Origin of the sequence: Pseudomonas sp. Z4-20, from assembly GCF_051131955.1 — a bacterium.
In the GTDB taxonomy this organism is placed as follows: Bacteria; Pseudomonadota; Gammaproteobacteria; order Pseudomonadales; family Pseudomonadaceae; genus Aquipseudomonas; species Aquipseudomonas marvdashtae.
Map to the genome: position 1 here is coordinate 5,346,612 of NZ_CP071641.1, position 115,343 is coordinate 5,461,954.

Genomic DNA, 115,343 nt, shown 5'->3' on the forward strand with positions numbered 1-115,343 from the left:
ACGGCAACCAAGCCAGACAACTGACGCGACAAAGCCAGCAATTGGCGACCGTCCGCCCAAGAAATCTGTGTAAGATTGATGCGCTTTTTTTCTGCAACGCTTCATTCGAAGAGCTCTATCCTGCATGTTTTCATCGGCCGCTCCCGCTTCCTCGCTCATCCAGGCCCTGCGGACCGAAACCGCGGAGCTGCACGTTGCCTTGGAGAAACGCCTGCCATTTTTTTCCGAGCGCCTGGACCTTGGGTGGTACCGACGGTTGATGGCGGCCTATCACGGCTTTTATAAGCCGCTGGAACAACTGCTTCACGCTCTGGCGCACACGCCGACCGGGCTGGATCAATCCCTACGCATCAAGCTGCCGGTGTTGCGGGCAGATCTCATGGCATTAGGCCTGGACGAAGCGACGGTCGATACATTGCCCACCTGCGAGCTCCTGCCGCAGATCAACTCACCGGCAGCGGCACTCGGCGTTTCCTACGTTCTGGAAGGCGCAACGCTGGGTGGGCAGATTCTGCGGCGCAGAGTGGCCGAGCAGCTTGGCCTGGACGCATCCAGCGGCGCAGCGTTCCTAAACGTTTATGGCGACCTCACCGGCCGGCGTTGGAAAGATTTCCTTCAATACCTGGCCGACCGGAACCTCGGCGACAGCCAGATGCTCGAAGCCACACACGCCGCCAAGGCGACTTTTATCTGCTTTGAATGCTGGCTGGACAGTCAGGAGGTCCTGTTATGAACCCGGAACACAAAGAAGCCTTCGAAGAGTTGCTGGCCAATTGTGCAGACGAGCCGATTCGCTTCCCCGGCGCCATCCAGCCTCATGGTGTGCTGCTGATGCTGTCCGAACCTGACTTCGTGATTCGACAGGTCAGCGCCAACGCAGAGCTATTGATGGGGCACGCGCCCCACGGGTTACTGGGACAAACATTGGGCACACTGTTTGGGCAAGAACAGGCGGCAGTCCTGCTGGACGCTTGTCGCACCGATGCCGAAACGGACAACGCCCCCCTTGAAGTCGTCGTAAACCAACAGCGCTTTGACGCGCTGATCCACCGTCATCAAGGCGCCTTGATCGTTGAATTGGAACAACACCTGAGCGATTACCGTCCCGAAGGCGTCAGCGGCGAGGCCAACCTGGGCCGTATGCTGCAGCGCCTGCAAAGCGCGGAAACACTTCAAGCCCTGTACGAAATCAGCGTGCGGGAAATCCAGGCCATGACCGGCTACGACCGCGTGTTGATCTATCGCTTCGAGGAAGAAGGCCACGGACAGGTCATTGCCGAAGCCTGCGCGCCTTCGATGGAGCTCTACAAAGGGCTGTTTTTCCCAGCGTCGGACATCCCCGAACAGGCGCGGGAGCTGTATCGCACCAACTGGTTGCGCATCATCCCCAACGCCGATTACACGCCGGTACCGCTGGTGCCCGAGCTGCGCCCCGACACACAGGCGCCGTTGGACCTGAGTTTTTCCACGCTGCGCAGCGTCTCGCCGATCCACCGCCAATACATGAAGAACATGGGCGTATTGTCGTCCATGAGCATTTCGCTGATGGAAGGTGAACGACTGTGGGGGCTGATCAGTTGCGGCAATCGCCAGCCGCTGCATGTGCCGCACGAAATGCGCATGGCCTGCCAGAACATCGGCCAGATCTTGTCACTGCAGATCAGCGCGATGGAAGCCCTTGCGCTGTCCCGCCAACGGGACGCCAAGTTGGAAGATCTCCAGGCCCTCGCTACCGTCATGGCCGAATCCTACGACAACGTCTTCGACGGTTTGTCTCGCGAACCGCAACGACTGATAGGTCTCACCGGCGCCCACGGCGTCGCGATCTTCGAAAACAATAAACTGCATCGCCACGGCCAATGCCCGGAACCTGAGCAGATCCGTGAATTGCACAAGTGGATAATGGAGACAGGCCAACCGGTGTTTTCCCACCACAACCTGGGCAGCGTTTTCGCCCCGGCCAAGGCTTATCAAGACGTCGCGAGCGGTGTGCTGGCCATCCACCTGCCCAAACCTGTGGACAACGGCGTGCTGTGGTTTCGTCCCGAAGTGAAGCAGACCATTCATTGGAGCGGCGACCCACAAAAACCCCTCGACCTGGAAAACGGTGAGACCGGGCTGCGCCTGCAACCACGCACATCGTTCGAAATCTGGAAAGTCGAGATGGCCGGGATTAGCGCCAAATGGAGTCATGGCGACCTGTTCGCCGCCAATGACCTGCGTCGCTCAGGCTTGGAAAATGATCTCGCCCGGCAAGTCAGCAAGGAGCGCCAGGCGGTGCAGGCGCGCGATGAACTGGTGGCGGTCGTATCCCATGACTTGCGCAATCCGATGACGGTCATTTCCATGCTTTGCGGCATGATGCAAAAGGCCTTCAGCTCCGACGGCTCCCACAGTTCAAAGCGAATTGCCTCAGCCATCGACACCATGCAGCAGGCCGCCAGCCGGATGAATGCGCTATTGGAAGACCTGCTGGATACTTCGCGCATCGACGCTGGGCGCTACACCATCCATCCCCAGCCGATGGACGTCAGCCAGATATTCGAGGACGCGTGCTCGCTGCTGACGCCGCTGGCCTCTGCCAAGACTATCGATATCTCTTTCCACGCCGAACCCAACCTGAGAATCAACGCCGATCCCGAGCGGATATTCCAGGTGCTGTCCAATTTGATCGGCAATGCCATCAAGTTCACGCCGCATCAAGGGTCCGTGGGCATCAGCGCAATGTCCGTGGGCGATGAAATCGTATTCTGCGTCCGGGACACCGGCGAAGGTATCGCGCCAGAGCAATTGCCTCATGTGTTCGATCGATACTGGACCAGCAAGGAAGGCAACCCGAACGGTACCGGCCTTGGGTTGTACATTTCCAAGGGGATTGTGCAGGCCCATGGCGGTAAACTGCTCGCCGAAAGCCAACCAGGCAAGGGCAGCGAATTCCGCTTCACCGTGCCAAAAATCAATTGAGCCGGGCACCGTCCCCTAACGAACTGGAAACCGAAGCCCAATGGCCTCACTGAACAAACAGCAAAAACGCGCCAAGCGCGCCAAAGACAAAGCCAAGCAGCTGCGCATGACCGGACGTAAATCCATCCCCATGTACGGCGATCCGGCGCATGCCACCGCCCAGCCGCCAGTCTACGTGCAGGAGTTGTTCGTCAAACTGCGCGAGGCCGAGGCCGTCAGCCGTAGCGAAATGCTCGACACGCTGCTGGCGAACGTCAGCGAAATGATCATCGAGCGTCCAGGCCTGCTGGACCTTAAGAACGCCGAAAACGAAAGCATGGCTGCCACCAACCTGGCCGCCGACATGCTGGTGGACTACCGCATGTGGGTCGATGACATGGACCGCGAGGCGGCCCAGCGCTGGCTCAGCACGCCGGAGTTCATCAAGGACTTCAGCGAGGCGCTGGACCGTTATCGCCAATCGATGGAAGAGCCCGCCAGCGAATGAGTCGACTCGCTACTCGCTACTGTTCCAATGGAAAACCAGCTTGCGCGCGGCTCCGCTGCCTACATCGGCGGTGTCGCGGCGCTCCTCGCCGTTGCGAATTGCCACCACTGTGTATTTGCCCGGTGGCAGTTGCACATAAACCAGCGGCCCGGCGTCACTGAGCGTCAGCAATGTTTGCCCTGAAGTCTTCTGAACGGTCACGTCTACATCCGGGACGTATTTGTTCTCCGGACCGATCGCGAAGGTCATATGCAGGTTATAACCCTGAGCCTGACCGATGGCCCGGGCTTCGTCCTCGCCGATACCGCCGGACAGATAAGTGACGCCGTTCTGCTGCGTTGGCTGGACCTGGACGCCTGTATTGTCTACGGGCGCGAGGTTGGTGGCGTTGAGCATGGAGGGGATTAATAGCGCGCCTAAAACGATGAGGCGGTATAACGAGTTCATGGCAACCACTCCTGATTCCGGGATGCCCTCATTTGATGAGTCAACGGACGCGGGGTTTAGATCGATTGGAAGTTGAGTTGACTGCGGATCGGAATACGCTCATCCGATTAACCCTTCCAACCCCCGCCCAAAGCTGGCACCATCGCGCCTTTTTTTACGCGACTCCCCGGACTTTTCACCGGCAAACCAGGTTCAAACGGCCGTTAGGTTGTTGATGGCGCGACAGTCTGCTGCGCCGATGCGACAACCTGCCGCACATCGCCGGTTTACCGCCCGTAGCGCTGTTGGCTGCCATTGGGGCGCATGCTAGCTTGGCCGCCTCGCCAGGAAGGCTGCCAACAGCAAGGGAGCACATATCATGAGGACCGCACATGGCCCAGGCCACGCCCGCGCTTGAAATCCGCAACTTGCACAAACGCTACGGACAGCTGGAGGTGCTCAAAGGCGTCTCGCTGACCGCTCGCGACGGCGACGTGATCTCGATCCTGGGCTCCTCCGGCTCCGGCAAGTCCACTTTCCTGCGCTGCATAAACCTGCTGGAAAACCCCAATCAGGGCCAGATCCTGGTGGCAGGTGAAGAGCTCAAACTCAAGGCCGCAAAAAACGGTGAGCTGATAGCCGCCGACGGCAAGCAGATCAACCGCATTCGCAGCGAGATTGGTTTTGTATTTCAAAACTTTAATCTCTGGCCGCACATGAGCGTGTTGGACAACATCATCGAAGCCCCGCGCCGGGTGCTCGGCCAGAGCAAGGCCGAAGCCATCGAAGTCGCCGAAGCCCTGCTGGCCAAGGTCGGTATCGCCGACAAGCGCCACGCCTACCCTGCCGAATTGTCCGGCGGCCAGCAGCAACGCGCTGCCATTGCCCGTACCTTGGCGATGCAGCCCAAGGTGATTCTGTTTGACGAGCCCACTTCCGCCCTTGACCCGGAAATGGTCCAGGAAGTACTTAGTGTGATCCGCGCCCTGGCTGAAGAAGGCCGCACCATGCTGCTGGTCACCCACGAAATGGGTTTCGCTCGTCAGGTATCCAGCGAAGTCGTGTTTCTTCACCAGGGCTTGGTCGAGGAGCAAGGATCGCCACAGCAGGTTTTCGAGAGCCCGCTTTCGGCGCGCTGCAAACAATTCATGTCCAGCAACCGCTAACGGAGCAGTACCTATGCAGACCTACAGGAAATTTCTCTTGGCCGCTGCGGCCAGCCTGGTCTTTTCGGCCAACGCCATGGCGGACGGCAAACTGAAAATGGGCATCGAAGCAGCCTACCCTCCGTTCAACAACAAGGACGCCAGCGGCCAGGTCGTGGGTTTTGACAAAGACATCGGCGATGCCTTGTGCGCCAAGATGAAAGTCGAGTGCGAAGTGGTCACGTCCGACTGGGACGGCATCATTCCGGCCCTGATGGCCAAGAAGTTCGATTTCCTGATTTCTTCGCTTTCGATCAATGAAGAGCGCAAGCAAGCGGTGGATTTCACCGACCCGTACTACTCGAACAAACTGCAATTCATTGCGCCGAAAAACGTCGATTTCAAAGTCGATAAAGAGTCTCTTCAGGGTAAGGTCATCGGGACACAGCGCTCCACGCTCGCCGGCACCTGGATGGAAGACAACATGGAAGGTGTCGAGCTGAAACTGTATGACACCCAGGAAAACGCCTACCTGGACCTGACCTCCGGTCGCGTCGATGCAATTCTGGCGGACAAATACGCGAACTACGACTGGCTGAAAACCGAAGCTGGCCGCGCTTACGAATTCAAGGGTGACCCGGTGGTTGAGGGCGACAAGATCGCCATAGCAGTGCGCAAGGGTAACGATGAACTGCGCAACAAGCTGAACGCCGCATTGAAAGAGATCGTTGCCGACGGCACCTATAAAAAAATCAACGACAAGTACTTCCCGTTCAGCATCTATTGATCCTGACGTGCCTGGCCGGCGCCGCTGTTGTACGGCGCCGCTCCTTAGCAAAGCCTGCCGCGATATGAATTCTTACCCATGATGATCGATCTCTACGGATTCGGCCCGGCGCTTGCCGCCGGCGCGCTGATGACCGTCAAACTGGCGCTCACGGCCCTCTGCCTGGGGCTGGTGCTCGGCCTGCTCGGCGCGTTGGCCAAGACCTCACCGTACAAGCCGCTGCAATGGCTGGGCGGCACCTATTCGACGCTGGTTCGCGGTATCCCGGAATTGCTCTGGGTACTATTGATCTATTTCGGCACCGTCAACCTGATGCATGCCCTGGGTGAATATTTCGGCAATCCCGACCTCGCCCTCGACGCCTTTGCGGCCGGGGTCATTGCCCTGGGCCTGTGCTTTGGCGCCTACGCCACGGAAGTGTTTCGCGGCGCGATCCTGGCGATCCCCAAGGGCCACCGTGAAGCCGGCGTCGCTTTGGGCCTGTCGAAATGGCGGATCTTCACCAAGTTGATCCTGCCGCAGATGTGGCGCATCGCCCTGCCCGGCCTGGGCAACCTGTTCATGATCCTGATGAAGGACACCGCGCTGGTCTCGGTGATTGGCCTGGAAGAAATCATGCGTCATGCGCAAATCGGCGTGACCATCTCCAAGCAGCCATTCACCTTCTACATGGTCGCCGCGCTCATGTACCTGGGCCTGACCGTGCTCGCCATGATCGGCATGCACCTGCTGGAACGACGCGCCGCCCGCGGCTTCGCCAGGAGCACCCAATGAACTGGGACGTCATCATCAAGTGGCTGCCGAAACTGGCCCAGGGCGCTACATTGACCCTTGAACTGGTAGCGATCGCCGTGATCGCCGGCCTGTTGCTGGCGATTCCGCTGGGCATCGCCCGCTCATCGCGCCTGTGGTACGTGCGGGCATTGCCCTACGCCTACATCTTCTTTTTCCGCGGTACTCCGTTGCTGGTTCAGTTGTTCCTGGTCTACTACGGCCTGGCGCAGTTCGATGCCGTGCGCAGCAGCGCGTTGTGGCCATATCTGCGGGACCCGTTCTGGTGCGCCACGGCCACCATGACCCTGCACACCGCCGCCTACATCGCCGAGATCCTGCGCGGTGCGATCCAGGCCATCCCCCGTGGCGAGATCGAAGCCGCGCGGGCCCTGGGCATGTCGCGGCCCAAAGCATTGCTCTACATCATCCTGCCGCGCGCCGCACGCATCGGCCTGCCGGCCTACAGCAACGAAGTGATCCTGATGCTCAAGGCCAGCGCCTTGGCCAGCACCGTGACCCTGCTGGAACTCACCGGCATGGCTCGTACGATCATTGCCCGGACCTACATGCCGGTAGAGATTTTCTTCGCGGCCGGCATGTTCTATCTGCTGATGGCCTTCATCCTGGTGCAAGGCTTCAAGCAGCTGGAACGCTGGTTACGCGTCGATGCTTGCCAGGGACGTTGACGCGGGTGTGCTGACGGGCGAGGCGTTGCTCGCCCGTTTCATGGCACTGGATGCCTTTCTTACGGCGAACCAAGCCCTTTGGAAACCGCGCCCGTTCACCCATCTGCAATTGCCTTGGGAAACGTCCCACCCCGAATTGGCCCGATGGCTACGCCAGCGTTCGCTGGAGAATGCAGAAGCAGACCATCACCAACCTTGGCTGATCGAAGATGCACCAGCCCCCTTCCCTGAGCTGGCGGCTATTTCCTGCACTTTGAGCGCTGTCCCGCAATTGCCGGCCAAGAAGCTCGAAGCGCCAACCCAGCGCCTCAACGTCGACGTGCCCGGCCGCAAATGGCAACAGATTGAAGCCTTCGCCAGTCGCCTGCACTTCGCCGCGCAACCGACTCACTGGCTGGACTGGTGCGCCGGTAAAGGTCACCTGGGTCGACGCCTGCTGCAGGGCAACCAGCAACTGACCTGCCTGGAATACGATCCGGCCCTGGTCGCCAGCGGCCAGCAACTGAGCCAACGCCACCACTTGCCCGCCACGCATCGGCAGCAAGACGTGCTGGCGGCGGATGCAGCCCAAGCGATTCAGCCCGAACACACACCCGTAGCGCTGCACGCCTGCGGTGACTTGCACGTGCGACTTATGCAATTGGCGAGCACCAGCGGTTGCGTAAACATGGCGATCGCCCCGTGCTGCTACAACCGTATCAGCGCTTCGGCGTATCAGCCGCTGTCCGACGCCGCCAAAGGCTCAGCCCTACAACTGTCGCTCGATGATCTCAGCCTGCCGCAGACCGAAACCGTCACCGCGGGCGAGCGCGTCCGACGCCAACGGGACACATCCATGGCCCGGCGCCTGGGTTTCGACCTGCTGCAACGGCAGATCACGGGGCGCGACGAGTACTTACCCACGCCCTCGCTCCCCAGCGCCTGGCTGGAAAAAACCTTCGCCCAATACTGCATCGATCTCGCGGCCCTCAAGCATTTATCCACAGCCGGCTCGCCTGATTGGCAAGCACTGGAGGCTGCGGGTTACCAGCGTTTGGCGCAGGTGCGCAACCTTGAACTGGTGCGAGGCCTATTCCGACGGGCACTGGAGCTTTGGCTGGTGCTGGATCGAGCGCTCTTTCTCGTGCAAAAGGGCTACGAGGTTCGCCTGGGCACCTTCTGCGACACACCCCTCACCCCGAGAAATATGATGCTGCTGGCAGAGCGGCACCACACCAAACAGCCTGTGGATAACTCTGTTGATGAAATAGCCCTGGATCCAACGAAACCGTAATTTCCTGACCGTTTCCAAGCTGTTCATTTTTTGTTCATATGGATAAAAAACCATGAAAACAGGTATTTGCGGCTGGACGACAAGGCTGTCACAAAATTGGAAATTTCGGCCGGTGGGGTTGTTTCGATTGTGTATAAGCACCTGGACAAACCGATATAAAGGCGCGTTTTATTGGAACGGAACGTGGATTTTCCGCTTTATCCGGCGCCGAACAGCCGTACTCGCAAACACCGCCCATCCGCGATTGCATCCAGAATCAGCGGCTTGCTTAAAAATAGTCAGAATTCAGGGGTTTACAGAAACCACCCAATCGCTATAATCGTCGCCCACAACGCCGGTATAGCTCAGTTGGTAGAGCAACTGACTTGTAATCAGTAGGTCCCGGGTTCGACTCCTGGTGCCGGCACCATACAAAACAAAGCCCTCGCAGAAATGCGAGGGCTTTGTTGTTTCTGAGGCAGTGGGATTCCCATGCCTAGATGCCTGGCTTTGATTTTCCGGGATCTGAAAGGACGCGGCCAGCACCGCGCCACGATTGCACCCTACCCAATCGCCCGATACTCTCCAATCGTCGCTGCCAATTCAGCGACCGGGCGTAGGAAACCCGAAGTAATCAAGGCGCATCAGCTGCGCCCCGCTTATTATTGCAGGCGCTTTTTTTGTGTCTGCGATATGCGTTATGGCGGCTGTGCGCGGGACACCTTCGGGTGTGCCGGGTGCCTTGATTCCCGGTTTTCCTACCCCGTGCATGGCCGCCACCCAATCCCGTAGGAAAGGACGGTTGCGGCTCTTACAGTCAAGGAGCCAGACAATGCCAAATCCGCAAGACCTAAAAACCCCAGGCCTAACCCCCTTCTCCTACCATTCCGACCGCCCGCTATTCCGCGTCAACAGCGGCATTCCCCTTGGCGAAGCCCTGTCCCACGCTTCCGACCTGCTCCACATTGCCAAGCTGTTGGCCGAGGACGCGGCGATGATTCGCGGCGCCGATCGGTATGCATGGGCGTCGTGTTATTTGCAGGATATGAGCAAGGCCGTCATCGATGACGTGGTGAAGGTGTTGGAAGCGCCAGGGAGTAATCCGGCTTAAGCGGCTGGCGCAATGCTGCCTTGCTGAGCGGGGCAGCATTGGGTTAATCAGTATTAGCATTAAGCAGTTGAAAGAAGGACTGCTCCGCAGCCCAGCGGGAGCAAGTTCCCTCGCCACGAGCTGTGGATATTCATCTAATCCCGCCCCCCGCCGATAGCCTCAAATAAGAGCATGGCCTGTCCCAAGGCTCCGCTGGCGCTCAACTACACTTGCCCAGAATCCCCGCTCCAGGAGCAGCAAACGATGAAAATCCGCACCAAGATTGTAGGTTCGGGGTTGGTCAGTCTGTTTTTTGCCCTGTTGCTGGGCGGTATCGGGCTGTGGGGTTATAACGCCATGATCGACGCCTTGGCACAGAACGAGACCAGTATCTCAGCCATGCGCAAGCACATGGAGGCGGACATGATGCATGACGCCATTCGTGGCGATGTGTTGGCTGCTTTGCTGGTTGCGCCAGGCGATGCCGCCGGCGCGAAGGAAGTGACCGAGGCGTTCGATGAGCATTCTGAGCGGATGCGCAAGGTGATCGCCGAGAACGCCGAGGCTCGTTTGCCGGGAACGATTTCCCAGACGATTGCCGAGTTGAAGCCTCAGGCCGACGCTTATATCGCTTCAGCCAAGCAGGTGATTGGCAAGGCGCTGAGCGGCGCTCAGGATGGCCGGGCGTTGCGGGCCGAGTTCGACAAGGCCTTTGAGGCCCTGGAGGAGCGCAACGAGGCGGTCAGCGAGCTGATCGAAGACCAGGCGAAGTCGTCTCGCGAGCATCAGGACCACAGCATTCATACGTCTGAACGCTGGCTGATCGTCACGTTGCTGGCGACCTGCGTGGCGCTGGCGCTGTTGTCGTGGAGCCTGCTTAAAGCCGTGCTCACGCCGCTGAATAAAATCATCCTCAACACCCAGGCGATTTCCCAAGGCGATTTGCAGCGTTCGATGGGCGCTCATGGCGATGATGAGCTGGGGCAACTGCAAAGTGTGATCGAGCAGATGCAATCCAACTTGCGGCAGATGATCGCGACGATCCGCAGTCAAAGCGATGGCTTGCACGGCACGTCCCGGACGTTGGGCGATACCGCGCGGCAAATTGTGTCCAGCGCCGACCAGCAAGCCCACAGCGCCACCAGCATGGCAGCGAGCATGGAGCAGATGATCGCCAACATCAGCCAGATCAATCAGCATGCCGACAGCGCCCGGACGATTTCGGCGCAGTCCGAGCAACTGGCGAGCAGCGGCGGCCAAGTGATTCTCGGGGTGGTGGAAGGCATGAACCGGATCGCTGAGGTGGTCAACCAATCCTCCGGCAAGATCACCGCGCTGGATGCGTCTTCCGAGGACATTCACTCGATCATCCAAGTGATCAAAAGCATCGCCGAGCAAACCAACCTGCTGGCGCTGAACGCCGCCATTGAAGCGGCCCGCGCCGGTGAGGCCGGGCGCGGCTTTGCGGTGGTGGCCGATGAAGTACGCAACCTGGCGGCCCGCACCACGCAATCCACCCAGGAAATCACCACGATGATCGGGCGCATCCAGACCAGCGCCCGGGATGCGGTGGCGAACATGCAAGCGTGCGTCAGCCGCGTGGACGAAGGCGTGAACCTGGCCCAGCAGGCCGGGGTGTCCATCAGCGAAATCCGCACCGGTGCCCGGCATGCTGCGGAAGTTGTCGAGGAAATTTCCCACACCATCGCCGAGCAATCCAAGGCCAGTGACGAAATGGCTCAGCGGGTGGAAGCGATTGCCGCGCAAACGAGAGACAACACTTTGTCCATTCACAATCTGCAGCACACGGCAGACCAGTTGAATGACGCCGCGGGGTCGATGCAATCTTCGGTGCAGCAGTTCAAGATTTGAACGTTCGCCGCGGCCTAACTGCTAGCAGCGAGCCCCTGATCCCGTTTATTGCTAATTACGGCTGGGCAATAATTATTGCCCAGCCATAATCCTAATAAAGTCTCGAATCAAACCTGATTCACCTCGAACACAAACGATATCTCCCGCTTCTGGGCGCTCCAGACGTAGCGGATATGCTTGCCTTGCACTGGAATCGATACCGCTGGCGGTCGAAAAGCAGCGACGCATTCGTGACCGGGCAGACGAACGCTGTTGTACAAAAGCCCCCACGACAATGTCGCGCGCAGTTCCCGGGCGAAGACCTGGGACGGGCCGTAGGCCGTGGGGTCTGGATTGTGCAGGTGTGGATAATCGTGGCGGATGTCGTGCAAGGGTTTGACGACGCGGTTGACGTAGGTGCGCATGGTCAATTCCAGGTCAGGCTCGTTGGTCGCACTCAAGAACCGAGCCTGGTGGTAACACGTCTCGGCAATGGCCGCTTCCTGGCTGCTGGCGGCGTAATAGACGCCGAACGTGCCATCGCTGAAGCGACTGCTTTTACCGATGTGGGTAAACGCCGCCATCACTGGCGAGGAACCTGGACCGCAGACCCGATCTTCAGGGCGCACCCGGGACAGCACGCCGGCTTCTTCCATGAGCCGGTCATTGGTCAGGGCTTCCAGGGCGTAGGCCGTGGCCAGGTCATCCGGGTCAAGCACATCTTCGAACAGCGTGATCGGCGGAAAGCTGCTGTTGACGATCCGATAGGCCCGCTTCCATTTCGGGTCCGCCAGCGGTGGCGTCATCAACCGCGCACTCCGTCGAGGTATCGCCGCACATCGGCAATGTCGACCACCCGTCCCGCCAGCATGTACGACAGCGCCGACTGGCCATTGAAAGGTGCCGCCGTGTTCGGGCTGCTGACCCATTGATATACGCGATCCCGGCTGTTACTGAAGATGATGCTCAGCGCCTTGTGAATACCCATGAGATAGGAAATACGCTCGAGGGTGTCCCGCGGCAGCCTGACGTTTTCAGGTAATTGTTTGTATTTGTAGAAGGTCGTGTTTCCGACTTTGCCCAACAACGTGCGCTGCTGCTCGACACTGCAACCCCACAGCTCCATGAGATTGAAGAAGAACTTCAAGGCGACTCGACCCGCATCCGGGGAATCCAATTGTTGCTGAGCGCTGAGGTTGATGGAGGAAGTCGCCATGAGTTTTGGGCTCCTTGTTACTGGGTGATGCGTAGAGAATAGTACATATATGGATAAAATTTAAGTTTTAATTCGCAAGCGAACAGACGCAGCCATTATTTTCCGAGCGGTTTGCTACAACGGAACATCTTGTCGTTGTATTAACGGTATCAACAGACAAGCCGAACCAGCAGAAATCGAAAATCCCACTTAAGCTCCAATCATCGCCTGCCGGCGCTTTTCGCTACAAAACCGCGACAACCGTGGCAAGGTGCTTGATGATAGCGACCATCGCCCCGCCAGGCCGGGGCCGGGTGCATAAATAACAGCGAGCCCACTTAAGCAGAGGGCATTACCTCATGGATAGCAGAACCTTACGCAACCTCATGCGCATCATGCAGACCGGCTCGTTGTCGGCCGCAGCGGAACAGTCGTGCCTCACGGTGCAGGCACTGGCGGCGCAATTGAACAAGGTCGAGGAGCAGTTCGGGTTTCGGTTGTTCCGACGCTCGAACAAAGGCCTGACGTTGACGAGCCAAGGCTCTGAACTGACGCCGTTCATGGATCAGGTTTTGGCGGCCACGCGACAGCTGGAAGAAAAAGTCGCGGCGCTCAAGACACCCAGGCAGCGAAGCCTGAAGGTGGCGCTCAACACCACGCTGACGGCGGATTTCAACCGGCGGATAATCGATCGCCTGATCGCGGTTTTTCCCCAGTACCAGCTGGAATTCAGTTATGCCGAGTCGATGGAGAACCTGAGCAAACTCAAGAACGAGCATTTTGACCTGGCGATCCTGATCGGGCAGCAAAATGGCTTTACCAGCATCCCCATGCCGGGCGTGCAGGTGCAGGTCGTCGGTGCCCATTGCGGTGACAAGGACGATTCCCTTGGCCTGCTTGGCAACAAATTTCAGGTACGTCCGGCAGAAGAATGTCCGTATTCCCACAGCTTCCTGCGCTTTCTCGATGCGGGCCTCGGCGAGTACGGACCGAGCCAGCGAATGATCTATTCCTGCAGCGAAACGCTGACGTTGTCTTTGATCACCCAGCTCGACGGCTTGGGGCTCGTCTCCCGGGACGCGGCGATGCGCAACGGCCTGGCGATATTCCCGGACTTCGAGGACTTCCTGGAAGTACGCCTGGCGGTGAACAATCCCGAGCTGTCCGACCAGGCGCTGCACGATGTCGTCGACCTGGCCCTACAGGAGCGAACCGAGCGCGATGTACGCCGCCGTGCCCACCGCCACACTGAGAAACAGGTTGCGGCTGAAATACGCACATAACAGCGTCGGAATCGCGGCATAGAACTCCGGACGGTCGAGCTGTATCTGCTGGTCCTTGATGAGTAGCGGAGTCAGGCTGATGGCCGCGACGATCGCCACCGGCAGGTATTCCAGCGCACGGGCGACGAACGGCGGCCAGTTGTCCGTATTGACCTGCAGCGGCAAGGCGCGGGGCAGGAAGGTCACGGCCATCATCAACGCAACGACGAGGATCAGGAACGTTTGGTCAGGCATACGCCCACCCCGCAGCCAACGAACGTGGCGATGAATACGTTGAACGGCGAGCTGCCTATCAGGCTCAGCGCGCCCATGCAGATAACTGCCGCCAGCGCCGCGATCAGCTTGTTGCGCGTGTTGCACAACGAAACCAGCACGTAGAGCATCATGGCAGTCAAGGCGTAGTCGAGTTGATACTTGATCAGGTGCGCCGCGTATTGCGCACAAACGGCCCCCAACAAGCCACCCAGCACCCAAGAGGTGTGGCAAAAGAGGTTGAAGCCGATCAGGTAGCGCACACTGACCGGCGCCCCGGTGCCCAGCTTGACGCTGTGAAAGGCGAACGACTCATCCGTGAGCCCCGCCGCGTAGCACCAGCGCTCGAAACGACTGAGTCCCAACGCCCGCAGGGCCTTGGCCATGTAGACCGACATGAGCATGTGGCGCGCATTGATCAGGAACGTGGTGAGCACGATAGTCGTCAACGACGCCCCGCTGGAGATCAATGCCAACGCCGCGAATTGTGAGGCGCCAGCATAAACGAACAGGCACATCGCCACCGGGAGCCACAATGGCAACCCGGCGTTGACCGCCATCAGACCGAACACAAACGAAACCGTGAAATAACCCGCTACTACCGGACTGGCTTCAGCAAAGGTTCGCGAGGCTTGTGGTTCGACTGCCAGCGGCTGGCTGGAAGTCTTGTTCATAAATCCCTCTCGAAAGTGATTTCGCCCCGAGGTTCACAGAACCCTTGGGCAGCCCAGAAGCGCTTGCCGGCCAGATTGGTATCGTCGACAAACAGGAACATGCGCAGCACGCCGACCCGTTTCATGTCAGCGGATGCCGCTTCCACCAGGCGCTGACCCAGGCCTTGGGTGCGATGCCTCGAGCTGACTGCCAAGTGATTGATTGTCCCCCGAGTGCCCAGCATACCGCCGATGACCGCGCCTACGACGTCACCCGTCGCATCGAAAGCCATGTAGGCGGTGGTGGTTTCCTGCAACAACACGCCACGCAAGAACCGCGCATCCTGCCATTCACAGAACGATACCTCGGCAAAACCGCGAAAAAACTGCTCCAGTCGTTCGGCGTCCCTGACCATGGCTCGGCGCAACAGGATCTGCGGCACCGATTCTTCCATGGGTTCGAGCTGTTCAGCGAACAATGTCAAAAGCGGTCCCGGGCCGCGAAAACGAAATCGCCAGGATCTGCCTGAACGCCATTTCATGGCTGTGGGTGTTGCGGGCAGGGGTCACGTAGTGGCGCATGTCCCGATCCAGGAAAAAGGTCGTATCGAGGATGTCCTCGTAAGTGGTTGCCGCCAATTGCTCTTCCTGGGCACTGTAGAGACGGCTTTCCGCGCCGGCGACGTTATTACGACCCCAGAAATGGACACCACTGAAAGGGTACCCATCGCAATGGATGCCTTCGGGAGTGATCTCCAACTGCTTGCCCGGCTTGATCTCGATACGGATCTGATGGATCTGGCACTGCCAGATTTCATCATGCAGTTCCTGCGGCAGAACGTTTTTGTAAACGTCGAAGTCCGTGTCGATCAGGCTGCGCATCACGGGCGAATTGATCACTTCGTGGGAGAAATCCTCGAAGTGTCGCTCCAGTCCGCCGACGTAGCTGTTATTGGCTTTGGACTGGACATAAGCGCGGTGTTCAAGCTGCTTGAGTTCGCGGGTCGCGGGGTTGTATTCGAAGTCGCTGTAGCGGCGGAAACGCATGCCTGACTCGGCCTGGCCGTAATAGCTGTCGGGTTCCATGTTTTCCCAGCTTTTGGTCAGCCGGACGAAGTCGCCGAAATGACCGTAGAGGTTGAAGTCTCCACCGCGGACGTTGACGTATTTGTCACGCCTTAGCGCTTCGCCCACTTCCCTGTTCAGAACGATCATTTTTCATAAGTCTCCACTGCGTTGAGCGGACTAATCTAGTAGGTGCAGGAATTGCGTCCATGAAAAAGTATTTGAGGCATTTCAAGCCCAGCTTGAAACGGGGCAAAAAGTTTCACTAGTACGACTTTTCGCCAGCAGAACAGTCTCTGCAACGCCGATATTCAAGGCAAACCGCCGCAAGAAAACGCCTCACACCAAGATGCGCAAGATATGACGCACTACTGCGCAAGTTGTCAGGCATTTTTTTGCCCGAATCCCCTGCCGCCCCGCCTTCAAACTGTCTGAAACCGCACAGAAACGCCGGTTCACGGCCCCCCCCCAAACCTGGCTTGATCCTTGATTGAGTGACGTCCTTGCCGGGTGAAGCTCCGACCTCGCACCCCTTCGAAGGAGAGCCTCAATGGCAACACAGGCATTCGTGCCCCTTGGCCCTGTGGCATGGCTGGCCCAACAGCCGCTGCAGGAAAACGAGCACCTTTATCTGGTGATCAGCGCGGCGAGCGATTCAGATGCTGTGAAAGCCTTTCGCCGGTCCGCTCCCACTCATCCATTGCTTCCCATCTGGGGAGAAACACCTTATGCCACTTGGCAACCAGTGATGCCTTATGTCGCCCAGCTCGAACCCGATTCGGCGTTCTTGCCATGGATCGCGCAAACCGAGGCCCTTGATTGGGGCTGGCTGGCCGTATCCCGCTGTGAGCCGGAAACGGTGCGGGCGCACCTGCGCAGCCTTACGCAAGTGAAGATGCCGGACGGTAATGAAGTGTTCTTCCGGTTTTGGGATGGGCGATACCTCCAGCAAATCCTTGAAGGCCTGGGCGCCGAAGCCGGGAACCTGCTGCCGGTCTTTGAACGGTACCTGATCAATGGCAAACCCTTGGAGACATCGCCCAGGAAAGTGCCGGCGGCGAGGGATTGGCCATGGTGGGAGATGCCGGGGGACCTGGCCGATGCTTTGGCGAAGCAGAACCCATCAGTGTCGCTGGACGGCCTGATGCAGTGGCTGGAAGAGGAACACCTGTACCTGTTTACCGCTTGGCCCAAAGATAACCTGCGGCTGAAAGTCAGCCGTTACGTACGGCAGACGGGTGCTCGGGACAATCTTCGGGAAACGCTGCTGAATGATTTGCTCCTGGAGCAAGGTTGATGTCAGCAAAGGCTCACATTGCTTTCGTCGACGAGGAACTGGCGACATTCAAGGATAGTTTGAAGCGTTATCAAGAGCAGACCCAAGCCTGGTATGCACAACGTGCCGATGACTTCAGCCGACTCAGGGACCTGCCTTCCCTCACGGGCATGGAGCGCATCATCAAGATCGGGGACAGCCAGAAATCGGTGGCCATGACTGACGGCGATTTCAACTCGAATGTGGCCCGCTGCCCGCGCAAAGGGCCCTTGTTGATCGAAAGCAAGTTCGAATCGGTCTACGACATCCCGATTGGTGATATCGATGTAGATATCGTCGATGTCGACACTGGCGCAACCAGCACCGTCAAGTTGGACGCTCAAGGAAAGGCCCGCTGGGCTGACGGTGTTCCCGGCAAGTACTACCAGATACGCGTGCACAGCAAGGTTACCCCCGCTCAGATCGATGCGCTGTTCAGTAGTTATGACGGACTGACAGGCGAGCTGGAAATATTCCTGCGCAATAAATGGGAAGGCCCAGCGGGATACCGGCAGCAGTGGTCGAGCCTGTCTTTGTCCGGTACCGTCCTGGCGGTCGGCAGCGGCATTCTCGAGGGTGGCTGGGAAGCTATCAAAGGCGTGTGGGATGGCATCAGCCTGGTCTTTGAAATCCTGAAGAACCCGGCGAAATTCGTAGATGAACTGGGCGAAGGGGCCCTTCATCTCATTGAGGTGGCCAAACAAACCCCCGAGGTCATGAAGAAGGCCATGCTGTTGGCCAGCGACGAGGCCGCGCTTTTCCTGATGATGCGCTGCGCGCTGATCTGGCTGGCGAGCCTGCCGCCGATGCAAACGGCCCAAGATTACGCAAAGATGACCACCACCGCAGCCATGGGCGTCGTAATCGATATTGTGGTGGCGATTGTCCTGACACTGGTTGCCGAGGGATCCGGCGTCATTTATCTCGCGGCGCGGGTGAAGAAATACGGGGAAATCATCTTCAAGGCGGTAATAGGCTTCGTAGAGTCCGTATTCGCCATCATCAATGGCTTCATGGGGTATGTCGCCAAGTACATTCCGGTGGCAGTGCGGGGCATGGCCGCGCCGATGAAAAAAGGCGCGGTCGAGCTACGCATCGATGCCAAGAAAAACGCCAGGTTGGTCGCTGGCAAAACGGGCGATGATGCCTCCAAGCAGGCGACCACACCCGCCGGCAAAAGCGCTGAACCCGCCGCCCGTACCTGCACCAACAAATGTCCGGTATCGATGGTCACCGGCGAGGAATTGCTGACGCTCAACGATGGTCAGCTCGACGGCCTGCTGCCTTTCGAGTGGACACGCCTGTATCGAACCAGCGCAGTGGAGATCGACTGCGGCTTGGGTTACGGCTGGAGCCATGCGCTGGCCCATCGGCTGGAAATCCAGGGCGCGGAGGTCACCTGGACCGATCACGAAAATCGGTCGACACCTTTCCCGCGTCCGAGCAAGCAGCGTCCGGCGATTACCAACAGCCTCTCCCGTGCAGCCATTTACCTGGGCGATGATTCCAGCGAGCTGATTGTGGCGCAAGCGGGCCAGCGTCCCTCGTTCTATCACTTTCGCCTTCATAACGATGAGGCGACGTTGAGCGCCATCAGCGATAGCTATGGCAATCGGTTGCGCATTACCCGCGACACCCTCGGGCAGATCAAGCGCCTGGACAACGGCGCGGGGCGGGGCCTGCTCTTTCGTTACGGCAATAGTCGAATCACCGCGGTCGACTACCAACAATTTAAGCCGGCGAACACTTTGGAACGCTGCTGGTCGACTGTCCAGACGCTGGTCACTTACCGCTATGACGCCCAGCATCGTCTGGTCGAGGCGACAAATGCCGCCGGTGAAACCGAGCGTTATCGCTACAACGAGCAACACGTCATCGTTGAGCGACAACTGGCCGGCGGTGCGAGCTTTTTCTGGGAATGGGAGAACGAAGGCAAGCTGGCCCGCTGCACCCGTCATTGGGCCAGTTTTTCGCAAATGCATGCGCGTTATGCCTGGGACAACAACGGAACCGTCACCGTAACCGATGCGGACGGTAGCGAGGAGACCTATACCCACGACGATAAAGCGCGGCTGATCAGCAAGACCGATCCGGACGGTGCGCAGCATCGCAAGGCCTATAACGAAAAGGGTCAGTTGATTGCGGAGCAAGACCCGCTGGGCGTCGTGACCGAATACCGCTACGACGAAGACGGCTTGCTGATAGCCGTCATTCCGCCAGAAGAAGAGGCGGTGATTTACGAGCACATCAATGGGTTCGTAAGTGACGTCCACCGTGGCAAAGCCAGTTGGAAATATCGCCGCAATCGACAAGGTGACATCACCCAGCAGACCGATCCAGATGGAAACATCACTTACTACCATTACAGCGACCAAGGTCGCCTGATCCACATTGCCCACCCCGACGGTAGCGTCCATTCATTGGCTTGGAACAAGCTCGGCCAATTGGTTGAGGAATTCCTGCCCGACGACAGCCTGCTTCAATACACCTACGATGAGCTCGGCCGACAGGTCAGTCGTCAAGACGAACACGGCGCCATCACCCATTACCAATGGGACGCCGTGGGCCGTTTGCTGCAAACCACCTTGCCCACCGGCGCAACCCGCGCCTGGAGCTACAACGCCTACGGCAAGGTCAGCGCCGAACGCGACGAACTGGGGCGCATCACCCGCTACGAATACGCCGACGACCTGCACCTGATCAGCCGCCGCCTCAACCCCGACGGCAGCGAACTGAAATACCGTTATGACTCGGCGCGGTTGTTGCTGACCGAAATCGAGAACGAATCCGGCGAAAAATATCAGCTGGACTACACGCCCAACGGACTGATCCGACAGGAAACCGGCTTCGACGGCCAGCGCACCGGCTACGCCTACGACCTCAACGGCCACCTGCTGGAAAAGACCGAGTTTGGTTCCGACGGTAATCAACGGGTCACCGCTTACCAAAGGGATTCTGCAGGACGCCTGCTGCGCAAGACCTTGCCCGACGGCGAAACGGTCGAGTACCGCTACGACGGCCTTGGGCGTCTGGTCAGTGTCGACGACGGCCATTGGCCGCTGGCCTACGAATACGACGCGCAAGACCGCCTCGTCGCCGAACACCAGGGCTGGGCCACCCTGCGTTATCGATACGACAGCACCGGCCGCTTGATCCATTGCCGCTTGCCCGATCGCAGCACCCTCGACTACCGCCACGCCCAGGGCGGCGCGCTGATCGCCATTGACCTCAACGGCACGTGCCTGACCGAGCACCGCTTCAAAGGCGGACGCGAAACCCAACGCCAGCAGGGCCGGCTGCTCAGCGACTACAACTACGACGAACAGGGCCGCCTCAAGGCCCAGACCGTGTGGCAGACCCAAGAGCAACAGCTGTTCTGGCGCGACTATTCCTACGACGCGGGTGGCAACCTCGCCGCGCTGTCCGACACACGAAACCGCCGGAGCTACCAATACGACAAGCAAGATCGCCTGCTGCGTATCGACTACGCCCACAGCCAAGCCCCGGAACGCTTCGCCCACGACCCGGCCGGCAACCTGCTGATGCAGGACCGCCCCAGCCCGACCACCCTCAAGGGCAACCGCCTATTGATGGAGGGCGACCGCCACTACGACTACGACGCCTACGGCAACCTCGTCCGCGAACGCCGCGGCACAGCCCAATGCCTGGTCACCGAATACCGCTACGACAGCCAACACCGCCTCATCGGCGTCACCAGTCCCGACGGCAACGAAACGTCCTACCGCTACGATGCCTTCGGCCGACGCATCAGCAAGACCGTGGACGACCAGACCACTGAATTTATCTGGCAAGGCGACCAGGTCATCGCCGAAAGCAGCGACCAGCACTACCAAAGCTACATCTACGAACCCGGCACCTTCCGCCCCCTCGCCCTGCTCGAAGGCGAAGGCCCAGAAAAAGCCACGCCGTTCTACTACCACCTCGACCACCTCGGCACCCCACAGGAACTGACCAGTCATCAGGGCGAAGTGGTTTGGGCGGCGCGGTACAACGGCTACGGCAAACTCACCGAACTGCGCCACGGCAACGGCCCCCGACTGCACCAACCGCTACGTTTCCAAGGGCAATACCACGACCGGGAAAGCGGCCTGCACTACAACCGGCACCGGTACTACAATCCGGAGACGGGGCGGTATCTCACACCCGACCCGAGCAAGCTCAGGGGAGGGCTTAACGCCTATCGGTATACCCTGAACCCGACGGGGTGGGTGGATCCGTTGGGGTTGAATGGGTGTCCGGGTGATCCTCATGCATTAGCAGAGACAGCATCAACTCACTCTTCCAAGACGGCTGTAAATGAAGGTGAACCTCCTCCTCCGAAACCTCAGGAGAACACTGCATATAATGTGGCGCTTTTTGAGCGCCAACGTGCCACATATGCAGAAAACGAAATAAAAGCCGCCACACACGTAGGGAGTGCGACAAAAGATGATCCAATGCATAGGGCACCGAATTACGTGGTTGACCAAATATCTGCCAATGGAAGAGTATTTCCGCTTCGAGGCGGTGACGGGTCAAATAACACACTTACTCAAATGCCTGGAGCAGTGAATGACAGATCTGGGACTTTTGAGTGGATTGTGAATTCCAAGTTAGAACTAACCCACCAGAGATTTATTCCGGACGGAAGGATAACCGGAACCCCTAACCAAGTCCCATCACGGCTACCAAAATGACCAGATTAATGCTTGACGGCCACTACATCTTTAAAAAAACGCCATGGCTGAAATGGAGCGAGCTTCTATATGGTCTTGAGCGTGGTTATGTAGATGAGGGAGGAGTCATAGACTACGTCTGTGATGCATTGACTATCGATGCGCCTAACGAAGCTTTGGAGATTGCATCCCTTGAACCTCAAGAACAATATTCAGTTCGCAACATACTCAAAACCCTTAAAGATCAAGACAGTCGGGAAGACCTAGACCTTGCTGAGCCCTGGTTGTTTTTGCTGCTTTCCTTTGTATTTGAAAACAAAAGCAAATACACCGACCCATTGGGCGTAGCGGAGGAGCTATACGCAGAGTTTGATTATCCAGAAGAAGTTGCACCAATTATTAGGTATATGCCATTGGCTGATGGAGCGGAAGGATGCGAGGAGCTGCTATTTAATAACTGGAAGAACATTCTATCGAGCTATGAAACCCGTCTTGAAGCCTGTAACAGAGCCCCTTAAAAACAGCACAACAATAAAAAACCCCGGCCTAACAACTAGGCCGGGATTTTTCATATAGCTTTCCTAACCCCAATCAACCTCAAAAAACATTAATCGGATAATCCACAAACACCCGCAGCTCATTCCCGCTGACGTTGTACTCACTGGATTTTTGCGACACGCGCAATACCGAGCTGCGCAACCGTACGCTCAAATCCTTGGCCGGGCCGCCCTGGACCACGTATTTGAACTGGTTGAAAATTTCGCGCTCGGTTCCGCCCTCGCTGGTGGAGGTGGTGATGTTGTCGCCGCGCACGTACGCCACGTTATAGGTCAGGCCCGGTACACCGAAGGTCGTGAAGTCCAGGCCATAGCCCAGTTGCCAGCTGCGTTCGTCTTCGGCGTTGAAGTCCGACCAGTAGGAGTTGGCCAGGTAGATGGTGTTGCCGCCATCGCCGACACGATTCTGTCCTCGCTGATAGCCGCCGTAGGCGTAGCCCAGGTTGCTGTCGCCCGTGCTGCGCTGGTGAGCGAGGGTGAAGCTGTGCGGACCGGTGGCGAAGGTGGCTGCCAGGCTCCAGATCTTGTTGTCGTCGCCAGTGACGTTGTTTTCGCGAACGTAGCTGTTGTCCAGCTTGGTGCGGTAGCCGTTGAAGTCCAGGGTCAGCGACTGATCCTTGGCCAGCGGGAACACATAGTTGGCGTTCACGTACTGCTTCTTCAATACGTCCTCGACATCCGAGGCGTAGAGCGAAGCCTTGAACTGTTCGGTGAACTGATAGCTGCCGCCCAACACGTTGATCGACTTCAAACCGCCGCTGTCACGACCCTCGGCGCTCTTGCGCGACTCGGCGGTAAAACGGCCGGCGTTCAGTTCCAGTCCCTTGATCTCTTTAGAGGTGATCAACGTGCCGGTATAGCTTTCCGGCAGAAGGCGGGAGTTGTCATAGTTCAACACCGGAAGGGCCGGCATCTGGTCACCGTAAGCCAGCACGGTGTTGGAGACACGGAATTTCACCGCGGCGCCGAACTTGGACAAGTCATCTGCCGCGTTGCCGCTGTCACCCTTTTTGAAAAAATCGATGCCCTGTGCACCGGTGCGTCCTTTGCCGCCGTCCAGACGCAATGCGTACAGGCCGAACGCATCTACACCGATGCCCACGGTGCCTTGGGTGAACCCGGACGAGAACGTACCGATGGCCGCCTGGCCCCATTCGGCCTTGTCCTGGTTGCCGTCCTTGTAGTCGCGGTTGATGTAGGCGTTGCGCAACAGCACCTTCAAGCTGCTGTCTTCAACAAACCCCTTGGACTGCGCTTGGTCGTTGGCCATGGCGTGTGTGCTGCTCAATATCCCCAGTGCGATCAAACTGATGCGTGTGTTCAACATGATTATTTTCCTTGTACGAGGTTGATACGCACTGCAACCGGCAACCGAAACGGCGCTTTTCGCGCTCTTTTCAGACTCTTGCTCCTGGAAATAATGAAAAGGCCCGCCCACGATTTTACCGTGTCGGGCCTTTTTATTATTTAAGAGTCATGGCTGTTGGCCACAGGCGTGGGCGAATCCTAGTCGCGCCCTGAAGCCTGTGTCAATTTCATGAATCGTCTGTGATTAGGCGAAAAACGTCTAAGACGTTAGGTGAATGTCTCCTGCCGAACAGAAATCAGCGCGCGTAAAAAAAGCGCTGCCATCCCGGCCAGCGCTTCTTATCAATCCTTCGAATTCTATCCTTGCATCACATCCCACAACGCTTCCAGCTCCGCCTCGCTGAACAGGCCAACGGGATAGCGCTCCATGATCATCCGCCGCGGATCAGGCTCCCTGATCTGACGCGTTCCGTTGGACTTCAACCACTGCGCCAAGGCTTGAAGCGACTCACCATTAACAGCCAAAGGATGGCATGCGCGCTCGCTTATCATGTTCATTCCAGCGCCCTCCTGGTTGATGAGCGGCCAATCTATCCGAGGTTTATGACAAAACAACGCAGCCCCGCTTTCCGGAACTGCCTGGATGGCGATACAAGAGCTATGCCAACGTCGCCCGTCGCTAGCAAACCAGACACAAAAAAACCCGCGCCCCAATCGGGACGCGGGCTTGCCAGGATGGATCCAAAAAGTCCGGCGCAGAGCCGTTGCGACCGATCTTACCGGGCTGTTACAACGCCACTCATTTTATCTGCGGCGCGGGTTGCTGTTGGGTAAGGCAATGGATATTCCCGCCCCCCAGTAACAGTTCCCGGCCAGGCACCATCACCACTTCATGCTCCGGAAAAAGACTTTCCAGCAATTCCCTTGCCGGGGCGTCCAGCGGATCGTCGAAACTTGGGGCAATGATGCCCCCGTTGACGATCAGGAAGTTCACGTACGAGCCGGCCAAGCGGACGCTCGGATTGCGTTCCTGGGAACCTTCAACGGCGTCTACGCCCGCGCATTCCTCTTCAGTGGCGTACAACGGCCCGGGAATAGGCATCTTATGCACTGTGAACGAGCGTCCCTGGGCGTCGGTGCTGTTTTGCAAGACATCCATCGCCGCATGACAGCGGGGGTAGTTTGGGTCCTGTGGATCGTCGGTCCAAGCGAGCAGCACTTCGCCGGGACGCACGTAGCAGCAGAAGTTATCCACATGGCCGTCGGTTTCGTCATTGAACAGGCCATCCGGCAACCAGATGATCTTGTCTACCGCCAGTTGGGCGCTGAGCACTGCCTCGATTTCTTCACGGCTCATATGCGGGTTGCGATTGCGGTTGAGCAGGCATTCCTCGGTAGTGATCAAGGTACCTTCGCCATCGACATGGATCGAGCCGCCCTCAAGCACAAAACCTTCGGTGCGATAACGCTGGCTGCGCTCGATGTCGAGGATTTTGCTGGCCACCTGCGAATCCCGGTTCCACGGCGAATACAGGCCGCCGTCGAAACCGCCCCAGGCGTTGAAATCCCAATCGACGCCGCGCACCTCACCGTTGCCATTGATCACAAACGTCGGCCCGGTGTCCCGGACCCAGGCGTCATCGCTGGACATCTCGACCAAGCGGATGTTCGGTACATCAAGGCGCGCCTTGGCGTTCTCATACTGGGCGGCGGACACGGCGACGGTCACCGGCTCAAAACGGGCAATGGCCTTGGCAACGGACACATGGGCCGCTTGCGCGGGCTTGCCGCCGAGGCGCCAGTTATCGGGGCGCTCGGGCCAGATCATCCAGACCTGAGTCTGGGGTGCCCACTCGGCAGGCATATGAAAACCATCCGCGCGCGCAGTGCTGTGCAAAGTTGTCATGAATCAGGACTCCAGTGAGCCGTCGAGGGTTTTGACCGCGCCGTACAGGTTCGGACGCCGATCACGGAAAGTGCCCCAGGCACTGCGAATGTGTTCCAGCTCGTCGAGGTCAAAGCTATGCACCAGCACGCCTTCTTCGGTTTCGCCGAGCTCCTGGACTTTTTCACCAAACTGATCGGCGATGAACGAGGAGCCATAAAACGTGATGTCGTAGCCATCCTGCTCTTCATTGCCGATACGATTACTGGCCACCAGCGGCATCAGGTTGGCGCCGGCGTGGCCCTGTTGCACACGTTGCCAGTGATCGCGCGAAGAAATGGTCTTGTCGTGCGGCTCGCTGCCAATGGCGGTTGGGTACAGCAGAATCTCCGCGCCTTGCAGCGCCATGCTGCGAGCGCATTCCGGAAACCACTGGTCCCAGCAGATGCCTACGCCGATTTTGGCGTAGCGGGTATCCCATACCTTGAAGCCGGTATCGCCCGGATTGAAATAGTACTTCTCATGGTAGCCAGGCCCATCCGGGATGTGGCTTTTGCGGTACACGCCCAGGTTCTGACCGTCGGCATCGATGATCGCAATACTGTTGAAACGCGCCCGTCCGGCCAGTTCAAAAAAACTGATCGGCAACACAACCTGCAGTTCCTCGGCAACTTTCTGGAAGTGCTTGATGGCGACGTTCTCGTCGACCGACGTCGCCAGTTGCAGATAGTCCGGATTTGGCTTTTGGCAGAAGTACGGCGTCTCGAACAATTCCTGGATGAGAATCACCTGTGCGCCTTGGGCAGCAGCCTGGCGAACCAACTTATCGGCGGTCTCGATATTGGCTTCGAGATCCCAAGAACAGGCCATCTGAGTGGCGGCGACGGTAACGATGCGAGTCATGAATCATCTCCTGGGCGATGGCAGTGCCGACTTTATAGCCGATAAAAATCGGCTTAGAAAGAGGAGAAAAACCATACACGAGGAAAAACCGCTAAAAAAGCCGACAAAAATCGGCTTACTGTACCCCGCATGCGCGGGCGGACCCGCGCCTGCAGGATGACCAGCAGCGCCCGGTTGGCTACAGCCCCTCCTCCAACACTTTCGCCAGCATATCGACAAAGAAATCCACGCTCTGACGGGTGGTAACCATCGGTGGCTTGATCTTCAGGATGTTTAGATAATCACCGGTCGGTTGCATGAAGATGCCCAACTCCCGCAGGCGGTTGCACAGCGCCGTGGTTTCTTCGGTGGCAGGTTCCAGGGTGGCGCGGTTGCGGATCAGCTCCACGCCCAGGTAGAACCCGGAGCCATGCACCGCGCCGACCAGCGGATACTGGTCGATCAATGCCTCCAGGCGCGCCTTGAAATGTGCTCCGACCACCCGGGCGTTTTCCCACAAGTCTTCCTCTTCCATGACATCCAGCACGGCCATGCCGATCTGGCAACTGACCGGGCTGCCGCCGGCGGAAGAGAAAAAATACCCCTCGGCTTCCAACGCCTCGGCGATTTCTCGCCGGGTGATGACGGCTCCCAGTGGCTGGCCGTTGCCCATGCCCTTGGCCATGGTGATGATATCCGGCACCACGCCTTGCTCCTCGAAGCCCCAGAAAAACTCACCCATGCGTCCGTAACCGACTTGCACCTCGTCGGCGATGCAGACGCCACCGCGCTCGCGCACCAAGGCATAGACCTGCTTCAGATACCCCGGTGGCAGCGCGATCCCGCCAGCATTGCCATACACCGGTTCGCAGATGAAACCGGCCAATTGGCGTTTCTGCTCGGCGATTTTAGCCAGGTTGTGTTCGACGCTGCGCACGTAGTCGGGCGCACTGTCAGCGCCACGGAATTCGCCGCGATAAGTGTTCGGCGCGGTCACCGGATGCACCCAGTCCGGACGACTGCTGAGGGCTTGGGGATTGTCGGCGATGGAGGTCGAAACCGCGTCGGCCGCCACCGACCAGCCGTGGTAGGCCTCCAAGACACTGAGCATGTCGCGTCCCTTGCTGTAGGCCCAGGCCAGGCGGATCGCCAAGTCGTTGGCCTCGGTGCCGCTGTTGACCAGGAACACTCGATCCATGTTCGATGGCGCCAGCGCCAACAGGCGCTCGGAAAACTCGGCGATCGCCGCATAGTGAAAGCGCGAGTTGGTATTGAGCAGCGACCATTGCCGGGCCGCGACCGCCGCCATGCGCGGGTGGCCATGCCCCAGCACCGCGACATTGTTGAGCATGTCGAGGTAAGAGCGGCCCTGCATGTCGATCAAGTGGTTACGCCAGCCACGCTCGATGTGCGGCGGGTCGACGTAATAGTGCTTCTGCGAACGAGCGAAACTCGCATCGCGACGGGCCAGCAGCGCGGCGGGATCGATTTCCGGCTCGGCATCGCAAGCCAGCCCCAGCAGCGTCGCGGGCGATGGGCAAAGCGCCTGCCAGGCCTTCACCCTGGAGGGCGTGCAGAACAATGGTGGGGTCAGATGCGCGCCTCGGCACAGTTGAACCCGCAACGGGCCAACCACTTCACCCAAGACCTGTCCCCTGACCAGCGCGGCGCCAGAATGCAATGACGACGATACGCCCCACAATCGTACGCTCAACTGCGGACCGTCGAGCCGCAACAGGCCCTCGGCATCCTTGTGCACCACCCCGGCGAAAGGCGACTCCAACGGCGTATCTTGAGGGACATGCAATTCAACGTGTAACGGATAAGTATCGGGCTCGACGGCACTGTCCGGCCGGGTGCGGGACAGCCGGTACTGGCCGTAGCGACTGGCAGCCAACCCGTGCAGCGCCGCGCCTTCGCTGAGAAGACGCTGGTCAATTCCAGCCTGTTCCCAATTGCCGGCCTCGAAATGTGGACTGAGTACGCCCAGGTCGATCAGCGCAAAATCACGCCCCACCAAGGTTGGCAGCAAGGGGGCGAAACCCTCGTTGGCAATCGACGGCAGGCTGTGACCCGCGGCGGCAAGAATCGCCGCCTCCATCAATTCAAGCGGCACGGAACAGGCAACGCGAAAAATTTCCCACTCATGTTCAAGATTGTCACGGGCGTATTGATTATCCGGATCGACAGCGACTTGTTGCTCGCCGCTGAGCACCAGCACCGCGGCGCGGGCCACGATCAGGGGCCAGAGCGCCAGGAGTTCTTCGCGCTGCAACGGATTGACCGCGTGATAGGCCTTGATGGCCGGCAGGATATAAAACGGATCGCTGCCGGCGTGATGCAGCAGGGCCGCGCAGGTTACCGACAAGTCGGTGATGCGCCAGGTGCGAACCAGATCGCCAAAATCGATCACACCTTGCAACTGCCATTGGCGCTGGGCATCGCGTTGCCAAACCACGTTGTCGTCCGTGATGTCCATGTGGATCGCCTGCACCGGCAGGCTCGCCTTGAGCGGCTGCAAGCGCCGTTCGGCCTGCTGCGCGACCTCGGCGATCAAATGGCGCCGCTGATCGTCCTTGATGACGGGCAATAGATGGTCAATCAAGGCCGGCGCATGGCGTGCGTCCCACTGCAGGGTGCGCTCCAGGCCCGGATGGTCGAACGAGGCCAGGGCCAAGTCCATGTCTGCGCACAATCTTCCCAGACCTGTCACCAAGTCGGGCGTAAGGTGCAACAGTTGAGTGAGGGATTGACCGTCGATGTACTCCAGCAGTCGCACATGAACCGACTGCCCATCAACTTCCAGGGTCAGCAGGTCCTGGCCGTTGCTGGCCGCGATCACTCGCGGCACTTTCACCGCGCCATGCTCGGCCAGCAGCTTGAGGGCGGCATGCTGGGCCTGGAGTTCCTGGACGGCATAGTTGCCATGACAAATCTTTAACACGAACCGGCCGCGTTCGCTGTCGACGCGGTAGTTGACGTCCTGATGGCTGCCGAGGGGTCGCAGGTCACCGCTGAGTCCGTAATTCGAGCGCAGCAATACCAACGCCTGCCCGGCGCTGATTTGTGGGCTTGGCAAACTGGCACGATGAACCAACGTAGCGAGCGGCATACAACGACCCCTGAGTAGGTTTTGTCTTGGACGCCTATCACGCCATTGAGCCAAGGGATTAGCAACCCCTTCTTCTGACCTCAGGGCTCGCGCCGCCCGCTGCTTTGGGCAAGAATGGTCGCATCTATACTTTCTTCTGGAGACACGCAATGAATGTAATCGCCACCGAGCTGCCCGATGTCCTGGTCATCGAACCCAAGGTCTTTGGTGACGAACGCGGTTTTTTTTATGAAAGCTTCAACGCCAAGGCCCTCAAGGACGCAACCGGCATCGAAACGCAGTTTGTGCAGGATAATCACTCTCGCTCGCAGAAGGGCGTGTTGCGTGGCCTGCATTATCAGTTGCAAAACACCCAAGGCAAGCTGGTGCGTGTCACTGCCGGAGAAGTGCTCGATGTGGCAGTGGATATCCGCCGCAGCTCGCCGAACTTCGGCAAATGGGTCGCCGTGCGCCTCAGCGCCGATAACCACCGTCAGCTTTGGGTGCCGCCAGGGTTCGCCCATGGCTTCGTGGTCTTGAGTGAATTCGCGGAGTTCCTGTACAAGACGACCAACTACTATGACCCGGCGTCCGAACGCAGCTTGCTTTGGAACGACCCCGCATTGAATATCGACTGGCAACTGGGTGATATCAAGCCACAACTGTCAGGCAAGGATCTGGCTGCTGCAACCCTCCAGCAGGCAGAAGTCTTCGCCTGATCGAAGACGTTGAGGTGTGTCCTAGGCATAATGCGCTTGTCACCACAGGCGCCCCATGCTCATGAATTCCACCCTTCCCCGCAGACCTCGTTGGCGCAGCCTGGCCCTGCTTGCGCTGTGCCTGGCGCCATTGCTATGGCCGCTTGAGCATTTGGCCGAGCGTTATTACCGCAGCGAACTGGCTGGACAAAACCGCCAGACTCTCGACCTCTACGTGGCCAACCTCCTCGGGACCCTGCACCGCTATGAAGTGCTGCCGCAGATTCTCGGCGAGCTGCCGGCCCTGCGCGCGGCCCTGTCGGCGCCGGACGATGGGGTGACCCAGGGCAATGCCAACCGGTTGCTGAAAAACATCAGCGCCCAGACCGGCGCCGAAGTCATGTACCTGATGGACGCCTCTGGCAAGACCCTGGCGGCATCGAACTGGGACAAGCACGACAGTTTCGTCGGACGCAATTTCGCCTTCCGCCCCTACTACATCGAAGCCATGGCCGGGCGCCTGGGGCGCTTCTTCGGCCTGGGCACCACGTCAGGCAAGCGCGGTTATTTTTTCGCCGCCGCGGTACGCGATCGCGAAAAAGTCATCGGCGTATTGGTGGTCAAGGTTGACCTCGACCACACCGAAAGCCTCTGGGGCAAGACCCCAGAGCAGTTGTTGGTTACCGACCACAACGGCGTCGTGATCCTGACCTCGCGCCAGGAATGGAGATTTCGCGCAACTCGCCCCTTGAGCGAGCAAGAAAGCAAGGCAATCAGTGCGGTGCAGCCTTACCCGACACGGGACCCCAAACCGCTCCATCTGGACAGCGGTGCCTGGCTGCCCCAGACCCAGGTCATCGAAGAGACAGGCTGGAACGTGAGCATCCTCGCTCCGCGCACGCTGATCGACCGGCCAGTACGCACGGTGGTGGCCATCGGCGGTGCAGCGCTGCTGGTGTTGATGCTGTTGCTCGGGTTGATGATGCAACGCCGGCGGCATTATCTGGACCGGATCGCCTTCGAGGCCAAGGCTCGACACGAACTGGAGGGCCGGGTCGCGGAACGTACCAGCGACCTGGAGGGACTCAACCGTCGCCTGAAACAGGAAGTGCTGGAGCGCGAGCACGCCCAACAGGAATTGGTCCGCGCCCAGGATGATCTGGTACAGGCCGGCAAGTTGTCAGCCCTGGGCACCATGTCGGCCAGCATCAGCCACGAACTCAACCAGCCGCTGGCGGCGATTCGAAGTTATGCCGAAAACGCCGAGATACTGCTCGATCACCAGCGCACCGAAGACGCTCGGGGCAACCTCAAGCTGATCAACGAACTGACCGGGCGCATGGCCTCGATCATCGCCCACCTGCGCGCCTTCGCCCGCCGGGACCGACACGCCCCGGAAAGCGTCGCCCTCCAACCGGCGCTCGACGATGCCCTCGCACTGCTCGCCAAACGTCGGCGCAGCATGGAAGTGGAGCTGATACGCGACTTGCCGGCGGCTGCTTTGTGGGTGGAGGCCGGCGAAACGCGCCTGCGCCAGGTGCTCGGTAACTTGCTGGCCAACGCCCTTGACGCCCTGACCGAAAAGGGTCCACCGCGTAAACTGTGGCTCAGTGCCCAGGCGACGGAAACCGGCGTCAACCTGTACATCCGCGATAATGGCCCGGGGTTTTGCATGGAGGCCCTTGGCCGCGCCGGCGAGCCGTTCTACACCACCAAGACGCGCACCCAGGGGCTTGGCCTCGGGTTGGCGATCTGCGACACCCTGATGCGTGCCTTCGGCGGAGAACTGTTGTTCGCCAATCACAAGGAAGGCGGCGCCCTGATTACCCTGAAGCTGCGCGCCGGTGCGCCCGGGGTGAGCCTGCAACCGTCCGAGGACCGTAGTGTATGACCATCGATAACCAGATTGAGGTGGTGCTGATCGACGACGATCCCCATCTGCGTCAGGCCCTGAGCCAGACCCTCGACCTGGCTGGACTGAAGATCCTGCCCTTGGGCGAGGCCAACGGCCTGGCCGGGCAACTGCCCCGCGATTGGCCGGGCGTGGTGGTCAGCGATATACGCATGCCGGGCATGGACGGCCTCGAACTGCTGGGCCAATTGCATAGCCAGGATCCGGAGTTGCCGGTGCTGCTGATCACCGGTCACGGCGATGTACCTCTGGCGGTCCAGGCGATGCGCGCCGGGGCGTACGACTTCCTTGAAAAACCCTTCGCCAGTGACCAGTTGCTCGATAGCGTACGCCGGGCCCTGGCCTTGCGGCGCCTGGTCCTGGATAACCGCAGCCTGCGCCTGGCCCTCAGTGACCGTCATGAGCTCAGCGCCCGGCTGGTCGGACAATCGGCCCCCATGTTGCGCCTGCGCGAGCAGATCGGCGCCTTGGCGGCGACCCGCGCCGACGTGCTGATCCTCGGCGAAACCGGGGCCGGCAAGGAAGTGGTCGCCCGTGCACTGCATGACCTGTCTGGACGGCGTAACGGGCCGTTCGTGGCCATCAATGCCGGCGCGTTGGCTGAGTCAGTGGTGGAAAGCGAATTGTTCGGCCATGAACCCGGCGCCTTCACTGGCGCGCAGAAGCGCCGTATCGGCAAATTCGAGTTCGCCAACGGCGGCACATTGTTCCTCGATGAAATCGAAAGCATGAGCCTGGACGTACAGGTCAAGCTGCTTCGCCTGCTGCAAGAACGCGTAGTGGAGCGCCTGGGCGGCAACCAGCAGATCCCGCTGGACATCCGCGTCATCGCCGCCACCAAGGAAGACCTGCGCCAAGCCGCCGATCAGGGCCGTTTTCGCGCCGACTTGTACTACCGCCTGAACGTCGCGCCGCTGCGCATCCCACCGCTGCGCGAACGGGGTGAGGACGTACTGATGCTGTTCCAGCATTTCGCTGATGAGGCCAGCGCGCGCCACGGCCTGCCGCCCCACGAACTGCTGCCGGCCCACCGTGCGCTGCTGTTGCGCCATGGCTGGCCGGGCAATGTCCGCGAATTGCAGAACGCCGCCGAACGCTTCGCCCTGGGCTTGGAACTGGCCCTGGACAATAGCGCACCCGACACTGCCCCCGGCGCGCCGGTGGAAATCATCAGCGGCGGCCTGAGCGAGCAGGTGGAGAATTTCGAAAAGACCCTGATTGCCGCCGAGTTGGCCCGCCCCCACGGCTCGGTACGCAGCCTCGCCGAAGCGCTGGGCATTCCGCGCAAGACCTTGCACGACAAACTGCGCAAGCACGGGCTTACGTTTGGCGACAGCAACCCTGGCTCGGCCGATGAGTCCGATTGAGCGCCCGCCAACTCACCTTCAAACAAGAGGGCCTGCATGAACCGCGACAGCCGTTACCTGGAAACGACCCTGCACCGGGACATCCCGTTGACCCAGGACATGGGCCTGAGAGTGCTCGATTGGCAAGCGCGACAACTGCGCCTGTTCCTGCCGCTTGCGGCCAACGTCAATCATAAAAGCACCATGTTCGGCGGCAGCCTGTATTGCGGCGCGGTACTTGGCGGCTGGGGCTGGCTGCACCTGGCCTTGCGCGAGGAAGGCATCGAGGATGGACACATCGTGATTCAGGAAGGGCAGATCACTTATCCGCTGCCCGTCACCGGCGATGCGACTGTCATTTGTGACGCACCGGATGAAAAAACCTGGAAACGCTTCCTGGCCACCTATCGGCGTTACGGCCGGGCAAGGCTGGCGTTGCAAACGCGGGTGATGAATGCGGATAGCGAAAAGATGGCGGTGCAGTTTGAAGGGCAGTACGTGCTGCACCGTTAATTGGCGCAATAGGACCCTGTGGCGAGGGAGCTTGCTCCCGCTGGGCAGCGAAGCGGCCCCAAAGCGTCTGCTGCGCAGCCGAGCGGGAGCAAGCTCCCTCGCCACAAAAGCTTCCTGGCCAAAGATCAGGGTTTAAGATCGAGCAAGCTCCAACAACTTTCCACGCCACGCCGCTTTCGCCGGCAGCGCCAGGAAAGACGTATTCAACAACGACTCCCGTGCCGGATAGCGGAACGGTTGACCCTGCAGGTCCAACACTTCGCCACCCGCGCCCTCCAATACACCCTGGGCGGCGGCGGTGTCCCATTGGGACGTTGGCGCCAACCGCGGATAGCAATCAGCCGCGCCCTCGGCCAGCAGGCAGAACTTCAATGAACTGCCAATATTGGTCAACTGCAAGGGTCCCAGGCTTTCGCTTAACCCGCTCAAGAGGCGCTCCTGTTCCGGGCTGGTGTGGCGACGGCTGGCGACTAGGGTAAACACGTCACCGGGCGCCATCGCGTGCCGTGCTGAGATAGGCGAAGGCTCGGCGCCCTTGTCGGCACGCCAGGCGCCCAGTCCCGCTCCGCCAACATAAAAGCGGCCATTGGTGGGCATCGAGACCACGCCGAACACCACGCGACCGTCCTCGATCAACGCGATGTTGACGGTGAATTCCTCACTGCCGGAAATGAATTCCTTGGTTCCATCCAGAGGGTCCACCAACCACCAGCGTTTCCATTCGGCGCGCACGCTTTGGGCTATATCGGCGTCTTCCTCCGAGAGGATCGGAATATCCGGTGCCAGCGCGGTCAGCCCAGCCACGATGACATCGTGGGCAGCCATATCCGCAGCGGTCACTGGTGATTCGTCAGCCTTGTGCGCAACTTCTACGTTGGCCCGCCAGAACGGCAGGATCGCGGCACCGGCTTCAAGCGCCAGCTCGATGACGGGCGCCATCAGGGGATGGGGGAAATTCATGGCAGGTAGGCTCCGCGCTGGGTCAGCAGGTCACGCGCCAAGTACAACGCCGCCAGCGCTCGGCCTTCGGTGAATTGAGGATTCTGGGCCAGGGCCGACAATTCGCCCAGATTGACCTTGTCCACACGCATCGGTTCGGGCTCGTCGCCCTCCAACCGCTCTTCATACAGGTCGGTCGCCAGCACCACTTGGATCTTTTGGCTCATGTAGCCGGGAGACAACGACAGTTCGGTCAGGTGCTCCAGTTGACGCGCGCCAAAACCGGCCTCTTCCTTGAGCTCGCGCTCGGCCGCCGCCAGTACATCTTCACCCGGCTCGATCAGCCCCTTGGGCAGCGAGAGCTCGTAGGCATCGGTGCCACCGCAGTATTCTTCCACCAGCACGGCATGGTCGGCATCGAGCATCGCGACGATCATCACCGCGCCGTAGCCTGCGCCCTTGCCCGCCAGGCGTTCGTAGGTGCGTTCCACACCGTTGGAAAAGCGCAGTTTCAGTTCTTCCACGCAAAACAGGCGGCTGGTGGCGACGATCCGTCGGTCGAGTATGGTGGGTTTCTGGCGCATGAACGGCTCCCTGGGCGATAGCGGGCTACTATACCCGGCCTATTCTGATTGTTTGTGTCGGATATCTGCTTACCGCTGGAGAAGTTTTATGGCCTTGTTGCCTTGGCATGAGATCGATACGGTTCTGCTGGACATGGACGGCACCCTGCTGGACCTGCATTACGACAACCACTTCTGGCTGGAGCACCTGCCCCAGCGTTATGCCGAGCTGCATGGGGTCAGCCGGGCGATGGCCGAGATGGAGTTACAGCCGCTGTTCGAGCGCAACGCCGGCCAGTTGCAGTGGTACTGCCTGGATTTCTGGAGCGCCGAACTGAAGCTGCCGGTGCGTGAATTGAAACTTGAAACCGCCCACTTGATTGCCCTGCGCCAAGACGCTGATACATTTCTCGCGGCCATCCAGCGCGCAGGCAAACGGGTCGTGATGATTACCAATGCCCATCGGGATTCGCTGTCGCTGAAGCTGGAGCGCATCGAACTGGCGCCCTACTTCGAGCGCTTGATCAGCTCCCACGACTACGGTTTCCCGAAGGAGAGCCCGCAGTTCTGGGACGCGCTGCAAGCCGACCTGAGTTTCGACCCGGCCCGCAGCCTGTTTATCGACGATACCCTGCCGGTGCTGCGCAGCGCCCGGGACTTCGGCGTGGCGCACCTGCTGGCGGTCAGCGAGCCGGACAGCCGCAAGGGGCCGAAGGATACGGCGGAGTTCGACGCGGTAACGGATTATCGGAAGCTGATCCAAGGGCTCTAGTGCAAGCCTTTGGCGAGGGACTTACTCCCTCGCCACGGAGGTACGGGTTACTCAGGGATACGCAGTGACTGCCCGGGGTAGATCTTGTCTGGATGCGACAACATCGGTTTGTTGGCTTCGAAAATCTTGTTGTACTGGTTCGCGTCACCATACTCGGCCTTGGATATGGCGCTGAGCGTGTCACCTTTTTTCACCGTCACGAAACGCGCGGCCTTTGCCACCGGCCCAGTCACGGTGATCTGGTCATCCACGCTGCCGACACCGGCGATGTTGCCCGCGGCTAACAGGATCTTTTCTTTCTCCTCCTGGCTTCCGACTTCACCGGTCAGGGTGACTTTGTCGCCGTCTATCGTCGCTTGCACATTCGGATTGCCCAGCCCGACCTTGCTGATGTGTTCCTTCAACTGCTCGCTGGCATTGGCATTGCCGGGAGTCAGCAGGTCGATAAGCTTTTCTCCCGCTTCCTTCACAAAGCTAAAAATACTCATGGCGCACGCTCCTTGGGTTTAAATGTCCAGACGGATAAGACTAGACCAAGCCAACCGAGCCCATTCTCCAACCGACCAATGACCTCACCACGCCCAAGGCGCTAGAATCAGAATCTTCCCGCGCCCAGGAGCGAAGATGGACATCAAGCAGCTGAAATTTCTCATCGCGCTCGAAGAAACCCGCCACTTCGGCCAAGCCGCCGCTCGTTGCCACATCACCCAACCCACCTTGTCGATGCGCCTGCGCAGCCTGGAAGAAGAGCTCGGCCTGCCGCTGGTCAACCGCGGCCAGCGCTTCGAGGGCTTCACCGCACCGGGGGAGCGGGTGCTGGCCTGGGCACGCACGGTGTTGGCGGCTTATGACGGGCTGCAGGCCGAAGCGGCGGCGTGCCGTGGCAACCTGGTGGGTACGCTGCGCCTGGGCGTGGTGCCACTGTCGGACTTCGACCCGCTGGCGATGATGCAGCGCCTGCACACCGACCACCCCAGCCTGCGTTTCGAATTATCGTCCTTGAGTTCCGAACGCATCCTCGAACAGCTGGCGAACAACCGCATCGACTTGGGTATTTCCTACCTGGAACGCCTGGACAACGATCGTTTCGAAGCCCTGCCCTTTGCCCATACCCGCATGGGCCTGCTGTATGACCAACGCTTTTTCTTTTTTGGTGAAGAGCCGCTGACTTGGGAAGCGCTGGTGGAGCTGCCCCTGGGCATGCTTACCAGCGGCATGCATTTCCGCCAATCCATCGACCACAGTTTCCACAGTCGAGGCCTAGCCCCCCAACCGCTGCTGCAAACCGACGCGGTGCATCAATTGTTACAAGCTGTGCATGGTGGACTGTGCTGCGCCGTGGTGCCGTTGGAGAGCGGACTGAACGTCCTCACCGAAGACCTGCGGATCCAGCCTATCGAAAGCGCCCAGACCCTGGTCCCGCTGGGGCTGATCATGCGGCGCGGCGCTCCACGTTCGGCCTTGGCCGAGGCTTGTTTCGCCCTCTACCAGAAATCAACGACCATCTCTTGATCGACGTCATCTATTGGAAGATCAGTAATAGCAATTAGACGTTGCAGATTGCCGCATTTAGTCTTAGCACTATTCTCACTTTCAGTGATGCCCATGAACGACAAGCCTCCGGTCTGTCCAGTGCCTGCTGTGGAACCCTCCACGCCAGCCGCCAGCCAGAGCTATCGCTACTGCAACCTGGACCACTCTCAATCGGACAGCACCGCGCTGGCCGAGGAAGTGGCGTTGGCGATCGCCTATAACGGCATCAGCCAAGCGGTGATGTTGGTCACGCCCACTGATCTTGAAGACTTTATCGTCGGTTTCAGCCTCGGCAGCGGCATCATCGAAGACCCGGCTGATATCTATGACCTGCAACTGAGCGGTGCAGGTTCCGCGCACTATGCCCAGGTAACCATCGCCAATCGCGCGTTCTGGAACCTCAAGCAGCAACGCCGCCAACTGGCCGGCACCAGCGGCTGCGGATTATGCGGCGTCGAAGCCGTGGAGCAGGCGCTGCCCGACCTCAAGAAGCTGCCCGGCGCATCGCTGCCACCGGCGCAATGGCTCGATGGCCTGCGACAGCGCATCAGCCAGTTCCAGCCCTTGGGGCAGCATTGCGGCGCGGTACACGCAGCATTGTTCATGAACGCCCGAGGTGAGTTGCTGCTGGGCCGTGAAGACATTGGCCGGCACAACGCCCTCGACAAACTGATCGGGGCCTTGGTCCGACAACAGATCCCGGTGGCCGGCGGTCTGGCGATTGTCACCAGCCGTTGCAGCCTCGAACTGATTCAAAAAGTATTACGCGCGGGCGTCCAGACACTGGTCAGCCTGTCGTCGCCCACCGGCCTCGCCGTGCAGTGGGCTCGCCAACACAACCTCAACCTCATCCACCTGCCGCAAAAAAGTGCGCCGCGGGTCTACAGCCCTGCGATGGAGAAACAAGCGTGAGCAATCATCAACAAGCCGACCAGAAACCCACACCGCGCTACAAGCCTTACAAGGGCCCGGCCGGTGGTTGGGGGGCGCTGATCAGCGTTGCCCAGGCCTGGCTGACCAGCGATAACGCACTGAAGAATATTCGCATGATGCTCAAGACCAACCAGAACGGCGGGTTCGACTGCCCGGGCTGCGCCTGGGGCGACTCGCCGGAAAGTGGCATGGTCAAGTTCTGTGAGAACGGCGCCAAGGCCGTGAACTGGGAGGCGACCAAGCGTCGCGTCGACGGTGCGTTCTTTGCCAAGCACAGCGTGACCTCGTTGCTGGAGCAGAGCGACTACTGGCTTGAGTACCAAGGCCGCCTGACCGAGCCGATGAGCTACGACGCCGAAACCGACCGCTACAAGCCCATCAGTTGGGAGGCGGCATTTGCCTTGATCGGCAAACACCTGCAAGGACTGTCCAGCCCGAACCAGGCCGAGTTTTATACCTCGGGCCGGGCCAGCAATGAAGCGGCCTATTTGTACCAGCTGTTCGTGCGCGCCTATGGCACCAACAATTTCCCAGACTGCTCGAACATGTGCCATGAAGCCAGCGGCGTGGCACTGTCCCAAAGCGTCGGCGTGGGCAAAGGCACGGTCACTTTTGACGATTTCGAGCACGCCGATGCGATTTTCGTCTGGGGCCAGAACCCCGGCACCAACCACCCGCGGATGCTTGAACCGCTGCGCGAAGCAGTGAAGCGCGGTGCGCAGGTGGTGTGTATCAACCCGCTCAAGGAGCGTGGCCTGGAGCGCTTCCAGCATCCGCAACATCCGCTGGAAATGCTCACCAACGGCGACAAACCGACCAACACTGCCTATTTCCGTCCGGCCTTGGGTGGCGATATGGCAATACTGCGGGGCATGGCAAAATTCTTGCTGCAATGGGAACGTGAAGCCCAGAACAACGGCGCCCCCGCGGTGTTCGATCATGCATTTCTCAATGAGCACAGCGCCAACACGCTGGAATACCTGGCGGTGGTCGATGACACCTCGTGGGAGCAGATCGTCGAGCAATCCGGCCTGACCCTGGCCGAAATTGAGCAGGCAGCCCGTATGTACGCCAAGGCCAGCAATGTGATCATGTGCTGGGCGATGGGCATCACCCAACACCGCCATTCGGTGGCAACCATCCAGGAAATCGCCAACCTGATGATGCTGCGCGGCAACATCGGCAAGCCAGGCGCGGGACTCTGCCCAGTGCGTGGCCATAGTAACGTGCAGGGCGACCGGACCATGGGCATCAACGAGCGCCCGCCCGTTGCATTCCTCGACGCGCTGGAGCGGCGCTTCCAGTTCAAGGTGCCGCGTGAAAACGGCCACAACGTGGTCGAGTCGATCCACGCCATGGCCGAGGGCCGGGCAAAAGTGTTTATCGCTCTGGGCGGCAACTTCGCCCAGGCTACGCCAGACAGCCATCGGACCTTCAAAGCTTTGGGCAACTGCGACCTGACCGTCCAGATCAGCACCAAGCTCAACCGCAGCCACCTGGCCCATGGGAAAGAAGCACTGATCCTGCCGTGCCTGGGCCGTACCGACATCGACGTGCAAGCAGAAGGCCCGCAAGCGGTGACCGTGGAAGACTCCTTCAGCATGGTCCACGCCTCGAATGGTCAATTGCAGCCGCTGTCGAACCAGATGCGCTCCGAGCCGTGGATCGTTGCCGGTATCGCCGCTGCCACGCTGGGCAGCCGTCCGGTGGATTGGAACTGGCTCGTGGCCGATTACAGCCGTGTTCGCGACTTGATCGCCGAGACCATTCCCGGCTTCAAGGACTTCAACGAAAAACTCAAGAACCCTGGCGGCTTTTATCTGGGCAACAGCGCTGGCGCCCGTCGCTGGAATACCGCATCGGGCCGCGCCAATTTCAAGCCTAACCGGTTGCCGACCGATCTGATTCATGAGCGCACCCACGCCACGGGCAAAGTGCCGGACCTGATCCTGCAATCCATGCGCTCGCACGATCAGTACAACACGACCATCTATGGACTCGATGACCGTTATCGCGGCGTAAAGGGCCAACGTGATGTGCTGTTCGTCAACGAAGCGGACATCATCCGCCTGGGCTTCAAGCCGGGGCAGAAAGCAGACATCATCTCGCTCTGGGAGGATGGGCGTGAGCGGCGCGTCAAGGGCTTCACGTTGCTGGCCTTCGACATCCCGGCCGGACAAGCCGCTGCCTATTATCCCGAAGTGAATCCCTTGGTGCCGTTGGAAAGCACCGGCGACGGCAGCCACACCCCAACCTCGAAGTTCGTGGCGATCCGCCTGGAAGCAGCGAGTGAGAGCGGGTTGATCATGGCCAAGTCAGCCTGACATGATCTTGTGCGAGGGGGCTTGCTTCCTCGCCACGTTCGTATTTTTCAAACGCCCACAAAAAAGGCCGTTTCCTAAAGAAAACGGCCTGTCCGAAGTAGCTAAAGACCGGCAAAAACACCTTAAGTTCCATACTGAAAACAATAACTTAGCCAATTGTGCACAAGTCGTGTTACTCGTCGGATTTCGATTGTAACCAAGCGAAGCCAGCCTCAGGATCGCGCCGTCATCCCTTTGAGGCTCCTCTATGAAGTTCTCCTCCATTCTCTTGTTGTCCCTTGGCCTGATCAGTGGCGTCGCATCTGCCGGCGGTACCGCCGAAGCAGGTGTAGGCGGCGCATTGGGCGGGGTTTTGGGTTCGGTCGTCGGCCAGTCCCTGGGCGGCAACACCGGTTCCACTATCGGCGCGGCCCTGGGCGGCGCGGGCGGTAGCGCAGTCGGCGCAGACAAACGTAGCCGCGGCGAAGCGGCAATCGGCGGCGCGCTGGGCGCAGCCGGCGGTAACGTGGTCGGCCGTAGCGTGGGCGGCAGCACAGGTAGCCTGATCGGTGCCGCAGCGGGCGGTGGCGCCGGTGGCGCGCTGGGTAACTACATGGGCAAGGACGACGATGATGATCGTTATGAAGGTCGTCGTGGTGATCGTCGCTACTACCGTGATGGCCACCCGGGCCGTGGCCATGCCTATGGGCATCGCAAGCACAAGCACAAACATCGCTATCACGATGACTGACGGTTGGTTTAATCCAGATCGTTAAAAAGATCGCAGCCTTCGGCCGCTCTCGTCAGAGAACGTCCGGAGGCTGCGATTTTCGTTTCAGGCCACCAAGGGTTCCAAAGCCCGGCGTAGCCGATCCGGGATCGCCACGGGCCGGTTAGATGCCCGGTCCACGAATACATGCACGAAGCGCCCCGCCGCACAGGCTTCATCCTCTCCCACCTTGAACACCGCAAGCTCGTATTGCACGGAGCTGTTGCCCAGTTTTCCGACGCGCAGGCCAATTTCAATCCGATCTGGGAAAGCGATTGACGCAAAGTAATCGCACGCCGAACTCACGACGAAACCCACCACGTCTCCCTCATGAATATCCAAGCTGCCGGTCTCGACCAGATAGGTATTCACCGCCGTATCGAAAAAGCTGTAGTAAGTGACATTGTTGATATGGCCGTACACGTCGTTGTCGTGCCAGCGGGTGGTCACGGGCTGGAAGTGCAGATACTCGCTGCGTTGGGGCATCACGTGTCCTTAGGGTTATCAGTTTTGGGGCTGGGTGCCGGACCCAGGGCTACCGCTGGGAGAAGCCCTTGCCTTGCGTCGCCAGTTCGCCGATCAAGCGAGCAGGCTTCCATTGGTCGCCCTGCTTTGTCTCGAGCTCCAGCAAGCGCGCGTGGATGTCCCTAAGCCCTTGCTGGTCGGCCCAAGCCATTGGGCCTCCCTTGTCTGCCGGAAAACCGTAGCCGTTGAGGTAGACCAGGTCGATGTCGTGGGAAGACTCGGCAATGCCCTCCTGGAGAATCTTCGCGCCTTCGTTGACCAGCGCCAGCAAGCAGCGCTCGAGAATTTCCTCAGGGCCTATTTCGCGCCGCTGAAAGCGCAGCTCTTCGCTGACCCGCTGTACCAGCGCGTCGACCTCGACATCATGCTCAGCATGCCGGCTACCCGGTTCGTAATGGTAATACCCGTTGCCACTTTTCTGGCCGAACCGGCCCAACTCGCACAGGCGATTGTCCACTTGCACCTCGGGCGCATCCTGTCCCTGCCCCGCCAGCTCGCGGGCGCGCCACTCCAGATCGATCCCGACCACGTCGTACATGCGAAACGGCCCCATGGCGAAGCCAAAGCCTTGTAGCGCCGCATCGACCTGATAGGGGAAAGCTCCCTCCAGCAGCATCTTGCGCGCCTCAAGCACATACGGGCGGAGCATGCGGTTGCCGATGAACCCATGGCAATTGCCCGATACAACACTCACTTTGCCCATGCGTTTGCCCAACGCCAGCGCGGCGTCCAGCACCGCCCTGGAAGTTTGCGCGCCACGAACGATCTCAAGCAGTTTCATGATGTGCGCCGGGCTGAAGAAATGCAGGCCCAGCACCTGGGTCGGCCTGCGTGTGGCGGCGGCAATCGCATCGATGTCGAGCGCCGAGGTGTTGCTCGCCAGAATAGCTTCAGGCTTGAGCAAGCCGTCCAACTCGCGAAAGATCTTCTGCTTGAGCGGCAGGTTCTCGTAGACCGCCTCGATGACCAGGTCCACGTTGCGGATCGCCGTATAGTTGTCCGCTCGCGTGATCCGGGCGGTCCGGGCGTCGGCTTCGCCCTGGTCGATACGGCCTTGGCGTACGTTATGAGCATAGGTGTCGGCCACCGCAGCCAGCGCTTGTACGAGCATCTGCGGATTGTTATCGACCCACTGCACCGCAACGCCGGCATTGGCCAGGCACATCACAATGCCGCGCCCCATGGTGCCTGCACCGACCACGGCGGCGCGCTGGATATCGAAGGATGTCTGGCTCATGTTTGCTCTCTTGTTGGCGATCCAAAGACAGCCATCACCATAGTCAGCCACTCACTATTTTTGAAATTTATTCGTGTGATGAAGGGCATTCAGCAGATGGATGCAGCTTACAAGTGAGCCTGGCTCCGATGACGCACCTGCGCGTAGGGATACTCCTCCAATGCGGCATATCCACGGATCGTTCGCGCCTTCAGTTTGGTGAACAGCGGTACGCTGATTCCGCACAGGAAGCGGGTCAGCCGCTCGGCGGTCGGTAAACTGCCGATGACTTGCTCATGCTTGTGGATAAAATCGCCACACAAGTCATCGAAGTTTTTATCCACAAGCGCCGGCAGCGGTGGTGGTTCCGGCAGACAAGCGACATGCCCGTGACACACCGAACAGTGCCCACACTGCGACGGCGCATTTTCATCGCCAAAATACTGCGCCAATCGATAACCAAGGCAGCGGTCCGTGGCAAACAGCTCGAGCATGGCGTGAACCCGGGCAATTTCAGCTTCCTCATGCCGGGTGAAATCAGCATGCAGCTCGAGGCTTAAATCCTGAGAGTCGAAGTTCGCTTCCAGGACGTTGTAGACCTCGGTCATCTGCTTGCTTTCCAGCTCGATCCAGCCCTTCTCGTGAAAAAAATCCAGCGCCTTTACCACACGACTACGCTCGGCGCGATATTGCTGGTACATCCCATCGAAATTCACCGTTGCCCAGGTCCGTGCGCGGCTGGAGGTCTGGATGATGGCCGCGACGAAATCCTTTCGCTCACCTTCGAAACGTTCCAGCAGGAGCTGCGGCTCGGTGAGGAATTTGAAGCGATACTCAGCGTAATAGGCATAGCGCGGCGCGATCAGCCGCCGCAGTTCGAGCTGGACCAGCAGCGTCTTGAGCGGCAGTTGCCGGATGTTGCTCTTGTCCGCCAACGGCCCGAGCAAGAACTCCCATTGCCCGTCGCCGGCAGCGGCTTTCAGCTCGTCGAGCACGCAGCGAATGCCTGCCAGTTCAGGGGTATCGCCGTACACGAAGTTTTCCAGGATGTTGAGGCTGTCCCGGTTGGCCAACACCAGGCAATCGGACGGCTGTCCGTCCCGCCCCGCCCGACCGATTTCCTGGCTGTAGTTCTCGATGGATTTGGGCAGGTCGAAATGCACCACGTTGCGAATATCGCTTTTGTCGATGCCCATGCCGAACGCGATAGTCGCGACGATGCAATTGGACTGTCCGCCCATGAAACGCCGTTGGATGGCTTCGCGCTGCTCATGAGGCAGCCCGGCGTGATAGGCCTCGGCCTCGATGCCGTGATGACTGAGGTGCTCGGCGATCTGCTCGGCGGTGCGCTGCAAGGTGACGTAGACGATGCTCGCCTGCCCGGCCCGCTCGCCCAGCCACTGCACCAGCCGCTGACGCTTGTCCACGCCACGCACGGGTTCGACCAGCAAGTTGAGGTTGGGACGGTAGAAACCTGTCGTCACCACATCGGCGGCGGCGATGGAGAACTTCGCCTGCATGTCGGCGATGACCTTCGGGGTCGCGGTGGCCGTTAGCAGCAGTACCTGGGGAATATTGAACTGATGCTGGTAATCGGGAAGCTTGAGATAGTCCGGGCGGAAGTTGTGCCCCCATTCGGAGATGCAATGCGCCTCGTCGATCACCAGCAGTGAAATCGGCACCTGCTGCAGGAAATTGCGAAAGCGCTCGTTCTTCAGTCGCTCCACAGAAACCATCAGGACCTTCAACTCACCCGAGCGCACTCGCGCCATCGCGTCGTTGGCTTCATCACGACTCTGGGCCGAATCGATACTGGCCGCCGCGATGCCGTGACGCTGCAGGAACGCCAGTTGATCCTGCATCAGCGCCAACAGCGGCGAGACCACCACCGTCAGATGTGGCAACAACAAGGCCGGCAACTGATAGCACAGGGACTTGCCCGAGCCGGTGGGGAAAATCGCCGCTGCCGACCGACCGGCAAGGATCGCACCGATGGCGGCTTCCTGACCGGGACGAAACTGTGGATAACCGAAAACCTGTTCCAGGGTGCTGTGCATAAGCGGTCGCTCCTTTGACTGCTGTGATGCCCAAAGCCTAGCCGGGCAGCGCAGCGAGTCGAGAAAAGGTCAGGTCAAAAAACAATACCGGATGATACAGCCTGGTTGCCTCTGGCTTGACCATAAGGCGATACAAATCCGGGCGAACTGACCTTTCGTCTTAGCTCCTTTCGCTCGTTAACGTGTGCCATTGAAGGTTATTCGCATGATGTTAGGTACAGATCAAGATCTTCGGGTAAAGCCAGCGACGCCAAGCGCTCGATTTCAAGAATTTGTTTCGTAGAAAGCCTGAAATCAGCGCCGATATGTTCGACGTTATTGGTCCAGTCCATCACGGGGGCCAAGTCCTCTACTGACAGGTTGATGCTCTGCTCAAATACCAATTCTTCCTTGCCTGGATAAAATCCCAATACAGCAAAGCTCATGGTTCAACCTCCCTTGTCTTAATCGCTTTTTTGGTCTGTTCGCCCGTGATGTGATTAAACTCGCCTAAATGTTTGCCACGTGGATTGTACTTTTCAAGGGCGCCATGCTGACGGTCCCATTCATAAATATTTCCTTTGCGGTCGTGCCAACGTGGACGTAACCCTCCACCTCCTTGTACGGGAGTTTTAGCCCGACCGCGAACAAGGTCAGGAAAAGCAGGAAGTACGCCTTTCGGAGTCGGGTGATATTTGTGGTCAGCAACGCCGTACACGATATATAACGGCGAAACCCCCGACCCCAACGGAAACACAAGAATGAAATCCTTGAACTCCGGCGGATAAATCGGGTTGACAATGATGCTGTCCGCCATGGGCGTCGGCGGGAATATCCAGATGCGCGGTGCCTGTGGTGCAGCCTCCAGCGCCGGGATGCCTAACGTGGAAGCGGGATCCACTGCCGGCGTCCAGATCAACTCGACCCCATCGCCAAAGTCAGCCACTTGCTGCTCGCCACGAGTCTGGAACGTCACCACCGGGATCATCTCCCAGTCACGCCTTGACTGGGTGTTGTAGCCATACCCTTTAAGCGTCCCGTCGGCCTGGGCCTCGACATGTAGCCGAACCCGAGTGCGCGCCTGTTCAAGGGAGCGCAGTTGCTCTTCGGTGTATAGCGAACCGTCAGCCAGATTCGAGGGCATCAGCAGCCCTACCAGCCCCACCAGCGCGCCCGCCACCACGGGTGCAGTGACCGCCGCGCCAGCACCCAGCGAGGCCAGCGCCGTCCCGCCCAGCGCCAACGTGCCGATACTCGCCGGTAACGCTCCGCTGATTGTCTTCAACGGTGCGCAGCCTGACTCGTTAACCTCACGACCACCTAACAATGTGAACGCGCCATAAGCGCTCAGCATTTCCGTCGGGATGTAGCCGGTAAGATTGTGGTAGTTGATGATCGCGGCAGGCAGTTCGCAGGACTTGGCGAATACACAACCCCTCATGACCACGGGTTCTTTTTCCCGTGTCCGAGCCAGACGCTCGCTCATGTAGGCCTCTTGCCTGGCGAGCATATCCTCGAGGGACTTCTGATCGGCGTCCCTCTTCGCCAACTCGTCAAAGGTCATGTCCCGCGCCACCTTGTAGCGCCAGTCGCCGCCCTGATATTCCCAGACCTGTGGAACGTCTTTTTTAGCTCTCGTCATCCTTGGACCTTGCCGTTACCTTAAAAGGCGCGGCAAACCTTACCGCGCGCCTCAAGGAGCGCTTGCCGGACGGTTCCGAGACCGTCGTAAGAGCTTTCTTTATTTTCAGAGCAATCCAGGCGCAACGATGGGATATGCAGGGAATGAAAAAATAGCCGCCCAAAAAAAAGCCGCCCTGAAGGGCGGCTTTCTCATTTTCGAAGCAAATCTTACAACTGCGGACCCGCCGCCTTGATCGCGTCGCTCACTTCGAACTTCTTGAAGTTCTCGATGAACAGACCGGCCAATGCCTTGGCCGCTTCGTCATAGGCGGATTTGTCGGCCCAGGTGTTGCGTGGGTTCAACAAGCCAGTCTCGACGCCTGGAACAGCCAGCGGCACGTCCAGGTTGATGATGTCCAGGTGTTCGGTTTCAGCACCGATCAGCGCGCCGCTCTGGATCGCCGCGATCACCGCACGGGTGGTCGGGATGTTGAAACGCTTGCCGACGCCGTAGCCGCCGCCGGTCCAACCGGTGTTGACCAGGTAGACCTTGGAGCCGAAACCACGGATGCGCTTGATCAGCAGCTCAGCGTATTCACCGGCTGGACGCGGGAAGAATGGCGCGCCGAAGCAGGTGGAGAAAGTCGACTTGATGCCGCTGCCCGAACCCATTTCGGTCGAACCCACCAGTGCGGTGTAGCCGGACAGGAAGTGGTAGGCGGCTTGCTCTTCGCTGAGGATCGACACCGGTGGCAATACGCCGGTCAGGTCGCAGGTCAGGAAGATCACGGCATTTGGCTCGCCGCCGAGGTTTTTCGGTGCGCGTTTTTCGATCAGCTCACGCGGGTAGGCAGCGCGGCTGTTCTGGGTCAGGCTGTCGTCGGCGTAGTCGGCTTTCTTGGTGACCGGGTCCAGGACCACGTTTTCCAGGACGGCGCCGTGCTGGATGGCTTTCCAGATGACCGGCTCGTTCTTCTCGGACAAGTCGATGCACTTTGCATAGCAGCCGCCTTCGATGTTGAAGACCACACCCACGCCCCAGCCGTGTTCGTCATCGCCGATCAGGTAACGGCTTTCGTCTGCCGACAGGGTGGTCTTGCCGGTGCCGGACAGGCCGAAGAACAGGGTCACGTCGCCGTCTTCGCCCATGTTCGCGGCGCAGTGCATTGGCAGCACGTCAACAGCGGGCAGCAGGAAGTTTTGCACGGAGAACAGGGCTTTCTTCATTTCACCGGCGTAGCGCATGCCGGCGATCAGCACTTTCTTGGCCGCGAAATTGATGATCACGGTGCCATCGGAATTGGTGCCGTCACGCTCAGGCTCGCAGACGAAGTCCGGTGCGTTGAGGATCTGCCACTCGTCCTTGCCGCCGGCGTTGTACTGCTCGGGGTTGATGAACAGGCAACGGCCGAACAGGTTGTGCCAGGCCGTCTCGGTGGTCATCTTGACCGGCAGGTAGTGCGCAGGATCGGACCCTACATGCACGTGGGAGACAAAACGCTCGCGCTCACCCAGGTAAGCTTCGACACGGTTCCACAGGGCATCGAACTTGTCGGCCGGGAACTTGCGGTTGATCGGGCCCCAGGCAATGGCGTCCTGGGTGGTCGGCTCTTCCACGATGAAACGGTCAACCGGCGAACGACCGGTACGATGACCGGTACGAACAACCAGTGCGCCAGTATCGGCAAGCTCGCCTTCACCGCGATTCAGGGCTTCTTTGACCAGATCATCGACACTCAGATCGGTATACACGGCGTTATTGGCTTGCGTCATGAGATTCCCCGTCGGCCCGTGGCCGAGTGCTCCAAACGTTTTGTAGTAGGAAGTCGCGCACTACTACCCGAAAAAAGTGGGCCGGATTATGCCAGAAAAGCCCAAAAAAAGTAGGGCCCTCCGGTCAGTACGGCGTAAAACCGGCGTTTGCTAGGAGATTTACCTGCGCTGAACCGTTTTAGTGACGAGTATCTGACGGTGTGTCGACACCCGCCCCAGCGAACAATTGCGTAATGTCCGCCGCGTCGAACAGGTAGCGCTCATTGCAAAACTGGCAATCGACTTCGATGGCCCCGCCATGCTCGATCACCAGTTGCTGCGCATCTTCCAGACCCAGACTGACCAGCGCATTAGCGGAACGTTCACGAGAGCAACTGCATTCGAAGCGCAACGGCTGACCGTCGAACAGGCGTACCTGCTCTTCGTGGTAGAGGCGATGGAGGATGGTTTCGTTGTCCAGGCCCAGCAATTCATCGGCGCTCAAGGTGCTGGCCAGAGCGGTAACGTGCTGCCAGCTGGCATCGCGATCTTCCGGATCCCGGATGCGGTCGGCGGGCAGTTGCTGCAGCAGCAGACCACGGGCGCGCCGGCCGTCGGCGTAGAGCCAGAAACGGGTGTTGGTCTGTTGGGACATGACGAAATAGTTGGTGAAACACTCGGCCAACGTCGCCCCGTCGAGGTCGACGATGCCTTGGTAGCGCTGGCCTTGGGTCGGGTCGACCGTCAGGGCCAGCACGCCGTTGGGCATCATGTCGGCCAGCGTCGCGTCGGGGGCGATCTGCTCGGCGTGATAACGGGCCAGGCCACGAATCTGGCGCTCGCTGGAGCATTCGATCATCAACAGCGGCACCGGGCCTTCGGAACGGGCCTGGAGAATCAGCAAGCCATCGAACTTCAAGGTACCCACCAGCAACGCCGCCGCCGCCATCAGTTCGCCGAGCATTTGCGCGACCGGCTCCGGATAGGGGTGCTTGGCGAGGACTTCGGCATAGCTACGCTCCAACGCGACCAGCTCGCCACGGGCGTCGCTGTCGTCGAAAATGAAACGCTGGGTGTAGTCGGTGTCCGGTAGATCAGTCATAAGGTCTGGTATCTGAAGTGATGACAAGTGATGGCGGTCATTTTATGGGCATTCGGGGTGGGTTCCAAGCAAGGCTTGGGTTTGCCTGACGGGAAGGACTGCCCATCCACATTTGCAGTGCTGTTGTGGCGAGGGAGCTTGCTCCCGCTGGGCTGCGCAGCGGCCCCAAAATCTTACGGTCGCTGCGCAACCGAGCGGGAGCAAGCTCCCTCGCCACAGGGGCCTCAAAGCCGGGTTTAATCGCTATTACTGCCATGAAACTTGAACAAGTCCCGACGCTGTTTCTTGCTCGGTTTGCCATCGGTACTTACACCCAAGGCGCCGGCCTTGCGTTGCGCTGCCGCGGCTTCACGCTTGGCGATACTGGCTTCGGTTTCCCGATACAGCGCCTGCGCTTCCGGCGCGCCGCGACGTACGATCGACAGGGCCTCGACCACCACGGTCTTCTCATCGAACCCGGTACGGATGACAAATTCATCACCGATGCGTGGCTCTTTGCCAGGCTTGCAACGCTCGCCCCGATGATGAACCTTACCGCTTTCGATGGCCGCCTTGGCCAGTGCACGGGTCTTATAGAATCGCGCCGCCCACAGCCATTTATCGAGACGAACCTTGTCGTCCTCTTCGTTTTTTTGTGCCACTGCCATTCCTCTTTTCAACCAATAGCCAGAACTGTACTACCGTTTTTGTCGGGCGCACGAATCCGATCAGACAGATAGAATGCCCGCCGAACCGCCCACGCGCTTGGCCGGGGTCGGTATCGGTTACAAGCGCAAACATGTGTGTAGATAACTGTCGCCATTTTGTGATTATTCTGCGTGAATACCGCGATTCGCGGGTCCACGAGCCGATGTGCCGATTGCAGGTTGTTTTTATTGAAGACTTTTGACCATCTGACCGTCGTCGGTCTGCGCGAATGGGTGGCGCTCCCAGATCTGGGAGTCGCTGGCTTGCGGGCGAAAATCGACACTGGCGCCAGCACTTCCAGCCTGCACGCCACCGATATCGAGCCCTTCGAGCGCGACGGTGAAAAATGGGTGCGTTTCACCGCGCACCTCGGGACGGTGGTGCAGTTGCGCCATCGTCGCTGCGAAGCGCCACTGGTGGCCCGCAAGACCATCAAGAGTTCCAACGGCCACGCCCAGGTCCGCTACGTGATCAGCACCACGTTGGCGCTGGGCGATCGGTTCTGGCGGGTCGAGTTCACCCTGGCCTGCCGCAAATCCATGCGATATCGCCTGTTGCTGGGTTCCAAGGCCTTGATCGACGGCCAGTTGGTGGTCAATCCAGGCATCAAATACGTTCAAGACAAGCCGGCGTTCCCGGCGTCCACTACCTCTGCCACAGGTGTTGCATGAAGATCGCTGTGCTGTCGCGAAATCCGCGTCTGTATTCCACTCGTCGCCTGGTTGAGGCCGGGACCGAACGTGGCCATGAAATGGTGGTGATCGATACCCTGCGCGCCTACATGAACATTGCCAGCCACAAGCCGCAGATCCATTATCGCGGCAAACCGCTGGAAGGCTTCGATGCGGTGATTCCACGCATCGGCGCATCCGTGACGTTCTATGGTTGCGCGGTATTGCGCCAGTTCGAAATGATGGGCGTGTTTCCCCTCAATGAGTCCGTCGCGATTGCCCGCTCCCGAGACAAGCTGCGCTCTCTGCAATTGCTGTCTCGGCGCGGTATCGGTTTGCCCGTGACCGGCTTTGCCCACTCTCCCGACGACATTCCTGACCTGATCGCGATGGTCAACGGCGCGCCGCTGGTTATCAAGGTGTTGGAGGGCACACAGGGCATCGGCGTGGTCCTCTGTGAGACCGCGACGGCGGCGGAATCGGTGATCGAGGCGTTCATGGGCCTCAAGCAGAACATCATGGTCCAGGAATACATCAAGGAAGCCGGTGGCGCGGACATTCGCTGCTTCGTGGTCGGTGACAAGGTCATCGCCTCGATGAAACGCCAGGCCAAGCCAGGCGAGTTTCGCTCCAACCTGCATCGCGGCGGCAGCGCGAGCCTGATCAAGATTACCCCGGAAGAACGCATGACCGCCCTGCGCGCAGCAAAAGTCATGGGCCTGGCCGTGGCGGGCGTGGACATCCTGCGTTCCAATCATGGGCCGCTGGTGATGGAGGTCAATTCCTCGCCGGGGCTGGAAGGGATCGAGACCACCACCAGCAAGAACGTGGCGGGGATCATCATCGAGCATTTGGAAAAGAATGGCGGGCCGAACATGACCCGGACCAAAGGGAAAGGTTAAAGAAGCAGCTATGAGCCGCAAGCTACAAGCTGCAAGCTGAACCGCTTTAACTTGCAGCTTGCAGCTTATAACCCGTAGCTGCCTCTATACCGCATCCCTGGGCAACATCAACCCCAACGGCAAGCGCACCCGAGCCTCCAGCCCGCCGCCGACGCGGTTGCGCAACTCCACGTTGCCGCCATGCATCGAAGCAATGCGCTTTACGATAGCCAGGCCCAGGCCGGTACCCTTCCCTCCCCGGGCGCGGTCGCCGCGGGTGAACGGATTGAAAATGGCTTCCAATTCGGACGGATCAATGCCGGCGCCTCGATCCATGACGCTCAGCACCACGTAAGGCGCGCTGGTGTCGCCAGAAACATAAGCAGCGACTTCCACACCCGTACCGGCGTGATTCAGGGCGTTGCCAATCAGGTTGTTCAGCAACCGTTTCATCGACACGCGGCGTAGCGGGAACGGCTGGATCGGTTCCAGGCGCAAGTGGACTTTTTCCTCGTTCTGGTTATAGGGCGCGGCCACCTCCCGTACCAAATCACTGAGGTCCACTTCCTCCACCGACTCATCGCGACCGTCGCGAATAAACGCCAGGAATTGGTCGAGAATCGCATCCATGTCTTCGATATCGCGGACCATTTCATCGGTCAGGTCGGTATGCTCGCCCATCAGCTCCAGTGACAGCCGTAACCGGGTCAAGGGCGTGCGCAAGTCGTGGGAAACACCGGCGAGCATCAGCTCGCGCTCGCGCCCTGCCTGTTCGACATCCTCCGCCATCTGGTTGAAGGCGCGGTAGACCTCGGTCATCTCGCTGGGCGTATCGCTGACCGGCAACCGTACGCTTCGACCCTGGCCCAGTTGACGGGCGGCGTAGACCAGGCGCTTCAACGGCTGGTTGAGCTGGCTGACGAAGATCCACGCCGAAGCAGTTGATAACAGGCCGATTGCGAGGAACCAGCCAAGCACGTTCCAGATTTTCTGGCCGCGCAATGGATGAGGGTACAGCGGCACTTTCAGCCAACCGTCCCCCAGGCTCGGGGCACGGACCCACAAGGCCGGCGGTGAGTGCATGCGCAGTCGCACTTCGGTATCGGCGCCCAGTTCGTCCTGCATCTGGCGTTGATAGATCTCGCTGTACGGCCAGTGCTGCTCCCCTTCCGGCACGCCGGCACCGACGACCCGGATCAACGTTGCCGCTTCTGCGATCTTCGCTCGATTGGTTTCGTCGGCCGCCCAGTAGGCGCGCAAGGTCAAGGCAACGCCGTGACTGTATTGGCGATCCACCAGCACGTCCTCGTTCATCAATAGATAAACCAACGTCAGCGCCTTGGAAAAAAGCACGACGATCAGCACCAGCCAGAGGGTGCGAGAGAAGAAACTCTGGGGGAACCACACGGGGGTTTTCATGAAATAACCGCTACATACTTGCAGGAGCGAGCGATGCTCGCACAATGACGGATCGCGAGTCGCCTGGAAAATATCCAGCCAGGCCACCCGCTCCTACAAATCGCTGATCACTTGCTGGCGGCGCCATCCGGCACGAACACGTAGCCTACGCCCCAGACAGTCTGGATATAACGCGGCTTGGACGGGTCGGGCTCGATCATTCGGCGCAGACGGGAAATCTGCACGTCGATGGAGCGCTCCAACGCATCCCACTCCCGGCCGCGGGCCAGGTTCATCAACTTGTCGCGGGTCAGCGGCTGGCGCGCATTCATCACCAAGGCCTTGAGCACCGCGAATTCGCCGGTGGTGAGCATGTGGATCTCGTTGCCACGCTTGAGCTCGCGAGTGGCCAACGACAGCTCGTAGTCGCCGAAGGTCACGCTTTCGTCTTCGCTGCCCGGCGCGCCTGGCACCGGAGCCGACTGGCGACGCAAGACCGCCTTGACCCGAGCCATCAGTTCATCCGGGTTGAAAGGCTTGGCCAGGTAATCGTCGGCGCCCAACTCCAGCCCTTTGATACGACTCAGTTCGTCGCCCTTGGCGGTGAGCATGATGATCGGGATCTGGTTGTTGGCACCGCGCAGGCGACGGCAGGCTGTCAAGCCGTCTTCGCCGGGCAGCATCAGGTCAAGGACCACGAGGTTGAAAACCTCACGGGCCAGCAGCCGATCCATTTGCTCGGTGTTCGGTACGGTGCGGGCGCGGTAGCCCTTGCTGACGAAAAAGCGTTCCAACAGGCTGCTGAGCCCTGGATCGTCATCAACAATCAGAATTTTTTCGCCTTCAGCAGTTTGTGCAGTGCTGCTCATAGGAAGCTCCTTTGATCTTGGCGCGCATTATGGCTTAGCTGCCGTTATACGCACCGTGTGCATTGTTAGCAGATTTTTCCTCTATCTCCAGCGATCCTCCTATCAAGCGCACGTTTCACGACGCCCCCGAACAGCGGAACGCTGGTTATAATGCGCGGCCTTTGGCGCCAGCACGTGCCGGATCGTTACACCGGTGCGGCGGTTTCTCCTCTGGCCAGGCAGCACTTTTTGAATTTAGCGGGTCAATTGGCAGCCTCTTGACCCAGGCAGCGGCGCACCCCAGGCCGCTCAACCAGTCTCGTCGAGCCCGGCTTGTGTGGCGGCGAGCCTGATTTCACAATTTGTCAGGTGGTTTTATGGACAGCATCAACAGCCGCATCGCCGAGGAACTCGGCGTACGCCCACAACAGGTCGAAGCGGCCGTCGCGCTACTCGATGAAGGCTCCACGGTACCTTTCATCTCCCGTTACCGGAAAGAAGTGACAGGCAGCCTCGATGACATCCAACTGCGTCATCTGGAAGAGCGCCTGCGCTACCTGCGAGAACTCGACGAACGGCGCATCAGCATCCTGGCCAGCATCCAGGAACAGGGCAAGCTGACCCCGCAGCTTGAGCGCGACATCACGCTGGCCGACACCAAGACCCGCCTCGAAGACTTGTACCTGCCTTATAAGCAGAAACGCCGCACCAAGGGCCAGATTGCCCTGGAAGCCGGCCTCGGCGAGCTCGCCGATGGCCTGTTCAACGACCCGACCCTGGCCCCGGAAACCGAAGCCGCGCGTTTCGTCGATGCCGAAAAAGGCGTGGCAGACGTAAAGGCCGCGCTGGAAGGCGCCAAGTACATCCTTATGGAGCGCTTCGCCGAAGACGCCAACCTATTGGAAAAACTGCGCAACTTCCTCAAACAGGAAGCCATCCTCAGCGCCCGCGTCATTGTTGGCAAGGAAGAGGAAGGCGCGAAGTTCCGCGACTACTTCGAACACGATGAACCGCTCAAAAGCATGCCGTCGCACCGTGCCCTGGCGATTTTCCGTGGACGCAACGAAGGTATCCTCAGTTCCGCGCTGAAGGTCGGTGAAGAATTGCCCGGCACCATGCACCCGTGCGAAGGCATGATCGGCCAGCAGTTCCGCATCCAGAACCAGAACCGCGCAGCCGACAAATGGCTGGCCGAAGTGGTGCGCTGGACCTGGAAGGTCAAGCTCTACGCCCATCTGGAAACCGACCTGCTTGGCGAATTGCGCGAAAACGCCGAAACCGAGGCGATCAACGTATTCGCCCACAACCTGCACGACCTGCTGCTGGCCGCACCGGCCGGCCCACGCGCTACCCTGGGCCTGGACCCGGGTCTGCGCACCGGCTGCAAGGTGGCCGTGGTGGACTCCACCGGCAAGCTGCTGGACCACGCCACGGTCTATCCGCACGTGCCGCACAACAAGTGGGACCAGACCCTCGCCGTGCTCGCCGCCCTGTGCGCCAAGCATTCGGTGGACCTGATCGCCATCGGCAACGGCACCGCCAGCCGCGAGACCGACAAACTGGCCGCCGAGCTGATCAAGAAATACCCGGCCATGAAAATGACCAAGGTCATGGTCTCCGAGGCCGGCGCGTCGGTTTATTCGGCGTCGGAACTGGCGTCCAAGGAGTTCCCCGACCTGGACGTGTCGATCCGTGGCGCGGTGTCCATCGCCCGTCGCCTGCAGGATCCACTGGCGGAGCTGGTGAAGATCGACCCCAAATCCATCGGGGTCGGCCAGTACCAGCACGACGTTTCCCAACTGAAACTGGCTCGCGGCCTGGACGCGGTAGTGGAGGATTGCGTGAACGCCGTGGGCGTGGACGTGAACACCGCTTCGGTGGCGCTGTTGGCGCGCATTTCGGGCCTGAACGCCACGCTGGCGCAGAACATCGTCACCCACCGCGACGAACACGGCGCGTTCAAGACCCGCGCCGCGCTGAAAAAAGTGCCGCGCCTGGGTGAGAAAACCTTCGAACAAGCCGCAGGCTTCCTGCGTGTCATGAACGGCGATAACCCGCTCGACTCCTCGGCGGTCCACCCGGAAGCCTACCCGCTGGTGCAACGCATCGCCGCCCAGACCGACCGCGACATCCGCTCGCTGATCGGCGACGCCGCGTTCCTCAAGCGCCTGGACCCGAAGAAATTCACCGACGAAACCTTCGGCCTGCCGACCGTCACCGACATCCTGCAGGAACTGGAAAAACCGGGTCGCGACCCGCGTCCTGAATTCAAGACCGCCGAGTTCCAGGACGGCGTCGAAGACCTCAAGGACTTGCAACCGGGCATGATCCTCGAGGGCGTGGTGACCAACGTCACCAACTTTGGCGCGTTCGTTGACATTGGCGTGCATCAGGACGGTCTGGTGCATATCTCGGCGTTGTCCGAGAAGTTCATCAAGGACCCGCGAGAAGCGGTGAAGGCCGGCGATGTGGTGAAAGTGAAGGTCATGGAAGTCGATATCCCGCGCAAACGCGTCGGCCTGTCGATGCGCATGAGCGACACGCCGGGCGAGAAAGTCGACGGTGCCCGCGGTGCGCGTCCTGGCTCGACGCCGCGTCAGTCGCAGAACACCGCGCCGCGCAAGGAAACCGCTACGGCGGCTCCGGCCAACAACGCCATGGCCTCGCTGTTCGCCAACGCCAAGCAGTTGAAGAAACGCTGATGGACGCGCCGGCCGGGTTAGTGGAAAGCGCCTTTTTCAAGCTGCTCGGCTGCCGCCTGCACAGCCTTGGGGACGGGGCGGCGCAAGTCGCCCTGGCCCTTGAGCCGCCGTTGCGCAATCGTGGTGGCAAACTGCACGGCGGAGCGTTGTTCAGCCTGGTGGACATCGCCATGGGGCTGGCCTGCTCCAGCGTCCATGGTTTTGACCAGCAGAGCGCGACCATCGAATGCAAGATCAACTACATTCGCGCCGTGTCCGACGGCGAGGTTATGTGCACTGCCCGGGTCATCCACCCGGGGCGGCGCACGCTGGTGGTCGAGGCCGAGGTGATGCAAGGCGACAAGCTGGTCGCAAAAGCGCAAGGCACGTTCGCTGTCCTATAGCTCAGTGTCATCGATTTGGGTTAATTTCGACGCCATGAATGCAGCGGCGAAATCCCCTGTGGGTTGCGATGACTAGCCTTTGGCATATAAACCAGGCGACTACGCCAGTTTTAACTTCACCCTTGTAGACCGTCTTGCCCACCCCCATATTGGGGCGACTGACGCGTGAAGGAATTCAACTTGAGCGACCTTTTAAACCGCCGCCTGGCCCTGCTCGGCGAGCGCGCCAACCTCTCCCTGCTCGAACAATGCCTGCATGGCATCGAGCGTGAATGCCTGCGCGTCACGGAAAATGGCCAACTGGCGCAGACACCGCATCCAGAGACGCTGGGTTCGGCGCTGACCAACGAACAGATCACCACCGACTACTCCGAGTCGCTGCTGGAGTTCATCACGCCGGCGCTGGCCAACCCGGCCGACACCCTGCATAGCCTCGACAAGATCCACCGGTTTGCCTACAGCAAACTCGGTGATGAATACCTGTGGAGCCCTTCGATGCCGTGTCCGCTGCCGGCGGAAGAGGACATTCCGATTGCGTATTACGGCACCTCGAATATCGGCCGGCTCAAATATGTCTACCGCAAGGGTTTGGCCCTGCGCTACGGCAAGACCATGCAATGCATCGCCGGCATTCATTACAACTTTTCCCTGCCGGAAAAGCTCTGGCCGCTGCTCCGGCAGGACGAAGCCAGTGACGTCAGCGACCGCGATTTCCAGTCGTCGGCCTACATCGCGCTGATCCGCAATTTCCGGCGCTACAGCTGGCTGCTGATGTACCTGTTCGGCGCCTCGCCGGCCTTGGACGCCGGCTTCCTGCGTGGGCGCCCGCATCAGTTGCAACAGCTGGATCCGGACACTTTGTACCTGCCGTACGCCACCAGCCTGCGCATGAGCGACCTGGGTTACCAGAGCAACGCCCAGGCTGGCTTGACCCCCTGTTACAACGACTTGGCAAGCTACACCGACAGCCTGCGCAAAGCGGTGGCAACCCCTTACGCGCCGTATGTCGAAATCGGCACTCACCAGAACGGCGAATGGGTACAGCTCAACACCAACATCCTGCAGATCGAAAACGAGTACTACTCCAACATCCGCCCCAAGCGCGTGACGTATACCGGCGAGCGCCCGATCCAGGCGCTGATGGCCCGTGGGATCCAGTACGTCGAAGTGCGTTGCCTGGACATCAACCCTTTCCTGCCGATGGGCATCGACCTCAGCGAGTCGCGGTTCCTCGATGCGTTCCTGTTGTATTGCGGCCTCAACGACAGCCCGCAGCTGGAAAACAACGAATGCAGCAACGCCACGAGCAACTTCCTGACCGTGGTCAAGGAAGGTCGCAAGCCAGGCCTGCAACTGCAGCGCCAGGGCCAATCGGTGGACATGCAAGCCTGGGCCATGGAACTGCTGGAAAAGATTGCTCCGCTGGCCGCCCTGCTTGACCAGAGCCAAGGCGGTGATGCCCATCGCCAGGCTCTCGACGCGCAACAGGCTAAAGTCCGCGACCCGTCGCTGACGCCGTCCGCCCAGGTCTTGGCCGCCATGGCCGAGCACCGGGAAAGCTTCGCCCAGTTCTCCCTGCGCCAGAGCAAGGCCCACGCCGAGTTCTTCCGCGCCGAACCGTTGTCGACCGAAGAGCAAGTCGCGTTCGAAGAAACCGCTCGCCAGTCCTTGGTCCAGCAAACCGAGCTGGAGCAGAACGAGGTGGGGGATTTCGACGTGTTCGTGGGTTCTTACCAGGCGAGCATCCTGGCGATCAGTAACTGACTTTCCTCTTGATGGGGACGCTTCTGTGGCGAGGGAGCTTGCTCCCGCTGGTCTGCGCAGCAGGCCCATCTTGCGGCCGCTACGCAGCCGAGCGGGAGCAAGCTCCCTCGCCACGGGGTTATTAGCCATCTTGGATAGATGTGTTCGCAAATAAGCTAATTCGAAAACGTTATTTATTTACCAATTCTTAGATCATTTAGTCTCCTCCAACGCCGAACATCCGGCGGCCTGTTGAGGAGCTTTTCCATGTCTTTGAGTTTCCCCCTTCGCCTTCTCGCGGCCGCTTCCCTGGCCGCGGCGAGCCTTTTTGCCCAGGCGACGGATTTGACCGTCGCCTACCAGACCACCGTCGACCCGGCAAAAGTCGCCCAGGCCGATGGCTCGTATGAGAAAGCCACCCAGGCCAACATCGACTGGCGCAAGTTCGACAACGGCGCCGATATCATTGCCGCCATCGCTTCGGGCGATGTGCAGATCGGCTACCTCGGTTCCAGCCCGCTGACCGCTGCCATCACCCGCAAGGTTCCGGTGGAGACCTTCCTCATCGCCACGCAGATCGGCGCCGCAGAAGCCTTGGTAGTGCGTGACGGCTCCGGCATCAAGACTCCACAAGACCTGATCGGCAAGAAAATCGCCGTGCCGTTTGTTTCCACCGGCCATTACAGCCTGCTCGCCGCGCTGAAACACTGGAACATCGACCCGTCGAAAGTCACCGTGCTCAACCTCGCGCCACCGGCCATCATCGCCGCCTGGAAGCGCGGCGACATCGATGCCACGTACGTCTGGGACCCCGCTTTGGGCGTCGCCAAGGAAAACGGCAAGGTGCTGATCACTTCAGCTGAGCTGGCCCAGTTTGGCGCACCGACGTTCGATGCCTGGATCGTGCGCAAGGATTTCGCCCAGAAGCATCCCGAAATTGTCACGGCCTTCGCCAAGGTCACCCTGGACGCCTACGCCCAGTACCGCAAAGACCCGCAAGCCTGGCTGGCCGATGCATCGAACATCGACAAGCTGGTGAAACTCTCCGGGGCCAAGGCCAGCGATATCCCATTGCTGTTGCAAGGCAACGTCTTCCCGCTGGCCGCCGATCAGCTGGTGAGCCTCGGCGCACCGACCACCCAGGCCATCACCAACACCGCCGCGTTCCTCAAGGAGCAAGGCAAGGTCGAGGCCGTGCTGCCGGACTACGCGCCATACGTCAGCGCCCAATACATCACGCGCTGATCAAGACGAAAAAGGGAGACGCCAAGATGGCCTTGCTACAGCTGGAGCGCATCAGCGCACAGTACCCCGGTGCAACGAAACCGGTGCTGGCAGATATTTCACTGACCCTGGGCCCGGAGCAATTGCTGGTTGCCCTTGGTCCCTCCGGCAGTGGCAAGACGTCGCTGCTGAACCTGATTGCCGGGTTCGTCGAGCCCAGCGCCGGGCAGATCACCCTGGACGGGGTGCCAGTGTCGGGCCCGAGCGCCGAGCGCGGCGTGGTGTTCCAGGACGATGCGCTGTTGCCTTGGCAGGACGTGCTGGCGAACGTCGGGTTCGGCCTGGAACTGGCAGGCGTCGCGAGGGATAAGCGCGAGGCCCGCGCCCGGGAAATGCTCGCCTTGGTGGACCTGGCCGGTTTCGAAAAACGTCGCGTCTGGCAGCTGTCCGGCGGCCAGAAGCAACGCGTCGGCCTGGCCCGCGCGTTGGCTGCCGATCCGCGCGTGTTGTTGATGGACGAGCCTTTCGGCGCCCTAGACGCGTTCACTCGCGAACAGATGCAGGAACTGCTGCTGCAAGTCTGGCAACGCACCGCCAAGCCAGTGTTCCTGATTACCCATGACATCGAAGAAGCCGTGTTCCTTGCCACCGACCTGATCCTGCTGGCTCCCGATCCTGGGCAGATCGTCGAGCGCCTGGGTCTGGATTTCGGCTGCCGCTACGGGGACGGGGAGTCAGCGCGGTCGATCAAGTCCGACCCACGCTTCATCGAGACTCGCGAGCATGTGCTTGCCAAGGTGTTTTCCCAACGCAGCGCCACTCGGCAACAGAAGCGCGCATGAGCAGTTACGAAATTCCAGCCGTGGCCCGTGACGCCGAGCCCGCGCGCCCTCCTCTACGCCTCCAACGGCAGCTGAGTACGCGCTGGATCAGCGGCCTGACCCTGATCGCGTTATTGGCACTTTGGTGGGCGGTTACCGCCAGCGGCCTGATCGAACCACTGTTCCTGCCGCCGCCCTCCGCCGTGCTGCAAAAAGGTTGGCTGCTGGTTACCAGCGGCTACATGGACTCCACGCTTTGGCAACATTTGGGCGCAAGCCTGGGGCGGATTGGCCTGGGTCTGTTGTTCGCGGTGCTAACCGCCGTGCCGGTGGGCATCGCTATCGGCGCGAACCGAATCGCCCGCGGCGTGCTCGATCCGTTGATCGAGTTCTACCGGCCGATTCCGCCGCTGGCTTACCTGCCACTGATCGTGATCTGGTGCGGCATCGGTGAGCTGTCGAAAGTCCTGCTGATTTACCTGGCGATCTTCGCCCCGATCGCCATCGCCACCGCCACTGGGGTGCGCACCGTCGACCCGGCCAAACTGCGAGCCGCGCAATCGCTGGGCGCCACGCGCGCGCAGTTGATCCGCCATGTGATCGTGCCCAGCGCCCTGCCCGACATCCTCACCGGTGTTCGCATCGGCCTGGGCGTGGGTTGGTCGACGCTGGTCGCCGCCGAACTGATCGCGGCCACCAGCGGCCTGGGTTTCATGGTGCAGTCGGCTGCGCAGTTCCTGGTCACCGATGTCGTGGTGCTGGGGATCCTGGTGATCGCGCTGATCGCCTTCGCCATGGAAATGGGCCTGCGCGCCCTGCAACGCAAGCTGGTGCCGTGGCACGGCCAAGCCCATTGAGACGCAATGACCACGCCGACCATTCGGCGCCACTTCGAGAGAACGACGATGAGCCGTCCGACCATTACTCCTTTGAGCATCGCCCTCGGCGCGCAGATCAGCGGCATCGATATCAGCCAGCCGCTAAGTCAGGAGCAGCGCGATACCGTTGAACAGGCGTTGCTCGACCATCAGGTGCTGTTTTTCCGCGACCAGCCAATCGAACCACAACAACAGACTCGTTTCGCCGCGTACTTCGGCGACCTGCATATTCATCCGATCTACCCCAACGTGCCGGATCAGCCCGAAGTGCTGGTTCTCGACACGGCCGTCACCGATGTTCGTGACAACGCCGTGTGGCACACCGACGTCACGTTTTTGCCGACCCCAGCCATGGGCGCGGTGCTCAGCGCCAAGCTGCTGCCGGCGTTCGGTGGCGATACGTTGTGGGCCAGCGGCATCGCGGCATACGAAGCCTTGTCGGCGCCGCTCAAAACCTTGCTGGAAGGGCTGACGGCGACGCACGACTTCACCCGCTCGTTTCCCCTCGAGCGCTTCGGCAATAGCGCCGAAGATCTGGCGCGCTGGGAACAAGCACGCCGCAAGAACCCACCGCTGTCCCACCCGGTGATTCGCACGCACCCGATGAGTGGCCGTCGCTCGCTGTTCGTCAACGAAGGCTTTACCACGCGCATCAACGAACTGTCGGAAACCGAAAGCGAGGCGATCCTGAAACTGCTATTCGCTCACTCGATACGCCCGGAATTTACCCTGCGCTGGCGCTGGCAAGCCAATGACGTGGCGTTCTGGGACAACCGCGTCACCCAGCATTTCGCCGTAGACGACTACCGCCCCGCCCGACGGGTGATGCATCGGGCGACGGTGTTGGGGGATGTGCCGTTTTTCCGATAACCGTCTGTAGGACCTTTTTTTAGCAAAGAGCTATCCGATCATACCTGTACAAAAAAACAGTCATCGCTTCCATAACGAAGAAAAATAGGTTAAAAATCCGCTTACCGAACAGTGAGTGGTGAAAACATGGTCACGGAACAAGAAATCCAAGCCTTCATTCGTGCGCAGGTCGACAAGGAATTTTTTGATGAGCTTGGGGTTCTGATACCTCAAACCTTTCAGAAAGCCTCCAAGGAGGTACGAGATCTCTTGCTCCACACTCCTCATGAAGACCTGAGAGGTCACCTGCGCCATTCACTGGTCCAGGAAGCCTTAGCGGGAATGAAACGATGGAATCCGATCATCAAAGCAACTGATCCTAAAGGACATAATTACGTTCTTTTGGAGCTGGGAGAGCTGCGTATCACCTCTGTCGTCCTGCCTTGGCAAAAAGAGATCCGCGCTGCGAAACACCGCAATGAACTGAAGCTCTTAAACGAGTCATTGGCCTCCCAACAGATGGACTGGATTGATGGATTGAAACAAACCGTCACCGAACAGTTGATTCACGCCCTGATAATAGTCCATGCGCCACCGCCGCAATCAGCCGAACAGTCAGAGCCTAGGGCCATTATGATGGCTGTGCCTTATTTCAACGGCCAAGGCTTCCATATGGATTGCACGTTCGAAGAACTCCTTCAGGGCTATTCTGACGAACCAGCTGTTGACCAGAAACCGATTGAATTGGTGAAATTGCGAGATAAGATGCGCCGCGCTGAAGCACTTGAAGACCAAATTGACGATGAGCACATTTCCAAGAGGTGAACCATGAGAACTGGAGTCGCGGGCTTTCAGTCCGAGCGTCTCAAGCAGCTTCGGCTCACGTTTGGCATCACCCAGACCGCTTTAGCCGAAATGGTAGGACGCGCCTCTGGAAACATTTCTAAGTGGGAGAATGGACTCCAGGTCCCTGAGGCCGATGCATTTCAACGTCTATGCGAGGTTTTCGGCGTCAGTGAAAACTGGCTGATCGAGGAGCAAATCGTAACGAGTGAGCGCACGCCTTTTTTCTTCCGTTCACAGCTGAGTGCCACCGCTAATGCAAGGGAAATAGCGGAAGTACGCTTGGAGTGGCTTCAGGACATATCCTATAAGCTTCAGGAGAGCCTCGAATTCGTCGCTGTTAATGTTCCGCATTTGGAGGAAAGCAATTGCCTGCTGATTTCAGACCAAGAAGTCGAGCGAATGGCAAGCGAATGTCGTCAAGCTTGGGGATTGGGGATAGCGCCCATACCCAATGTTGTTCAAACGCTCGAAAACGCCGGTATCGTCTGTGCTCGAACCACGCTCAACCATCTAAAAATGGATGGAGTGTCGAACTGGTATGAGCTCGATCAGCGACCGTATGTACTCTTGGTAGCAGACAAAGCCAACGGTATACGAAATCGATTTGACGCGGCCCACGAGCTTGGACACATCGTTCTGCATCGATACATTTCCAAGGAGCAATACGAGAAAAATTTTAGGCTTCTTGAATTACAGGCTCACCGATTCGCCAGCGCATTTTTGATGCCTGCCGAAAGCTTCCTTAGAGAGATTCGCTGGCCTACGCTGGATACGTTACTAGCGCTAAAACCCCGCTGGAAGGTCTCTGTCGCTGCGATGGTCCGTAGATGTCTTGATCTTGAGATTATCAACGACACCACGACAAATCGACTGTGGAAAGCAAGGTCAGCAAGAGGCTGGGTCAAGGGTGAACCCATGGATGGCGACTTCGATTTTGAGAGACCTCAGCTAATTGCCAAAGGCGTAAGGATGCTTGTGGAAAACAAAGTCCTTTCCCGATCACAAGTCAGGCAGCTATTGGGGCTGCCTCTGCCAATTCTTGAGGGCTTGTGTAGCTTGGATAAAGGCTATTTCACATTACCTGATCAATCCCAGGTGATCGACATCCAGCTCAGGAAACGTTCTGCAAGGGATACGTTTTTCAGCGAAACGGCAGAAGTACTCGGTTTTCCTAGCAGAAAATAACAGTTTTAATCGTCGGAGAAAGTCACGGATAAAGCGCCACATCAATAGGCATGTATATCCGTGACTCTCCTGCTAGCCTTGCGAAAAGGTTACTCCGCCGACGAAGGCTTCTCCCACAGATTGATCCCGCCTTCCTGGGCAAACCGATCGATCTCGGCCAGCTCCTCGGCGCTGAAGCTCAGATTCTTCAAGGCGCCGACGTTCTCGATAATCTGCTCCGGCCGGCTGGCGCCGATCAGTGCGCTGGTGACGCGCGGGTCGCGCAAGGTCCAGGCCAAGGCCATCTGCGCCAGGCTTTGGCCGCGACGCTGGGCGATTTCATTCAGGGCGCGGACGTGGGCAATGTTTTCGTCGGACAAGTGCGAAGCCTGCAACGAGCCGCCACCCGGACGGTTGACCCGAGCATCGGCCGGAATGCCTTTGAGATACTTGTCGGTCAGCAGGCCCTGGGCCAGCGGCGTGAAGGCGATCACGCCGGTGCCCAGCTCTTGGGTGGCATCCAGCAAGTCTTTTTCCACCCAGCGGTTGAGCAGGTTGTAGGCCGGTTGATGGATCAACAGCGGGACGTTCCATTCCTGGAGCAGCGCGGCCATTTCCCGGGTCTTCACGCCGGAATAGGAAGAAATGCCGATGTACAACGCCTTACCTTGCTGCACGGCGGTGGCCAAGGCGCTGGCGGTTTCTTCCAGTGGCGTGTCGGGGTCGAAACGATGGGAATAGAAGATGTCGACGTAATCCAACCCCAGGCGTTGCAAGCTCTGGTCAAGGCTGGCAAGCACGTACTTGCGCGACCCGCCGCCCTGGCCATAAGGACCTGGCCACATATCCCAACCGGCCTTGCTGGAGATGATCAACTCGTCGCGGTACTGCTTGAAATCCTCACGCAGCAACCGGCCGAAATTGATCTCGGCGCTGCCGTAGGGCGGGCCATAGTTGTTGGCCAAGTCGAAGTGATTGATGCCCAGGTCGAACGCTGTACGCAACAGTGCTCGCTGGGTCTCGATCGGCGTGCTGTCACCGAAGTTGTGCCACAACCCGAGTGACAGCGCCGGCAGCACCAACCCACTGCGACCCACGCGGCGGTAAGGAATGGACTCGTAGCGGTTTTGCGCAGCGGTGTAAGTCATCGAATGGGCTCTCTGTTCGGGCGACGGGTGGCAGAAGCTAACATTTCACAGACGCATCACCCAGGCCAAAAGTTCGCCGCAGTGGTAGGAGGGACATTAACTAACGCGCCTGCGCAAACACCTCGGCCACCCAATCCACGAACACCCGTACCCGCGGCGACATGTGCCGGTTGTGGGGATAAAGCACCGACACCGGCATGGGCGGCGGAGGGGTGGCGGTGAGGACTTCCTGGATCAGGCCCTGCTTGATCTGCTCCTCCATCCGGTAGTGCGGGCACTGGATCAGGCCCAGGCCGGCGATGGCCGAGGCGGCGTAGATTTCAGCGCCGGACACCGACAACGTGCCCCCGATCGGCACTTCCTTGATGTCGCCATCGACCATGAATTCGAACGGATACAGTTTGGCGGTGGTGCGAGAGACGTAGTTCACCGCCCGATGGTGGCGCAAGTCATCGAGACTTTTCGGTTCGCCGTACTCGCGCAAATAGCCGGGGCTGGCACAAGTGATCTGCCGGAGAGTGGCGACACGCCGGCCAATCAACGACGAATCCCCCAGCGTACCGGACCGCAGCACGCAATCGACGCCTTCGGCAATCAGGTCGACGAAGCGATCCGCCTCGCTGATGAACAATTCGACGTCCGGGTAGCGGGCCATGAATTGTGGCAACGCCGGAATCACGAAATACCGGGCCTGGGTTCCGTGCAGGTCCACCCTCAGCTTGCCTTTGGGCGCCACGCCGCGAAACGCCAACTCGGCCTCTTCGAGTTCCGCCAGCAACTGCACGCAGCGCGGGTAGTAGGCCTCGCCATCGAGGGTCGGGCGCACTTTGCGCGTGCTGCGTTCAAGCAATCGGACGCCCAGCCAGGCCTCGAACTGATTGAGCGTATGGGTCAGCGTGGCCCGGGGCATGTTCAAGTCTTCAGCGGCCAAGGTGAAGCTGCTGCGCTCGTATATTCGGACGAACACCCTCATTGCCCTGACTTGATCCATCTGACTGGCGCGCCTTGATTGTTGGTGGATATTGAACAGTCAAGGCAACTCTCAGGCATTTATCGCCGAGAGTAAACATGTGAATCTGGCTCCAACGAATCACTGCACTCCCCCTAAAGAGGAACTCTTGCCATGACTGTCCAGAACTCGAAAGTCGCCATCGTGACCGGCGCCTCCCGCGGCATCGGCGCGCAGATCGCCAAGCAACTGGCCAGCGACGGTTTTGCCGTTGCCATCAACTTCGCCAACAGCGCCGCCGAGGCCTCGAAGCTCGTGGTGCAGTTGCGCCAGGCCGGGCACCTGGCCATAGCGGTGAAAGCCGATGTGTCTGTCGCGGCGGATGTAAGCCGGATGTTCGATGAAGTCGAGACACAGCTGGGCAAAATCGATGTGCTGATCAACAACGCCGGCGTCCTCCAGGTCATGCCCCTGGCGCAGCACAGCGATGAGCTGTTCGACCGCACGTTCGCCATCAACACGCGCGGCACCTTCAACACCCTTCGCGAAGCCGCGACCCGGTTGAATGATGGCGGCCGCATCGTGAATTTTTCCAGCAGCACCGTAGGCCTCAACCTGCCCGGCTACTCGGTGTACATCGCCAGCAAGGCCGCCGTGGAATCCCTGACCCAAGTGTTCGCCAAGGAGCTGCGCGGTCGGCAGATAACCGTCAATGCCGTGGCCCCCGGCCCCGTCGCCACCGAGCTGTTCATGCAGGGCAAGAGCGAAGAGCAGGTCCAGCACTACGCCAAGATGCCGCCCTTGGAGCGCCTCGGCCAACCGGAAGACATCGCCAGCATCGTGTCCTTCCTGGCCAGCCCGGCCGCCGGTTGGGTGAACGGGCAGATCCTGCGGGCAAACGGTGGGCTGGTTTGAGGCCCCTTCCGATCAGCGCACCAGATGCAGGAACTGCATGTGCCGCTCGTACTGGTCGAGGATGTCGTTGATGACCTGTTCCTTGGAATAGCCCACCAGGTCGTAATCCTGGCTGCCTTCGCTCAGGTGCACTTCGGCACGGTAATAGCGGCGATTGTTGATTTGCTTGGAGCCCATGCCGCCGCGGGCGAAGGACGGCGTGAAGTAGCCGCGCATCTGCACCTGATAGATGAACGGATGCTGCTCGCCGTGACCGATCTCCAGGCTGACGCTGTCGTTGGCCGGGTCTGGCTGCGTCACCACGGTCAGGCCTTTTTCGGCGAATACCGCTTTCACTTCTTCGATGGCCGGGCGCACCGTGGTGTCGAGGAAGCGGTATACCTCGTCGCGAGAAGGAAAGTGCACCGCCTGGCTCAGGCGCTGGCGCCAGCCACCCGTGCCGCGCCGTGAAGCCGACACCGGTGCCAGGGAATGCAATTGCGCGATCTGCTTCTGGGATTCGAGGTAGAACGCCTTGTGCAGGCCCCACATCATCAGCAAGAGAATCAACGAGAACGGCAAGGACGTCAGTACCACGGCTGATTTGAGCGCATCGATACTGCCGGAGAACAACAACGCACTGGTCACCAGGGCGGTCATTGCGCCCCAGAACACCCGCAGCCATTTCGGCCCGTCTTCATCGGGGTTGCCGCCCTTGGCGGACAGCGTCGACAGCACCACGGTGCCGGAGTCGGCGGACGTGACGAAAAACACGAAGCTGATGAATACCGTGACCGCGATGACGGTCTTGCTCCACGGATAGGTTTCCAGCAGCAGATAAAGACTCATCGACGGATTTTCCAGGGCCGACATGCCCAGTGCGCTCATGCCGTGGTTGAGCACCTGGTCCATGGCGCTGTTGCCAAAGATCGACATCCACGCCAGGGTGAAGCCCAAAGGGATCAACAGCACGCCAAACACGAATTCGCGGATGGTGCGGCCACGGGAAATACGCGCGATAAACAGTCCCACGAACGGCGACCAGGCGATCCACCAGGCCCAGTAGAACACCGTCCAGCCGCCCAGCCAGTCGCTGGGCTCGTTGTAGGCGTAAAGGTCGAAACTCTTCATCGGCAGGGCGCCGAGGTAATCGCCGATGTTCTGGATCAAGGTGTTGAGCAAATGCTGGGTCGGCCCGGCAAACAGCACGAACAGCAACAGCGCGCAGGCCAGCAGCATGTTGATGTCGGACATGACCCGCACGCCTTTGTCGACACCGGCCACCGCGACGATAATCGCTGCCCCCATCATCAGCACGATCAGGCCGACCTGGATCCATTGGGTGTGGGCGATGCCGAACAGGTAATCCAATCCGGAATTGAGGTGCAACACACCAAACCCCATGTCCGCGCCAAGGCCAAACACCGTCGCGATGATGCCGAAGCCGTCCACCGCATAACCGATAGGGCCGTTGATGCGTTTGCCAATCAGCGGATACAACGCCGAACGCAAGGCCAATGGCAAATTGTGCCTGTAGGCGAAGTACGCCAGCGCCATGCCGACAAACGCAAACACCCCCCAACCGTGCAGGCCCCAGTGCAAAAACAGGATCTGCATGGCCTGGCGCGCCGCGTCGGCGGTTCCGGCCTCGCCCTGGGGCGGCTGGACCAAGTGGGTCAGCGGCTCGGAGACGCAGAAGAAAAACAACGTGATGCTGATCCCGGCGGCGAACAACATGCCGGCCCAGGACAGGTAACTGAATTCGGGCTCGTCGTGGTCGGCACCGAGCTTGATCTTGCCGTAGCCGGACAAGGCGGTGACCACCACGAAGACCAGATACAGCGTCATCGCCAGCATGTAGTACCAGCCGACCGTGTTGGCCGCCCAGTTCTGCGCCGCCAGCAGCCAGGCGCCGGCCTGCTCCGGCGCGGCAATGACGACCAGGCCGAACAGCAGGATGAAGGTCGCCGCGAAGTAGAATACCGGCGGATTCATGCGGACCAGGCCGCTGGGTGGAAGGGACGAAGTACTCATCGACGAAGCACCTCGCAAAACGAAATCATGACGTGTGCAAACGGACTCGGCAAAGGCAAGCCTCCTGTTGTGAGCGGGCAGCAAACCAAGGGTTTAACTTGAATGAACGTTCAAGTTAAACATGAATAGGCTGCTAAGGACTAATCGCAGGGCTCAACGGCACGCTTCCTACACTAGTCCATGGGTGGGTATGACGCTGCCGGGAGCGCATTCGTTCAGTGCTCCGCCCACACGCCAGTTGCCCCTGAATATCGGCGTGCCTATAGTCCGCTATCGCCTACAACCAGTACGGACCCATGATCAAAGAACAGTTGTCTCGCTTCAGTCGTCTTGACCTGCTCGGCCATCCGACACCGCTGGAAAAACTTGACCGCCTCTCCCGTTGGCTCGGCCGGGACATCTACGTCAAGCGCGACGACCTGACGCCCCTGGCGCTCGGTGGCAACAAACTGCGCAAGCTCGAATACCTGGCCGCCGACGCCTTGGCCCAAGGTGCCGACACACTCATCACCGCCGGCGCGATCCAGTCCAACCACGTCCGCCAGACCGCAGCCCTGGCCGCGAAGCTCGGCCTGGGTTGCGTGGCGCTGCTGGAAAACCCCATCGGCACCGAGGACAGCAATTACCTGGGCAACGGCAATCGGCTGTTGCTTGAGCTGTTCGACGCTAAAGTTGAGTTGGTAGACAACCTGGACAATGCCGACGAACAGCTGCATGCGCTCGCCGGCCGCCTGCGCAGCAGCGGGAAAAAGCCTTACCTGGTGCCGATTGGCGGCTCGAACGCGTTGGGTGCGTTGGGGTATGTGCGCGCTGGCCTGGAGTTGGCCGAACAGATCAAGGACACCGGCATCGAATTCGCCGCCGTGGTGCTGGCCTCGGGCAGCGCCGGTACCCACAGTGGCCTGGCGCTGGCTTTGAGCGAAACCCTGCCCACGCTTGCGGTCATTGGTGTAACGGTGTCCCGTAGCGAGGAGGACCAGTTTCCGAAGGTCCAGGGCCTGGCCGAGCGCACGGCAGCGTTGCTCGGAGTCCCCCTTGCGAAGGCGTTCAAAGTGAATCTATGGGACGAGTATTTTGGTCCCCGCTACGGCGAACCCAACGCCGGCACGTTGGCGGCGGTCAAGCTGCTGGCCAGCCAGGAAGGCCTGCTGCTCGATCCGGTCTACACCGGCAAGGCCATGGCCGGCCTGCTCGATGGCCTTGGTCGCGACCGCTTTGACGACGGCCCGATCATCTTCCTGCACACCGGCGGCGCGCCAGCGTTGTTTGCCTACGACGCGGCGCTAGGGGCGTGAAACTCCTGACAGCGGTTACATTCCGCTTTGGAATATATGGATGATTTAATATTATTTTCCAATCTATGGAACGCAACTTATAGTCGCGCCGCTGGCGTATTTGCCACGAGACGCATCACCTGCTTTTAAGGCAGGATGTGGCAACACTTTCGTACCGCGGCTACGCCTTCTCTTGCCGATAAACGTCTTCATAAGAAAACACAGGGGCTTGTCATGAATTTTTCCGCATTACGTCGCAACCTGCTGGTAGGTTCGTTGGGCCTGGCATTGAGCACCGGCCTGCTGGGGCAGGCGGTTGCCGGTGAGCAACTGCAAAAAATCAAGGATGCCGGCGAGATCAAGATCGGCTTGGAAGGCACTTATCCACCGTTCAGTTTCGTTGATGATGGCGGCAAGCTGACCGGCTTCGAAGTGGAGTTTTCTGAAGCCTTGGCCAAGGAGCTGGGCGTCAAGGTGAGGCTGCAGACCACGCCTTGGGCCGGTATCCTCGCGGCCTTGGAATCCAAGCGACTGGATGCGGTGGTCAACCAAGTGACCATCTCCGAAGAACGTAAGAAAAAATATGATTTCTCCGAGCCGTACACCGTCTCCGGGATTCAAGCGCTGGTACTGACCAAAAAAGCCGATGAGCTGAACATCAAGAAAGCCGCCGACCTGGACGGTAAAAAAGTCGGCGTGGGCCTGGGCACCAACTACGAACAGTGGGTGAAAGCCGAAGTACCGGGCGCGCAAGTCAAAACCTATGATGATGACCCCACCAAGTTCCAGGACCTGCGCGTCGGCCGCATCGATACCATCCTGATCGACCGTCTGGCCGCTCTGGAATATGCCAAGAAGGCCAAGGACACCACCGTCACCAGCGAAGCCTTTTCGCGCCAGGAGTCGGGTATTGCCCTGCGCAAAGGCGAGCCTGAGCTGTTGGCAGCCGTGAACAAAGCCATCGAAAAACTGCGCGCCGACGGTACGCTGAAGAAGCTTTCGGAAAAATACTTCAGCGCTGACGTCACCCAATAATGGAAGCAGCTCTTCAACTCGCACTGGATTCCGCGCCCTTTCTGCTCAAGGGCGCGTACTACACGGTCATCCTCAGCCTGGGCGGAATGTTCTTCGGCTTGTTGCTGGGGTTCGGCCTGGCGCTGATGCGTCTGTCGCGTTTCAAGCTGGTGAACTGGATCGCGCGTATCTACGTGTCGTTCTTTCGCGGCACGCCGCTGCTGGTGCAGTTGTTCGTGATTTATTACGGACTGCCGCAACTGGGCATCGAGCTGGATCCGCTGCCGGCGGCCCTGATCGGTTTCTCGCTGAACATGGCCGCCTATGCGTGTGAAATCCTGCGGGCCGCCATCAGTTCCATCGAGCGCGGTCAGTGGGAAGCGGCGGCCAGTATCGGGATGACCCGTGCCCAGACACTGCGCCGGGCCATCCTGCCGCAAGCCGCACGCACGGCGCTGCCACCATTGGGCAACAGCTTCATTTCCCTGGTCAAGGACACCGCGCTGGCGGCAACCATCCAGGTGCCGGAGCTGTTCCGCCAGGCGCAACTGATCACTGCGCGCACCTTCGAAATTTTCACCATGTACCTTGCCGCCGCGCTGATCTACTGGGTTCTTGCCACCGTGCTTTCGCACTTGCAGAACGTATTGGAAGCCCGGGTCAATCGGCATGACCAGGAGTCCTGACCCATGATTGTCGTGGAAAAACTGACAAAGCAATTCAAGGGTCAGGTGGTGCTCAACGGCATCGACCTGAGGATTGAAGAAGGCGAAGTGGTAGCGATCATCGGCCCCAGCGGATCGGGCAAGACGACATTCCTGCGCTGCCTGAATTTCCTCGAAGAACCCACCAGCGGACGGATCATGGTGGGCGACATCGAAATCGATGGCAGTCGCCCGCTGAACCAGCAGCAAGGCTTGGTGCGTCGTTTGCGCCAGCAGGTGGGCTTCGTGTTCCAGAACTTCAATCTGTTTCCCCATCGCACCGCACTGGAAAACGTCACCGAAGGTCCGCTGGTGGTGAAAAAGACCCCGCGTGCCGACGCTGAAGCCTTGGGTCGCAAGCTACTGGCCAAGGTCGGCCTGGCCGGCAAGGAAGACGCTTACCCGAGGCGCCTGTCCGGCGGTCAGCAACAGCGCGTGGCGATCGCCCGGGCGCTGGCGATGGAACCTGCGGTGATCCTCTTCGACGAGCCAACCTCGGCCCTCGACCCGGAACTGGTGGGTGAAGTGCTGGCAACCATCCGGGGCCTGGCCGAAGAAAAACGCACCATGGTCATCGTGACTCACGAAATGGGCTTCGCCCGGGATGTAGCCAATCGCGTGGTGTTCTTCGACAAAGGCGTAATTGTTGAGCAAGGTGAAGCCAAGGCGTTGTTCGCAGCTCCGAAAGAAGAACGCACTCGACAGTTTCTCAGCAAGTTCCTCTCGTCCGGACACGGCGCGCAGTAATTTATTGGCTTGTCGACACTTCCAGGGACGGAAGTGAAACAAGTCCAACTTTAAAAAGCCAAACATCCGCGCATCGAAAACAACGTCCAATCGCAACTTCTCCACGGCAACCCCAATAACGAACAGGCAGGTTGTTGGCGCGCTTTACTTCCATTGACCTCTCCACCCACGCCAGCCCAAAGGCGCCTTTCCTAGCGTCCAACGAACGCGACATTCCGAGGAAAAGTGCGCTCGACGCCGCGCATTAATAACTCCGACGCGTAGGACATTTCTGAAGACTTGCTTAATTAACTATTAAGCAATCGCCGCTATTGACAGTGAAACTGCCGAACCTATATCTAGCTTGAACACGCATCACGGGTTTTATTTTCGGCAGTAACACATCACAAAGTGTCGCGACTATCAGTCGTCTTTGAACTTTCGGAACATAGTTCGTTTTAGACATCAAGGAGAACACCATGACAAGTATGTCGAATTTCCCTGAGTTGGCCGCGCCCAACCTGGCCAGCGGCCAACGTACCGGCATCAACATCACCAGCGCCGAGCACCTGGAAGTCGTCATTGCCCCTTACCCGGGTATGGACCCAGGCGACCTGATCGAACTGTTCTGGGACAACTGCTACGTTGGCTCGCGCCTGCTGTCAGAGGCGGATATAGACGGCAGCGTCAGTTTGCGCGTCCCCGAGAGCTTCATCGTCAACGGCACCTCGCGCATCCACTATCGGATCATGCAAATTGGACGAGGGCCGTCGCTGTCGGCAACGCAACAGGTGCAGGTCAAGCTCGATTGCCCCGGCGGACGGCCTTCATCCTTGCTCGGCGACGAGAATCAGGGCCTGGCGCCGGCGCGTATCCCGGACACCATCCGCCGCCAAGGCGTGAACCCCAATCAGATCAAACGCGGTGTGCCGTTGACCATAGAGCCCTACCTGAACATGGCGGCCGGCGATGCGATTACCGTGCGTTGGGGCGACGTACGCATGGATCTGCCACCCATAAAGCCTGGCGAAGTGGGGCAGCCCGTTCACGTCTGGGTGCCGCCGGAAGTCATCATGGAAGCGGGTGAAGACCTGCGTCTGGAGGTGACCTATTGCATCATCGACCGGGTTGGCAACAACTCCCACTGGGCACCACCACGGACTTTAAAAATCGGTTGCGCCAACCCTTATCCGAAGCATCCTGCGAAAGAACCGCTCATGGTCGCCGAACCGCGTCACCGAAAATAATGGTGACGCTCGTTTTTTGTGGCAAGGGCGTCTGCTTCCTCGCCACAAAAACCGCTTCGCCCAAGGAGCGTATGCCTTCGATTTAAAACCCACCTATGGATATTCTTAAAAGTTAGTTCAAAAACCCTTTATACGCGTTTAGGGTATATGCACCGGACCACCGGACATTCTTGATTTTCGTCCACCGCATTCATCGCGGTGTTTTCTTGAGATGTGAGGTGGGTATGGTACGGAACACAATCACCCCGGTGCGGGGCGCCAAGGCACTGAATGCAGCCACGGAGTGGCTGTGATGTCCGATCTGGCGCAAGCAAAGGTCCAGAGCGACCAAGACATCGCTCCCCTGTTATTGCCGGCACAGGTCCTGCGCACCGACGCCGAAGCAATCAAGGCTGCCCATGAACTGGCGCAGCTCGCCCGGCAGCAGGCCGCGCGTCGCGACCAGCAGCGTAAACTTCCCTGGTCAGAAATCGAACAGTTCACCCGCAGCGGGCTCGGCAGCATTGCCGTTCCTCGCGAATATGGCGGCCCGCAAGTTTCGGCCGTCACCGTCGCCGAGGTGTTCGCGATCATTTCCGCGGCTGACCCGGCCCTCGGTCAAATTCCCCAGAACCAGTTCGGCGTGCTTCAGCTAATTCTCGCCACAGGCACCGAACGGCAGAAAAAAGTTCTCCTCCAGAGCGTGCTCCAAGGCTGGCGCATCGGCAACGCAGGGCCGGAGCGTGGCACTCGCAACACCCTGGAACTCAAGGCGCGGATCACCAGCGACGGTGACGGTTTTGTCATCAATGGGCAGAAGTTCTATTCCACCGGCGCGCTGTTCGCTCATTGGGTGGCGGTCAAGGCATTGGACGACGAGGGTCGCCAGGTATTGGCGTTCGTTCGGCGCGGCACGCCGGGTCTGCGGATAGTCGATGACTGGTCGGGCTTCGGCCAGCGGACCACGGCCAGCGGCACCGTGCTGCTGAACAATGTGCGGGTCGATGCCGAACTGGTACTGGATAACTGGCGCATCAACGACACACCGAATGTACAAGGCGCGTTCTCCCAACTGATCCAGGCCGCTATCGACGTAGGTATCGCCCGCGGCGCCATTGACGATGCGATCGCCTTCGTTCGCGAACGCGCCCGGCCGTGGATCGACGCCAAGGTCGAGCGCGCCAGCGATGATCTTTATGTCATCGCCGACGTCGGCCGGTTGAAGATCGAACTGCACGCCGCCCAAGCGTTGCTGCGCAAGGCCGGGCGAGTACTGGACCAAGTCAACGCCATGCCGATTACCGCTCAGTCCGCAGCCCACGCGTCGATAGCCGTGGCCGAAGCCAAGGTGCTGGCGACTGAGGTCGCCCTGCAAGCCAGCGAAAAACTCTTCGAGCTGGCCGGCAGCCGCGCCACCCTCGCTGAATTCAATCTCGATCGCCACTGGCGCAACGCGCGGGTCCACACCCTGCACGACCCGGTGCGCTGGAAGTATCACGCAGTCGGCGACTATCGCCTGAACGGCACCTTGCCGGCCCGACATTCCTGGATCTGACGACCCGACCTCTGGAGCAGCACATGACGCTTTCCCAACACGTCGCGGTAATCACCAGCGATGAACAAGCCCTGATCGTGGCCAGCGACCTGGCCGATGACTTCAAGCGCGACAGCGCCCTGCGCGACCGCGAACGTCGCCTGCCATACCCGGAATTGGAGGCTTTCTCCCGCTCCGGCCTGTGGGGCATCAGCGTGCCCAAGGCCCACGGCGGTGCGGGCGTATCCAACGTCACGCTGGCCAAGGTCATTGCCCTGATCGCCCAGGCTGACGGCTCGCTTGGGCAGATCCCGCAAAACCATTTCTACGCGCTGGAAGTGTTGCGGGTAAACGGCAGCGAAGCGCAAAAACAACGCCTGTACGCCGACGTCCTGGCCGGCCAACGTTTTGGCAATGCGTTGGCGGAGCTCGGCACCAAGACCGCCCACGACCGCACCACGCAATTGCGTCGCGACGGTGAGGGCTACCGGATCAATGGTCGCAAGTTCTACGCCACCGGGGCGATCTATGCCCAGCGCATTCCTACCTCGGTGGTGGATGAGCACGGCGTGCAGCAGTTGGCATTCGTCCCGCGCAACAGCAAGGGCCTGACCGTGATCGACGACTGGAGCGGTTTCGGCCAGCGCACCACGGGCAGCGGCTCGGTGGTGTTTGAAGATGTACAGGTCGCCGCCGAAGACGTCGTGCCGTTCCAGAGCGCCTTCGAACGCCCTACTCCGGTTGGCCCGCTGGCGCAGATCCTCCATGCGGCCATCGACACCGGCATTGCCCGCGCCGCCTATGAAGACGCCCTGCATTTTGTCCGCAACAAAACCCGCCCGTGGATCGACGCCACCAGCGACGTCGCCACCCAGGACCCGCACACCCTCAAGAGCTTCGGCCAACTGAGCATTCGCCTGCATGCCGCCGAAGCCCTGCTGGAACGCGCCGGTGAATTTCTCGACCTGGCCCAGGCCGATACGAACGCCGAAACGGTCGCGGCAGCCTCGATCGCCGTCGCCGAAGCCCGGGCCATCAGTACTGAAATCTCGCTGTCCGCCGGCAGCACGCTGTTCGAGCTGGCAGGCAGCCAGGCGACCCTCGCCGAACACGGCCTGGATCGCCACTGGCGCAACGCTCGGGTGCACACCCTGCACGACCCGGTGCGCTGGAAATACCACGCGGTCGGCAATTTCTACCTCAACGATGAAAACCCGCCGCTGCGAGGGACCATCTGATGGCCCACGGCAAAAAGAAGATCCTGCTCAACGCGTTCAATATGAACTGCATCGGGCACATTAATCACGGCCTGTGGACCCATCCCCAGGACACGTCTACCCAATTCAATACGATTGAATACTGGACCGGGCTCGCGCAGTTGCTCGAGCGCGGATTGTTCGACGGGCTGTTCATCGCCGACATCGTCGGGGTCTACGACGTCTACCAGCAATCGGTGGATGTCACACTCAAAGAGTCGATCCAGTTGCCGGTCAACGACCCGTTGCTGCTGGTCTCGGCGATGGCGGCGGTTACAAAGAACCTGGGCTTCGGCCTCACCGCGAACCTCACGTATGAACCGCCCTATCTGTTCGCCCGACGCATGAGCACGCTGGATCACCTGACGCACGGCCGGGTTGGCTGGAACATCGTCACCGGTTACCTGGACAGCGCCGCCAAGGCCATGGGGCTTACCACCCAGGTCGAGCACGACCGTCGCTACGACCAGGCCGACGAATACCTGCAGGTGCTTTACAAATTGTGGGAAGGCAGCTGGGAAGACGACGCGGTGATCAATGATCGCCGGCAACGGATCTACGCCCAGCCGGAGAAAGTGCACAAGGTCAGCCACCGGGGTGAGTTCTACCAGGTCGAGGGCTATCACCTCTGCGAACCGTCTCCGCAACGCACACCGGTGCTGTTCCAGGCCGGCAGTTCCGAGCGCGGCTTGCGGTTCGCCGGGGGCCATGCCGAGTGTGTGTTCATCAGCGGCCAGAACAAAGCCGCGACCAAGGCCCAAGTCGACAAGGTCCGCGCCAGTGCCGTCGCGGCTGGGCGACATCCCGAGGACATCAAGGTGTTCATGGGCCTGAACGTGATTGCCGGGCAAACCGAAACCGCCGCCTGGGCCAAGCATGCCGAGTACATGAGCTATGCCAGCGCCGAGGCCGGCGTCGCGCACTTTAGCGCGTCGACGGGCATCGATTTTTCCGAGTACGCGTTGGACGAACCGATCCAGTACGTCAAGAGCAATGCCATCGAGTCCGCCACCAAGACGCTGCAGAACAACGACTGGACCCGACGCAAGCTCCTGGAGCAACACGCCTTGGGCGGCCGCTACATCACCGTGGTCGGTTCGCCCGCGCAGGTGGCCGACGAGCTGGAATCGTGGATTGCCGAGACCGGCCTCGACGGCTTCAACCTGACCCGCATCGTCACGCCCGAGAGCTATGTGGACTTCATCGACTTGGTGATTCCCGAGCTGCAGCGACGCGGCTCGTACAAGACCGAATACGACGACGGTACGTTGCGCGCAAAGCTCTTTCAGGGAGGCGCCCGATTGCCCGAACAACATACCGGCTCCACCTACCGGCACTCTTAATCAATGACTGGAACAACCGACATGACCAAGCACCTCCTGACCCTGCCAGTCAAAGCACTGGCCCTGGCCCTCGGCCTGTTCAGTTCAGCTCTCTTTGCGGCTGATGCTCCGTTGAAAATTGGCACCACCGCCGCCTTCGCCATTCCGCTGGAGGCCGCTGTCGAAGAGGCGGGCAAACAAGGCCTGAAGGTAGAACTGGTGGAGTTCAGCGACTGGATCGCACCCAACGTCAGCCTCGCTTCCGGCGACATTGACGTGAATTACTTCCAGCACATCCCTTTCCTGGAAAACGCCAAGGCCTCCGCCGGATTCGATCTGGTGCCGTTCGCGCCGGGAATCATCAACAACGTAGGGCTCTATTCGAAACGTTACAAAAGCTTCGACGAGCTGCCCGAGGGGGCGAGCGTTGCCATTGCCAACGACCCGATCAACAGCGGTCGCGGCTTGCAACTGCTGGCCAAGGCCGGGCTGATACAGCTCAAGCCGGGCGTGGACTACAAGGCCACCGAAGACGACATCATCGCCAACCCGAAGAAGCTCAAGATCCTGCAAGTCGAGGCCGTGCAACTGGTGCGCGCCTATGAAGATGCCGATCTGGTGCAGGGCTATCCGGCCTACATTCGGTTGGCGAACACCTTCGACGCCACGTCCGCCCTGCTGTTCGACGGTCTCGACCACAAGGAATATGTGATCCAGTTCGTGATCCAGCCCAAGAGCAAAAGCGATCCTCGGCTGATCAAGTTCGTCGACATCTACCAGCACTCCCCCGCCGTGCGCGCAGCCTTGGACAAGGCCCACGGCAAGCTCTATCAAGCCGGTTGGGAAAGCTGATCATGAACGCCGTCAACACACTGCTCAAACAGCAGGCACCCACGCCACGGACAGCCGAGCGCACCGAACTGCACCCGCAGCTCAATCGCGCCCATGTGCGTTTCATCGGCCTGGGCAAGACTTACACGGGTGCCCAGGGGCCGGTCAATGCGCTGCTGGGCATCGACCTGGCGATCCAGCACGGCGAGGTGTTCGGGATCATCGGCCGCAGCGGCGCTGGCAAATCATCGTTGATCCGCACCATCAACCGGCTCGAACAACCCACCAGCGGGCGCGTGCTAATCGATCAGGTGGACATCGGCGAGTTCGATGAGGATCGCCTGGTGGCGCTGCGCCGACGCATCGGCATGATCTTCCAGCACTTCAACCTGATGTCGGCCAAGACGGTGTGGCAGAACGTGGAGCTGCCGCTGAAAGTGGCCGGCGTGCCCAAGGGACAACGGCAACAAAAAGTCCGCGAGCTGCTCGAACTGGTGGGATTGCAGGGCAAGCACGGGGCTTATCCGGCGCAGCTCTCGGGCGGGCAGAAGCAGCGGGTCGGGATAGCCCGGGCGCTGGTCCACGATCCAGAGATTCTTCTGTGTGACGAGGCCACTTCGGCGCTGGATCCGGAGACGACTCAGTCGATCCTCGGTTTGCTGCGCCAGATCAACCAGCGGCTGGGCCTGACGATTGTTCTGATCACCCATGAAATGGCGGTGATCCGGGAAGTCTGCGACCGGGTGGTGGTGCTCGAACAGGGGCGAATAGTCGAGCAAGGGCCGGTCTGGGAAGTCTTTGGCAACCCGCAGCACGACGTCAGCCGGACGCTGCTGGCGCCGCTGCAGCACGCGTTGCCTGAGGAATTGCAGAACCGCTTGCAGCCACGACCGCCGTCGGCGGCTGCCGCCACGGTGCTGCGCCTGCAATTCACCGGGACAAGCCGTGATGAACCGGACCTCGCTGCGCTGTTCAATGCCCTCGGCGGACGGGTGCGGCTGCTGCATGGCGGCATCGAACGGATCCAGGGCCATGGGCTCGGGCAATTATTGCTGGCGGTGAGCGGCTCCTCATGGAGCGCGGAAGAATTGCGCCAACGGGCAGGCGCTTGGGCGCAACACGTGGAGGTGCTGGGTTATGTGGCTTGATCGGTTATTGCAGGGTTTTATCGACACGTTCCTGATGGTCGGTGTGTCGTCGTTGATCGCTTTGCTGGCGGGCATTCCGTTGGCAGTGATCCTGGTCACCAGTGGCAAGGGCGGAATCTATGAAGCACCCGCCGTGAACAGAGCCCTGGGCGCGTTCGTAAACCTGTTTCGCTCGATACCTTTCCTGATCCTGATGGTGGCACTGATTCCGTTCACCCGGTTGATCGTCGGCACCACCTACGGCGTGTGGGCCGCGGTGGTACCACTGACCATCGCCGCCACGCCGTTCTTCGCCAGGATCGCCGAAGTCAGTCTACGGGAGGTCGACCATGGCCTGATCGAAGCCGCACAGGCCATGGGCTGCCGGCGCTGGCACATCGTCTGGCACGTGCTGCTGCCCGAAGCGCTGCCGGGCATCGTTGGCGGTTTTACCATCACGTTAGTGACCATGATCAACTCATCCGCGATGGCCGGGGCAATCGGCGCCGGTGGGCTGGGCGATATTGCCTACCGTTACGGCTACCAGCGTTTCGACAGCCAGGTGATGCTCACGGTGATCGTGTTGTTGGTGGCGCTGGTGGCGGTGATCCAGTTGGGTGGCGACCGCTTGGCGCGAAGCCTGAACAAGCGCTGAAACGCGGCATCACGGGAGCGAGCCTGCTCGCCGGTGGCGATTAAGCCGCAAGCCTGCTTGCGGTATAGTCGACCAACGCTCCCCACCCAAGCCGTGACCATGAAACACACACCCGACGACCTGCGCACCATCACCGCCACGACCCTGGGTCACTACAACGAAGTGGCAGAAGAGTTTCGCGAAGGCACACGCGACCACGATGTCAGCCAGAACATCGACGCCTTGCTGCGGCACATCCAAGGCCAGGCGCCGTTTCATATCCTGGACTTCGGCTGCGGTCCGGGACGGGATCTGCGCACGTTCACCGCGATGGGTCATGTTGCGGTCGGCCTCGACGGCTCAGAAGAATTTGCCCGGATGGCGCGCCAGGACAGCGGCTGTGACGTGTGGCGCCAGGACTTTTTGCAACTCGACCTGCCAGCCGAACGCTTTGACGGGATTTTCGCCAACGCGGTGCTGTTCCATGTTCCCGTCCAGGAACTGCCTCGAGTGCTCAGGCAATTGCACGCCACGCTCAAGCCCGGCGGCGTGTTGTTCAGCTCAAATCCCCGGGGTAAAAACCAGGAAGGCTGGAACGGCCAGCGATTCGGTGCGTATCACGATCTCGACGCCTGGCGGGCGTTGCTCACCGAGGCGGGGTTCGTCGAGCTGGAGCATTACTACCGACCGGCGGGGCTGCCGCGAGAGCAGCAGCCTTGGCTGGCGAGTGTGTGGCGTAAAGTTTAAAGGCTGACCGGTCTGGTCCGGGTGGATGCTGGCCCCCGTGGCGAGGGAGCCTGAATCCGACTTTTTAAGCGCCTGTCAGTCCGGCTTGACCAACCACTTCTGCGACAATTGCTCCAGCCGCCCGTCATCCTTGATGCGACTCAGGGCATTGTCCAGGCTGGCCTTGAACGCCGGGTTGCCCTTCTGGAACGGAATCACCAGGCTGGGCGGCGGGCCCTGCTTTTCCTCCGGCTGGAATGACTGGACCAGGACCAGCGGACGTTGCGGCTCATCCTTGCTGGCCAGCAGCTGTGCATCCGGTTGGCCGTAAGTCGCGCTGGTGTCGAAACGTTCCGCCAGTTCCGGGGTCATTGCTATGTGGTTGATGGCGACGTCGTACTTGCCGCTTTCCACACCGGCCAGCAGATCCGCGGCATCGGTAACGACAAAATCGGGCCGTACATCGAGCTCACTGGCAAGCATTTCGCCCAGTTCCACTTCGAAACCGGTGAGCTTGCCGTCCTCCTTGAAGTTGAAAGGAGCCATGTTGGCCTCGAGGGCGATCCGCAATTCGCCACGGTCGTTGATGTCGTCGATCAGTTCCGCATGGGCCAGAGGGCTCAACAGGGGTAGCAGGCAGATCAGGCCAGGCAGAAAACGCATGGTCACTCCTTTGTATTTATACAAGCGACGCTCGTGTCAGGCTCGCTTTGCTATGGTTGTTGCAGGCTTCGACAACGATTGGTCATGAAGTTGTCATGACCGAACGGATTTCATGGAAAAACTGGAGAAAAAAATGAAAAGCTTTATGTCTCGTGCCGCGTTGGCCGGTCTGTTGTTGGGCGCTTCGATGCTGGCAAGCGCCGCGACGCCGGCGCCCAAAGGTGCAGAAGTGTTCATCGTTTCCCCGGAAGACGGCGCCACCGTCAGCCAGGAATTCAAGGTCAAGTTCGGCGTCAAGAACATCGCCCTGGCCCCGGCGGGCGATGTGACGAAAAACACCGGTCATCACCATTTGCTGATCGATGTCAAAGACCTGCCAGAGGAAGGCGCACCGATTCCGACCGACGCCCACCACATGCATTTCGGCAAGGCGCAGACCGAAGCCACTATCAAACTGGCTCCAGGCAAGCACACCTTGCAATTGATCCTGGGCGACAGCGGCCACATGCCGTTCGACCCGTCGATTGTCTCCGAAAAGATCACCGTGAACGTGAAGTAACGATACCCGGCAAAAAAAACGGGAGCCCTTTTCGGGGCTCCCGTTTTTTTTCGCAAGCCAAACCTCGACTTGCAGTCAACTTCCTAGAACAGCACGCGGCAACGAATGGTGCCGTTGATGTGCTGCAGCTTCTCTTGCGCCAGGTCTGAGTATTCGGCATCGACATCGATCACGACGTAGCCGACTTTCTCGTTGGTCTGCAGGAACTGACCGGAAATATTGATGCCGTTTTCGGCGAAGACCTTGTTGATCTCGCTCATCACACCCGGAATGTTCTCGTGGATGTGCAACAGGCGGTGCTTGCCAGGGTGAGCCGGCAGGGCCACTTCCGGGAAGTTCACCGACGATACCGAGGTACCGTTGTCGCTGTACTTGACCAGTTTTTCCGCCACTTCCAAACCGATGTTGGCTTGGGCTTCAGCGGTGGAACCGCCGATGTGCGGAGTCAGGATCACGTTGTCCAGGCCACGCAGCGGGCTTTCGAAGATGTCGTCGTTGGAGCGCGGCTCCACCGGGAATACGTCGATGGCAGCGCCGATCAGGTGCTTGTCCTTGATCGCTTCGGCGAGGGCGTCGAGCTTGACCACGGTGCCGCGTGCGGCGTTGATCAGGATCCCGCCTTTCTTGATGGCACGGATTTCCTTCTCACCGATCATCCACTGGGTGGCGGCGGTTTCCGGCACGTGCAGGGTGACGATGTCGGACATGCCCAGCAACTCGTGCAGGTTATTCACCTGGGTGGCGTTGCCCAGCGGCAGCTTGGTCACGGTGTCGTAGAAGAACACCTGCATGCCCAAGCCTTCAGCCAAGACGGACAGTTGCGTGCCGATCGAGCCATAGCCGACGATGCCCAGCTTCTTGCCACGGATTTCGAAGGAGTTGGCCGCGCTCTTGATCCAGCCGCCACGGTGGCAGGAAGCGTTTTTCTCAGGGATGCCGCGCAGCAGCAGGATCGCTTCGGCCAGCACCAGCTCGGCAACGGAACGGGTATTGGAGTATGGCGCGTTGAATACCGCGATACCGCGCTCACGGGCTGCGTTGAGGTCGACCTGGTTGGTGCCGATGCAGAAGCAGCCGACCGCGACCAGTTTCTTGGCGTGGTCGAAGATCTCTTCGGTCAATTGGGTACGGGAGCGAATGCCGATGAAGTGAGCATCGGCAATCTTTTCCTTGAGCAGGGCTTCCGGCAGAGAACTGGTGATGTACTCGATGCTGGTGTAGCCCGCCGACTTGAGGACGTCGACAGCCGATTGGTGGACGCCTTCGAGAAGAAGGAACTTGATCTTGCTCTTATCGAGAGAAGTCTTGCTCATCTGCGTAAACCTGTGTCCCGGAGAAAAATGGCAGGGAATCGGGCAGCATAGGCTGGCCCGACCGGCATGACAGCCGTCGCCGCAGAACAGCCGTTGGGCACTACGCTGCGGGGTCGGTATGCTAGCATATGCCCCCCGCAAACACCCATTCCTGCGACGTGAAGCGTTCTCAGGATGACCATGAATTGTTCGAGAGTTCTGTCGATGACCAATCCTGCCGTGATAGATGAGCTGAAGACCCTGGTTGAGCCAGGCAAGGTCCTGACCGATGCCGACTCCCTGAATGCTTACGGCAAGGATTGGACCAAGCATTACGCGCCCGCACCAACAGCGATCGTCTTTCCCAAGACCACCGAGCAAGTCCAGGCCATCGTGCGCTGGGCCAACGCGCACAAAATCGCCCTGGTTCCCTCGGGCGGGCGTACAGGGCTTTCCGCCGCAGCCGTGGCGGCGAACGGTGAAGTCGTGGTGTCATTCGACTACATGAACCAGATTCTCGACGTCAACCTGACCGACCGCACCGCCGTCTGCCAGCCGGGCGTGGTAACCGAACAATTGCAGAACAAGGCCGAGGAACACGGCCTGTACTACCCGGTGGACTTCGCCTCGGCGGGTTCAAGCCAGATTGGCGGCAATATCGGTACCAATGCCGGCGGGATCAAGGTCATTCGCTACGGCATGACGCGCAATTGGGTGGCGGGCATGAAGGTCGTCACCGGCAAGGGCGACGTGCTGGAGCTGAACAAGGACCTGATCAAGAACGCGACCGGCTACGACTTGCGGCAGTTGTTCATTGGCGCCGAGGGCACGCTGGGCTTCGTGGTCGAAGCCACCATGCGCCTGGACCGGGCGCCGAAAAACCTCACTGCCATGGTGCTCGGCACGCCGGACTTCGACTCGATCATGCCCGTGCTGCATGCCTTCCAGGGCAAGCTCGACCTGACCGCATTCGAATTTTTCTCCGACAAGGCCCTGGCCAAGGTCCTCGGTCGCGGCGACGTGCCCGCGCCGTTCGAAACCGATTGCCCGTTCTACGCGCTGCTGGAATTCGAGGCCACCACCGAAGAGGTCGCCAACCATGCGCTGGAAACCTTCGAGCACTGCGTCGAACAAGGGTGGGTGCTGGACGGCGTGATGAGCCAGAGCGAAACCCAACTGCAGAACCTGTGGAAACTGCGCGAGTACATCTCCGAAACCATTTCCCACTGGACGCCTTACAAGAACGACATCTCGGTAACCGTCTCGAAGGTTCCGGCATTCTTGCCGGAAATCGATGCAATCGTCGGCGAACACTACCCGGATTTCGAAATCGTCTGGTTTGGCCACATCGGCGACGGCAACTTGCACTTGAACATCCTCAAGCCGGAAAACCTGAGCAAGGATGAGTTCTTCGCCAAGTGCGCAACCGTGAACAAATGGGTCTTCGAAACCGTGGAGAAGTACAACGGCTCGATTTCCGCCGAGCATGGCGTGGGCATGACCAAGCGTGACTACCTGACCTACAGTCGCTCGCCGGTGGAGATCGAATATATGAAAGCGGTAAAGGCAGTCTTCGACCCCAACGGAATCATGAACCCGGGCAAGATCTTCGCGGTTTGACCCTTATAAACACCTGATGAAAATCCAAAGGCAGGAGTCGGTTATGAGCTATCAGCACCAGTATGTCGACGGTACGCGTATTCATTTCCCGATCGGGAAAGTGGTGTGCATTGGCCGCAACTATGCCGAGCATGCAAAGGAACTGGATAACCCGGTACCCACCGAGCCGTTGCTGTTCATCAAGCCAGGCAGTTGCGTGGTGCCGCTGGAAGGCGGTTTCAGCATTCCCACCGATCGCGGTTCGGTGCACTACGAGGCGGAAATCGCCGTGCTGATCGGCAAGCCACTGTCCACCCGGCCCAGCGCCGAAGAAGTGCTGGACGCAATCTCCGGCTTCGCTCCGGCCCTGGACCTGACCCTGCGGGACAAGCAAGCCGAGCTCAAGGGCAAAGGCCTGCCGTGGGAAGTTGCCAAATCTTTCGACGGCGCGGCAGTGATCGCCCCGTTCGTATCGAAGGACACCTTCGCCGACCTGACCGACATTCCCGTTCGCTTGGTCATCAATGGCGAAGTGCGCCAGGACGGCAACAGCAGCCTGATGCTCAACCCTATCGTGCCGATGATCCAGTACATGGCCGGCTGCTTCTCGCTGCAGGCCGGCGACGTTATCCTCACCGGTACTCCGGCGGGCGTCGGACCACTGAACGTGGGCGATGAGCTGGTGCTGGAGCTGCCAGGCGCGAGCCGCTTCGAGAGCAGCGTTCGCTAACGGCAACACCTTGTATCTGGCGGGAGCGAGCCTCCCGCAGATAGCAAAGCCACCGCGTTAACCATTTTTTCACATGCCATCCGGATAATTCTCGGGATTGCGGCATCTGAGCCTGCCAATCCCTCGCCGAATTTCTGGAATGCATTCCTGATGGCTGACACCCAAGCCCTGCCCGCCCCCTCGATCACTCGTCCCGCGCGCCTCAAATTGCCTCGGTATGCCTGGCTGTTGCTGGCGACAATTGCCCCTTACACCTTGGCATTCGCAATGCACTGGGATGACCGAGGCTTGCTTTGGGTATCGGAACGCTTCAAGAGCCAAGACCTGCGCCAGGACAGTATTTGGCTCCCTGAGTATCGCGCTGTCATCGATGCCAAGGCGCTTCTTGGGATGGAGGAAGATGAAGCATCCGACCTGACCTATAACCCACAAACCAAGACCTTGTTTACGGTCATGGGCAAACATCCGTCTCTGGTGGAGCTGACCCTGCAAGGAGACGTGCTGCGAAAAATCCCCTTGGTGGGCTGGGCCAACCCAGAAGGGGTGAGCTACATGGAGAATGGACTGCTCGCCATCATCGACGAGCGAAAGCACAGCCTGTCGATCGTTCAGGTGGATGCCAATACCCGCGAATTGAACTTCAACGCCCTCCCTAATTACGATCTGGGTTCGTCAAAAAATCAGAACAAAGGATTTGAAGGCATCGCGTGGGATCCCCGCAATCGACAATTGGTGCTGGGCGAAGAACGTCCGCCTGCTTTATTCACTTGGAAAAGCGACGGCAGCCCATTGCTCAAGGGCGACAAACAGATCCATGCCAGCAATGAACTGGACCTGCGCAATCTCTCCGCCCTGGCGGTCGATCCTCGCACGGGCCATACCGCATTGCTGTCAGCCGACTCTCATTTGTTGCTGGAACTCGATCAACAGGGCGAACAGATCAGCTTCATGACGCTGCTCGGTGGCTTCAACGGGCTGAAGGACACCATCCCCCGTGCAGAAGGCGTCGCCCTTGATGAGGACGGCAATCTTTATATGGTGAGCGAACCGAACCTGTTCTATCGGTTTGAGAAATCACGCTGATAGCAAACGCTGTAAGGTAATTCATCCATCGCTGTAGGATGTGGCAGTCGGCCATTAAGCTTCAGTTCAGGCAGTCGTGGTATTTCCAACCACCTGTTCTTATCGAGCTCATCTCACATGCGTCGACTCGCCCGTCCCAAGTTCCTGATCCTGTTGCTGCTGATCGTGTTGATTACGCTGATCGCAGCGGGCCAGTACCTGCGTCTGTTCGAGCGCGCCTGGTTCAACCTGAATACCCTCTGGCACCCCGTGAGTGAACAGGTCATCTCACTGGATCAATATCAGGTCACGCTTGAAGGCCAGGTAATCGAAGGCTTGGACGCAGACGTTTCGGCGTTGACGTTTGATCCGAGCCGCAAAAGCCTGTTCACCGTCACCAACAAGAATGCCGAGCTGATCGAGTTGTCACTGGATGGCAAGATATTGCGGCGCCTCGCCCTGATCGGGTTCGGCGATCCGGAAGCAGTGGAGTTCATCAGCGAGAACATTTACGTCATCACCGACGAGCGCCAACAGCGACTGATCAAGATTCACCTGGAGGAAGACACCCGGTTCCTCGACGCAGCCGATGCCGAGCAAATGACGCTTGGCGTGCACATGAGCGGCAACAAAGGCTTCGAAGGCCTGGCTTACGACTCGGTGGGCAAACGGCTATTCGTGGCCAAGGAGCGCGATCCGATGCTGATTTATGAAGTGCACGGCTTTCCCTACCACAATCCAGAGAAGTCCTACGCAGTCCACGTCATCAACAATCCCAAGCGCGATGCCGGATTATTTGTGCGCGACCTCTCCAGCCTGCAATACGACGAGCGCAGCGGCCATTTGCTGGCACTGTCCGATGAGTCGCGGTTGATTATCGAATTGGATATCGATGGCCGGCCGTTGAGCACGCTGTCGTTGAGCAAGGGGCGCCACGGCCTGCAGGACACCATCCCCCAGGCCGAGGGCCTGGCGATGGACGACGACGGCAATTTGTACGTGGTGAGTGAGCCGAACCTGTTCTATGTGTTCAAGAAACCGCAGCTCGACTAATAGGAAAAAAATCCTCTCACCACAACTGTGCCTGTCACTACTTCGGATCAGGCCTTGAGGGTCTTCACCCCTTCACTGGTCCCCAGCAACAGCACATCCGCCGGGCGCGCAGCGAACAAACCATTGGTGACCACGCCGACGATGGCGTTGATCTGGCGCTCCAGCTCTTCTGGATCGGTGATTTGCAAGTTGTGCACATCCAGGATGATGTTGCCGTTATCGGTCAACACGCCTTCGCGATACACCGGATCTCCGCCCAGTTTCACCAGCTGACGGGCAACGTGGCTGCGGGCCATGGGGATGACTTCCACCGGCAGCGGAAACGCTCCGAGCACCGGCACCAGTTTGCTGGCGTCGGCGATGCAGATGAACGTCTTGGCCACCGCCGCAACGATTTTCTCGCGGGTCAGGGCTGCGCCGCCGCCCTTGATCAGGTTCAGATGCTCGTCGCTTTCGTCAGCGCCATCGATGTAGAACTCCAGGTCGCTCACGGTGTTGAGCTCGTACACCGGGACCCCATGGCCTTTCAGGCGTGCGGCGGTGGCTTCGGAGCTGGCGACCGCGCCGTCGAACGCACCTTTGTGCTGCGCCAGCGCGTCGATGAAGCAGTTGGCCGTGGAGCCGGTGCCGACCCCGACGATGCTCTTGTCATCCAGCTTTGGGAGGATGAAGTCGACGGCGGCCTGGGCCACGGCCTGTTTGAGTTGATCCTGGGTCATGCGGGCTCCGAGGGTGCCGAGAGGGAACGAAAGGCCGGCATTATAGGCACCGAAGCGGCCTCGGTCATTGCCTTCAAACCTTTTAATTCGTGTGGTCGCCTGGCCAAAAGCCGGGTTAGACTCCTTGGCCCTGCCCAACCCGCCCAGTGATGCTTTCCGATGCTTGAACAGTACGTCAAAAAGATCCTCACCTCGCGCGTTTATGACGTTGCCGTAGAAACCCCGCTGCAGACCGCCCGCCAGCTCTCCGAGCGGCTGGGCAACGATATCTGGCTCAAGCGGGAAGACTTGCAGCCGGTGTTCTCGTTCAAGATTCGCGGGGCCTACAACAAGCTGACCCAGCTCAGCGATGAAGAACGCGCACGGGGCGTGGTCACCGCGTCGGCGGGCAACCATGCCCAAGGCCTGGCACTGGCGGCGAAGGTCTTGGGGGTCAAGGCCACCATTGTCATGCCTAAGACCACCCCGGAAATCAAGGTCGAGGGCGTGCGTTCCCGTGGCGGCAAAGTGGTGTTGCATGGCGACTCGTTCCCCGAGGCCCTGGCGTACTCGTTGAAACTGGTCGACGAAAAAGGCTACGTCTACATCCATCCCTATGACGACCCTCACACCATTGCCGGGCAGGGCACGGTGGCGATGGAAATCCTGCGCCAACACCCAGGGCGCCTGGACGCGATATTCGTCCCGGTGGGCGGTGGCGGGTTGATTGCCGGGATTGCGGCCTACGTGAAATACCTGCGCCCCGAGATCAAGATCATTGGCGTCGAGCCGGATGACTCCAATTGCCTGCAAGCGGCCATGGCCGCGGGCGAGCGCGTGGTGCTGCCGACGGTGGGCCTGTTCGCCGATGGCGTTGCCGTGGCGCAGATCGGCCAACACACCTTTGATATCTGCAAGCACTACGTGGACGAAGTGATCACCGTCAGCACCGACGAGATCTGTGCGGCCATCAAGGATATCTACGACGATACCCGCTCGATCACCGAACCCGCCGGCGCCTTGGGCGTGGCCGGGATCAAAAAATATGTCGAGTCGCGGGGCGTCAGCGGCCAGACCCTGGTGGCCATCGATTCGGGCGCCAACGTCAACTTCGACCGCCTGCGTCACGTCGCCGAGCGCGCCGAGCTGGGTGAAGGCCGCGAAGCGATCATCGCCGTGACCATCCCCGAGAAGCCGGGCAGCTTCAAGGCGTTCTGCGAAGCCATCGGCAAGCGCCAGATCACCGAATTCAACTACCGCTACAACACCGGCAGCGAAGCGCACATTTTCGTTGGCGTGCAGACGCACCCGGAAAACGACCCGCGCAGCGCGCTGATCGCCAGCCTGACCGAGCAAGGCTTTCCGGTGCTGGACCTGACCGACAACGAACTGGCCAAGCTGCACACCCGCCATATGGTCGGCGGCCATGCGGCCCATGTCATCGACGAGGTGGTGCTGCGCTTCGAATTCCCGGAACGCCCGGGAGCGCTGTTCAACTTCCTCAATAAACTGGGCGGGCGCTGGAACATCTCCATGTTCCACTACCGCAACCATGGCGCGGCGGATGGCCGTGTAGTCGCCGGACTGCAAGTGCCACATGATGAACGCCACCTGGTGCCGGCAGCCCTGGAGGAAATTGGCTACCCGTATTGGGACGAAAGCGATAACCCCGCGTATCAGCTGTTTCTTGGCTGAAGGGCTACGCTCAAGGACATCGGTCTAAGGAAACATCCATGGAAACTCTGCTGACCTTGAAAATCCTGCACGTCGCGGCCACCGTCGTGCTGCTGGCCTGCGGTGTGAGCCTGGCCGTCGTGGCCTGGCGCAAACGCAGCGAGGGCCCCGCCTATACGCTGCGGCGGCCCTGGCTATTCGCCTGGGGCGTGATGCTGATCGGCATGCTGAGCATGCCGTTTACCGGATGGTGGCTGGTTCATCTGGTGGGCTGGCCGCTTGGGCAAACCTGGCTGCTGGGTTCCAGCGTGATCTATACCGTGGCGGCGCCCTGCGCCATTTGGCTGCTGGCGCGGCTCAACCGCCTGCGCATGGGTAACGGCGGCGGCAGTAGATTTACCTTGGCGCTGGCAATCGTCGGTGGTGTCGGCTTCCTGTCCATTGCCGCGTTGATGGGCGCCAAGCCGGTTTAACTGACAGGGACTGTCATGAAGATTCTGTTGGTGGGTGGCAGTGGATTTATCGGCGGCCAGCTGCTGCGAGCGCTGCACGGCGCCGGCCACTCGATCATCGCAACCCGTCGTGAACCCGAGGCTTCAAGCTGGCCGGGGGTCGAATGGCGGCAGCTGGATCTCGGCTTGCTGGCAGCCGAGCCGGCCCATTTTGCATTCCCCGACGACATCGACCTGCTGATCAACGCAGCCGGCCTGCTCAGCGTCGACACCCTGGCGTTGAGCCTGGTCCAGGACCGCGGCGCTCGGGCGCTGTTCGATCAGGCCGCACGTCGAGGCGTACGGATTCTGCAGATATCCGCGCTGGGCGCGAGCGCCCAATCCGACGTGCCGTTCCTGGCGAGCAAAGGCCTGGCCGACGAGTATCTGTCCGGGCTGGACGGCCCATCGGTCATCCTGCGGCCTTCGTTGGTAGTAGGACCGGGTGGCACCAGCAGCGACTGGCTGGCGGGCCTTTCGCCGTGGCCGTTGATTCCCTTGCTGGATCTTAAGGCGCGCATCCAACCCGTGCACATCGACGACCTGGCGGGCGCGGTGCTCGCCCTGCTGCGGCAATGGCCGAGCGAATCCGTAGTGTTGCCGCTGGTGGGGCCCGAGCCAATGAGCCTGGCACAACTCATTGATCATCTGCGAGCCGCGCAGGGTTGGGCACCGGCGCGCTACCTCAAGGCGCCTGCGCTGTTGATCCAGGTTGGCAGCCGGTTGGGGGATCGGTTCGGCTGGCGGGCCTTGAACGGGCAAAGTGTGGTTCTGGCGCAACGGGACAATCTGGCCGACCCAGGCGTACTCGCGTCGGTATGCGGCTATCACGCCGCCCCGGTGCAGACTCGCTTGCAGCAATGGCCAACGGTCGCCCAGAGCAGCCTGCGGGCCTTGCGTCCATTGATGCTGGCGGTCCTGGCCTTGATCTGGCTGGGGACCGCCGTGGTGTGCCTCGGCCCGGGTTACGATTGGGGCTTGCGCATCATGGCCGAAGCTGGCGTACACGGCGCCTGGGCGAAGCTTGCGGTGGTCAGCGGCGCGCTGTGTGACGGCGTGCTGGGCGTGGGCATGCTGCTCAAGCGTTGGCGTCGCCAGGCCTTGCTGCTGCAGTTGGGTCTGATGGCGGGCTATACGCTGTGCATCAGTTTCATCCTGCCGCACTATTGGTTCGACCCTTACGCGGCTGTCGCCAAGAATCTGGTATTGATCGTCGCAACTTTATGGCTGCTTTGGACTGAGCCCCGCCGATGAGCATGTATCTGCTGCTGAAAACCCTGCATATCCTCTCCTCCACCGTTCTGTTCGGCCTGGGCGCGGGTTCGGCCTACTATGCGCTCCGGGCCTGGCGCAGCGGCAAGGTCGAAGTCATTGCCGTCACCTTCAAGCATCTGGTCTTCGCCGATTGGGCGTTCACCGCCACCACCGCGGTATTTCAACCGCTGAGCGGGCTGGCCCTGATGCATGTGGCCGGCTGGCCACTGCAACAGAGCTGGTTGATGTGGAGCATCGGCCTTTATTGCTTGGCGGGCGTCTGCTGGCTGCCAGTGGTCTGGTTGCAGATCCGCGTGCACAAGATGGCTGAACAAGCCTTGCGGGACGGCACGCCCATCCCGATCAAGGCCACGACCTACATGCGCTGGTGGTTTGCGCTGGGTTGGCCGGCCTTCTTGGCGTTCATGGCAATTTTCTACTTGATGGTGGCCAAGCCTGCGTGAGAGGGATCAGCCGCGCAGGCTGATCACCGGCCAACCCCGTCGCTCGGCCTCGGACCGAAGATTCGGATCCGGGTCCACAGCCACCGGATGCATCACCGCCTCCAGGAGCGGCAAGTCGTTCATTGAGTCGCTATAGAAGTAGCTGTCGTCGAGCGAATACCCGGTTTCTTCCAACCAACGGTTCAACCGGGTCACCTTGCCCTCGCGAAAGCATGGGATGTCGGTGCTGCGCCCGCTGTAGCGCCCGTCGATCATCTCGCACTCGGTGGCGATCAGCGTTTCGACCCCCAGGCGTTCGGCAATCGGTGCGGTGACGAAGCGGTTGGTGGCGGTGATGATCACCAATTTGTCACCGGCGTCGCGGTGTTTTTTCAACAGTTCGATGGCCTGGGGCAGCACGATCGGCTCGATGCAATCGCGCATGTAGTCCAGATGCCACTGTGCCAGCACTTCCATCTCGGTACGGCCAAGGATTTCCAGGCAGAAATTCAGGTACGCGGCGTTGTCGAGCTTGCCGGCCAGGTAATCCTGGTAGAACTCGTCGTTGCGCGCCTTGTACGTGACGGCATCGAGGAAGCCGCGTTCGCACAGGTAATCGCCCCAGGCGTGATCGCTGTCGCCGCCCAGCAGCGTGTTGTCCAAGTCGAATAAAGCCAGCCGCATTGCAGTTACTCGCTGAAAATTCTGAAGAAAGGCGCTCAGAATACGGACTTTTCACAAGAGTGCACATAAGGTAGGAAGGCTCGTTGCTGCTTTCACAACCTTTGTGGAACAATGCGGCGACATGCGTTTGCGAGGTTGTTGCCGTGATCGATCCCGATGGTTTCCGTCCCAATGTGGGGATCATTCTTACGAATGATGCTGGGCAGGTGCTATGGGCACGCCGTATCAATCAAGACGCCTGGCAGTTTCCCCAGGGTGGGATCAATCCTCAGGAGACGCCGGAAGAGGCTTTATACCGCGAGTTGAATGAAGAAGTGGGGCTTGAGCGAGAGGATGTCGAAATACTCGCCTGCACCCGAGGCTGGTTGCGCTATCGTTTGCCGCAACGCCTGGTCAGGACACACAGCCAACCGCTGTGCATCGGCCAGAAGCAGAAATGGTTTCTCCTGCGCCTGATCTCCAACGAGCAGCGGGTGCGGATGGATTTGACCGGTAAACCGGAGTTCGATGGCTGGCGCTGGGTCAGCTATTGGTATCCGTTGGGCCAGGTGGTGACATTCAAGCGCGAAGTGTATCGACGCGCTCTCAAAGAGCTTGCCCCGCGCCTGCTGACGCGCGACTGACGACGGAGTTCGACCCCGAGCCATGCTCAATACGCTGCGCAAGATCGTCCAGGAAGTTAACTCCGCCAAGGATCTCAAGGCGGCGTTGGGCATTATTGTATTGCGCGTCAAAGAGGCCATGGGCAGCCAAGTCTGCTCGGTCTATCTGCTTGATCCCGAGACCAACCGCTTTGTGCTGATGGCCACCGAAGGCTTGAACAAGCGCTCCATCGGCAAGGTCAGCATGGCCCCCAACGAAGGCCTGGTCGGCCTGGTCGGCACGCGTGAAGAACCCCTGAACCTGGAAAACGCCGCGGATCACCCGCGCTACCGCTACTTCGCCGAAACTGGCGAAGAACGCTACGCATCGTTCCTCGGCGCGCCGATCATCCACCACCGCCGTGTCGTCGGCGTGTTGGTCATCCAGCAGAAGGAACGCCGCCAGTTCGACGAAGGTGAAGAAGCCTTCCTCGTGACCATGAGCGCGCAACTGGCCGGGGTAATCGCCCACGCCGAAGCCACGGGTTCGATCAGCGGCCTGGGTCGCCAGGGCAAGGGCATCCAGGAAGCCAAGTTCGTCGGCGTCCCAGGCTCCCCCGGCGCGGCGGTGGGTACCGCGCTGGTCATGCTGCCGCCCGCCGACCTCGACGTGGTGCCAGACAAGACCATTTCCGACATCCCGGCCGAGCTGGGCTTGTTCAAGACCGCCATCGAAGGCGTGCGCGCCGACATGCGCACCCTGTCGGCCAAGCTGGCGACGCAGCTGCGCCCGGAAGAGCGCGCGCTGTTCGACGTCTACCTGATGATGCTCGACGACGCGTCCCTGGGCAGCGAGGTGACCACGGTCATCAAGACCGGCCAATGGGCCCAGGGCGCGTTGCGCCAAGTGGTGACCGACCACGTCAATCGTTTCGAACTGATGGACGATGCCTACCTGCGCGAGCGCGCTTCCGACGTCAAGGACCTCGGCCGCCGCTTGCTCGCCTATTTGCAGCAGGAACGCCAACAGACGCTGGTCTATCCCGACAACACGATCCTGGTCAGCGAAGAGCTGACCCCGGCCATGCTCGGCGAAGTGCCTGAAGGCAAGCTGGCGGGGTTGGTCTCGGTTTTGGGTTCGGGCAACTCCCACGTGGCGATCCTCGCCCGGGCCATGGGCATTCCCACGGTGATGGGCGTGGTGGACCTGCCGTATTCCAAGGTCGACGGCATCCAGATGATCGTCGATGGCTACCACGGCGAGGTCTACACCAACCCCAGCGACGTGCTGCGCAAGCAGTTTGCCGATGTGGTGGAAGAAGAAAAGCAACTCTCCCTGGGCCTGGATGCGCTGCGGGACCTGCCCTGCATCACACTCGATGGCCACCGCATGCCGCTGTGGGTCAACACCGGCCTGCTGGCCGATGTGGCCCGGGCGCAGAAGCGTGGTGCCGAGGGTGTGGGCCTGTACCGCACCGAAGTACCGTTCATGATCAACCAGCGCTTCCCCAGCGAAAAGGAACAGCTGGCGATCTACCGCGAGCAATTGTCCGCGTTCCATCCGCAGCCAGTGACCATGCGCAGCCTGGACATCGGCGGCGACAAATCCCTGTCCTACTTCCCGATCAAGGAAGACAACCCCTTCCTCGGCTGGCGCGGGATCCGCGTGACGCTCGACCATCCGGAAATCTTCCTGGTCCAGGCGCGCGCCATGCTCAAGGCCAGCGAAGGCCTGAACAACCTGCGCATCCTGTTGCCGATGATCTCTGGCACCCATGAGCTGGAAGAGGCCCTGCACCTGATCCACCGGGCCTGGGGCGAAGTACGCGACGAAGGCACCGACGTACCGATGCCACCCGTCGGCGTGATGATCGAAATTCCGGCAGCGGTGTACCAGACCAAGGAATTGGCGCGGCAGGTGGACTTCCTGTCCGTCGGTTCCAACGACCTGACCCAATATCTGCTGGCCGTGGACCGTAACAACCCACGGGTAGCGGACTTGTATGACTACCTGCACCCGGCCGTGCTGCAGGCTCTACAGAACGTCGTGCGCGACGCCCATGCCGAAGGCAAGCCCGTGAGTATCTGCGGCGAAATGGCCGGCGACCCAGCGGCAGCGGTGCTGCTGATGGCGATGGGCTTCGACAGCCTGTCGATGAACGCCACCAACCTGCCGAAAGTGAAGTGGATGCTGCGCCAGATCAACCTCAGCAAGGCCCAGGAGCTGCTGGCGGAGCTGATGACCATCGATAACCCGCAAGTGATTCATAGCTCCCTGCAGTTGGCGCTGAAGAACCTCGGGTTGGCGCGGATGATCAATCCGGCGTCGAACAAGACCCTCTAGTTCGCAGAGCATTCAGAGGTGCAGTTCCACCTCCCCCAAATGCCCCCCATGCGGCCCGAAACTGCGCTCCACTAAATGCCGCGTCCCATCGGCATGAACAATCAATGCCGTACTCGCTCGCGTCCCGTAGGCCGGGCTGGCAATGAACACACTCGACAGCAGCATCTCCGTCGCAAGCCCCACGCCAGTGTCCGGCAGTTCCGCCATCGGCGCGGGTAGCGGGTCGTTCAACAGCGCCAGCAATGCTTGCGGTTGCGGGTCGTTCAGCGCCTCGCCGAGCGCCGTACGGGCCTTGAGCAGTTTCGGCCATGGCGTGTTCAGTCCGGCGTTGGACAGACCGTAGATCCCCTCCGCCAACCGCTGTGGCCGGGTATCGCGGGCGTTGTAGTGCCACAGCTGCGACCCATCGCCGAGCAGCAGGTTGAAACCACCATATTCGCCGGCACGAGGCACGACTTCGCTCAAATAATCGCCAATCGAAAGACTTCCGGTCAGGAACCGCGCCACCAACTCACCGCGCGACTTGAATGCCGGCAGTTGGCCCGGGTCGCGGATGTTGGTCAGCGCGGCAAAGCGCCCCTGCGCGCCGACACCGAGCCAGGTGCCGCCAGCCTCCAGGTCACGCCCGGCATATACGTGGGGTGCGTCAGACCATTGGGCCAAGGGCTGGGTTGGACGAGCGTAGAACTCGTCGCGGTTGGCCGCCACGATCAGCGGCTGGGAGTGGCCGGGGCGCCAGGCAAATACGATCAGGCACATCAGGTTGTCCTGTTAACAATGCCAATCCGTTAAAAAAATAAAGCCGAACACCGCCTTTGTGGCGAGGGAGCTTGCTCCCGCTGGGCTACGAAGTAGCCCCAAAAACCTTGTTGGGTGGGCTTCGCCCACCAGCGGGAGCAAGCTCCCTCGCCACAAAGGCTATTCGTCGCTTCACCACCACTCTACCCACACATCACCAACGCATCCATCGCCTTCAGTAGAGCTCAAGCCCCTCGATCCGTTACCATGCCGCTCTTATTTTGGTACGGGCGAGGAGACGCTGGTGGAATTTCTGCTCTATCTGCTGCTCGGCGCCTGTGCCGGCGTACTGGCCGGGTTGTTCGGCGTGGGCGGCGGGATGATCATCGTCCCGGTGTTGGTCTTCAGTTTCACCTTGCAGGGTTTCGACCCGCAAGTATTGACGCACCTGGCCGTAGGTACTTCCCTGGCATCGATCATCTTCACGTCGGTAAACGCCGTGCGCGAGCATCACCGCAAAGGGGCGGTGCGCTGGCAGATTTTCACCTGGATGACCGTTGGCATCCTGGTCGGCGCCGGTTTCGGCGCGATCACCGCCGAAGCGATTTCCGGTCCGCACCTGCAAAAGATCATCGGGGTGTTCGCCATGCTCGTCGCCGCGCAACTGGCCTTGGATTTCAAGCCCAAGGCCAGCCGCACGGTACCGGGCAAGGTCGGGTTGTCCCTGGCCGGCACGGTGGTCGGCTGGGCCTCGGCGATTTTCGGCATCGGTGGCGGCTCGCTGACGGTACCGTTCCTGACCTGGCGCAGCGTGCCGATGCAACAAGCGGTGGCGACTTCGTCGGCGTGCGGGCTGCCCATCGCCCTGGTCAGTGCGTTAAGTTTCATGATTCTGGGGTGGCAGGATCCGTTGTTGCCGCCCCATAGTCTCGGTTTTGTGTATTTGCCGGCGCTGCTGGGCATCGCCCTGACGAGCATGGTCTTCGCCCGTTTCGGCGCGCGACTGGCCCATCGCCTGTCGCCGCGCTTGCTCAAGCGGCTGTTCGCCGCTTTGCTGTTCGGCGTCGGCTTGAGTTTCCTGCTCTGACGCAATCCTGGCTTAATCCCGAGGTGGCAGCGTCGCCCGGGTATTTTTGACATTCACGAGGAATATCAATGCTGCCTTACCCGCAGATCGATCCGGTTGCCCTGGCCATCGGCCCGCTGAAAATCCACTGGTACGGTCTCATGTACCTGATCGGTATCGGTGGCGCCTGGTGGCTGGCCTCGCGCCGGCTCAACCGGTTTGATCCGACCTGGAACAAAGAGAAGCTTTCTGACCTGGTGTTCTGGCTGTCCATGGGCGTGATCGTCGGCGGACGCCTGGGCTACGTATTGTTCTACGACCTGAGCGCCTACCTGGCCAATCCGACACTGATCTTCGAGGTATGGAAAGGCGGCATGTCCTTCCATGGCGGGTTCATCGGCGTGATGCTCGCGGCGCTGTGGTTCGGCAAGCGCAACAACAAATCGTTTTTCGAACTGATGGATTTCGTCGCGCCAATGGTGCCGATCGGCCTGGGTGCCGGGCGCATTGGCAACTTCATCAACGCCGAGTTGTGGGGCAAGGCGACGGACGTGCCTTGGGCAATGGTCTTCCCCCCGTTCAGCGACCCGGCGCAGTTGCCGCGCCACCCGTCGCAGCTGTACCAGTTCGCTCTCGAAGGCGTGGCGCTGTTCCTGATCCTCTGGCTGTTTTCGCGCAAGCCGCGACCGACCATGGCGGTGTCAGGCATGTTTGCGCTGTTCTACGGGATCTTCCGCTTTATCGTTGAATTCGTCCGCGTCCCCGACGCCCAGCTCGGCTATCTGGCGTGGAACTGGCTGACCATGGGCCAGGTGTTGTGCCTGCCGATGATCGTTGGTGGCCTGGCACTGATCTGGCTGGCCTATCATCGCGCGCCGGCTGCGGCGGCCAAGGTTTAAAATTCGGACCCCGGGGCGCTGGCCTCGGGTTCAAGGACACAGGTATCCCATGAAGCAATATCTCGATCTGGTGGCCCACGTCATCAAGAACGGCACCAGGCAAGCCAACCGCACCGGTGTGAACACCATCAGTTTTCCCGGCGCGATGCTGCGTTATGACCTGAAAGAAGGTTTTCCGGCCATCACCACGCGCAAGATGGCTTTTAAATCGGCCATTGGCGAAATGTGCGGTTTTCTCCGTGGTGTGAATAACGCCGCTGAGTTCCGCGCCTTGGGCTGCAAGGTCTGGGACCAGAACGCCAACGAAAACGCCCAGTGGCTGGCCAACCCGTTCCGCCAGGGCGAAGACGACCTGGGCGAGATCTACGGCGTGCAATGGCGCAAATGGCCGGCTTACAAGCAGATCCCGCTGAGCAACCCGGCGGCCATCGAGCAGACACTGGCCCAGGGTTACCGGCAGATCGCCGAAGGCGAAGAAAACGGCCAGGCCTATGTGGTGCTGTACAAAGCGATCGACCAGGTTCGCCAGTGCGTCGATACCATCATCAAGGACCCGGGCAGCCGGCGCATCCTGTTCCACGGCTGGAACTGCGCCCAGCTCGATGAAATGGCCCTGCCACCGTGCCATCTGTTGTACCAGTTCCACCCGAATGTCGAGACCAAGGAAATCTCCCTGACCCTCTACATCCGCTCCAATGACCTGGGCCTGGGCACGCCGTTCAACCTCACCGAAGGCGCCGCGCTGCTGAGCCTGATCGGTCGCCTGACCGGCTACACGCCGCGCTGGTTCACCTATTTCATTGGCGATGCCCACGTCTACGAAAACCACTTGGACATGCTCAACGAACAGCTCACCCGCGAGCCGTTCCCGATGCCCAAACTGGTGATTTCCGAGCGCGTGCCGGAGTTTGCCAAGACCGGCGTGTACCAGCCTGAATGGCTGGAGTTGGTGGAGCCGAGCGATTTCTCTCTTGAAGGCTATCAACACCACGCGCCGATGACCGCGCCGATGGCGGTCTAGAAACACGACTTTTTATCGCTCCCACGCTCCGCGTCACACTGGCACGCGGAGCGTCCCGGGCGGCATTCCCACGCGGAGCGTGGGAATGATCAATAGGCTTTCAATGCCCGTGGCTTCTGCCAACATGTGAATGCTCCACTTCCGGCGCCACCGCGCCGCTGACTTCCAGCCGCTGCAAGATCCCGCATTGATCCAGGTCCGGCCCTTCGCCGCAGCGATGGCGCAGGTCGATCAGTTGCGCCTGCAAGGCCAGCAGGCCGTCGATACGTGCCTTGACGTGGTGGATGTGTTCATCGATCAACGCATTGACGCTCTCGCACTGGTCCTGGGGGCTGTCGCGCAGGATCAGCAGGCTACGGATCTCCTCCAGGGTCATATCCAGGGTGCGACAGTTGCGGATGAACGTCAGCCGCTCGGCGTGGGCCTGGGTGTAGACGCGGTAGTTGCCATCGCTGCGGGCGGGCTCCGGCAGCAGGCCCTCGCGCTCGTAGTAACGGATGGTCTCGACTTGGCAGTCGGTGAGTTTCGCCAGTTCGCCGATCTTCATGGCACGCCTCCGAAATAGGTGCTTGACCCTATAGTGGCTACAGGGTCTCTACTGTGCAACAGGCACTTTTCACGGACGTAACCTCATGAGCGACTCCATTCACACCCCCAAATCGGCCCACGGTCACGATCACGCTCATTCCTGCTGCGCGTCCAAAGCGGCGCCGTCGGTGGTCAACATCGGCAAGGCGCCAACGGACGGTGCGCGGCTGAGCAGTTTTCGCATCGAAGCCATGGACTGCCCCACCGAACAGACGTTGATACAGAACAAACTCGGCAAGCTCGAAGGCGTGCAGCAACTGCAATTCAATCTGATCAACCGGGTGCTGGGCGTGACTCACGACTTGCCCAGCGATGCGCCGATCATCAAGGCTATCGAGTCCTTGGGGATGCAAGCGGAACCGTTTACGGCCGGTCAGCAAGAGTCGACCAACAACCTGCCCGCACCCGCCAAGCCTTGGTGGCCGTTGGCGCTGTCCGGTGTCACCGCGCTGGGTGCCGAGGTGATTCATTTCACCAACACCGCGCCAAACTGGGTCGTCGCGTTGGTAGCGCTGGCGTCGATTCTCAGCGGTGGCCTCGGCACTTACAAAAAGGGCTGGATCGCCCTGAAGAACCTCAACCTGAATATCAATGCCTTGATGAGCATCGCCGTGACCGGCGCGGTGTTGATCGGCCAGTGGCCGGAAGCGGCGATGGTGATGTTCTTGTTCACCGTGGCTGAGTTGATCGAAGCCAAATCCCTCGACCGCGCTCGCAACGCCATCAGCGGCCTGATGCAAATGGCGCCGGAGCAGGCCACCGTGCAACAGACTGACGGCACTTGGCAGGTCCAGGCCGTCAAAGCCATCGCCCTCGGCGCGCGAGTGCGGGTCCGTCCCGGAGAACGTGTCGGCCTGGACGGTGACGTGGTCGCCGGCCGTTCGACCATCGACCAGGCGCCCATCACCGGCGAGAGCCTGCCGGTGGATAAAACCGTGGGCGACAAAGTGTTCGCCGGCACCATCAACCAGGCCGGCGAGTTGGAGTACACCGTGACCGCCGCCGCCGATCAATCCACCCTCGCGCGGATTATCCACGCCGTGGAACAGGCCCAGGGCTCCCGCGCACCGACCCAGCGTTTCGTCGATCGATTCTCGACCATTTACACTCCGGCGGTGTTCGTCCTGGCGCTGGCCGTGGCCGTCATTGCGCCCCTGTTCATGGGCGCGCTGTGGTTCGACTGGATCTACCGGGCATTGGTCCTGCTGGTGGTCGCCTGTCCGTGCGCACTGGTGATCTCCACCCCGGTGACCATCGTCAGCGGCCTGGCGGCAGCGGCGCGCAAAGGCATCCTGATCAAGGGCGGCGTTTATCTGGAGAGCGGCCACAAGCTCGATTACGTAGCCTTGGACAAGACCGGCACGATCACCCATGGCAAGCCGGTGCAGACCGACTACGTGCCGCTGGACCCGACGGTGGAAACCACCGCCAGGGCGCTGGCCGCCAGCCTCGCCGCGCGCTCAGACCATCCAGTGTCGCGCGCGATTGCCGATGCGGCTGTGGATAACCAGCGGGCACAGCACGCTGTGGATAACTTCGCGGCGCTTGCCGGACGTGGCGTGCGCGGCGATATCGATGGCCGGACGTATCATCTGGGCAACCACCGACTCGTGGAAGATCTCGGACTGTGCTCACCGGAGTTGGAAGAGAGACTTTTTGCCCTGGAGAAACAAGGCAAGTCCGTGGTGCTGCTACTCGACGGCACGGGCCCTTTGGCGTTATTCGCCGTGGCGGACACGGTGAAGGACTCCAGTCGCGAAGCCATCCGGCAACTGCATGAGCTGGGCATCAAGACGCTGATGCTGACTGGCGACAATGCCCACACCGCCGAGGCGATTGCCGAGCAGGTGGGCATGGACCGGGCCCGTGGCGATTTGTTGCCAGAGGACAAGCTGAAAGCCATCGAGGAGCTGTACGCCCAGGGTCACCGAGTCGGCATGGTCGGCGACGGCATCAACGACGCCCCGGCCCTCGCCCGCTCGGAAATCGGCTTCGCCATGGCAGCGGCCGGCACCGACACGGCGATCGAGACAGCCGACGTCGCCTTGATGGATGACGACCTGCGCAAGATTCCGGCGTTCATCCGGCTGTCGCGGCAGACTTCCAGCATCCTCAAACAGAACATTGCCTTGGCGCTGGTCATCAAGGCGATCTTTCTCGGCGTCACCTTTGCCGGGTTCGCCACCCTGTGGATGGCAGTGTTTGCCGACATGGGGGTGAGCTTGCTGGTGGTGTTCAATGGGATGCGGTTGTTGCGCAAGTAAAAAGGCCAGGGTGACGCATGGCTTCATGGGGCCGCTTTGCGGCCCAGCGGGAGCAAGCTCCCTCGCCACAAGGGCAACGCATGAAGCCGCTTCAATCGCGCTTGGGCTCGCGAATCTTGTACCAGGCTACATAGAGCGCCGGCAGGAACAGCAATGTCAGCAGGGTGGCAATGATAATCCCGCCAATCATCGCGTACGCCATTGGGCCCCAAAACACTTCCCGGGCAATCGGAATCATCCCCAGGCTCGCCGCAGCCGCCGTCAACAGGATCGGCCGGCGCCGGTGCTCGGTCGCTTCCACCACCGCATCCCAGGGTTCGTAGCCGTCACGTTCATACTCATCGATCTGGGTCACGAGGATCACCGAGTTGCGAATGATAATGCCGATCAGCGCGAGGATGCCGAGGATCGCCACGAAGCCCATGGGCGTGCCCGTCGGCACCAGCGCCAGGACCACGCCGATCAGACCCAACGGCGCGACGCTGGCCACCAGGAACAGCTTCTGCACGCTGTGCAACTGGATCATCAGGAACGTCGCCATCAGGAACAGCATCAGCGGCACCACGCTGGCGATCGGCCCCTGGGCCTTGCTGCTTTCCTCCACCGTGCCGCCGGTGGCGACCTTGTAGCCCACCGGCAATTTGGCAGCGAACTTGTCGATGTCCGGTTGCAGTTGCCGCACCAGGTCCGTCGGCTGGATTTCATCGCGCACGGCGGCCTTGATGGTAATGGTCGGCTTGCGGTCGCGACGCCAGACCAGCGGCTGCTCCAATTCATAACGCACCGTGGCAAATGCCAGCAGCGGGATCGACGTGCCGCCGGGAGTAACGATTTGCAGATTCTGCAGGGTTTCCGGCGAACCGCGTTCGGCGTCTTCGGCACGACCGACCACATTGATCAGGTAGATGTCGTCGTTGACCTGGGTTACCGGCGAACCGCTGACGATGCTGTTCATCAGCCGGGCCACGTCATCCGAAGACAACCCCAGTTGCCTTGCCTTGTCCTGGGCGATGTCGATGCGCAGCACTTTGCCCGGCTCGTTCCAGTCGTAGATGATTTCGCCGATGTGCGAGTTCTTGTCCAGCTCGGTGGCCAGTTCGATGGCGTGCTTGCGCACCTGGTCGATGTCCTTGCCGCTGACGCGGTATTGGATCGGCCGGCCCACCGGCGGCCCCATTTCCAGGGCTTGCACGTAGCTGCCGATGCCGACGAAATCGTCGCGCAAGCGCTTCTGCAAGCGTTCGGTAAGGGCCGCGCGTGACTCCAGGCCCTTGCTGACGATCACCAGTTGCGCGTAGTACGGGTTCTGCAGTTGCTGGTCCAGCGGCAGGTAAAAGCGGATCGCGCCTTCGCCGATGTAAGTGCTCCAGCGCGCCACGTCCGGGTCATCCTTGAGGGTCGCTTCCAGGCGGTCGACCGCTTTACGGGTCTCGTCCATCGAGGCGTTCTGCGGCAGGTTGAGGTCCACCAGGATCTCCGGCCGGTCCGAAGACGGAAAAAACTGATTCTGCACAAAGCGCATGCAAAACACCGCCAGCACGAACAGCAGCACCGTGATGCCGATAGCCCACCAGCGATTGCGCATCGCCCACAACAAGCCGCCGTTGAACGCCCGACCGATACGCCCCGGCTCGGCGCTGTGGGGTTTGATGTTGGTGCTGAGGATATGCACGCCGATGACCGGGGCGAACAGCACCGCGACAATCCAGGACACCAGCATCGCCACGGCGATGACCGCGAACAGAGTGAAGGTGTACTCGCCGGCGGAACTGGCATTCAGGCCAATGGGCACGAAACCGGCCACGGTCACCAGGGTCCCGGTGAGCATCGGGAATGCGGTCGAGGTGTAGGCGAAGGTGGCGGCCTGTTCCTTGCTGTCACCTTTTTCCAGGCGCGTGACCATCATTTCCACGGTGATCATCGCGTCATCCACCAGCAAGCCGAGGGCAATGATCAGCGCACCGAGGGATATCCGCTGCATGGTGATGCCGCTGTATTCCATGAACACGAACACCATCGCCAACACCAACGGGATCGAGCAGGCCACCACCAGGCCGGCCCGTATGCCGAGGCTGATGAAACTGACGACCAGGACAATGACCACCGCCTCGAACAAGGCGCTGGTGAAACCGCCGACGGCCTCCTCCACCACTTCGGCCTGATCCGACACCGTGTGCACGCCGACGCCCACGGGCAAGTCAGCGGTCAGTTCGTTCATCCGCGCATGCAGGGCCTTGCCGAAGTCCTGGATGTTGCCGCCCTTCTTCATGGCGATGGCAAGGCCGATGGCCGGCGTGCCGTTGAAGCGGAACATCGGCGTCGCGGGATCGACGTAGCCACGGCGGATGTCAGCAATATCAGCAAGGCGATAGAACCGGTCATTGAGCCGCAGGTTGACGTTGGCCAGGTCCTTCTCCGACTGGAACTGTCCCGACGTGCGCACGGAAATCCGTTCCGGCCCGGCGTCGATCACCCCGGCCGGGGTCACCGCATTCTGCGATTGCAGGCTCTGCACCACCTGGCGCTGATCGATGCCCAGGGCCGCGAGTTTGCGCGTGGAGAAGTTCAGGTACAGCACTTCGTCCTGTTCGCCGACCATTTCCACCTTGCCCAGACCGGGCACGTCGCGGATCTCGGCGCGCACTTGCTCAACGTAGTCGCGCAACTGGCGCATCGACAGGCCGTCGCCAGTGAAGGCATACACCGAACCGTACACGTCGCCGAACTCGTCGTTGAATCCCGGGCCTTGCAACCCTTGGGGAAAATCGCCGCGAATGTCGTTGATCTTCTTGCGGACCTGGTACCAGATCTCAGGGATTTCCTTGGCTCCGGTGGTATCGCGCAGGTAGACGAACACCGTCGATTCCCCCGGCCGGGTGTAACTCTTCACGTAATCGAGGGAGTCGAGTTCTTCGAGTTTTTTCTCGATGCGGTCGGTGACCTGTTCGAGGGTTTCCTCCTGGGTCGCGCCGGGCCAGCGAGTCTGAATGACCATGGTCTTGATAGTGAACGACGGGTCTTCCTCGCGGCCCAGGTTCATGTAGGAGAACACGCCCATCAGCAACGCGACGAACATCAGGTACCACACGAACGACTGATGCCGCAGGGCCCATTCGGATAGGTTGAAAGGCCCTTTCATCGTGCTTCCTCGTCGAGTTTCACTTTCTGCCCTGGCTTGAGACTGTTCACGCCGGCGCTGACCACGCGGTCGCCGGGCTTGATGCCGTTAGCCACCAACACTGAATCAGCCGAGCGTTCGAGAATTTGTACTTCGCGTGGCGAGACCGTCTGGTCCTGCGGGTTGATCAGCCAAATTCGCGCCTTGCCGTCGACCTCTTGCAGCGCGGTGAGCGGCAGCTCGATGCGCGGCTCGATGGCTGAACTCAGGGTCACGCTGATGGCCGTGCCGAGGCGAAAGCCCGGCGGCGTGTCGGTCAACGTCAGGCGCGCGCGACGGGTGCGGGTGGCGCTCTGGGCCTGGGGTTCGATCTCGCGCACGATGGCGGTGGTGCGGGTCGCCGGGTCCAGTTGCGCGGCGACTTCGAAGACCACGTCTTCAGGCAGGCGCTCAGCCAATCCAGCCGGCAGGTCGATCACCGCCTCCTTGATATCTGGACGAGCCAGCGTCACCACTTGCTGGCCGGCGGTCACCACTTGCCCGGCCTCGGCATTCCAGGCCGTGACGACCGCATCGTGGTCGGTATGCAGTTCGCTGTAGTTGAGCTGGTCGCGGGCTTGTTCGACCGCGGCCCGGGCCTGCTCCAGGGAGGCGGCGGTGGTCTTCAGGTCGGTCTGGGCGATGTCCAGTTGCGCCTGGGCGCCGACGCCACGGTCGAACAACTGTTGCTGGCGACGGGCATTGGCCTGGGCATTGATGTATTGCGCTTCGATTCGCGCCAGGTCGCCTTGGGCGGCGCGCAATTGGTTCTGCTGGTCGGTGGGGTCGAGGGTCGCGAGCAGGTCACCCTTCTTCACTTCGGCGCCAACGTCGACGTTGCGGCTGGCGATCCGTCCTGGCACGCGAAAGCCCATATTGGTCTCGTAGCGCGCCTGGATATTCCCGGCGAATCGGCCGAGGGCCTGCTGGTCGAGGGCCCGGACCTCAACGGACAACACCGGTCGCACCGGCTCCGGCGGCGCCTCTTCCTTCGAACAGGCGGCGAGCAGCAGGCCTGCCGAGACTATCCACAAGCGCTTCATGGCTGGGCTCCCGGCGTGGATTTTTCATAGGTATTTTCAGCAATCTCGACGCGCACGCCAGGGTGCAGCAGTTGGCCGCCAGCGGTAACCACTTTCTCGCCGCCCTTGAGCCCGTCACTGATGATGACTTTGCCGGTCAGGTAGCGACCGACCGTGACCGTATGCAACTGTGCCTTGCCTTCGCCATCCACCAGCCACACGGCCGGCTCGCTGAGGTTCTTGGTCAATGCCGACCATGGCAACTCGACGGCAGTCTTGCCGGCGGACTTGGCGGTGGCGCTGACCACCGACCCCAGGCGCATGCCTTCGGGCAAATTGTCGAGGGTCACCTTAACCTGCACCGTGCCCGTCTCGGCGGATACCGCCGGGGTGATCTCGCGCACGGCACCGGTGGTCTTGATTGCCGGGTTATCCAGCAAGCTGATGGTAATCGCAGCGTCCGACGGCGGCTCGCTCAGCAGCGATTCGTAGATGTTGAAAACGGCGTCGCGCTCGCCATCCCGGGCCAGGCTGAAGATCGGTTCCGTCGCCTGCACCACTTGGCCGACCTCAGCCTGGCGCGCGGTAATGATGCCTGGCGCCTCGGCGATCAGCGCGGTATAGCTCAGCTGTTCACGGGCGTTGGCCAGTTGCGCCTGGGCCGCCGTCAGCGCGCTCTGGCTGCTGCGCAACTGCGCCTGGGCCGCGTCGAATTCGCTCTGGCTGGTGTAGCCCTTGGGCAGGAGTTTTTGCTGGCGCACGAACGCCGCCGCGCTCTGCTTGACCCGCGCCTGCTCGGCGGCCACCTGGGCCTGGGCAGAGTCGACATTGGTCTGCAAGTCGCGCGGATCGAGCCGGGCCAGTACCTGCCGGGCCGAGACCCGGTCCCCGACATCGACCTTGCGCTCGATGATCTTGCCGCCCACACGAAACGACAGGTCGGCTTGCACGCGGGCCTGGACATCGCCGGTCAGCGTTACCGAGGCAGCGTATTCAGTGGGCGTGGCTTGCTGGATGAACACCCGTGGCAGGGCTTTGTCCTCGGGTTTCTTGTCACCACATCCCGCCAACAACGCACACACGCCCAAGCCAACAATCAATGTGATTCCGGGACCAGCCATGCAGACTCCTTTGCGTTGTACGGACGTGCCAGTGACGATACGACTGTGAGCTTAGAACAGGGTTCACCGAATGCACGGCAATGAGGCAGACTCGTCTCTGACATCCATGCAAGAAAGGAATTCGCATGCTCAAGACCCTGGCGGTGGCCAACTACCGGTCCATCAATAAGTTGGTCATTCCACTGGGCCGATTGAACCTGATCACTGGGCCCAACGGCAGTGGCAAATCCAATCTGTATCGCGCATTGCGCCTGCTCGCCGAGACGGCACAGGGCGGCGTGGTCAACGCGCTGGCTCGTGAAGGCGGACTGGATTCAACCTTCTGGGCCGGGCCGGAAGAAATCAGCCGACGCATGCGCAGCGGCGAAGTACCTGTCCAGGCGACCGTGCGCCAGGGCACCAAGCGCCTGCGCTTGGGATTCGCTGGTGAGGACTTCAGCTATTCGATTTCCCTGGGCCTGCCCGCGCCCAGCAGTTCGGCGTTTTCACTGGACCCTGAAATCAAGCGGGAATGTATCTGGGCCGGTCCGGTCTTTCGCCCCGCCAGCCTGTTGGTGGACCGTAACGGACCGATGGTTCGCGCCCGCGAAAGTCGCTCCTGGGACGTCCTGTCTCAACACACGCCGACCTTTGACAGCCTGTTCGACCAGGTCGGCAGCCTGCGGGCTTCGCCGGAAGTGTTGCAGATGCGTGAGTTCATCCGTCGCTGGCGCTTCTACGACCACTTTCGCAGCGACGCCGACGCCCCGGTGCGCCAACCGCAACTGGGCACGCGCACCCCGGTGCTGCATCACGATGGACGCGACCTGGCCGCAGCGCTGCAAACGATCCTTGAAATAGGCGACTCCGAAGCCCTGCATGCCGCCATCGGCGATGCCTTTCCCGGCGCCCGATTGCACATCGACAAACTCCATGGCGGACGTTTTGCCATTGCATTCCAGCAACATGGCCTCCTGCGGCCGCTGTCCGCCGCCGAACTGTCGGACGGAACCCTGCGCTACCTGTTGCTGGTGGCCGCGTTGCTCACACCGCGACCACCCTCGCTGATGGTGCTCAACGAACCGGAAACCAGCCTGCACCCGGACCTGCTACCAGCCTTGGCGCGATTGATTGTCCGCGCTTCGGCAAATTGCCAAGTGTGGGTCGTTTCCCATGCCACGCGCCTGATCGCCGCATTGGAGCAGGATGAGCACTGCAATTGCATCGTGTTGGAGAAGGAGCTGGGACAGACCGGAATAGTCGGGCAGCGGGCGTTGGATGAGCCGGCGTGGCATTGGCCGGACTAGCTGGCGCTGACACCGTTTCACTGGAGGCGGAGCGTCCCTGGAGGCATTCCCACGCGGCGCGTGGGAACGATAACGCCGACGCTGTATCAGCCGTCGGCGTTGGGAACTGCGAAAGAATTATCCGGTGAATCAGAACGCCGGCAACACCGCGCCACTGTATTTCTTCTCGATGAACGCCTTCACTTCAGGGCTGGTCAAGGCCTTGGCGAGTTTCTGCATGGCCGGGCTGTTCTTGTTGTCAGGACGGGCCACCAGGAAGTTCACGTATGGCGAATCCGCCCCCTCGATTACCAAGGCATCCTTGGCCGGGTTCAGGCCCGCTTCCAAGGCGTAGTTGGTGTTGATCATGTCCAGGTCAACTTGATCCAGAACGCGCGGCAGCATAGCCGATTCCAATTCCTTGAACTTGAAGTTCTTAGGGTTCTCGGCGATGTCTTTCGGCGTTGCCAGGGCGTTTTTCGGATCTTTGAGTGTAATCAGGCCAGCCTTCTGCAGCAGGATCAAAGCGCGGCCGCTGTTGCTGCCTTCGTTGGGGATGGCGATGGTTGCGCCGTCTTTCAACTCGGACAGGCTTTTGACTTTCTTCGAGTAGCCGCCAAACGGTTCGACGTGCACGCCGATCACGGTTACCAGGTTGGTGCCTTTGCCTTCATTGAAGCTCTTGAGGTAAGGCAGGGTCTGGAAGTAGTTGGCGTCCAGGCGCTTCTGATCAACCTGTACGTTGGGTTGGACGTAGTCGGTGAACACCTTGATTTCCAGATCCACGCCTTCTTTGGCCAGGGCCGGCTTGATCAGCTCGAGAATTTCAGCGTGGGGCACCGGCGTGGCCGCGACAACCAGTTTCTCCGCCGCCTGGGCCAGGCCCGAGGTCAGGGCTGCCGCCAATGCGGTGAACAACAGAACCTTTTTCATGCAGTGTCCTTATCGAATATCACGGTCGTCATGGACGACGGTCAAAGTAGAGTGCCAGCGAAGTGCTATCGCTGGCGTGATGCGGAAGATACCGATATTTTTTATGCCTTAACAATATCTTTTATGGAAATACATATATCAATATTGAATATGCCCAAAACATACGGACGTACCTTCGTCATGCAAATCGGATGTCCGAGCCTCGCTTCCTGACGTTGCCGTAAATGTCATCGGGCGCTTCACCGCCCTGAAGATTGCCGGCCCACTCCTGCATTTGTTGGAAATACCCTTGGGCCTTTTCAATGTACTTGTCTCTGTCAATCGCATACGTGGCGGCTTTGACGGGATAATTGGCGTAGCCCACCACATCCTTGGCCGTGAGCACGTTTCCAAGATCGTTTTGCAAGCCAATCAGGTTGCGCTGCCCTGCGCCTCGGATCAACGGGCTCGCAGACTTGGCGGAACCGCCAACCCGCGTCCCACGCAAAGCGTTGCTGCGGCCCAATGTCACGACGTCACCGAGGGAGTCGATGGTTTTCTGCAAAGCGACTGATGTGCCTTTGCCGAGCAATTTCCCCGTCAGGGAAGCGCCGCCGGACATAACGCCCAACGCAATACTGGCGTAACCCAGGATCTGCGTGGCGACGGCGTCCGGAGCCGCCTCCTCCAGCACGATCGACGCAATCGATGCCGCACCCGACACCACCTCCAGGGTCAATGCCGCTGCGGCCGAAAACGACACCCCAACCAAGGGAGCGGATGCGCCAAGCGTCACAATGGTGAACGCAACGGAAGCAATCGCGAAAGCAGCGGTAAGACCGATCTTGATCCAGCCCCAAGTGGAAACATGACCGGTCGGATCAATAAGATTGATCGGGTCTGCGAGACAATAGGCATAGGGGTTCAGGCCACCGCCATCGAACGGGCTCCAACTGTCGGGCCTATGGAAACGCATCAGTACCGGATCGTAGGCCCGATAGCCATTGCCAAGCAGGTAACAGCCGGTCACCGGATCCTGCGGTTCGCCACCGAAACCGAACAGACTGCCCAAGCCATCTGTCACCGGACGCTGCCCGTATGGCGAATAGGCGTGGTGAGTGTTGCCGCTACCAGAGAGTGCCTGAAAGACGTTGCCGCAACCGTCAGTCCTGAACAATGTTGTCTCCTGGTCCTGCGACACGGCCAGCAACTGTTGTCCCTCGCGCAGGATGCTGCGGCCGCCCTCCTGCGTTAACTCACTGCATAAGTTTTCTTCTTGGTAGAACCGCCGGCACCACTTCTGCCTTCCCCATTCAACAGCATGAATCCGATCCGATGCATCGTATCGATAGCTCGCCAATGTCGACCTGGCGTCAGCCGAACCTACGCGCTCCAGACGGCCCAATTCGTCGTAGATCAACGTGCGACCCAGTGAGTCGTTGAGCAAGTTGCCGTCGTCGTCGTATCGGAAGGTGGAATTGGCTGACACATAGGCGGGATGACTGTGGGTAACAGCGCTCAGTTGCGTTTTGTCAGGCAGGTCATATCGATACGTGGCAGTGTTCTCGCCGCCCGCGAAACGCGTAACAACCTGACGGATGTTATCGAGATAGTCATAGGTGTAATTCTGCGAAACGATGACTTTACCTTGGGCGTCCACCGGCGCCTGCTGGCCTTGGCAGGTGTAATGCGTCAACCGCCCCCGCAAGTCATAGGCAAACGTCTCGACACGCCGGACCCCGTTGGCCTTGAGCGTGCGTTGGCTGAGCTTATCGCCCGGGCCAAACGACTGGATCACCTCGACGACGTCAGTTCCCTGGGACGAGGAGCGCCGAAGGATTTCGCGGCCGAATTCGTCGTATACCAGATCGGTGACCATCGAACGGCCCGATCGAGGATCGTTGACGGTGATGCTCTTGACCTGCTCTTGGGCGTCGTACAAGTAGGTCACGGTGACGCATTCCTGAGCAGAGCCAGCAACTGGGCCTTGCGTAATTTGCGATGGGCGTCCCGCTCCGTCATAACGGCAGGTGCGTGCCGTGCCATTGACGTCGGTATGGCAAATCGGCTTACCCATCAATGAATAGGTCTGTTCACTCTCGAACCGGTCAAGTGCGGTGACCCAGGATTCCCGGCTGAGCCGACCGGAAGGACAATATTCCATGCGGCGCTGCACCAATGAATTGGCTGACTCCTGGAGCAAGCCGGTATGCGGATCAAATCTATGCTTGGTCGCAACGGGCGCTTGGCTGCCGGAACGGCTGGTGACGCGATCATCAAGCAAGGGGTCCAGGGTGAACACCAACTCCTTTCCGGCAGCCGTGCGCTTGTGCGAAGCGTTCCTGCTTGAACCGGCATAGCTCATCTGCTCGGCGCGACCGCCGCACTGATTGCCGGTGATTCGCATCAGCCCATCATAGGTACGACTCCCCACGACATAGCCGTTTGCGCTGATTTGAGTGGGATAATCGCCCTGGCTCTGCGCCGCGTATTTTTTCTCCACCACGGTACCGTCGGGTAGAGTCGTACTCAGCACGCGGCCGGCCAAGTCATAGGTATAGCGGGTAACCGCACCATCGGACGCCGTTTGTTTGATACACCGTCCCAAGCCATCGTATTCATAGGCGGTAACCTCTCGAACGACGCCCGACAGGTCCACACGTTCGACGCGCGACGGTTTCTCCAGAGCGTTAATGAACGTTCGAGTCTTGCCAGCACCTTCCACCCACTCGGTACGAGTGCGCGCTACCGGGTCGATTTCATCATGAACGATCACTTGCGCGTAACGAATGCTCCGGTGCTGATGGCCCCATTCATCATAGTGATAGCGGGTGTCCAGTGTTTTGGGCTCGCCATTGAACCAATCGGTTTGCGTATCTGACCTCAGGCGACCGAGGCCGTCGTATTGCGCTTCGTAAATGACGCGCATGGGCGCGCCGGGCATATCGACGTCCTGCTTCTCGACGCGCAGGGTGCGGTCAAGTCCGTCGCTGCGGGTAATTGTGCGGCCTCCGCGGGAGTCCGTCATGGTCACGGTGACAAACCGATCAACGCCCGTAGCCGCCTGATAGCTGAACTGACGAGACGCTGCCCGGCCGGTATCGGGCATTACCGTTTCACAGATCAGTTGCCCCAACGAATCGTATTCCATGCTGACGGTATTGCCACCGGACTCACGGGTCTTGACCAGCCAACCACATTCGTCATGCCAATCTTGCCGCAGATGGCTCACGCCTTGAGCCACAAAAGTCTGGTCGGTGCGAACGTTGCCGTTTTCGTGCCGGTACGCATAACGGTGCTCACTGCGGACACCGCCCACGGTTTCCACCTTGCTTTGCAGGCGTCCATGAAAGAAATCACGAGTGTTGTTGGTATACCGCAATCGACAATCTACTCGCGGCTCGCTGACGCCATCTTCATAGAGTGTTTCGCTGGCGAGCCGGACACAATGGCGACCCGCAAGCAGTGACGGCGACTCGCTGTAGGTATAACGAACCACCGTCGTAGGCG

102 protein-coding genes, 1 tRNA gene and 1 pseudogene (2 of these 104 cut by a window edge) are annotated in these 115,343 nt (G+C 60.1%); 65 read left to right on the forward strand and 39 right to left on the reverse strand.

The window, feature by feature from the left end; genetic code table 11:
• The 4 genes in view from J3P82_RS24340 to J3P82_RS24355 are tightly spaced (at most 51 nt apart) and all read left to right on the forward strand, a layout consistent with a single transcriptional unit that may run on beyond the window.
• Positions 1-73: the 3' end of a PDDEXK nuclease domain-containing protein gene (locus tag J3P82_RS24340; protein WP_434559210.1), read on the forward strand. The gene continues 1,025 nt to the left of window position 1, outside the view; the window shows 73 of its 1,098 coding nt (coding positions 1,026-1,098); its start codon lies beyond the left edge, outside the window; it ends in the stop codon at positions 71-73.
• A 51-nt stretch (positions 74-124) separates the two neighbouring features.
• Entirely contained in the window at positions 125-733 is a 609-nt protein-coding gene (locus J3P82_RS24345; protein WP_434559212.1) for a biliverdin-producing heme oxygenase, read from the forward strand.
• Positions 730-2,964, forward strand: coding sequence for an ATP-binding protein (locus tag J3P82_RS24350; protein WP_434559214.1), 2,235 nt, complete (start codon positions 730-732; stop codon positions 2,962-2,964). Before J3P82_RS24345 ends, J3P82_RS24350 begins: the two co-directional genes overlap by 4 nt.
• A gap of 40 nt (positions 2,965-3,004) precedes the next feature.
• Entirely contained in the window at positions 3,005-3,451 is a 447-nt protein-coding gene (locus J3P82_RS24355; protein ID WP_434559216.1) for a hypothetical protein, read from the forward strand.
• Positions 3,452-3,460: 9 nt separating this feature from the next.
• On the opposite strand, the gene J3P82_RS24360 is transcribed toward J3P82_RS24355, so the two are convergent.
• Positions 3,461-3,898, reverse strand: a complete 438-nt coding sequence (locus J3P82_RS24360) for a carboxypeptidase regulatory-like domain-containing protein (protein ID WP_434559218.1) — start codon at positions 3,896-3,898, stop codon at positions 3,461-3,463.
• 371 nt (positions 3,899-4,269) lie between these two features.
• Here J3P82_RS24360 and J3P82_RS24365 point away from each other — a divergent pair, with 371 nt between their 5' ends.
• The 8 genes and pseudogenes from J3P82_RS24365 (at position 4,270) to J3P82_RS24400 (ending at position 11,483) form a co-directional block, all read left to right on the forward strand.
• Complete coding sequence (locus J3P82_RS24365; protein ID WP_434559220.1) at positions 4,270-5,043, forward strand: ABC transporter ATP-binding protein; 774 nt, start codon at positions 4,270-4,272, stop codon at positions 5,041-5,043.
• Between the two features lie 13 nt (positions 5,044-5,056).
• The gene (locus J3P82_RS24370) at positions 5,057-5,809 is read left to right on the forward strand and encodes an ABC transporter substrate-binding protein (protein WP_434559222.1); all 753 of its coding nucleotides are present in this window, start codon (positions 5,057-5,059) and stop codon (positions 5,807-5,809) included.
• A 78-nt stretch (positions 5,810-5,887) separates the two neighbouring features.
• Entirely contained in the window at positions 5,888-6,583 is a 696-nt protein-coding gene (locus J3P82_RS24375; RefSeq protein WP_434559224.1) for an ABC transporter permease, read from the forward strand.
• Complete coding sequence (locus tag J3P82_RS24380) at positions 6,580-7,269, forward strand: ABC transporter permease (RefSeq protein ID WP_434559226.1); 690 nt, start codon at positions 6,580-6,582, stop codon at positions 7,267-7,269. Before J3P82_RS24375 ends, J3P82_RS24380 begins: the two co-directional genes overlap by 4 nt.
• Positions 7,250-8,476, forward strand: a pseudogene (locus J3P82_RS24385) (methyltransferase); the annotation flags it as partial. The gene J3P82_RS24380 and the pseudogene J3P82_RS24385, both read left to right, overlap by 20 nt.
• Before the next feature lie 399 nt (positions 8,477-8,875).
• Positions 8,876-8,951 (forward strand) — tRNA-Thr (locus J3P82_RS24390).
• A gap of 402 nt (positions 8,952-9,353) precedes the next feature.
• Positions 9,354-9,632 carry a DUF3077 domain-containing protein gene (locus tag J3P82_RS24395; RefSeq protein ID WP_434559228.1) on the forward strand — a complete coding sequence of 93 codons (279 nt, stop codon included), beginning with the start codon at positions 9,354-9,356 and terminating at the stop codon, positions 9,630-9,632.
• A gap of 243 nt (positions 9,633-9,875) precedes the next feature.
• On the forward strand, positions 9,876-11,483 hold the full coding sequence (locus J3P82_RS24400; RefSeq protein ID WP_434559230.1) for a methyl-accepting chemotaxis protein: 1,608 nt from the start codon (positions 9,876-9,878) through the stop codon (positions 11,481-11,483).
• 107 nt (positions 11,484-11,590) lie between these two features.
• Here J3P82_RS24400 and J3P82_RS24405 read toward each other — a convergent pair whose 3' ends face one another.
• Positions 11,591-12,268, reverse strand: a complete 678-nt coding sequence (locus J3P82_RS24405) for an RES family NAD+ phosphorylase (protein ID WP_434559232.1) — start codon at positions 12,266-12,268, stop codon at positions 11,591-11,593.
• Positions 12,268-12,678: an MbcA/ParS/Xre antitoxin family protein gene (locus J3P82_RS24410; RefSeq protein ID WP_434559234.1), complete on the reverse strand. Its 411-nt coding sequence runs from the start codon at positions 12,676-12,678 to the stop codon at positions 12,268-12,270. Before J3P82_RS24410 ends, J3P82_RS24405 begins: the two co-directional genes overlap by 1 nt.
• Positions 12,679-13,016: 338 nt before the next feature.
• Here J3P82_RS24410 and J3P82_RS24415 point away from each other — a divergent pair, with 338 nt between their 5' ends.
• Positions 13,017-13,940 (forward strand): LysR family transcriptional regulator, encoded by a 924-nt coding sequence (locus tag J3P82_RS24415; RefSeq protein WP_434559236.1) that lies wholly within the window; start codon positions 13,017-13,019, stop codon positions 13,938-13,940.
• Here J3P82_RS24415 and J3P82_RS24420 read toward each other — a convergent pair.
• Genes J3P82_RS24420 through J3P82_RS24435 form a run of 4 tightly spaced genes read right to left on the reverse strand, consistent with a single transcriptional unit; the run spans position 13,857 to position 16,060 of the window.
• Complete coding sequence (locus J3P82_RS24420) at positions 13,857-14,174, reverse strand: AzlD domain-containing protein (protein WP_434559238.1); 318 nt, start codon at positions 14,172-14,174, stop codon at positions 13,857-13,859. The genes J3P82_RS24415 and J3P82_RS24420 overlap by 84 nt on opposite strands.
• Positions 14,153-14,866: an AzlC family ABC transporter permease gene (locus J3P82_RS24425; protein ID WP_186613166.1), complete on the reverse strand. Its 714-nt coding sequence runs from the start codon at positions 14,864-14,866 to the stop codon at positions 14,153-14,155. The genes J3P82_RS24420 and J3P82_RS24425 overlap by 22 nt, the downstream gene beginning before the upstream one ends.
• On the reverse strand, positions 14,863-15,300 hold the full coding sequence (locus J3P82_RS24430; protein ID WP_434563949.1) for a GNAT family N-acetyltransferase: 438 nt from the start codon (positions 15,298-15,300) through the stop codon (positions 14,863-14,865). The genes J3P82_RS24425 and J3P82_RS24430 overlap by 4 nt, the downstream gene beginning before the upstream one ends.
• A gap of 13 nt (positions 15,301-15,313) precedes the next feature.
• Positions 15,314-16,060, reverse strand: a complete 747-nt coding sequence (locus J3P82_RS24435; protein WP_434559240.1) for a 2OG-Fe dioxygenase family protein — start codon at positions 16,058-16,060, stop codon at positions 15,314-15,316.
• Between the two features lie 400 nt (positions 16,061-16,460).
• Between J3P82_RS24435 and J3P82_RS24440 the strand changes: the two genes are divergently transcribed.
• Genes J3P82_RS24440 through J3P82_RS24450 form a run of 3 tightly spaced genes read left to right on the forward strand, consistent with a single transcriptional unit; the run spans position 16,461 to position 22,419 of the window.
• Entirely contained in the window at positions 16,461-17,207 is a 747-nt protein-coding gene (locus J3P82_RS24440) for a DUF4123 domain-containing protein (protein ID WP_434559242.1), read from the forward strand.
• Positions 17,207-21,922 (forward strand): RHS repeat-associated core domain-containing protein, encoded by a 4,716-nt coding sequence (locus J3P82_RS24445; RefSeq protein ID WP_434559244.1) that lies wholly within the window; start codon positions 17,207-17,209, stop codon positions 21,920-21,922. The genes J3P82_RS24440 and J3P82_RS24445 overlap by 1 nt, the downstream gene beginning before the upstream one ends.
• Positions 21,919-22,419: a DUF2247 family protein gene (locus tag J3P82_RS24450; protein ID WP_434559246.1), complete on the forward strand. Its 501-nt coding sequence runs from the start codon at positions 21,919-21,921 to the stop codon at positions 22,417-22,419. The genes J3P82_RS24445 and J3P82_RS24450 overlap by 4 nt, the downstream gene beginning before the upstream one ends.
• 79 nt (positions 22,420-22,498) lie before the next feature.
• Here the strand turns inward: J3P82_RS24450 and J3P82_RS24455 are convergent, their stop codons facing one another.
• The 5 genes from J3P82_RS24455 to J3P82_RS24475 all read right to left on the reverse strand — a co-directional run bounded on the left by J3P82_RS24455 (position 22,499) and on the right by J3P82_RS24475 (position 29,645).
• Entirely contained in the window at positions 22,499-23,785 is a 1,287-nt protein-coding gene (locus J3P82_RS24455; protein ID WP_434559248.1) for an OprD family porin, read from the reverse strand.
• Between the two features lie 338 nt (positions 23,786-24,123).
• A complete protein-coding gene (locus J3P82_RS24460) occupies positions 24,124-24,324 on the reverse strand; it encodes a hypothetical protein (RefSeq protein WP_434559250.1) in 201 nt (66 codons plus the stop codon).
• Between the two features lie 241 nt (positions 24,325-24,565).
• Positions 24,566-25,672 (reverse strand): agmatine deiminase, encoded by a 1,107-nt coding sequence (gene aguA, locus J3P82_RS24465; protein ID WP_434559252.1) that lies wholly within the window; start codon positions 25,670-25,672, stop codon positions 24,566-24,568.
• Between the two features lie 3 nt (positions 25,673-25,675).
• Positions 25,676-26,554, reverse strand: a complete 879-nt coding sequence (gene aguB, locus J3P82_RS24470) for an N-carbamoylputrescine amidase (RefSeq protein WP_434559254.1) — start codon at positions 26,552-26,554, stop codon at positions 25,676-25,678.
• 178 nt (positions 26,555-26,732) lie between these two features.
• The gene (locus J3P82_RS24475) at positions 26,733-29,645 is read right to left on the reverse strand and encodes an aminotransferase (protein ID WP_434559256.1); all 2,913 of its coding nucleotides are present in this window, start codon (positions 29,643-29,645) and stop codon (positions 26,733-26,735) included.
• Between the two features lie 149 nt (positions 29,646-29,794).
• Between J3P82_RS24475 and rfbC the strand changes: the two genes are divergently transcribed.
• From rfbC to J3P82_RS24495, 4 genes are all read left to right on the forward strand, one after another.
• Positions 29,795-30,343 carry a dTDP-4-dehydrorhamnose 3,5-epimerase gene (rfbC, locus tag J3P82_RS24480; RefSeq protein WP_434559258.1) on the forward strand — a complete coding sequence of 183 codons (549 nt, stop codon included), beginning with the start codon at positions 29,795-29,797 and terminating at the stop codon, positions 30,341-30,343.
• Positions 30,344-30,404: 61 nt separating this feature from the next.
• The gene (locus tag J3P82_RS24485) at positions 30,405-32,213 is read left to right on the forward strand and encodes a sensor histidine kinase (RefSeq protein WP_434559260.1); all 1,809 of its coding nucleotides are present in this window, start codon (positions 30,405-30,407) and stop codon (positions 32,211-32,213) included.
• Positions 32,210-33,601, forward strand: coding sequence for a sigma-54-dependent transcriptional regulator (locus J3P82_RS24490; RefSeq protein ID WP_434559262.1), 1,392 nt, complete (start codon positions 32,210-32,212; stop codon positions 33,599-33,601). The genes J3P82_RS24485 and J3P82_RS24490 overlap by 4 nt, the downstream gene beginning before the upstream one ends.
• Before the next feature lie 36 nt (positions 33,602-33,637).
• Positions 33,638-34,093, forward strand: coding sequence for a YiiD C-terminal domain-containing protein (locus J3P82_RS24495; RefSeq protein ID WP_434559264.1), 456 nt, complete (start codon positions 33,638-33,640; stop codon positions 34,091-34,093).
• A gap of 132 nt (positions 34,094-34,225) precedes the next feature.
• Here J3P82_RS24495 and cysQ read toward each other — a convergent pair whose 3' ends face one another.
• Together cysQ and nudE are read right to left on the reverse strand one after the other, a co-directional pair.
• Complete coding sequence (gene cysQ, locus J3P82_RS24500; protein WP_434559266.1) at positions 34,226-35,053, reverse strand: 3'(2'),5'-bisphosphate nucleotidase CysQ; 828 nt, start codon at positions 35,051-35,053, stop codon at positions 34,226-34,228.
• Positions 35,050-35,616, reverse strand: a complete 567-nt coding sequence (gene nudE, locus J3P82_RS24505) for an ADP compounds hydrolase NudE (RefSeq protein ID WP_186612611.1) — start codon at positions 35,614-35,616, stop codon at positions 35,050-35,052. Before nudE ends, cysQ begins: the two co-directional genes overlap by 4 nt.
• Positions 35,617-35,704: 88 nt before the next feature.
• On the opposite strand from nudE, the gene yrfG reads away from it, so the two are divergent.
• Positions 35,705-36,367 carry a GMP/IMP nucleotidase gene (yrfG, locus tag J3P82_RS24510; protein WP_434559268.1) on the forward strand — a complete coding sequence of 221 codons (663 nt, stop codon included), beginning with the start codon at positions 35,705-35,707 and terminating at the stop codon, positions 36,365-36,367.
• Positions 36,368-36,414: 47 nt separating this feature from the next.
• Here yrfG and lysM read toward each other — a convergent pair whose 3' ends face one another.
• The gene (lysM, locus tag J3P82_RS24515) at positions 36,415-36,855 is read right to left on the reverse strand and encodes a peptidoglycan-binding protein LysM (RefSeq protein ID WP_186612607.1); all 441 of its coding nucleotides are present in this window, start codon (positions 36,853-36,855) and stop codon (positions 36,415-36,417) included.
• Positions 36,856-36,991: 136 nt separating this feature from the next.
• On the opposite strand from lysM, the gene J3P82_RS24520 reads away from it, so the two are divergent.
• The 4 genes from J3P82_RS24520 (at position 36,992) to J3P82_RS24535 (ending at position 41,887) form a co-directional block, all read left to right on the forward strand.
• Positions 36,992-37,879, forward strand: a complete 888-nt coding sequence (locus tag J3P82_RS24520; RefSeq protein ID WP_434559270.1) for a LysR family transcriptional regulator — start codon at positions 36,992-36,994, stop codon at positions 37,877-37,879.
• Positions 37,880-37,972: 93 nt separating this feature from the next.
• Positions 37,973-38,812, forward strand: a complete 840-nt coding sequence (gene fdhD, locus J3P82_RS24525; protein ID WP_434559272.1) for a formate dehydrogenase accessory sulfurtransferase FdhD — start codon at positions 37,973-37,975, stop codon at positions 38,810-38,812.
• On the forward strand, positions 38,809-41,157 hold the full coding sequence (locus J3P82_RS24530) for an FdhF/YdeP family oxidoreductase (RefSeq protein ID WP_434559274.1): 2,349 nt from the start codon (positions 38,809-38,811) through the stop codon (positions 41,155-41,157). Before fdhD ends, J3P82_RS24530 begins: the two co-directional genes overlap by 4 nt.
• A 247-nt stretch (positions 41,158-41,404) precedes the next feature.
• Complete coding sequence (locus tag J3P82_RS24535; protein ID WP_305497521.1) at positions 41,405-41,887, forward strand: glycine zipper domain-containing protein; 483 nt, start codon at positions 41,405-41,407, stop codon at positions 41,885-41,887.
• A gap of 84 nt (positions 41,888-41,971) precedes the next feature.
• Here the strand turns inward: J3P82_RS24535 and J3P82_RS24540 are convergent, their stop codons facing one another.
• The 8 genes from J3P82_RS24540 to J3P82_RS24575 all read right to left on the reverse strand — a co-directional run bounded on the left by J3P82_RS24540 (position 41,972) and on the right by J3P82_RS24575 (position 50,800).
• The gene (locus J3P82_RS24540; protein ID WP_434559276.1) at positions 41,972-42,391 is read right to left on the reverse strand and encodes an acyl-CoA thioesterase; all 420 of its coding nucleotides are present in this window, start codon (positions 42,389-42,391) and stop codon (positions 41,972-41,974) included.
• A gap of 49 nt (positions 42,392-42,440) precedes the next feature.
• Complete coding sequence (locus J3P82_RS24545) at positions 42,441-43,667, reverse strand: 3-hydroxyacyl-CoA dehydrogenase NAD-binding domain-containing protein (RefSeq protein WP_434559278.1); 1,227 nt, start codon at positions 43,665-43,667, stop codon at positions 42,441-42,443.
• A 107-nt stretch (positions 43,668-43,774) separates the two neighbouring features.
• Complete coding sequence (locus J3P82_RS24550; protein WP_434559280.1) at positions 43,775-45,703, reverse strand: RecQ family ATP-dependent DNA helicase; 1,929 nt, start codon at positions 45,701-45,703, stop codon at positions 43,775-43,777.
• Between the two features lie 197 nt (positions 45,704-45,900).
• Positions 45,901-46,128 (reverse strand): pyocin S6 family toxin immunity protein, encoded by a 228-nt coding sequence (locus J3P82_RS24555; protein WP_434559282.1) that lies wholly within the window; start codon positions 46,126-46,128, stop codon positions 45,901-45,903.
• Positions 46,125-47,324, reverse strand: a complete 1,200-nt coding sequence (locus J3P82_RS24560; RefSeq protein WP_434559284.1) for a colicin E3/pyocin S6 family cytotoxin — start codon at positions 47,322-47,324, stop codon at positions 46,125-46,127. The genes J3P82_RS24555 and J3P82_RS24560 overlap by 4 nt, the downstream gene beginning before the upstream one ends.
• Positions 47,325-47,533: 209 nt before the next feature.
• Positions 47,534-49,078 (reverse strand): phosphoenolpyruvate carboxykinase, encoded by a 1,545-nt coding sequence (locus J3P82_RS24565; protein WP_434559286.1) that lies wholly within the window; start codon positions 49,076-49,078, stop codon positions 47,534-47,536.
• Positions 49,079-49,256: 178 nt separating this feature from the next.
• Positions 49,257-50,159, reverse strand: a complete 903-nt coding sequence (gene hslO, locus J3P82_RS24570) for an Hsp33 family molecular chaperone HslO (protein WP_434559288.1) — start codon at positions 50,157-50,159, stop codon at positions 49,257-49,259.
• A 236-nt stretch (positions 50,160-50,395) separates the two neighbouring features.
• A complete protein-coding gene (locus J3P82_RS24575; protein WP_186639054.1) occupies positions 50,396-50,800 on the reverse strand; it encodes a S4 domain-containing protein in 405 nt (134 codons plus the stop codon).
• Positions 50,801-51,094: 294 nt separating this feature from the next.
• Between J3P82_RS24575 and J3P82_RS24580 the strand changes: the two genes are divergently transcribed.
• Both J3P82_RS24580 and rimK read left to right on the forward strand, forming a co-directional pair.
• The gene (locus J3P82_RS24580) at positions 51,095-51,517 is read left to right on the forward strand and encodes an ATP-dependent zinc protease family protein (protein WP_238340396.1); all 423 of its coding nucleotides are present in this window, start codon (positions 51,095-51,097) and stop codon (positions 51,515-51,517) included.
• Positions 51,514-52,419 (forward strand): 30S ribosomal protein S6--L-glutamate ligase, encoded by a 906-nt coding sequence (gene rimK, locus J3P82_RS24585; RefSeq protein ID WP_003196697.1) that lies wholly within the window; start codon positions 51,514-51,516, stop codon positions 52,417-52,419. The genes J3P82_RS24580 and rimK overlap by 4 nt, the downstream gene beginning before the upstream one ends.
• Positions 52,420-52,503: 84 nt before the next feature.
• On the opposite strand, the gene J3P82_RS24590 is transcribed toward rimK, so the two are convergent.
• Together J3P82_RS24590 and ompR are read right to left on the reverse strand one after the other, a co-directional pair.
• Positions 52,504-53,817, reverse strand: coding sequence for an ATP-binding protein (locus J3P82_RS24590; RefSeq protein ID WP_434559290.1), 1,314 nt, complete (start codon positions 53,815-53,817; stop codon positions 52,504-52,506).
• A gap of 107 nt (positions 53,818-53,924) precedes the next feature.
• Positions 53,925-54,665: an osmolarity response regulator transcription factor OmpR gene (gene ompR, locus J3P82_RS24595; RefSeq protein ID WP_003186825.1), complete on the reverse strand. Its 741-nt coding sequence runs from the start codon at positions 54,663-54,665 to the stop codon at positions 53,925-53,927.
• A 356-nt stretch (positions 54,666-55,021) separates the two neighbouring features.
• On the opposite strand from ompR, the gene J3P82_RS24600 reads away from it, so the two are divergent.
• The 9 genes from J3P82_RS24600 (at position 55,022) to J3P82_RS24640 (ending at position 65,275) form a co-directional block, all read left to right on the forward strand.
• Positions 55,022-57,346: a Tex family protein gene (locus J3P82_RS24600; RefSeq protein WP_434559292.1), complete on the forward strand. Its 2,325-nt coding sequence runs from the start codon at positions 55,022-55,024 to the stop codon at positions 57,344-57,346.
• Positions 57,346-57,729, forward strand: a complete 384-nt coding sequence (locus J3P82_RS24605) for a PaaI family thioesterase (RefSeq protein WP_434559294.1) — start codon at positions 57,346-57,348, stop codon at positions 57,727-57,729. The genes J3P82_RS24600 and J3P82_RS24605 overlap by 1 nt, the downstream gene beginning before the upstream one ends.
• A 180-nt stretch (positions 57,730-57,909) precedes the next feature.
• Positions 57,910-59,493, forward strand: coding sequence for a glutamate--cysteine ligase (gene gshA / locus J3P82_RS24610; protein WP_434559296.1), 1,584 nt, complete (start codon positions 57,910-57,912; stop codon positions 59,491-59,493).
• A gap of 246 nt (positions 59,494-59,739) precedes the next feature.
• Positions 59,740-60,717, forward strand: a complete 978-nt coding sequence (tauA, locus tag J3P82_RS24615) for a taurine ABC transporter substrate-binding protein (RefSeq protein ID WP_434559298.1) — start codon at positions 59,740-59,742, stop codon at positions 60,715-60,717.
• A 26-nt stretch (positions 60,718-60,743) separates the two neighbouring features.
• Entirely contained in the window at positions 60,744-61,538 is a 795-nt protein-coding gene (gene tauB / locus J3P82_RS24620) for a taurine ABC transporter ATP-binding subunit (protein WP_434559300.1), read from the forward strand.
• Entirely contained in the window at positions 61,535-62,374 is an 840-nt protein-coding gene (gene tauC / locus J3P82_RS24625; protein ID WP_434559302.1) for a taurine ABC transporter permease TauC, read from the forward strand. Before tauB ends, tauC begins: the two co-directional genes overlap by 4 nt.
• Positions 62,375-62,422: 48 nt before the next feature.
• Positions 62,423-63,265, forward strand: a complete 843-nt coding sequence (gene tauD / locus J3P82_RS24630) for a taurine dioxygenase (protein ID WP_434559304.1) — start codon at positions 62,423-62,425, stop codon at positions 63,263-63,265.
• Between the two features lie 126 nt (positions 63,266-63,391).
• The gene (locus J3P82_RS24635) at positions 63,392-64,069 is read left to right on the forward strand and encodes a hypothetical protein (protein ID WP_434559306.1); all 678 of its coding nucleotides are present in this window, start codon (positions 63,392-63,394) and stop codon (positions 64,067-64,069) included.
• A 3-nt stretch (positions 64,070-64,072) separates the two neighbouring features.
• The gene (locus J3P82_RS24640; protein ID WP_434559308.1) at positions 64,073-65,275 is read left to right on the forward strand and encodes an XRE family transcriptional regulator; all 1,203 of its coding nucleotides are present in this window, start codon (positions 64,073-64,075) and stop codon (positions 65,273-65,275) included.
• Positions 65,276-65,364: 89 nt separating this feature from the next.
• Here J3P82_RS24640 and mgrA read toward each other — a convergent pair whose 3' ends face one another.
• Together mgrA and J3P82_RS24650 are read right to left on the reverse strand one after the other, a co-directional pair.
• Positions 65,365-66,402, reverse strand: a complete 1,038-nt coding sequence (gene mgrA, locus J3P82_RS24645; RefSeq protein ID WP_434559310.1) for an L-glyceraldehyde 3-phosphate reductase — start codon at positions 66,400-66,402, stop codon at positions 65,365-65,367.
• 100 nt (positions 66,403-66,502) lie between these two features.
• The gene (locus J3P82_RS24650) at positions 66,503-67,393 is read right to left on the reverse strand and encodes a LysR family transcriptional regulator (protein ID WP_434559312.1); all 891 of its coding nucleotides are present in this window, start codon (positions 67,391-67,393) and stop codon (positions 66,503-66,505) included.
• A gap of 132 nt (positions 67,394-67,525) precedes the next feature.
• On the opposite strand from J3P82_RS24650, the gene J3P82_RS24655 reads away from it, so the two are divergent.
• Positions 67,526-68,266 carry an SDR family oxidoreductase gene (locus J3P82_RS24655; RefSeq protein ID WP_434559314.1) on the forward strand — a complete coding sequence of 247 codons (741 nt, stop codon included), beginning with the start codon at positions 67,526-67,528 and terminating at the stop codon, positions 68,264-68,266.
• A gap of 12 nt (positions 68,267-68,278) precedes the next feature.
• On the opposite strand, the gene betT is transcribed toward J3P82_RS24655, so the two are convergent.
• Complete coding sequence (betT, locus tag J3P82_RS24660) at positions 68,279-70,240, reverse strand: choline transporter BetT (RefSeq protein ID WP_434563951.1); 1,962 nt, start codon at positions 70,238-70,240, stop codon at positions 68,279-68,281.
• 335 nt (positions 70,241-70,575) lie between these two features.
• Between betT and J3P82_RS24665 the strand changes: the two genes are divergently transcribed.
• From J3P82_RS24665 to J3P82_RS24720, 12 genes are all read left to right on the forward strand, one after another.
• Positions 70,576-71,574, forward strand: coding sequence for a D-cysteine desulfhydrase (locus J3P82_RS24665; protein WP_434559316.1), 999 nt, complete (start codon positions 70,576-70,578; stop codon positions 71,572-71,574).
• Between the two features lie 213 nt (positions 71,575-71,787).
• Positions 71,788-72,588 carry a cystine ABC transporter substrate-binding protein gene (tcyJ, locus tag J3P82_RS24670; RefSeq protein ID WP_434559318.1) on the forward strand — a complete coding sequence of 267 codons (801 nt, stop codon included), beginning with the start codon at positions 71,788-71,790 and terminating at the stop codon, positions 72,586-72,588.
• Positions 72,588-73,253 (forward strand): cystine ABC transporter permease, encoded by a 666-nt coding sequence (gene tcyL, locus J3P82_RS24675; protein WP_163006689.1) that lies wholly within the window; start codon positions 72,588-72,590, stop codon positions 73,251-73,253. Before tcyJ ends, tcyL begins: the two co-directional genes overlap by 1 nt.
• A 3-nt stretch (positions 73,254-73,256) precedes the next feature.
• Positions 73,257-74,018, forward strand: a complete 762-nt coding sequence (gene tcyN / locus J3P82_RS24680) for an L-cystine ABC transporter ATP-binding protein TcyN (protein ID WP_434559320.1) — start codon at positions 73,257-73,259, stop codon at positions 74,016-74,018.
• Between the two features lie 458 nt (positions 74,019-74,476).
• Positions 74,477-75,244 carry a hypothetical protein gene (locus J3P82_RS24685; RefSeq protein WP_434559322.1) on the forward strand — a complete coding sequence of 256 codons (768 nt, stop codon included), beginning with the start codon at positions 74,477-74,479 and terminating at the stop codon, positions 75,242-75,244.
• A gap of 292 nt (positions 75,245-75,536) precedes the next feature.
• Positions 75,537-76,778, forward strand: coding sequence for an SfnB family sulfur acquisition oxidoreductase (locus tag J3P82_RS24690; protein WP_434559324.1), 1,242 nt, complete (start codon positions 75,537-75,539; stop codon positions 76,776-76,778).
• A 23-nt stretch (positions 76,779-76,801) separates the two neighbouring features.
• Entirely contained in the window at positions 76,802-77,995 is a 1,194-nt protein-coding gene (locus J3P82_RS24695) for an SfnB family sulfur acquisition oxidoreductase (protein WP_434559326.1), read from the forward strand.
• A complete protein-coding gene (locus J3P82_RS24700) occupies positions 77,995-79,356 on the forward strand; it encodes an LLM class flavin-dependent oxidoreductase (RefSeq protein ID WP_434559328.1) in 1,362 nt (453 codons plus the stop codon). Before J3P82_RS24695 ends, J3P82_RS24700 begins: the two co-directional genes overlap by 1 nt.
• 21 nt (positions 79,357-79,377) lie before the next feature.
• Positions 79,378-80,187, forward strand: a complete 810-nt coding sequence (locus tag J3P82_RS24705; protein ID WP_434559330.1) for a MetQ/NlpA family ABC transporter substrate-binding protein — start codon at positions 79,378-79,380, stop codon at positions 80,185-80,187.
• 2 nt (positions 80,188-80,189) lie between these two features.
• Positions 80,190-81,314 carry a methionine ABC transporter ATP-binding protein gene (locus J3P82_RS24710; RefSeq protein ID WP_434559332.1) on the forward strand — a complete coding sequence of 375 codons (1,125 nt, stop codon included), beginning with the start codon at positions 80,190-80,192 and terminating at the stop codon, positions 81,312-81,314.
• On the forward strand, positions 81,304-81,948 hold the full coding sequence (locus J3P82_RS24715) for a methionine ABC transporter permease (RefSeq protein WP_434559334.1): 645 nt from the start codon (positions 81,304-81,306) through the stop codon (positions 81,946-81,948). The genes J3P82_RS24710 and J3P82_RS24715 overlap by 11 nt, the downstream gene beginning before the upstream one ends.
• Positions 81,949-82,047: 99 nt before the next feature.
• Entirely contained in the window at positions 82,048-82,674 is a 627-nt protein-coding gene (locus J3P82_RS24720) for a class I SAM-dependent methyltransferase (RefSeq protein WP_434559336.1), read from the forward strand.
• Positions 82,675-82,749: 75 nt separating this feature from the next.
• Here J3P82_RS24720 and J3P82_RS24725 read toward each other — a convergent pair whose 3' ends face one another.
• Complete coding sequence (locus tag J3P82_RS24725) at positions 82,750-83,316, reverse strand: transporter substrate-binding domain-containing protein (protein ID WP_434559338.1); 567 nt, start codon at positions 83,314-83,316, stop codon at positions 82,750-82,752.
• A 133-nt stretch (positions 83,317-83,449) separates the two neighbouring features.
• On the opposite strand from J3P82_RS24725, the gene J3P82_RS24730 reads away from it, so the two are divergent.
• Positions 83,450-83,875, forward strand: a complete 426-nt coding sequence (locus tag J3P82_RS24730) for a DUF4399 domain-containing protein (RefSeq protein ID WP_434559340.1) — start codon at positions 83,450-83,452, stop codon at positions 83,873-83,875.
• An 83-nt stretch (positions 83,876-83,958) separates the two neighbouring features.
• On the opposite strand, the gene serA is transcribed toward J3P82_RS24730, so the two are convergent.
• Positions 83,959-85,188: a phosphoglycerate dehydrogenase gene (gene serA / locus J3P82_RS24735; protein ID WP_434559342.1), complete on the reverse strand. Its 1,230-nt coding sequence runs from the start codon at positions 85,186-85,188 to the stop codon at positions 83,959-83,961.
• Between the two features lie 204 nt (positions 85,189-85,392).
• Between serA and J3P82_RS24740 the strand changes: the two genes are divergently transcribed.
• The 4 genes from J3P82_RS24740 (at position 85,393) to J3P82_RS24755 (ending at position 89,611) form a co-directional block, all read left to right on the forward strand.
• Positions 85,393-86,787 carry an FAD-binding oxidoreductase gene (locus J3P82_RS24740; protein ID WP_434559344.1) on the forward strand — a complete coding sequence of 465 codons (1,395 nt, stop codon included), beginning with the start codon at positions 85,393-85,395 and terminating at the stop codon, positions 86,785-86,787.
• Between the two features lie 43 nt (positions 86,788-86,830).
• Positions 86,831-87,496: a fumarylacetoacetate hydrolase family protein gene (locus tag J3P82_RS24745; RefSeq protein ID WP_305497557.1), complete on the forward strand. Its 666-nt coding sequence runs from the start codon at positions 86,831-86,833 to the stop codon at positions 87,494-87,496.
• 150 nt (positions 87,497-87,646) lie between these two features.
• Complete coding sequence (locus tag J3P82_RS24750) at positions 87,647-88,579, forward strand: SdiA-regulated domain-containing protein (protein ID WP_434559346.1); 933 nt, start codon at positions 87,647-87,649, stop codon at positions 88,577-88,579.
• Positions 88,580-88,696: 117 nt separating this feature from the next.
• A complete protein-coding gene (locus tag J3P82_RS24755) occupies positions 88,697-89,611 on the forward strand; it encodes an SdiA-regulated domain-containing protein (RefSeq protein WP_434559348.1) in 915 nt (304 codons plus the stop codon).
• Between the two features lie 47 nt (positions 89,612-89,658).
• Here the strand turns inward: J3P82_RS24755 and rpiA are convergent, their stop codons facing one another.
• Positions 89,659-90,330, reverse strand: a complete 672-nt coding sequence (gene rpiA / locus J3P82_RS24760) for a ribose-5-phosphate isomerase RpiA (RefSeq protein WP_434559350.1) — start codon at positions 90,328-90,330, stop codon at positions 89,659-89,661.
• Between the two features lie 159 nt (positions 90,331-90,489).
• Here rpiA and ilvA point away from each other — a divergent pair, with 159 nt between their 5' ends.
• Genes ilvA through J3P82_RS24780 form a run of 4 tightly spaced genes read left to right on the forward strand, consistent with a single transcriptional unit; the run spans position 90,490 to position 94,192 of the window.
• Positions 90,490-92,004, forward strand: a complete 1,515-nt coding sequence (gene ilvA, locus J3P82_RS24765) for a threonine ammonia-lyase, biosynthetic (protein ID WP_434559352.1) — start codon at positions 90,490-90,492, stop codon at positions 92,002-92,004.
• 38 nt (positions 92,005-92,042) lie between these two features.
• Positions 92,043-92,456, forward strand: coding sequence for a DUF2269 family protein (locus J3P82_RS24770; RefSeq protein ID WP_434559354.1), 414 nt, complete (start codon positions 92,043-92,045; stop codon positions 92,454-92,456).
• 15 nt (positions 92,457-92,471) lie between these two features.
• On the forward strand, positions 92,472-93,728 hold the full coding sequence (locus J3P82_RS24775) for an SDR family oxidoreductase (protein WP_434559356.1): 1,257 nt from the start codon (positions 92,472-92,474) through the stop codon (positions 93,726-93,728).
• Positions 93,725-94,192 (forward strand): DUF2269 family protein, encoded by a 468-nt coding sequence (locus tag J3P82_RS24780; protein WP_434559358.1) that lies wholly within the window; start codon positions 93,725-93,727, stop codon positions 94,190-94,192. Before J3P82_RS24775 ends, J3P82_RS24780 begins: the two co-directional genes overlap by 4 nt.
• A gap of 6 nt (positions 94,193-94,198) precedes the next feature.
• Here J3P82_RS24780 and J3P82_RS24785 read toward each other — a convergent pair whose 3' ends face one another.
• Positions 94,199-94,855: an HAD family hydrolase gene (locus tag J3P82_RS24785; RefSeq protein WP_434559360.1), complete on the reverse strand. Its 657-nt coding sequence runs from the start codon at positions 94,853-94,855 to the stop codon at positions 94,199-94,201.
• A 143-nt stretch (positions 94,856-94,998) separates the two neighbouring features.
• Between J3P82_RS24785 and J3P82_RS24790 the strand changes: the two genes are divergently transcribed.
• Both J3P82_RS24790 and ptsP read left to right on the forward strand, forming a co-directional pair.
• Positions 94,999-95,478: an RNA pyrophosphohydrolase gene (locus tag J3P82_RS24790; protein WP_003186867.1), complete on the forward strand. Its 480-nt coding sequence runs from the start codon at positions 94,999-95,001 to the stop codon at positions 95,476-95,478.
• 22 nt (positions 95,479-95,500) lie between these two features.
• Positions 95,501-97,780 carry a phosphoenolpyruvate--protein phosphotransferase gene (gene ptsP / locus J3P82_RS24795; RefSeq protein WP_434559362.1) on the forward strand — a complete coding sequence of 760 codons (2,280 nt, stop codon included), beginning with the start codon at positions 95,501-95,503 and terminating at the stop codon, positions 97,778-97,780.
• A gap of 12 nt (positions 97,781-97,792) precedes the next feature.
• On the opposite strand, the gene J3P82_RS24800 is transcribed toward ptsP, so the two are convergent.
• On the reverse strand, positions 97,793-98,539 hold the full coding sequence (locus J3P82_RS24800; RefSeq protein WP_434559364.1) for an NRDE family protein: 747 nt from the start codon (positions 98,537-98,539) through the stop codon (positions 97,793-97,795).
• 283 nt (positions 98,540-98,822) lie between these two features.
• Here J3P82_RS24800 and J3P82_RS24805 point away from each other — a divergent pair, with 283 nt between their 5' ends.
• The 3 genes from J3P82_RS24805 (at position 98,823) to J3P82_RS24815 (ending at position 101,504) form a co-directional block, all read left to right on the forward strand.
• Positions 98,823-99,605 carry a sulfite exporter TauE/SafE family protein gene (locus J3P82_RS24805; RefSeq protein ID WP_434559366.1) on the forward strand — a complete coding sequence of 261 codons (783 nt, stop codon included), beginning with the start codon at positions 98,823-98,825 and terminating at the stop codon, positions 99,603-99,605.
• A gap of 68 nt (positions 99,606-99,673) precedes the next feature.
• Positions 99,674-100,483, forward strand: coding sequence for a prolipoprotein diacylglyceryl transferase (gene lgt / locus J3P82_RS24810; RefSeq protein WP_434559368.1), 810 nt, complete (start codon positions 99,674-99,676; stop codon positions 100,481-100,483).
• A gap of 49 nt (positions 100,484-100,532) precedes the next feature.
• Entirely contained in the window at positions 100,533-101,504 is a 972-nt protein-coding gene (locus J3P82_RS24815; RefSeq protein ID WP_434559370.1) for a thymidylate synthase, read from the forward strand.
• 100 nt (positions 101,505-101,604) lie between these two features.
• Here the strand turns inward: J3P82_RS24815 and cadR are convergent, their stop codons facing one another.
• Entirely contained in the window at positions 101,605-102,051 is a 447-nt protein-coding gene (gene cadR, locus J3P82_RS24820) for a Cd(II)/Pb(II)-responsive transcriptional regulator (protein WP_186612512.1), read from the reverse strand.
• A gap of 85 nt (positions 102,052-102,136) precedes the next feature.
• Between cadR and J3P82_RS24825 the strand changes: the two genes are divergently transcribed.
• Positions 102,137-104,356, forward strand: coding sequence for a heavy metal translocating P-type ATPase (locus tag J3P82_RS24825; RefSeq protein ID WP_434559372.1), 2,220 nt, complete (start codon positions 102,137-102,139; stop codon positions 104,354-104,356).
• Between the two features lie 91 nt (positions 104,357-104,447).
• Here J3P82_RS24825 and J3P82_RS24830 read toward each other — a convergent pair whose 3' ends face one another.
• From J3P82_RS24830 to J3P82_RS24840, 3 genes are read right to left on the reverse strand one after another with little or no spacing between them, the layout of a single operon-like run.
• Positions 104,448-107,495, reverse strand: coding sequence for an efflux RND transporter permease subunit (locus J3P82_RS24830; RefSeq protein WP_434559374.1), 3,048 nt, complete (start codon positions 107,493-107,495; stop codon positions 104,448-104,450).
• The gene (locus J3P82_RS24835) at positions 107,492-108,556 is read right to left on the reverse strand and encodes an efflux RND transporter periplasmic adaptor subunit (protein ID WP_434559376.1); all 1,065 of its coding nucleotides are present in this window, start codon (positions 108,554-108,556) and stop codon (positions 107,492-107,494) included. Before J3P82_RS24835 ends, J3P82_RS24830 begins: the two co-directional genes overlap by 4 nt.
• A complete protein-coding gene (locus tag J3P82_RS24840; protein WP_434559378.1) occupies positions 108,553-109,656 on the reverse strand; it encodes an efflux RND transporter periplasmic adaptor subunit in 1,104 nt (367 codons plus the stop codon). Before J3P82_RS24840 ends, J3P82_RS24835 begins: the two co-directional genes overlap by 4 nt.
• A gap of 125 nt (positions 109,657-109,781) precedes the next feature.
• Here J3P82_RS24840 and J3P82_RS24845 point away from each other — a divergent pair, with 125 nt between their 5' ends.
• Positions 109,782-110,942, forward strand: coding sequence for an AAA family ATPase (locus J3P82_RS24845; RefSeq protein ID WP_434559380.1), 1,161 nt, complete (start codon positions 109,782-109,784; stop codon positions 110,940-110,942).
• 129 nt (positions 110,943-111,071) lie between these two features.
• On the opposite strand, the gene J3P82_RS24850 is transcribed toward J3P82_RS24845, so the two are convergent.
• Positions 111,072-111,854, reverse strand: coding sequence for a MetQ/NlpA family ABC transporter substrate-binding protein (locus J3P82_RS24850; protein WP_434559382.1), 783 nt, complete (start codon positions 111,852-111,854; stop codon positions 111,072-111,074).
• A 178-nt stretch (positions 111,855-112,032) separates the two neighbouring features.
• A protein-coding gene (locus J3P82_RS24855) for an RHS repeat domain-containing protein (protein ID WP_434559384.1) crosses the window boundary here: on the reverse strand, positions 112,033-115,343 show its 3' portion. Its footprint extends 1,423 nt past the window's final position; only the last 3,311 of its 4,734 coding nucleotides appear in the window; the start codon falls outside the window, past its right edge; the stop codon is at positions 112,033-112,035.

Coding starts and splice junctions, on each gene's coding strand:
- J3P82_RS24345 (WP_434559212.1), top strand. CDS start 125: ATGTTTTCATCGGCCGCTCCCGCTTCCTCGCTCATCCAGGCCCTGCGG.
- J3P82_RS24350 (WP_434559214.1), top strand. CDS start 730: ATGAACCCGGAACACAAAGAAGCCTTCGAAGAGTTGCTGGCCAATTGT.
- J3P82_RS24355 (WP_434559216.1), top strand. CDS start 3,005: ATGGCCTCACTGAACAAACAGCAAAAACGCGCCAAGCGCGCCAAAGAC.
- J3P82_RS24360 (WP_434559218.1), bottom strand. CDS start 3,898: ATGAACTCGTTATACCGCCTCATCGTTTTAGGCGCGCTATTAATCCCC.
- J3P82_RS24365 (WP_434559220.1), top strand. CDS start 4,270: ATGGCCCAGGCCACGCCCGCGCTTGAAATCCGCAACTTGCACAAACGC.
- J3P82_RS24370 (WP_434559222.1), top strand. CDS start 5,057: ATGCAGACCTACAGGAAATTTCTCTTGGCCGCTGCGGCCAGCCTGGTC.
- J3P82_RS24375 (WP_434559224.1), top strand. CDS start 5,888: ATGATGATCGATCTCTACGGATTCGGCCCGGCGCTTGCCGCCGGCGCG.
- J3P82_RS24380 (WP_434559226.1), top strand. CDS start 6,580: ATGAACTGGGACGTCATCATCAAGTGGCTGCCGAAACTGGCCCAGGGC.
- J3P82_RS24395 (WP_434559228.1), top strand. CDS start 9,354: ATGCCAAATCCGCAAGACCTAAAAACCCCAGGCCTAACCCCCTTCTCC.
- J3P82_RS24400 (WP_434559230.1), top strand. CDS start 9,876: ATGAAAATCCGCACCAAGATTGTAGGTTCGGGGTTGGTCAGTCTGTTT.
- J3P82_RS24405 (WP_434559232.1), bottom strand. CDS start 12,268: ATGACGCCACCGCTGGCGGACCCGAAATGGAAGCGGGCCTATCGGATC.
- J3P82_RS24410 (WP_434559234.1), bottom strand. CDS start 12,678: ATGGCGACTTCCTCCATCAACCTCAGCGCTCAGCAACAATTGGATTCC.
- J3P82_RS24415 (WP_434559236.1), top strand. CDS start 13,017: ATGGATAGCAGAACCTTACGCAACCTCATGCGCATCATGCAGACCGGC.
- J3P82_RS24420 (WP_434559238.1), bottom strand. CDS start 14,174: ATGCCTGACCAAACGTTCCTGATCCTCGTCGTTGCGTTGATGATGGCC.
- J3P82_RS24425 (WP_186613166.1), bottom strand. CDS start 14,866: ATGAACAAGACTTCCAGCCAGCCGCTGGCAGTCGAACCACAAGCCTCG.
- J3P82_RS24430 (WP_434563949.1), bottom strand. CDS start 15,300: ATGGAAGAATCGGTGCCGCAGATCCTGTTGCGCCGAGCCATGGTCAGG.
- J3P82_RS24435 (WP_434559240.1), bottom strand. CDS start 16,060: ATGATCGTTCTGAACAGGGAAGTGGGCGAAGCGCTAAGGCGTGACAAA.
- J3P82_RS24440 (WP_434559242.1), top strand. CDS start 16,461: ATGGCAACACAGGCATTCGTGCCCCTTGGCCCTGTGGCATGGCTGGCC.
- J3P82_RS24445 (WP_434559244.1), top strand. CDS start 17,207: ATGTCAGCAAAGGCTCACATTGCTTTCGTCGACGAGGAACTGGCGACA.
- J3P82_RS24450 (WP_434559246.1), top strand. CDS start 21,919: ATGACCAGATTAATGCTTGACGGCCACTACATCTTTAAAAAAACGCCA.
- J3P82_RS24455 (WP_434559248.1), bottom strand. CDS start 23,785: ATGTTGAACACACGCATCAGTTTGATCGCACTGGGGATATTGAGCAGC.
- J3P82_RS24460 (WP_434559250.1), bottom strand. CDS start 24,324: ATGAACATGATAAGCGAGCGCGCATGCCATCCTTTGGCTGTTAATGGT.
- aguA (WP_434559252.1), bottom strand. CDS start 25,672: ATGACAACTTTGCACAGCACTGCGCGCGCGGATGGTTTTCATATGCCT.
- aguB (WP_434559254.1), bottom strand. CDS start 26,554: ATGACTCGCATCGTTACCGTCGCCGCCACTCAGATGGCCTGTTCTTGG.
- J3P82_RS24475 (WP_434559256.1), bottom strand. CDS start 29,645: ATGCCGCTCGCTACGTTGGTTCATCGTGCCAGTTTGCCAAGCCCACAA.
- rfbC (WP_434559258.1), top strand. CDS start 29,795: ATGAATGTAATCGCCACCGAGCTGCCCGATGTCCTGGTCATCGAACCC.
- J3P82_RS24485 (WP_434559260.1), top strand. CDS start 30,405: ATGAATTCCACCCTTCCCCGCAGACCTCGTTGGCGCAGCCTGGCCCTG.
- J3P82_RS24490 (WP_434559262.1), top strand. CDS start 32,210: ATGACCATCGATAACCAGATTGAGGTGGTGCTGATCGACGACGATCCC.
- J3P82_RS24495 (WP_434559264.1), top strand. CDS start 33,638: ATGAACCGCGACAGCCGTTACCTGGAAACGACCCTGCACCGGGACATC.
- cysQ (WP_434559266.1), bottom strand. CDS start 35,053: ATGAATTTCCCCCATCCCCTGATGGCGCCCGTCATCGAGCTGGCGCTT.
- nudE (WP_186612611.1), bottom strand. CDS start 35,616: ATGCGCCAGAAACCCACCATACTCGACCGACGGATCGTCGCCACCAGC.
- yrfG (WP_434559268.1), top strand. CDS start 35,705: ATGGCCTTGTTGCCTTGGCATGAGATCGATACGGTTCTGCTGGACATG.
- lysM (WP_186612607.1), bottom strand. CDS start 36,855: ATGAGTATTTTTAGCTTTGTGAAGGAAGCGGGAGAAAAGCTTATCGAC.
- J3P82_RS24520 (WP_434559270.1), top strand. CDS start 36,992: ATGGACATCAAGCAGCTGAAATTTCTCATCGCGCTCGAAGAAACCCGC.
- fdhD (WP_434559272.1), top strand. CDS start 37,973: ATGAACGACAAGCCTCCGGTCTGTCCAGTGCCTGCTGTGGAACCCTCC.
- J3P82_RS24535 (WP_305497521.1), top strand. CDS start 41,405: ATGAAGTTCTCCTCCATTCTCTTGTTGTCCCTTGGCCTGATCAGTGGC.
- J3P82_RS24540 (WP_434559276.1), bottom strand. CDS start 42,391: ATGCCCCAACGCAGCGAGTATCTGCACTTCCAGCCCGTGACCACCCGC.
- J3P82_RS24545 (WP_434559278.1), bottom strand. CDS start 43,667: ATGAGCCAGACATCCTTCGATATCCAGCGCGCCGCCGTGGTCGGTGCA.
- J3P82_RS24550 (WP_434559280.1), bottom strand. CDS start 45,703: ATGCACAGCACCCTGGAACAGGTTTTCGGTTATCCACAGTTTCGTCCC.
- J3P82_RS24555 (WP_434559282.1), bottom strand. CDS start 46,128: ATGAGCTTTGCTGTATTGGGATTTTATCCAGGCAAGGAAGAATTGGTA.
- J3P82_RS24560 (WP_434559284.1), bottom strand. CDS start 47,324: ATGACGAGAGCTAAAAAAGACGTTCCACAGGTCTGGGAATATCAGGGC.
- J3P82_RS24565 (WP_434559286.1), bottom strand. CDS start 49,078: ATGACGCAAGCCAATAACGCCGTGTATACCGATCTGAGTGTCGATGAT.
- hslO (WP_434559288.1), bottom strand. CDS start 50,159: ATGACTGATCTACCGGACACCGACTACACCCAGCGTTTCATTTTCGAC.
- rimK (WP_003196697.1), top strand. CDS start 51,514: ATGAAGATCGCTGTGCTGTCGCGAAATCCGCGTCTGTATTCCACTCGT.
- J3P82_RS24590 (WP_434559290.1), bottom strand. CDS start 53,817: ATGAAAACCCCCGTGTGGTTCCCCCAGAGTTTCTTCTCTCGCACCCTC.
- ompR (WP_003186825.1), bottom strand. CDS start 54,665: ATGAGCAGCACTGCACAAACTGCTGAAGGCGAAAAAATTCTGATTGTT.
- J3P82_RS24600 (WP_434559292.1), top strand. CDS start 55,022: ATGGACAGCATCAACAGCCGCATCGCCGAGGAACTCGGCGTACGCCCA.
- J3P82_RS24605 (WP_434559294.1), top strand. CDS start 57,346: ATGGACGCGCCGGCCGGGTTAGTGGAAAGCGCCTTTTTCAAGCTGCTC.
- tauA (WP_434559298.1), top strand. CDS start 59,740: ATGTCTTTGAGTTTCCCCCTTCGCCTTCTCGCGGCCGCTTCCCTGGCC.
- tauB (WP_434559300.1), top strand. CDS start 60,744: ATGGCCTTGCTACAGCTGGAGCGCATCAGCGCACAGTACCCCGGTGCA.
- tauC (WP_434559302.1), top strand. CDS start 61,535: ATGAGCAGTTACGAAATTCCAGCCGTGGCCCGTGACGCCGAGCCCGCG.
- tauD (WP_434559304.1), top strand. CDS start 62,423: ATGAGCCGTCCGACCATTACTCCTTTGAGCATCGCCCTCGGCGCGCAG.
- J3P82_RS24635 (WP_434559306.1), top strand. CDS start 63,392: ATGGTCACGGAACAAGAAATCCAAGCCTTCATTCGTGCGCAGGTCGAC.
- J3P82_RS24640 (WP_434559308.1), top strand. CDS start 64,073: ATGAGAACTGGAGTCGCGGGCTTTCAGTCCGAGCGTCTCAAGCAGCTT.
- mgrA (WP_434559310.1), bottom strand. CDS start 66,402: ATGACTTACACCGCTGCGCAAAACCGCTACGAGTCCATTCCTTACCGC.
- J3P82_RS24650 (WP_434559312.1), bottom strand. CDS start 67,393: ATGGATCAAGTCAGGGCAATGAGGGTGTTCGTCCGAATATACGAGCGC.
- J3P82_RS24655 (WP_434559314.1), top strand. CDS start 67,526: ATGACTGTCCAGAACTCGAAAGTCGCCATCGTGACCGGCGCCTCCCGC.
- betT (WP_434563951.1), bottom strand. CDS start 70,240: ATGAATCCGCCGGTATTCTACTTCGCGGCGACCTTCATCCTGCTGTTC.
- J3P82_RS24665 (WP_434559316.1), top strand. CDS start 70,576: ATGATCAAAGAACAGTTGTCTCGCTTCAGTCGTCTTGACCTGCTCGGC.
- tcyJ (WP_434559318.1), top strand. CDS start 71,788: ATGAATTTTTCCGCATTACGTCGCAACCTGCTGGTAGGTTCGTTGGGC.
- tcyL (WP_163006689.1), top strand. CDS start 72,588: ATGGAAGCAGCTCTTCAACTCGCACTGGATTCCGCGCCCTTTCTGCTC.
- tcyN (WP_434559320.1), top strand. CDS start 73,257: ATGATTGTCGTGGAAAAACTGACAAAGCAATTCAAGGGTCAGGTGGTG.
- J3P82_RS24685 (WP_434559322.1), top strand. CDS start 74,477: ATGACAAGTATGTCGAATTTCCCTGAGTTGGCCGCGCCCAACCTGGCC.
- J3P82_RS24690 (WP_434559324.1), top strand. CDS start 75,537: ATGTCCGATCTGGCGCAAGCAAAGGTCCAGAGCGACCAAGACATCGCT.
- J3P82_RS24695 (WP_434559326.1), top strand. CDS start 76,802: ATGACGCTTTCCCAACACGTCGCGGTAATCACCAGCGATGAACAAGCC.
- J3P82_RS24700 (WP_434559328.1), top strand. CDS start 77,995: ATGGCCCACGGCAAAAAGAAGATCCTGCTCAACGCGTTCAATATGAAC.
- J3P82_RS24705 (WP_434559330.1), top strand. CDS start 79,378: ATGACCAAGCACCTCCTGACCCTGCCAGTCAAAGCACTGGCCCTGGCC.
- J3P82_RS24710 (WP_434559332.1), top strand. CDS start 80,190: ATGAACGCCGTCAACACACTGCTCAAACAGCAGGCACCCACGCCACGG.
- J3P82_RS24715 (WP_434559334.1), top strand. CDS start 81,304: ATGTGGCTTGATCGGTTATTGCAGGGTTTTATCGACACGTTCCTGATG.
- J3P82_RS24720 (WP_434559336.1), top strand. CDS start 82,048: ATGAAACACACACCCGACGACCTGCGCACCATCACCGCCACGACCCTG.
- J3P82_RS24725 (WP_434559338.1), bottom strand. CDS start 83,316: ATGCGTTTTCTGCCTGGCCTGATCTGCCTGCTACCCCTGTTGAGCCCT.
- J3P82_RS24730 (WP_434559340.1), top strand. CDS start 83,450: ATGAAAAGCTTTATGTCTCGTGCCGCGTTGGCCGGTCTGTTGTTGGGC.
- serA (WP_434559342.1), bottom strand. CDS start 85,188: ATGAGCAAGACTTCTCTCGATAAGAGCAAGATCAAGTTCCTTCTTCTC.
- J3P82_RS24740 (WP_434559344.1), top strand. CDS start 85,393: ATGACCAATCCTGCCGTGATAGATGAGCTGAAGACCCTGGTTGAGCCA.
- J3P82_RS24745 (WP_305497557.1), top strand. CDS start 86,831: ATGAGCTATCAGCACCAGTATGTCGACGGTACGCGTATTCATTTCCCG.
- J3P82_RS24750 (WP_434559346.1), top strand. CDS start 87,647: ATGGCTGACACCCAAGCCCTGCCCGCCCCCTCGATCACTCGTCCCGCG.
- J3P82_RS24755 (WP_434559348.1), top strand. CDS start 88,697: ATGCGTCGACTCGCCCGTCCCAAGTTCCTGATCCTGTTGCTGCTGATC.
- rpiA (WP_434559350.1), bottom strand. CDS start 90,330: ATGACCCAGGATCAACTCAAACAGGCCGTGGCCCAGGCCGCCGTCGAC.
- ilvA (WP_434559352.1), top strand. CDS start 90,490: ATGCTTGAACAGTACGTCAAAAAGATCCTCACCTCGCGCGTTTATGAC.
- J3P82_RS24770 (WP_434559354.1), top strand. CDS start 92,043: ATGGAAACTCTGCTGACCTTGAAAATCCTGCACGTCGCGGCCACCGTC.
- J3P82_RS24775 (WP_434559356.1), top strand. CDS start 92,472: ATGAAGATTCTGTTGGTGGGTGGCAGTGGATTTATCGGCGGCCAGCTG.
- J3P82_RS24780 (WP_434559358.1), top strand. CDS start 93,725: ATGAGCATGTATCTGCTGCTGAAAACCCTGCATATCCTCTCCTCCACC.
- J3P82_RS24785 (WP_434559360.1), bottom strand. CDS start 94,855: ATGCGGCTGGCTTTATTCGACTTGGACAACACGCTGCTGGGCGGCGAC.
- ptsP (WP_434559362.1), top strand. CDS start 95,501: ATGCTCAATACGCTGCGCAAGATCGTCCAGGAAGTTAACTCCGCCAAG.
- J3P82_RS24800 (WP_434559364.1), bottom strand. CDS start 98,539: ATGTGCCTGATCGTATTTGCCTGGCGCCCCGGCCACTCCCAGCCGCTG.
- lgt (WP_434559368.1), top strand. CDS start 99,674: ATGCTGCCTTACCCGCAGATCGATCCGGTTGCCCTGGCCATCGGCCCG.
- J3P82_RS24815 (WP_434559370.1), top strand. CDS start 100,533: ATGAAGCAATATCTCGATCTGGTGGCCCACGTCATCAAGAACGGCACC.
- cadR (WP_186612512.1), bottom strand. CDS start 102,051: ATGAAGATCGGCGAACTGGCGAAACTCACCGACTGCCAAGTCGAGACC.
- J3P82_RS24825 (WP_434559372.1), top strand. CDS start 102,137: ATGAGCGACTCCATTCACACCCCCAAATCGGCCCACGGTCACGATCAC.
- J3P82_RS24830 (WP_434559374.1), bottom strand. CDS start 107,495: ATGAAAGGGCCTTTCAACCTATCCGAATGGGCCCTGCGGCATCAGTCG.
- J3P82_RS24835 (WP_434559376.1), bottom strand. CDS start 108,556: ATGAAGCGCTTGTGGATAGTCTCGGCAGGCCTGCTGCTCGCCGCCTGT.
- J3P82_RS24840 (WP_434559378.1), bottom strand. CDS start 109,656: ATGGCTGGTCCCGGAATCACATTGATTGTTGGCTTGGGCGTGTGTGCG.
- J3P82_RS24845 (WP_434559380.1), top strand. CDS start 109,782: ATGCTCAAGACCCTGGCGGTGGCCAACTACCGGTCCATCAATAAGTTG.
- J3P82_RS24850 (WP_434559382.1), bottom strand. CDS start 111,854: ATGAAAAAGGTTCTGTTGTTCACCGCATTGGCGGCAGCCCTGACCTCG.